The following is a 115,343-nucleotide window of genomic DNA, read 5'->3' as shown; positions in this document are numbered from 1 at the left end:
ACCTTGACTTTGTACTGTTTGATTGGTCAGCGCTCTGACCGTAGATTTCACGAGCACGAGTCTTTTGATCTCAAAGTGATCGCTCGATTCATCAATAGCATGTGTTTTGATCGGGTATCTATTTTGCACCCACATAGCCCGATTTCTTTGGCTCTCATCCAAAATGCATGTGCGCTGAGTCATTTTTCGTATGTAGAGCAAGCCTGCCAGGACATAGGGAAACCCGTGCTCGTCAGTCCTGATGCAGGAGCCTACAAACAGACTCATGAGATAGCCGAACGATTGGCTACCGATTTGGTACCTTCCAATAAGGTGAGGATCAATGGTGTGCCGTCTATCAGCATCCAAGGAGAGGTGAAGGACAAAGAGTGTCTGATTGTAGATGACTTGGCTGATGGAGGACGCACGTTCAAGCTTTTGGCTGCCGCACTCAAGCAACAGGGAGCGAGCAAAGTGTTTTTATATGTCACACATGCCCAGTTCAACTATGGGTTTGATGAACTCAAGGAAAGTATTGACCATATCTACTGTACGAATAGTTACCAAGATATTGAGGATGAGTTTGTCACCCAGTACAAAGTGGTATGACCGTATCGGTGAGACAATGTCACTCGGTACTTTTATGAATTGGGAAGGTACTGTGCATCGAGCCTCGTCTAGAAGAGGAAGCCTTCTACTCCCGTTTGGGTGGAGGGCTTCTTTCATTGGTGATCTAGGTTTCATCCATCCTCTCAATTAGAGAAGTTTTTTCTCATAGTGGAGTGTACTTTGTTCTCTTTCGAGATAATATTCTGCGAAATCGACGTGCTTATTGGAACTGGAACGTTATTTGCTCAACACGATACCGTAAATTTATCGAGTAAGAAAATCAAGTATTATTTCCACATTAATAACGCAACACCAATGAGTAAGCATATTCCTACATTTCCGTATTGGCCGATGGCTGTTTTGATGGCCATAGTTATTGGCTTTTCGTCATGCAAAAGTCAGAAGAAGTTGACTAAATCCGAGGATGTCCCTGTGGTCACGACAGTTGCTCCTGAGCCAGAACCAGAGCCAGAGCCAGAGGTGATCGAAGCACCCGCCCCCAAAAAACTGACCAAGGAGGAGCGTTTGACCAATTATTTTGATGCGATTGCTACTTCTTCTACTACCGATTCGGCCAATGCCAGCATAGATGAGGCACTGACCATGTTTAGTGATGGAGATGCTCCTGTGTTGATTGTCATCTACAAAGGTGACGGTAGTCCGAGCTACGACGAGCCCACGACAATTGAGAACTATCTGCATTACCTCAAGGATACACAGAATAACAACACAGAAATCGAGGAAATCGTCTATGATACTGACGGCAACATCAAAGAACTAGTACTCAAGAAATAATTCCACCATATTGAATTCAAAATTATGACAATGATAAAATACACCGCATTATTCGCGTTTTTGTTCCTGTCGGTAGGCGCATTTGCACAAAGTACGATAGACCCAAGTAGAAAGCAGGCGATTGATTCTCTCGCATTGGAGAAAGTCAAAGACCTGAGCAAATACATCAGCATTATTGGGAGCAAGGACACGCAGTTTTCTGAGGCTAAACGCGTCATGGACCGAGCCGAAGAGTTGTTTGCTGAGGATAGCGAGATGGGCGTTTCGACTCTGGGTAGTGAGGAGATTGCGTATTTTAAGGTGAGGGCCTATTTTGAGCGATTGATGGCACTCAACTATGACAAAGTGAAAATCAAATGGTACGACATACACTATGTCAGTGATTTGGAGCAGCAGCCTGACGGGACTTTTGTAGGGGTGATTACCGTTTATCAGCGATTCGAAGGGACTTCCAAAGACGGTAGCCTCAATTACAAAGATACCACCAAAAAGGATATTACGATATTCGTCAAGAAAAAGGAGACTCAGATCGCCGGTCGTGTGATCGAGTTTTGGGATGTGCTCTTGGGTGATATTCGTGTAACAGAGACATCTGCATGAGATACGTATTCTTCGCAATATTCACCCTCATCACTATTGGATCATCGGTCGCCCAAAGTGGGATGACCGATGAGATGCGTGACACACAGGAGCAACTCAACGCTTCGACCAAACAGGTCAATCAATTTTTTCGCCGTTTCAACGGAGAGGAGAGTGAAGAAGGGAGACGCTACTATGCCAATGATAAGCAGTACCGTGATTCGAACCTGAGACGCAAATACATGCCTGTACTCTTCGATACCAAGACAGGGCAGTTTAGTCGCCAAGATTTGGATGGTTTTGTACGTCAGATCACCGACAAGAAGGCCCCTCAGTTTTTGGATTTTCATACCGATGATTGGGTGGCAGAGGTGCATGCTACATTTCGCTACCGAGGCAAAGAAGTCCCTGGTGTGCTTTATATGCAGCTGCAGCAGCAGGGACAGGGATACGAATGGATCATTGATGATGTGGCTTTTGAGGTGTTCAAGAGCAAATTTGACAAGGATACCACAGAGACCAAGCAGTTTCTTCATCCGATGAGTCATGAGTTGGAGTTTATGACACTACGCAAGGCGTTTCAAAACAATCAGCATGATGAACAATTCACTGCTCGAGATTTTCAGCCGGATTACCTGAGTATATTTCTTTATGAAATGAATCAAGGAAATATGCAATTTGTCACGGTCAAGGATGTCTCTTTTCATTTCTTTGCCATCGAAGGCTATTATTTTGGGGTGTCGTATTTCAACCGTGTAGGCTACAATTCTGGCTGGTTGATATCGAGTCTTGTAGCGTTAGCCAACGAGGATGAAAAAAAACAAATGAAGGATTATATTTATGACAAAGACTAAACGTCGTATATCTACATGGGTCAGCGTGTGTTTTGCACTCGCTTTTTCGATGTCTCCTGCTTGGTCCCAAGATCAGCTGGCCGATACTACTCGTTTCGATGAGGTGAGGAGCTTGGTCAATTTTTATGAATTTTTGCTCAATTCGGTGGGCTCTGCTAAAAGTTCTACGAGAGACAAAGAAGTGATTGTTACCCAGAGTTTCAAGAAGGTCTTCGTCGACAAAGATGTGCAGATCGAGGATGACTTGGTTCAAGACCGTAAGGTTATCACCAACAAAGACGTGACGGCTTATTTGCGGGATGTGGACTTCTTTTTTCAAGGTATCACCTTTGATTTTGAAGATATTCAGATCGAGATGATCCAGAAGGAAGAGGGTGTGTACTATTATCTCGTTTCTTTTGAAAACCACATCACGGGGACAACACTCGAAGGAGAGACGTATGACAATATCAAAAAGAGATTTGTAGAAGTCAATAGCAACGAAGAATCCGGTGACTTGAAGATCGCTAGCGTCTACAGTACCAAAGTCAGTCGCGAGCGTGAACTACAAGCCTGGTGGGAGAGTTTGTCCTATGGCTGGGTCAAAGTATTCAAATCCTATGTGCCTTTCGATAGTGTCAATCAGAAAGTACTACGCCAGATCGCAGCGATTGATAGTCTTGATCTTTCGGGAAACGACCTGTTGCTCAACCTTGAGCCTCTGGCTGCTTTGAGAGCACTCAAGGTCGTCGACATTAGCCAGACTCAAATTACGGATATCAGTCCGTTGCGCTATGCACGAGATTTGAATACGTTGAGAGCAGAAGACCTGGCCATAGATGATGTGGGCTCCCTGGAGTATTTTGGTCAACTGAAGAAATTGAGTTTGGCGAATACTCAGGTGATAGATATCACTCCGATCGGCCGTTTGAAATCCATCGAGCAGCTCAACTTGTCTGGCACACGGGTGCAGGATTTTTCGCCCCTCGCACAACTGACTACTTTGCGCAAAATCGACTTGTCCAATACCCCCTTGATCGAAGGGCGTGTCTTGGTAGGTTGCAAGGGACTGGAGGCCATAGATGTGTCCAATACATCCATCAATGATCTATCCGTGTTTGGCGGGAAGGTTAATTTGGTGAAGCTAAATGTGTCCCAAACACCTATCACTGGGTTGGTGGGGTTGAGTAATTTGCCCGCACTGGAAGTCTTGACCATCAACGAGACGAGTGTCAAAGATTTGACCCCATTGCAAAATTTGCCCGGGCTAAAGAAGGTCTATGCCGACTATACTCAGGTGACGGAGGAGGTTGCATCGGCTTACATGACTAAGAACCCTCAGACACTCATCGTGACCAATAGTGATCAGGTCATGCAGTGGTGGAATGCTCTCTCTGCCAATTGGAAAATCGCACTCAAAAGTACACTCAAAGGACAAGATCCTGGCAAGGAGGAGATCATCAAGCTGATCAACCGGGATTCGCTGGTGCTTGCAGGGGGAGGGCTTAGGAGTACCGCTCCTCTCAAAAAATTTGATCGAATAAAATATTTGGACGTGAGTCAAAATCAGTTTGGAGACTTTTCGTTCACGTCTGAAATGAGTGAACTTCATACCTTGATTGGTAAGGATTTGAAAGCACTCAGTGCGAAGGGATTGGAAAAAAATCGTCAGTTGCGTCGTTTGGTGTTGACAGGAAGTGCGGTACAGGATATAGAGGCGTTGAGCCAACTCAGTCAACTCGAACTCGTGGATCTAGACGGGGTCTTTGTCAATACAGGTGAGGTAGTTGCTTGTCTACAGGCCAATCCCAAGGCAGTAGTGATTTACCAAACGGATATTTTGTCGAACTGGTGGGATAGCTTGAGCCCTGAGTGGCAGCAGGCTTTTGGGGTAGAGAAGACCGATACTTATCACCTGCATCAGTTGATTGAAAAGACAGAAGTCTCCGTCTCAGGGATGTCAGTCGCTTCTTTGGAGCCTTTCAATATGTTTATCAATTTGGAAGAGGTGACTTTGGATAGAGTGAGTATGTCTAGTCTGGATCAACTGTACGTACACACAGGGATTCGAAAGTTGACTTGTACCAATGGTCCTCTGGAGTCGCTCAAGGGGATCGCGGCATTGGCTCAGTTGGAGAGCTTGAATGTGTCGAATACAGCAATAGGGGGACTCAGTGATCTCAAAGGTCTGACATCTCTCAAAGAACTCAATGGTTCGGGAACGAGTATTACCAGTCTCAAAGGGGTCTCTGAATTGCATCAGCTCGAACTGCTCGATGTGAGCAATACGAGGATTTGGAGATTGGGTCGGTTGAGTGAATTGCAAAATCTCAAGAAACTCATATGCAACAATACCCGATTGCTTCAAATGGTTGTAGATGACTTCAAAACCAGTAACCCAGAGTGTGAAGTGGTGTATTATTGAACACTTGCTTCATTACAATAGCGTATCAAAAAGCCCTGCAGTCAGAAATTTAGTCTGACTGCAGGGCTTTTTTTTGAGTCATGCAATTTTTGAATTTTGAAGGATGGCTATCCCTCACGTAACAGGGTAGGGGTGCGTTTTGGATTAGTGAATGACGACTCGGTTTACGAAGGATTGATGCTGACTCACCACAGAAAGAATGTAAGTACCTGCTCTCAAATGGTGAGTGTCCAATTCGTAGGTGAAACGATCAGTGGTGAGGTTCTGCAGTTCTTCGTGGAGGACCTGTATACCGGATATGTTTGTCAAGGTGAGTTGTACTTGATTGCCTTTGAGTCCAGAGAGAGTGAGTTGCAATGAGGTGTTTTCTGGACTTGGATTGGGGTAGATAGATAGTTCTCCACCGTTTTGCTGTGCCCCAGTGACCTTGATCAACTGGGAGTACTCATATTGACCATCATAATCAGTCTGTTTGATGCGGTAGTACACAATGCCAGAATTCCTGCTATAATCTATGTAGGAATAGTCGTGGGCAGCCGTGCTGGTACCAGCTCCCTTGACAGTGCCCAAGATTTCAAAGTGCTTATTGTCCCATGATTTTTCTACAGTGAAAAAATCGTTGTTTTTTTCTGATCCAGTGGTCCATTCTATGCGAGTTTGATGATTGTCTCTGTGTGCCGAAAGGTGGATGAATTCCACAGGAAGCGTTGCGGCGTTGCAGGTGACTACTCCCGTAGTGAAGCCTGAGATAGTCATGTACCGGTTTGAACAGGAGGTGTTGTTTACTTCGGTTTTGATGTAGTCAATGTTATGGACGAAGTTGGATATTCTGAGCTCATCGATAATTCCTTGAAACAGGTTGAATGGAGTGGTACCATCGACCAACCCGCCGATGGTGAGGGGGTAGTTTCCGCCAGTATAGAAGTCAATAGCCGAACCGCTGTATTCTGTAGATGAGGAGATGAGTTCTCCGTTGAGGTAGAGTTTTTGAGTGATGCTCGGCCCACCGTCATCGTCAATTACCCCTGCGAAGTAGTTCCAATTTCCGTCGGGTTCTACATCGTCTTTGCCGTTGTTGTTAGAGTCTGTCAGTACATAGTTTCCATTGCTCCTTCCTGTTTGAAACCCTACTTCTGCTTCGAAATTGGATGCGTCTGCAGGGGCTTCAGTTTTGGGGCGCATCTCTAGGGTGTAGGAGGCATAGGGTGCTCCAGTTCTTCCTTTGGAAAACAACTTGGCATAGTCCTGTGGCTGAGAACTCCCAGCCTGAAACCAACACGAGATTGTAAATGAACCAGATGGTTCCAATTGGACGTCATCGGGTATTGCGATGTATTCGTCTACTCCGTTGAAAGAATAGCCTTTGCCTACTACTGACGATACCACATTGGAGGCATCCATGTTGTGGGATGTGCCAGGGCTGATGTTGCCAGAAGCATCTATGATATTGGCAGATCCGTCGGGGGTTTCTGAGAGCTGCCATACACCGATGTATCCTGCTGTGTTCCAAAGTGAATTGTCGTTGTAGTTCGGAGGAGAGACTCTTCCGTAAAATAGAGTCAATTCTGTATCTACAGTTGCGCTCAATAAGTCAATGAGTACCCATATAATGAGGTCTCCATTGCTGCCGTCATAGTATTCGAGTTGATGAGGGAGTATCTCACTGAGCTCTGCGTCTGGGCTTTTCGCAAATACTATGTCATAGCCGTTGGGATCCTGTATTTCTCCACCATTGGATGTGGTTTTTAGTTCTTCCACACCTTCGAGGGAAACTAGTACGACAAATTGGAAAAGGGAGGCATTGCCCGATACCATCGATTCGTCAATGGTGATTGTGGCTTGGTTGTCGTATAGCGTAGAAAGCGCTTGTGCCCAAGCAGGTGTTGTACATAGTGACATGAGCAATACGTACAGTGAATAAAATAGTCGTTTCTTCATAAGTTCAGGTGGTTAGATGCGGGTTAGGTTAGTGAATTCAGTCCTAGTAGAGGTTAGTATTAGATTAAACAATGGGGGTATCAATCATGGATTATATGCTGTTGGTTCTATTTATTTTCTTCGTGCTACCTCCGTCAAGCATCTGAAACCTACGTCTGTTCGGTAAGCTTGTGTCTCGTCTGGGTAGAAAAGTTCGTCTGCTGAAAATTCTGTCAAAAAGCTGCCGCCAATAGCGTATCCTTCTTCTACCAATTCTTTGACATTGCCATAGACATTGTAGAAGCCACTGGCCGTAGGGCTAAAGCTGTAGATGTAGAAGGGGATTTCGACCTCTAGTCCAATCGTTCCGTCGACTTTGAAGTTGTGGTTGTATCCGTAGTAGTCATTTTTTTTGAGCAGGGCATCTGTCGCAAATCGACTGCTGACAATGTCCTCTTCGAAGAAAGCTGTTTCCTTCTTTCCAAACGTGTAATACTTGTCCAGGACGACAGTTTCAGGTGCACCTGTCATGTTTTTCCATTCCTTTTCGTTAGGTAATCTGCCGCTGTACCGATATTTTTTGATTTGCTTAGCTAGCATCTCCTTGAGACCTTCGTTGAGTTTTTCAGCCCTCCAGTCGCAGTAGGCTTGGGCATTTTCGTAGGTGACACCTACCACAGGGTAAAAGTAGAATTCTGGATTGAGGAAGTACTTCGTTTTGAACTTGTTGTCTATCTGTGGATAGTAGGCGCGATCTACATATTTGGCTGAGTCCTTGGTGATGTGGAACAAAAATTCTTGGTAGTGGATGTTGGCTACTTCGGTTTGATCCAAGAATTTGCCTACACTGATTGGTAAACTCCCCGGTGGGATGAGGTAGGTTTGGCTGTAGAGATGATTGTCTTTGTTTTCTTTCCAGGGATCATACTTTCCTTCATAGAAAACCTCTTTTTCTGAGGTTTTGTTTGATACGTACAGTTGAAAAAACACCTTAGATTCATCAGGGTTGAAGGTATAGGGTAGAGCTGTTTTTTCGCTGCAACATCCTGGGTCGTTACTTGTAGGGTGGAGGGTTTGCGAGTAGCTAGAGAAACAAATGAACAGAATTGAGAGCGTAAGAAAACCGTGATTCATTAACTGTCTTGGAGTTATTGGTTAGAGATATTGATTTGGTTCTTATTGCAAAATATAAGATATAATACTCCCGTACAACATAGTTAGGCGAAAGAGGATTTATATTCGCTTTTCATTTTCTCACACATTCGAAGTGTATTATTATTCCATGGAAGAGTACAATAAAATCAAAGAAGCCACCGCGTATATACAGTCCAAAGTAGACTTGGTCCCCGTCTATGGTATAGTCCTGGGGACGGGGTTGGGAGCCTTGGTTGATGATATCGAAGTGGTCGCGGAGTTGAGTTATGAGGATATCCCTCATTTTCCTATTTCGACGGTTGAGTTTCATACGGGTAAGTTGATATTTGGCTTGTTGGGAGGCAAGCCAGTAGTCACGATGAAGGGACGTTTCCACTACTACGAGGGCTACACGATGAAGGAAGTGACTTTTCCCATTCGGGTGATGAAGCTGCTGGGAATCAAAAAGCTGTTGATATCTAATGCTGCAGGAGCTCTTAATCCTGATTTTGCGAAAAGCGATTTGATGATCCTCGAGGACCATATCAATCTGCAAACAGAAAATCCACTAGTGGGACGAAATCTCAACGATCTGGGTGATCGGTTTCCTGACATGAGCGAGCCTTATGACCTGACCTTGATAGATCGTGCTAGACGAATCGCAGTGCAGCACCAGACTCGGGTACATGTAGGGGTTTATGTAGGAGTCAATGGACCCAACCTTGAGACCAGAGCGGAGTACAAGATGCTGCGGATACTAGGGGCAGATGCGGTAGGAATGTCTACAGTACCCGAAACGATCGTTGCACGACAGATGAGCTTACCGGTCTTTGCGATCTCAGTATTGACGGACTTGTGCTACCCTGGACATATCGAGAAGGTGAAAATCCAGGACATCATTGCAGCGGCAGAAAAAGCAGAGCCTGCCATGACGGAGATCATGCGAGAATTGATCACACAGGATGAGCTTTGATTAGAAAGTTATCTTTTGTTAAAAGAAGCAGACAAATTATAAATTGTCATTTTCAATGATAGTTTTGCAATTCTAAGCATAAACCAAGAATCATATCGTGTCAATCGTAGTAGCACATCTAACTAAAATCTATGGCCAGCAGCGCGCAGTGAATGATATTTCGTTTGTCGCCAAGCAAGGTGAGATTTTGGGTTTTTTGGGTCCAAATGGAGCAGGGAAGTCCACAACCATGAAAATCGCTACAGGCTATCTCCAGGCCGATGAAGGGACTGTGACTGTAGCGGGAGTGGATATAGCGAATGACACCTTGGTCGCACAGCGAAAGATAGGCTATCTCCCAGAGCATAATCCTTTGTATCTGGATATGTATGTGCACGAATTTTTGGATTTTTCGGGGAGGACCTATGGGATGAGTCATGCACTACGAAAAGCACGTATTCTAGAGGTGGTCAGACAATGTGGCCTCTCTCGCGAACAAAACAAAAAAGTAGGACAGTTGTCCAAGGGGTACCGTCAGCGTGTCGGCCTAGCGCATGCCCTGTTGCACAATCCAGAAGTGCTCATTTTGGACGAACCTACCACTGGCTTGGACCCTAATCAAATATTGGAGATTAGGAAGCTGATCAAAGAGGTTTCGCAAAACAAGACGGTGATTTTTTCTTCACACATCATGCAAGAAGTCCAAGCACTCTGTGACCGGGTGGTACTCATCAATCGCGGGGAGATCATAGCTGATCAATTGATCGAAGAGTTTTCCAAAGGGGTGCGGCAGGAGCAGAGTCTTCGGGTGGAGTTCAAAGAGGATGTAGATATGTCTTTGCTGACAGGCTTGGAGATTTTGACGAAAGTCGAGGGCTTGGGTAGTGGAGTGTACAAGCTACAGACGGCTGATAGCGAAGAGGCACGAAGTGCCATTTTCAAACTGGCAGCTGCCCGCAATTTGCCTTTGGTGGGATTGCAAGAGGAGGGGACGTCCCTCGAGGATATCTTTCACGACCTAACCCAAGAACGCTGATGTACGCGGTATTTGTCAAAGAAATCAACAGTTTTTTGAATAGCCTGATCGCTTACATTGTGATCGCGGTGTTCTTGACCACCATCGGTTTATTGATGTGGGTGTTTCCTGAGAGTAGTGTCCTGGAGTACGGCTATGCCGACATGAGTACGTTGTTCAATCTGGGGCCTTATGTGTTTATGTTTTTGATACCTGCGATTACGATGCGCTTTTTTGCAGAAGAAAAGCGCACAGGAACTAACGAATTGTTGTTGACTCGACCGATGACTGCCATGCAGATCATTCTTGGGAAGTATCTAGCGGGTTTTGTTTTGGTGGTGTTGTCTGTGCTGCCTACGTTGCTGTATTTCTACACGGTGTATCAGTTGGGCAAGCCTGTGGGCAATCTTGATATTTCTGGAACGATAGGGTCCTATATTGGACTATTGCTATTGGGCGGGGTGTTTGTGAGTATAGGCGTGTTTGCATCGTCTGTGACCGAAAATCAAGTAGTGGCTTTTGTGCTTGCGGTGTTTTTGTGTTTTCTGCTCTACTCAGGTTTGGACTCGATCGCGACAATTGATATTTGGGCAGGATCAGCTTTGTTTTTACAACAGGCGAGCATGTTGTTTCACTATGGTGCTTTGAGTCGTGGCTTGATTGACCTGAGTGATATTGTTTATTTTTTGAGTGTGATAGCAGGGATGCTGCTATTGACTAAGTTGATTTTGGATGCGAGAAAATGGTGATGAATAATCGATTGATCAACATATTGCAATTGGCCATTGGGTTCATGGTTTTGGTGGTTGTGAATCAGCTTGTGGATCGTTTTCCGCTTCGTTTCGATTTGACTGAGGAAAAGCGTTATTCGATATCAGAGGCGAGTATTGAGGTCCTGGAGAGCCTTCAAGAACCCGTATATGTAGAAGTGTTTTTGGAAGGAGAGATGCCTGCAGGATTCAAGCGTTTGCAAAAAGCCATCAAAGAGACGCTCGATCAGCTGGAGTACTATTCGGGTAAGCAGGTCAAGTATAGTTTCAAAGACCCGTCGATCGCCAAAAGCACCAAAGGACGCAACGAGTACTTTCGTTCGTTGATGCAGCGCGGACTTCAACCTACCAATCTCAACTATACTCGTGATGGCAACAAGACGGAGAAACTTATCTTTCCAGGTGCCATCGTGTCCTATTATGGTCGTGAACTGCCCGTGCTGCTGCTCAAGGGCAATCAGGGAGCTACTGCGGAGGAGCAACTCAATCAATCCATCGAAGGGATTGAGTATGAGTTAGTCAGTGCGATTCGCAATTTGTCGACGGACGTCAAAAAGAACGTGGGGTTGGTGCTTGGACATCAGGAGCCTGATTCGCTCAATTTGGCAGGACTGACGGGTGTCTTAGCTGCCAAGTACAATGTTTTCAAGATTGATTTACCTACGCGTGAGAAAGATTTATCTGTCTATGACGCAGTGATACTACCCAAGCCGACGACTACATTTTCTGACAAGGAAAAGTACCTGCTGGATCAATACATCATGCAAGGAGGGAAGGCTTTGTTTTTCATCGATGCATTGCGTGTCAATATGGACAGTGCTTCTGGGGAAGGGACATATGCATTTCCCTATGAGTTGGGGTTGGATGATATGCTGTTTAGATACGGTGTGCGTGTCAACCGCAATTTTGTCCAAGATATCTTCAGTGGGGAGTTTCCTGTCGTGGCAGGGATGACGGGTGACCAGCCTCAGATACGGATGTTGCCGTGGCCTTTCTTTCCGAATATCAACACTTTTGGAGATCATCCAATCACCAAAAATCTCGATGTAGTGCAGACTAGGTTTGTTTCGACTATCGATACGGTACGTGCAGATGGCGTAGAAAAGATCCCTCTGCTCATGACATCTCAGTACTCGATGGTGTCTGCCACGCCCGTCAAGGTAGCGTTCAATGAGTTGCAAAAGAATTTGGACCCCAAGCGTTTTACTTCGGGTTCGAAAGCGGTGGCCTATTTGCTCAAAGGGAATTTCACCTCGCTTTACAAAAATAGGCTCTTGCCCAAAGGCATGTCCAAGGCAGAGTTTGTAGCAGAAGGGCAAGAAGCAGCACTACTGGTATGTGCAGACGGAGACATGATCCGCAATGAATTTGACCTCAAGACTGGGGAGCCTTTGGAGTTGGGATTGAGTCCATACAACCAACAAAAGTACGCGAACGCCGATTTTGTGCTCAATGCGCTAGATTATATGCTCAACGAAAATGGGGTGATTACATCCAAATCCAAAGAGATCAAAATACGTCCGTTGGATAAAGTACAAATCGGAGAAGAAAAGCTGTATTGGCAACTGTTGAACTTGGTGTTGCCTATCGTGCTATTGCTCGTGTATGGTGTGCTACGAGTGTTTTGGAGAAAACGAAAATATGCGAATTTCAAATGAGTAAGGTACAAAAGCTCACCGGAATATTGGCTTTGTTGATCATCGTGTCAGCGGCATTGTTCTACTTTGATGGAGAGGAACGAGATTCGTTTGATCGGTCAATTTTTGCGATAGAGGATACAGCCTCAGTTTCGTCGATAGTCATCCAAGGTCCGCAGGGACTGTTGCAAGTACAGCGGCAAAGAGGGGGCTGGCAGCTCAATGATACGCTGCTTGCTGATCCTGCTTTGATCAAGGTGGTTTTTTCGATCATGCAGCAAGTGCGCGTACAGCGCCCAGTCAGTCAGCTGAATTTGGAGCGTATCCAAAAATCCTTGCGAGAGTCTGGCCAGAAAATCAGTGTCGTCGCAAACGGTGAAACGAATGAGTGGTATGCAGGCGGGGACCTGAGCAAGTCACAGGCCTATTTTGGAGATGAGAGTTTGAGCCAAGTTTATCTAGTGGGTATCCCTGGGTACAATCATTATGTGTCAGGAGTGTTCGAGTTGACACCCAACCAATGGAGGGACCGGCTATTGTTCGATTCCAATTTTAGGTCTTTGCAAGAATTGAATATTTCTTATGCAGACGGGGAGTCACTGAAGATCGATTTTGAAGATCGATTTTTCAAGGTCAATGCCTTGGAGCATATCGATACGACACAACTCATGACGTATATCAATGGATTGGAGAAGTTTCAACTCAATGATTATCTGACTCCTGGGGACTACCCACGCTACGATAGTCTCGCCAAGACCATGCCTGTGGCTCGGTTGATACTTCGTGATATAGATGAGCGAAAGAACAGAGATTTAGAGGTGTATGCCAAAATTCCGGGCGAGCGTTTTTACCTGCTGACCAATCGATCGGGAGATAGGATAGTGGTCGATCAAGAGCGTCTGAATAGCCTGTTGGTGACTGCTGATTACTTCCAAATGGATTAATCCGAAGAGGATTTCCATTGCTTGAACCTAGGTGTTTTTTATTTGGATTTTATCATTAACTTTGGCTCAAATTCGGAGGAGTGTCTTTTTGCGAATTTTCATTTTACTTAGAACATAACTAATTCCTATATCCAATGAAATTCATCGTTTCATCTTCATACTTATTGAAGCAGTTGGCAGCTATCAATGGTGTGATTACGACCAATCCAGTTGTTCCTATTCTAGAAAATTTCTTGTTCGAGATTGCTGATGGCAAGTTGACGATTACTGCATCGGATTTGCAGACGTCTATCATCACTGAGCTCGAGGTGGAGGCCAAAGAAAATGGCAACATTGCTGTGCCTTCCAAGATCTTGTTGGAGACTTTGAGGAACCTGCCGGAGCAGCCGGTGACGTTTAGTATCGATGAGAATACCTACAGCATCGAGATCAACTCGGACAATGGTCGATACAAGTTGGCTGGTGAGAATGCGACGGATTTTCCTAAAGTGCCTACAGTGTCTGACGGGAGTTCGGTCAATATCTCTTCGGATGTATTGGGCAATGCCATTAACAATACGATCCTTGCGACGAGCAACGATGAGTTGAGACCTGCCATGACGGGGGTATATTTGAATTTGGCAGATACCAATACGACGTTTGTCGCGACAGACGGTCATAGATTGATTCGCTATAGAAGAGTGGATATTGCCTCGGATGCAGGGTCGAGTATGATTATTCCTCGCAAGGCTTTGACTTTGTTGAGAGCTACTCTCCCTTCGTCCAATACCAATGTCAACGTAGAATACAACGTAGCGAATGCTTTTTTTAAATTTGACGGGATCCGTATGGTGTGTCGATTGATTGACGAGCGTTTCCCTGATTACGAAAATGTGATCCCTGCAAACAATGACAATGCCATGACAATTGATCGTTTGGAGTTGTTGGGCTCGCTCAAGAGGATTGCGATCTACGCCAACAAAACTACCCATCAAGTCCGTCTGAAAATTGCAGGGAGTGAGTTAGTGATTTCGTCAGAGGATTTGGATTTCTCCAATGAAGCAAACGAGCGTTTGTCTTGTGATCATGACGGTGGCGATATCGAGATTGGATTCAACGGTAAGTTCCTCATCGAAATGCTTGCCAATATTGATTCTACGCAGGTGACCATGAAATTTTCGGAAGCCAATAAAGCAGGTTTGATTTTTCCAGTAGATGGAGATGAAAACGAAGACTTGCTGATGCTTGTGATGCCAGTGATGCTTAGCAATTATTCTGCATAAGTAGAGCTCAAGCGAGCTAAGAGAGGAAAAGATAAAAAGGAGAGCGAACCGCAGAGCGGTTCGCTTTTTTTGGTTAGGTCAAGTAATTACTTTTTGGCAAAGGACATCCTTTCGTGTTCGGAGAGCTGTACGTAGTTGTCTATGCCCCAGAAACTGTCCGAAAATGTCGAAGCTTCGTGAAAGAAGATGGCATTGTTGGACAATTCATTTTTTAGTTTTGGCTTGCCTTCTGCATCTTCAAAATCCGTCACGACCATGAGTGCATTAAACGCAAAGCTTCTCTCCTTGCTTTTCCATTCGCCAGTATAGGAGACACGATGGATGAACCAAGTACCGTCTACTTGAGTGTACTCTTCTGTCCATTTGACATTCGTCCAAAAATTCTGCTGATCAATGACAGGATAGTATTCCGCTTTTATGACTGCTTTGCTTTCAGAGTCAATGTAGAGGACACCTTTTGAAGTTCCTTTTTTCGTTTTGGGTTCGTAGTAGATTTTGAAGACCTCACGTCCGTCATAGATCGTCAAGTCTTCCTTGGAGAATATGTAGTTCTTTCTTTGGTTGGGGTCCAGAAAGCTCCCCTTGCGGCGAGTGGCTCCATTGACCATGTCGCTGACGTGCCCAGTGATCATCGGTATCTCTATGGTGTCTAGTGCAATAAATTCTCTTTTTCTTGTTTTGCGAGCGCTTACGGCAGTTTTGTCTCCACTGTAGATTGTCGGGAGATAGATGTCAAAAATCCCCTCGGCTAGGTAATAGATGTCGTCATTGGAAGTGACCGTTTCCTTGTAGTAGGAAAGTAGAAGCTGGTCTCCATATTCGTAGTTGATCTGGCGGTGACCGTCTAGGTCACTCATGATTTGTTCGGCGGAGTAAACCATGATGTCGTCCAGTACCACGCTCGTGGATACGAGTTCGATGTAGAGATTGGTATCCATCTCATCGAGCGTGATGTGTCGAGATTCGTATCCAATGTATCGTATGTGGAGTTTTTGTTCTTCCAGTAGCGGGTCTATCGTCAGTACAAAGCTGCCGTCCATATTGGTTGAAGTCCCCTCCGATCCATAGATGATGTTGGCGTAGGGGAGTGGCTCGTTGGTCTGCGCATCGGTGACCATACCGCGTATGGTGACAGGGGCGCTTGAGCCCAATCTTGGGCACATCAGAAAAATCAGGAGGATTGAAGTAGCGAATACTGATCTTTTCATTTCTAGAGTTTTGGCTAAGTAGTGGTTACGAGACAATACGTAGCAAGTAGATCAGCTGATTGAAGATCAATATTAAGAAGGAACCAGTGGAAATGAAATAACGGGAGGGTGATTTTATCGATAGAATAGGGGGTATTCATCGAAAAGAGAAGACGGGTGATTCAATAGTTAAACTGAATATTGAAATGTTTCTATTTTGTTGTTCTCGGGATTACTTGGGGAGTGTGATTTTGACTGTGGTTCCTAGACCGATTTGGCTTTCGATATCAATGCTTCCTTTGAGAGCATTGATGTGGTTGTACGCCATGTATAGCCCGACTCCTCGTCCTTTCATGTGCGGGTCGAATTTTTCATATAGTTTGAATAGACGTTCTTTGTTGAGTGAGAGGTCTATTCCTTTGCCGTTGTCTTCTACGATGAGGTTGTTGCTACGAGAGGTACTATGAAAAGTGATGCTGATCTCAGGGGCTCTGTCTGGATGATTGAATTTGATTGAGTTGTCAATGATCTGGTAGAGAATGTTGTTGATGAAGCCAGGGATGGATTGGATTTCATCCTTGATGTCAATGTTGGTGATGATGGTGGCTTTATGCTGTGCTATTTCTTCTCGGAGGTCTTTTTTGACATCTGAGAGTGTATGCCGCAGGTTTACCTTTTCGTAATGCGCGTGCTTTTTGTCTCGGATAGATACGGTTTTGTTCAAGTCTTTGATGATCATGTCGAGGTTTTTGGTGGAGAGGACCATGAGGTCTACGATTTCTTGGTTGTCAGCACTCAGAGTAGTCCTGTCTATGATTTGAGTCAAGCCTTCTAGGTTGACCAGAGGGCACCGGAGGTTGTGTGAGATGATGTGAGCGAATCGTTCCAGATCTTCGTTTTGTCTTTGAAGTGTCGTGATGAGTTCGTTTTTCTCTTCGTCTAGGGCACTTTTCTCGGTGACATCTTGAATGACGCCATGTAGTTCATCACCTTCTATTTGTGCATTTTCTGTACCGATGAATATGCTGCCGTCCTTGCGTCGAAATTTGATTTTGTAATCGATAAGCATCCCTTCCTTTTCTAGGTGGGACACGAGTGCCGTGCGGTCGTCGGTGCTTTGGTAGAAGTTTTGCGTCTGATGACGCATCATTTCCTCGATGCAATCATAGCCAAACATTTCGACCATGCGTTGGTTGACAAACAAGATGTCTCCTTTTTTGTTGGAGCGGTAGATGCCTACAGGTAGTGTCTCAGTGAGGAGTTTGTAGTTGCTCTTGGTTTTGAATAGGTAGCTGGTGGTTTGGGTTTCGTTGGAGATGTCTTGTATCGTACCGAGGACTTTGACGGGAAGCCCTTCTTCATTCTTGATGACTTCTCGTTTTTCAGAGATGTGTTTGATATAGTGGCTTTTGGTAGTGATGCGGTATTGGATTCTTCGGGGGTATTTGCCCGCTAGTGTATCCCGAATGGTTTTGTCATATTCTTCGGCATCTTCTTCGTGGATGATGGTTCGGATGATTTCTATATTGGGAGTGACTTTCCCAGGTAGATCCAAAATGTTGAAAATTTCGTCTGACCAGTGGATTTCATTGGTGAGGAGGTCCCATTCCCATGTTCCGAGTTTCGCTTCTTTTTGCGCATGCTTGAGAAGCAATTTTAAGTTTTCGTAATCCGTATGATTGTGGCCATTGATAGATTTATCAATAGAAGCTCGATGAAGAATACTTTTTTTAGATCTCTGAAAGATAATTGCCATTCCCCCACTCAATAGCCCAAAGCTAATCAGGGAACCGACGATTCCATACCAATCCATAAATGCCGCGAATCTGAGTTTGGTTTAAGTCTTGGTGGCTTACCAGATAGTTTGGCTTTACATTTTTCTCATTTCAAATCTATAGGAAATCTACCTAGCAAACAACTATTCAAGAATCTCTAATTTGTGAGCTTTTGTAGTTCTTTATTCTCAGTTATTGTTACTTCGCGTCAAAACCAAATCGTATGCCTGTATTTTCCCTAAAACATTGGGGCTTTCTCATTGCCCTTCTTGGAGTTGTATTGTTTTCTGCCAAGGCTGTTGTCGTCAAGTTGGCGTATGCTTTTGGCATAGATACTGTGACTTTGTTGCTTTTTCGGATGATGTTTTCTCTACCCATTTACCTGGTGATTGCGGCTTTGAATTTTTCTGCGTTGAAAGAAAAGTTGACGCCAAGGATATTTGGAGCAGTGTTGTTGTTTGGGTTTCTCGGGTATTACCTGGCTAGCTATTTTGATTTTCTCGGGTTACAATATATCAAGGCTAGTTTAGAGCGGATCATTTTGTTCATTTACCCCACGATTGTCTTGTTTCTGTCTTGGTTGTTTCTGAAAAAGAAGATTGCCAAGAACCAAGTGATTGCAGTCATGATATCCTATGCGGGTATCGTGGTGATGTATTTTCAGGAGCCGGGATTTTCTGAATTGTCCAACGTGGTGGGGGTACTTTTGATTGTCATGAGTGCGTTGACCTACGCGTCGTACTTGGTGGGGAGCGATTGGTTGATTCCAAAGTTAGGGCCTGTGCTGTTTACTTCGCTGGCCATGATTGTTTCTTGTGTCTGTGTGGTCGTTCATTATTGCTTCGTTGGGGATTTTGACTTGATGAATTACCCGATGGAGGTGTATGGACTGAGTTTGGGTATGGCGGTATTTTCAACGGTTGTTCCTTCCTACCTTATATCTTACGCGATCAAGCTACTCGGAGCATCAGATTTCTCGATCGTAGCGAGTTTTGGGCCTGTGTCTACGATCGTATTGGCTTGGATTTTTTTGGGCGAGCGGTTGACGGTTTTTCAGATGATCGGAGCGGTAGTGGTGATCATCGGCGTGTATTTTGTGACACGAAAAAAGTAAAAGCATTATTCTCATAAGTGACGGAGATATCTGTTTTTTAACATAAAATAGGATTGTATCTTTAGGCTCATATTAACTAATCTGTTGAATCGAATGAATTATTCCAAAATTTGTCTCGTGGTGCTGGCCATGACTTTCACTTCTAACCTTTACGCACAATTTGTTATAGATGCTCAAATCAGACCTCGGTCCGAATTGCGAAACGGATTCAAAGAACTCAATGCTCCTGATGAGGGGCCTGCTTTCTATACAGAGCAAAGAACACGACTGTCTGTAGGGCTCACTCAAGAAAAATACAAGATCAAAGTGACAGCACAGGATGTACGTATGTGGGGGTCAACCAATCAACCCTACAAAACCGACGAGAACAATACGTTACATTTTTCAGAGGCTTGGGGGCAATATTTCTTTACAGATAAACTATCCTTCAAAGCAGGTCGACAGATTATTCGTTATCACAACGAACGTTTCTTTGGTAGCTCGAACTGGCAGCCACAGGGTAGGAGTCACGATGCTTTGTTGTTGATCTATGAGAATCAAGCGACGGGGTGGAAAATCGATGTGGGAGCGGCTTTTAATCAAAATGCCTATGAGCCTACGCTGGTACAAGGGACTTTTTATGACGGTGTGGTAAACTACAAGCACATGGAGTATGTATGGTTGACCAAAAAGTTGGATAAGCTAGTTGTCAATGCCATGGCATTGAACAACGGGTACCAAAATGTGATCGATTCCAGTGGTGTCGCTCAGCAGAGTTTTGCCTTGTTGTTGGACTACAAAGTAAACGACCGATTGAAACTAGAAGGGGAATCCTATTTGCAAACAGGAAAGAACCGTGTGGGAGAAAACAATTCCGCACATATGTTGGCTGCACATGTGATCTATGCTACGGATTTGACGCCTATCAACGTGGGGGTGGACTATATGTCAGGGACAAGTTATGGATCGTCTAACGACCATTCATTCAATCCGTTGTTTGGATCTAACCACAAGTTTTATGGATACATGGATTATTTCTATGTGGGCAACCCTCATCGTATGCAGGGCTCTGTCAATAGTACGGGATTGTTGGATTTTCGTATCATGACAGAGTGGAAGACAGGGGCAAGTTCTTCACTCAAAGCCAATATTCACCAGTTTTTGAGCCCTGTAGATATCGTGGATGTCAATGACGTGTCACAATCCTACTCGAGCAATCTTGGTACAGAGATCGATTTAGTGATGACTTGGAAACTGGACCCTGCAGTGACTGTCAATTTAGGCTATTCTCAGATGTTTGCTACAGAGTCGATGGAGCAGATCAAAGGTGTCGTGACGGGGTATACCGGTGAAGCTTCGGCACTCAACAACTGGGCTTGGGTTATGGTAGATTTTCGTCCACAGCTTTTTAATTCTTCGAAGAAGGATTAACTTAATGGTACCATGAACCTCCTAAACAAGATAATACCACCTGACCAGTGGATCGTACCCGTTACACTCTTGTGTGGGCTGATGGCTGGTTTAGGGTTTTATGTGTTGAGAGTGTCCAACGCGGTATCCTACCTCTCTGACGATCCCAAGGCATGCATCAATTGTCACGTGATGACTCCTGAGTACATCACGTGGGATCATAGTTCGCACCAGCGTGTCACCGTCTGCAATGATTGTCATGTACCGCACAACAATGTGGTGAACAAGTACTATTTCAAAGCAATGGATGGATTGTACCATGCCTCGATCTATACGATGCGAATGGAGCCTCAGGCGATCACCATGCGAGAACCCAGTCAGCATGTAGTGCAAAACAATTGCATCAGGTGCCATATCGATCAAGTCACCGATGCAAAAATGGCATCTTGGGTGGACAATCATGAAGAAAATAGAACCAGCAGAGCCTGCTGGGAATGTCACAGAGAGACTCCTCATGGCAGAGTGAAAAGCTTGGCGGCCATTGGTCAGTTCATTGAACCGTTGTCCGTTCGTCAGCAGCAGAAGGAGTTTGTCCCAGACTGGATCAAAAAACAATTGAAGTCTTCTAAATAACCAAATGTCCCGACCATGGCCTCTATCAAAAAAAGACATGTATTTTTATTTTTTGCGACTGCAGTAGCAGCCTTTTTACTGAGCCTGTTAGCCAATAGCATCATCAGTAGAAAAACCGAATCCAAGTTCGCCTACCAACCCATGGTAGAGATAGCGGACAATGAACCCCGCAATCAAGTGTGGGGAGAGAACTTTCCGAGACAGTATCAGTCCTTCTTGGAAACCAAAGACACGACCTTTCAGAGTTACCAAGGCGGAAGCAAGCCTGTTGATATGCTCGAAAAGGATCCGAGATTGGTGATCTTGTGGGCAGGCTATGCTTTCTCCAAGGAGTACAATGCACCACGAGGGCACTACTATGCAGTAGATGATATTCGTGACATCCTCAGAACGGGCGCTCCTACGGGGCCTGGTACAGGGCCTATGCCGAGTACTTGCTGGACCTGCAAGAGCCCAGACGTCCCTCGTCTGATGAATGAGATCGGAATAGACGAGTTCTATAGTGGTAAGTGGGCTGATAAGGGGGCGGAAGTCGTCAATGCTATAGGGTGTGCCGACTGTCACAACCCTGAGACCATGAGTCTTCGTATCACACGCCCAGCGCTGATCGAGGCGTTCGAGGCGATGGGCAAGGATATCAACGCATCGAGTCATCAAGAGATGCGCTCTCTGGTGTGTGCGCAGTGTCATGTTGAGTACTATTTCAACAAGAACCTTCCGGGCAAAGAAGGCGTGCCTTATTTGGTGTTCCCATGGAGAGACGGTACTTCTGTGGAGGCGATGGAGGCCTACTATGATGAGATCAATTTCAGTGACTGGACGCATGCGGTGAGCAAAGCGCCAATGCTCAAGGCTCAACATCCAGGGTATGAAATATACAGCACGGGCATACATGCTAAGCGCGGGGTGTCCTGTGCGGATTGTCACATGCCATATACCTCAGAAGGTGGACAGAAGTACACAGACCACCATATCCAGTCTCCACTCAACAACGTAACCAACTCCTGTCAGGTCTGTCATCGTCAAGACAAAGAGGATTTGGTAGCAGATGTCTATACAAGACAGAAAATGGTTGCCGAAAATATGGAGAAGTTGGAGAAAATTTTAGTTCGTTTGCACTTGGAAGCGGGCAAGGCATGGGAGTTGGGCGCGACCGAAGCGGATATGGTGGACATCCTGCAGGATATTCGACATGCGCAGTGGAGATGGGACTATTCGGTAGCGTCTCATGGGGCTTCTTTTCACTCTCCCGTGGAGGTGAGTAGAGTGGTCAGTTCGGCGATGGATGTGGCAGGCCAAGGTCGGATCAAGCTGGCCAGATTGCTGGCGAGTTTGGGGTACAACGAAGAGTTGCCTTACCCAGACATCACGACCAAAGACAAGGCGCAACAATTGATGGGAATCGATCGTGTAGCTTTGGAGAAAGAGAAGGAAGAGTTTAAGAAGAATATCATACCTAAGTGGCTCGAAGAGGCTAAGAAACGTGAAGAAGGCATGGGGGTGAAGAAGGCCGTCTCCATGAAGTAAGGAGATACAAATCATATGAAGTCAGGAATTTTTAAAGTATTGTTTTCTAATCAGTTGACAACAGTACTTCTTTTGCTTTTTGCCATAGCGATGGCTTACGGTACATTTTTGGAAAACGATTTTGGTACGCAAGCCGTCCAAACGATGATCTACAAAGCCTGGTGGTTTGAGGTGATCATGTTTTTGTTGGTGCTCAATTTTATGGGAAACATCTTTCGGTACAAGCTCCTACGCAAAGAGAAGTTTCCCATCTTTTTGTTTCATGTCGCATTCATCGTCACGCTCATTGGAGCATTTGTGACACGCTACTATGGTTTCGAGGGGCTCATGAGTATCCGTGAGGGGCAGGCTGCTTCGGAGATCGTTTCGCAGGAGCGCTACCTTCAGGTCGAGGTGACCAAGGGAGACTACAAAGAGACCTACGAGCAGCAACTCAATTTATCCTTTTTCAGTCAACCTGACTTTGACTTGTCTTTTGGACAAAATGGAGAGGTGACGGTCGAGGCTGCCGCTTTTGTGCCGCAGGCCGAACAAAAAGTAATTGAATCCAAAACAGGAGGTGCCGTACTCACAGTAGTGACTGCTGGCACCACCGGTAGAGAAAATTTGTACTTGCAGTCGGGCGGGTCGATCCTGGTCAATAACTACCCCGTCACATTCAACAATCCCGTACCAGGAGCAGTCAATATCTATGAAGTGGATGGCGAATTGAAGATTCAGTCTCCCGTAGAGCTATCGTTTATGATCATGGCTACCCAGTCAGGGGGTAGGTTGCCTGCAGATACGCTACAAGACCTGAAATTGCGCGCGCTGTATCAAGGGGAAGGAGTAGCCTTCGTAGTGCCAGAGATTTTTGAGCACAGCGCAGTGGTCTATCGTCAGTCTGAGGATCAGCAAAAGGCCAAGACGCTGGATGATCTGCTGTTTGTCAAGCTGTCAGATGGTGAGATACAGCACGAGGTGCTTTTGCCTGCTTTTGACGGCAACTACAGCGACAAACAACACGTGCAATTGGGGGCGTATCATGTCGACATCACCTACGGACCCAAGCCCATACAGCTACCCTTTGAGATTGCATTGAATGATTTTGAGTTGATACGCTACCCTGGATCAGTGAGCCCATCGTCCTATTCGAGTCGTGTCACGGTCATAGATGGAGAGGAGCAGTTTCCGTATCACATCTACATGAACAATGTATTGGACTACCGTGGGTATCGATTCTTTCAGGCATCCTACGATACCGACGAGTTGGGCACGGTGCTCTCGGTCAACAGCGATTGGTGGGGGACGAACATTACCTATCTCGGTTACACTTTGCTGGGGATCGGGATGTTCTTGACACTGTTTTGGAAGAACTCTAGGTTTCAAACCATCAATAAGAAATTGTCAGCACTCAATGCCAAGAAGGTCGCTTCTACAGTCGTACTGGTGCTAGGACTATGGAGTGGCGTATCTGCCCAGGAGACGGGGCAACAAGACCAACAAGCCTTTCTCAACAATATAAAATCCAGTTATATCCCCGCGGACAAAGCCAATGAATTTGGGGAGTTGCTCGTGCAGGATCTGGATGGACGGATCAAACCAGTCAATACCTTGTCATCCGAATTCTTGAGAAAGGTGCATGGACGTTCGTCTTTTGCTTTGACGCCTGATATGAAGCTCAACAGCGATCAGCAGTTTTTGATGATGCAAATCAATCCCATGGTGTGGCAGGCTGTGCCCATCATCAAGATCGATCCGAAGAAAGGAGCGGCCATCCTCGAAACGATAGGCAAAGAGGAAACCAAATATTTGGCTTTCACTGACCTGTTGGATCAGCGGGGCAATTACCTGCTATTGGATTTGGTGGAAGAGGCCAACCGCAAGAAACCCGCAGAGCGATCCAATCTGGACAAGGAGCTGATCCATGTAGACGAGCGGTTCAATGTTTTCTTTCAAGGGTTGACTGGATACTATTTAAAATTGTTTCCGCTAGAAGGCGATCCAGAGAATACTTGGTTTCATGACAAATACGAGGGAGAGGCGTTCAAAGGAGAAGATTCTGTATTTGTGAAGCGCATCATGCCGATGTACTACCAGAGTGTACTCAAGGCCAGTAGAGACAAAGATTGGACGCAAGCCGACGAGACGCTAAGTTACATCCGCACCTTCCAAAATGTCAAAGGTGCAGCCGTGATCCCTAGTAGCAACATCCAGCGGGCAGAATTGCTGTACAACAAACTCAGGTTGTTCAACCACCTGTTCTCTTTCTTCTGGTTGACAGGCATCGCACTATTGGCCGTTGCGATCTTTTCGGTTTTTTACCCGAACAATTTGTTGGTCGACAAGAGCAAGATCGGCTTGACCGCAGTGGTTTTTGTGGGCTTTTTGGCCTTGACCTTCAACCTGATCTTGCGGTGGTATGCAGCACAGTATCCTCCTTGGAGCAACGGCTATGAGATGATCATATTGGTGTCTTGGGCGCTGATGTTGTTTGGCTTCTCGTTTTACCGCAAGTCTGATTTTGTGGTACCGCTAGCGGCTCTGTTTGCTGGGACGCTGCTGTTTGTGGCCTTCTTGGATTGGCTCAATCCTGAGATCACCAACCTTGTGCCTGTACTCAAATCCTACTGGCTCAAAATCCACGTGGCGATCATCGTGAGTAGCTATGCGCCGTTGGCACTGTCGGCATTGCTGGGGATACTCACTTTGGTGTTTATGATTGTCGAGAAGAAGGGCAATGAGCGCTTGTTCAACAGCATGAAAGAACTAAGCTACATCAGCGAAATGTCCATGACCATCGGACTGTTCATGCTCACCATAGGAACCTTCCTCGGTGGGGTATGGGCCAATGAATCCTGGGGGAGATACTGGGGCTGGGATCCAAAAGAAACCTGGGCACTGATCTCGGTGATCGTGTATGCGACGATACTCCACCTGCGTCTCGTGCCGAAGCTCAACGACCTCTATGTCTATAGCTTGGCCAGTGTAGTAGGGTTTTTTAGCATCATCATGACTTCCTTTGGGGTCAACTACTACCTTGCAGGCTTGCATTCCTACGCCAAAGGTGATCCCGTACCGATCCCACAGTTCGTGTACTGGATCGTGGCTGGCGTAGTGATATTGGCGATCCTCTCCAAGTGGAACTATAAGAAGCTGCACGGGCAGAAGAGCTAATCGCTACTGACCGTGCAGGGTTCGCATTGATTGGGGATTTGAAATGCCCATCGTCTCTATAGATGTCTATCCTAGTACACTACCAATATCCTCAATCTCCCTCGTTACAGATGGGGATCTAAGGGAGAATACTAAGTATTTCTACCTTTTCGTCATCGTGGCATAGCACTTTTACACGTTTTCCAATCAGGTTTGGGATCTTGAAATACCCAAATCCTCCCTCTCCTAGATATTTTGGTTTAGAAAAATGTTGGCCACCAAGTGTAAACTCTGTTTCTATACAGTACTCTCCGTCTACTCTTTTCAATAGAGGGTTAAAAAAGGTTGTTTTTTCGTTCATTTGACAAAATCACAGCAAATCAATGCCATTTTTTGACCTATATATTTCGCTGGAAACATATAGAGTGAGGAGATGCCCCCAATCGTCCTTGTCTGTGATGAGGACGCACTTGTATCGATACATGGCAGAGCAACTACCGTAACCCTCGCTGCGAGCGAGCACTACGGTACCCAGCCTTCACCTTGTTTACTGCTGGCATCCACTATGATCCGAAATACAGAAGGGCGTCCATCCGTTGCTCCTATCCAGTAGTAGTGCGCTATTCAATAGTAAGGTCTCGGAAATTCTAAAGTGTTTGTCGCCTTCCATTCTGTTTGCAGTCCGATCTGATGCTTTGGATGCACCAGCAGATTTTACTACTTTGCTACAGTGAATTCAAGTGCGTCACCTCGCCAAGTTAGGTTGACAGTCACATCAGCATGCCACTAGATGCAATAAAAATATCGCCAATTCTCGACAAGGTAACTTCAAGCCGAAGTGAAAGGGACTGTTATACGCTGTGTTGGATTCACAAAGGTGTTCAGCATATTGAAATTAACAAGACAAAGTACAGCAACGTGTCCAATTCGGTATTCTTCCTCACCCCGGATTTTGATTGGAGCATACATAAAAGAGAAACGGCGGCTTCCTCAGGCTACTTACTGTACTTGCCAAAAAGCACACTGGACTACCCTACGTTCAAGAATCTACACATTACACAAGTCCGAATTTTCAAATCTACGGACGAGATCCCTAAAATAAATCTTTCGCCAGGAATCGAAATACGCGTAAAGTCGATTTTGGAGATGCTGGATGAACTAATCAGTACCAATCTGGCGCATAAAGATGAGGCTATCCTATCGCTATTGAACACCTTTTTTGTGTACTGTGACGGAAAGTGCAATATCAGGACGTTTATTTCTGACAACAACCAAAAAGCAGCCCTGGTTTACAAATTCAAGCAAAGGATTGATAAATACTATTCGGAGCATCACGAGGTGAGTGGGTATGCTCAGCAACTGCACGTTTCGGACAAGTACCTGAACGAATGCGTAAAGGATGTATTGGGGACAAATGCCAAAAGCCTGATTGACGAAAAGCTGGTGATGACGGCCCGTTACGAATTGAAATTTACGGACAAGCCTATCAAACAAGTGTCTTATGATCTTGGGTTTTCCTCGCCCGATTATTTCAGTTATTATCTAAAAAAGCACTCCAAATTATCACCTTCACAGATTAGAAAAAGCTGATTTTGCTGAAATTCTAAGGTTTTGCCGATTTTATCACAACTTTCAAAGTACCCTTCTCCTTTATCTTAGTTTCCACAAGGTGAAACAAGACTTTGCCATCATCTGGGGCATCAGCCTTGGTCAGATACTACCTATTTCGCTATGGCAAAGGCTTGTTTGTAGAGGAAAACCACACATTTAATCAATAAAACAGAATGATAATGGACAGAAAGAATTTTATCAAAACAACAGGTATCGGAATTGGGGTTGCCTTGATTCCGGGAGTTTCCGTCAGCAAAAGCATTTTAGGCGAGGACAGATCAACTGCGGATCTCGAATCCAAAATTATCCGAGATGGAAATGGGGATGTGCTCAATGTGCTTGGAGATATCCAGACGCACAAACTAGTAGGTAGTGATACTGACAACCAAATTGTGGAGTGGGTAGATGATGTAGAGCCAGGTGTCGGCATACCGCCTCATATTCATACCAAAGAAGATGAGATTTTTAGGGTGATTGCAGGGCAAATCGAGATCATGGTAGACGGAAAAACGACAGTGCTACAGGCAGGAGACACAGCTTTCGCCCCTAAGAATATTTCGCATGCCTGGACAGTGGTCGGTACAGAAAAGGCAAAGATGATCACGAGTGCTTTTCCTGCTGGTATTGAGATGATGTTTCAGGAATTGTCCGACCTACCTCCTGGACCTCCCAATTTTGAAACGGTAGCCAAGATTTGTGGCAATCACGGCATATCCTTCGTGAAGTAAATACGACTGTCAATCCAATCGTCCTTGTCACACTGGTGTCGATAGACAGCAGTGCAACCACCGTAGTGCTTGTTCGCATCGAGCACTACGGTGGACATTGCAATAGATTTCAGCCGCTATAGACCTTTAGCTGGGCTGGTATCCTGATGCCAAAGGTGATGTTGTGCTGGTTTTCGTTATTCCTCTATCGCAAGATTAATCTCTTGAATCACATTGAAGTCACGGTATACTTCAATCTTGGGATCAAAAAGCTCTTGGGTTTCGTAGCGGATGCTGACCTTTTTGTCCAATAGGGCGGGGTAGTTTTGAATGAGCTCCAGATCTGATTCTACGGGGCTCAACCAATAGTATTTTACTTCCTTGTCGTAGGAGTCTTTGAGAGTGAATACGACGAACGGGTCATGGTCTATTTGGGACACGGTAGCTGTCGCTACTTGGATGCTGGGTTCTGGTGAGGGTTGAGGGTTCATTTTGTTGGAGAGAGCGAGGAGGGTATTGGGACAGACAGAAGCCATCTTTACGCCAATCATTCGACCTAGTTTTTCACCTTGCCCATTCGTGTCGATGTGGGCTATATCGATCTCATAGTCTTTCAAGAGTTGTTTTTGGTAGGGTTGTGCTGCTTCGAGCATACACAGACCCAATTGTAGGTTGTACTGTTGCAATTCTAAATCAATATCAATCTTGTCAACACATTCGCAAGATTCTACAAGTAGCTTGTCCATGTATTTTTGGGAGTAGGCATTGGAAAAAACGAAAAGGAAGAGAAGGGCGCTAAAAAGGTGTTTCATTGTACTTGGTTGTCAATTGTAGTTAGAGGGTAAGTATAGCTCAAAATAATGAGATAGTTTCTGAAAGGTGGCGAGAAGAGGAACATTCTGAGCAGATGTTATATTCTTCGTTCTATCCTTTGGCGTATGGCGCATAGGTCTTGGAGTAGAGCAAATATTCTTGCAGCAAAAGTCATGCGACAGGTCTTCGAAAGAAATAGAAGCTCGTACATTATTGTCTACGAACGAAAAATCCAGTAAACTTAGGGGAACGACATTAAACGAAAGACCATGAGTGAGCACCCATATCCCCACTTGTTTGCACCCTTGGATTTAGGTTTTACGACCCTGAAAAACCGATCTTTGATGGGGTCGATGCATACAGGGTTAGAAGAAACCAAAAACGGCTTTGAGAGAATGGCGGCATTCTATGCAGAGCGTGCCAGAGGAGGTGTCGGCCTGATCGTGACGGGAGGGGTAGCACCCAGTCGGCAAGGTTGGGTGGGGCCATTTTCGGCACGAATGACCAAGCGAAAGCATGCCAAAGAGCACCAGGTCATCACGGAGGCGGTGCATGCCGAGGGGGGCAAGATCGCCATGCAAATCCTGCATTCGGGACGCTACGGCTATCACCCGCTGAATGTCGCTCCATCAGCCATCAAGTCACCGATCTCACCGTTCAAGCCATTTGCACTAAGCCACCGAGGAGTGAAAAGTACCATCAAAGATTTTGCAAATAGTGCCTATTGGGCCAAAGAAGCAGGGTATGACGGTGTGGAAATCATGGGCTCTGAGGGCTACTTGATCAATCAGTTCATCGCTGCGAAAACCAACCGTAGGACAGATCAGTGGGGAGGTAGTTATGAGAATCGTATCAAGTTTCCGGTAGAGATCGTCAAAGCTGTACGGGAGGCAGTAGGTTCGGAATTCATCATCATTTATCGCTTGTCGATGTTGGACTTGGTGCCAGGAGGGAGCAGTTGGGAAGAAGTCGTACAGCTTGCCAAGGAAGTCGAAAAGGCAGGAGCCACGCTCATCAATACAGGCATTGGATGGCACGAGTCACGCATCCCGACGATCGCGACGATGGTGCCGAGAGGAGCCTTCAGCTGGGTGACACGCAAGCTCAAGGGCGAAGTGCAGATACCACTCATCACGACCAATCGTATCAATATGCCAGCTGTCGCAGAGGAGATTTTGGCCCAAGGCGACGCAGACATGGTATCTATGGCAAGACCTTTTTTGGCGGACCCCGAACTGATGCTCAAAAGTCAAACCTCCCGAGAAGACGAGATCAATACCTGTATCGCTTGCAACCAGGCTTGTTTGGATCATGTGTTCAAACGCAAGATCGCAAGTTGCTTGGTCAACCCTCGTGCTTGTCACGAGACAGAGATCGTGCTGTCTCCAGTGGTGACTGCCAAACAAATCGCAGTAGTCGGTGCTGGACCGGCAGGGATGGCTTTTGCCTGTGTGGCTGCAGAACGTGGACACGTAGTGACCCTGTATGATGCAGCGGATGAGATCGGTGGACAGTTCAATATCGCCAAGAAGATCCCCGGCAAGGAGGAGTTTCATGAGACACTACGGTATTTTGCCAAGCGGCTAGCCCTTGCGGGGGTGTCGCTGCGGCTCCAGACTGTTGTAGATGCAGAACTTTTTGCCAAAGCAGAATATGACGAGGTGGTATTCGCGACAGGGATCAGACCACGTAGGCCACAGATCCGTGGCATAGACCACCCTAAAGTACTGTCCTACCTCGATGTACTCAAGAAGGAGCAACCTGTCGGGCAGCGTGTGGCCATCATTGGGGCGGGAGGCATAGGATTTGATGTCGCGGAGTATTTGACGGCAGAGGGGGAGAGTAGCAGTCTCGATACCTATGCGTTTTTGAAGGAATGGGGGGTAGATCCGGCCAACGAGGCACGAGGAGGCGTAGAAGGAGTCAAGGCTTATCCCCATCAGATACAAAGGGAGGTGACGATGTTTCAACGGACCAAAGGGAAGATGGGAGCAAAACTCGGGAAGACCACAGGGTGGATTCATCGCTTGACGCTAAAAGGTAAGCAGGTGAAGATGGTCACTGCGGTGAGCTACGACCGTATCGATGACGAGGGCTTGCACTATACGCGAGACGGCAAGTCGCATGTACTTGCCGTAGATCATGTGATACTCTGTGCAGGACAGGTGTCGGAGGATGGGCTTGCCAACCAACTGGCACAAAAGGGTTTGAAGGTCAGTAAAATAGGCGGAGCAGACGTGGCAGCCGAGCTAGATGCCAAGCGAGCCATTGATCAAGCGGTCCGATGGGCTGCCGTGATTTGAGAGAAGACGGGTTAGTCTTCGTTTCTCTTGATTTGCTTGGTTTTGACGACTCGTTTGGTAGTTGTCTTGGAGAATTTACCGATCGCAGATTCGATCTCACCTACTCTGAATTTGTTGTCATTTTGGAATACTCTTTTTTCGGAATCTACATGGTAGATGTCTGTTTGGATTTCGACGATGTTGGAACTGACCGCATCAAAGTAGTTGCCATAGGCGTAATCGCCCCAGCTGTAGGTGCCACGGTTGGTGAAGACCACACCACTACTGGTCGCTGAGGGAGCACCAGCCCCTTGGTATTGTGCTCGTTGGTTGTAGGAGTAGCCGTTTTGTTGCTCTATGTCGACGAGTTTGACGATCATTACCCCATCGGCGTTTGTTTTTTTGCAGACACGTTTTACCTCTTCTTTGGTGACATGCTCAGCTCCTGCCAATCGCGTCGTATAACTCAGTATGGTTTTGATGCCATAATCCGAAAAATCATAACTCAATTCATCTTCCAGGATTTTGCGCTGTTCGACGTTGCGAACCAATACCACGATAAGGAGTCTTTCGATTTTAGGGTCTTGATCCTTGGGCTTTTTTTTGTCTTCCACTTCGGCGAATGTAGAAGTGAAACTAAGTGCGAATACTAAAGTAGCGAGTAAAAAATTCTGCAGCATTGGGGATTTAATTTGTAACCAAGGGCCAATATTAAGCATATCTAGGCAGTTGAGGCGAGGAGCTAGGGATTAAATCAACGAATATGTCGAAATTATTCCTTGGTGACTTTCTGTTCGGGTTCGTTGATCTCGTAAAACAGGCCCTTTTTGTGGTCGGACTCCATACGAAAGGACATGGACTGGTCGTCAGAGGTGTAGACAAATTGTCCCTGGCTGTCCAAACTGTCGAAGAAGAAGATGATGGGTTCTTGGGCGATTTGTAGTTCTACCTCGAACGAATGGTACATCGGAAATACGATCGCATTGAATGGATCGATGTCTCCCACTTTGAAATTGCCCTCAAATCGTTCCATACTGATTTCTTCTGCGGACTTCTCTCCGTTTTTTTTGGAAGAGGAGCATGCCACGACGAGTCCAAGGGCCAATAAGAGGAGTATATATTTCATAGGTGTAGTGCTAGTAGTGAAAAGAGAGCCGAATCAGTGATTGGTTCAAGGCTAAAGGTACAAATCGCAGCAAGAATATAAAAACGACCAGACGTATTATTAGAGGGAGGGGGAGGACAAATCGGAGTGGTTTTGTGTCTGCCAATAGAACAAGTGCAGCTAAGGTTCTACCTGAGTCATTATCAGAAGAAGAAAGAATAGGAGGGAAGGTTTTGATCAATCGTTCTGGACGAGGACTTTTGGACACTACGAACTTGGCCAAGTTATTCGGTTGGAATTTGCTTGCGTTGATTGTCTTCTTTCTTATTTCAAATATTCGAGTTTATTGGTATTGTTTTCCAACCTATTTTTGTTGCTTCGGTATAAGGATGGGGGACTATGGATTTTGTGCCGCTAACTAGTATTTAGGAATGAGAGAGATTTATGCAGAGATTATTACCATAGGGGATGAAATCCTGTATGGTCAGATATTGGACACCAATTCGCAGTGGATCAGTCAGCAATTGGACGATATGGGGATCAAGGTACGTCGCAAGTATTCGATTGCGGATCGGTCTGAGCTCATCAAAGAGGCTGTGGCAGATTCGCTGTTGCATAGCCAGGTGGTGTTTGTGACGGGAGGACTGGGGCCTACCAAGGACGACCTGACCAAGCAGGCATTGGCAGAGCAGTTTGAGATGCCTCTCGAACTCAACGAAGGAGCACTAGAGGATGTGGAGTCGATTTTTGCCCGATTGGGCAAGGAACTGACGGAGATCAATCGTCAGCAGGCCTATTTGCCAAAAGGATCCATCAAAATCACCAACGATCGTGGGACAGCTCCCGGGATGTGGTTTGATATCAACAAGCGCATCGTGGTGTCCATGCCAGGAGTGCCCTTTGAGATGAAGGCCATGATGACCAAGTCGGTGCTGCCCAAAATCAAGAAGCGGTTTCAGTTGCCAGTGATTTTGCACCAGATGGTACGTACGATTGGGATCGGAGAGTCGTGGCTGGCTGAGGAGATTGCCTCTTGGGAAGATGCTCTGCCTTCACATTTGGCTCTGGCCTATTTGCCAGGACGTGGGCAGGTCAAACTCCGACTGACAGGCGTAGGGACAGACCGAGCGACACTAGATGCAGAGATGAATGCACAGATCGCAGAGCTCTTGCCGATGATCCAAGAGTACGTGTATGGCTTTGGTGATCTAGAGATCGAGGATGCCGTGGGCGAATTGCTCAAGAGTCAGGGGGTGACTGTGGCGACAGCCGAGAGTTGTACGGGTGGTTATCTGTCGCATCGGATCACGTCTGTGCCGGGGAGTTCGGAGTACTACCATGGGTCGATTGTCGCCTATCACAATTCGGTCAAAGAAAACATGCTGGATGTCTCTGCTGCGACGATCGAAAAATATGGAGCAGTGAGCGAGGAAGTAGCCAAAGAAATGGCCATTGGTGTACGCAAAAAACTCCACGTGGACCTTGGAATTGCTACGACGGGAATCGCTGGCCCAGACGGAGGTACAGAAGAAAAACCTGTGGGTACGGTTTGGTTGGCTATATCCTTTGGAGATCGTGTTGTTTCGCAGCGGGTTCAGGCAGCAGGGACGCGTATTCTCAATATCGAATACAGCGTCATCAAGGCGCTCAACTTCCTCCGTCAAACGCTGAATGAAGGGTGATTTTTAGGCGTAAATCGCCTATATTGCGGGATATTCCCAAAAAATGAAATTGATACGGATATGGCTCAAGTAGAAATGGTGATGCCCAAAATGGGTGAAAGTATAATGGAAGGAACCATCCTTTCGTGGCTCAAGAAAGTAGGGGAAAATATAGAAGAAGACGAGTCCGTTTTGGAAGTAGCTACGGATAAAGTAGATACAGAAGTGCCGTCGACTTACTCGGGTGTACTGCAGGAGATATTGGCCAACGAAGGAGATGTCGTAGAGGTAGGCAAGCCCATTGCCATCATCGAAGTAGATGACAATGAGATTGCTGCTAAAGCCAACGAGTCTGAGGAGCTCGAGGAAGCGGCAGTTGCAGAAGCGGAGGAGTTATTGACTACTGCAGTAGACAAGCACTCGGCTAGCACAACTCAAGTCGTGCCCCAACCAATCCTTGAAAAATCAACTTCTGGGCGATTTTATTCGCCGCTGGTGATGACGATCGCTAGAGAAGAAGGGATCCCCATGAAAGAGCTCGATGCGCTCCAAGGGACAGGCAAAGAGGGGCGTGTAACCAAGAAAGATATATTGGCACTGGTGCGCTCCAAAAGCCCCAAGGTGTTTGGTACTGAGCCAGGTATCACCCAAGAGAAATCGACCAAACCCAAAGCGAAGTTTGGTGTGCAACCTACCCCGGCGATATTTACAGGGGAAGATGAGATCATTGTCATGGATCGCATGCGCAAAATGATCGCAGAGCGTATGCTCTCCTCCGTGCAGACGGCACCTCATGTGACCTCATTCGTAGAGGCAGATCTGACCGATGTGGTCAACTGGCGCAACAAGCACAAGCGTGCTTTCATGGAAGAACATGGACAGCCGCTGACCTTTACACCGATTTTTATTGAGGCGGTCGCCAATGCCATTCGGGACTACCCAATGATCAACGTGCAAGTCGATGGGGACAAGATCATCAAGAAAGGGAACATCAACATAGGAATGGCCGTGGCCTTGCCTTCGGGTAATCTCATTGTACCTGTAATCAAAAATGCTGACCGATTGAGTATCAAGGAACTTTCTTATGCGGTCAATGATCTGGCCAAGAGAGGTCGAGACAACAAGCTCACGCCCGATGACCTAAACGATGGGACGTATACCATCTCCAATGTCGGGTCGTTTGGCAATGTCATGGGGACGCCGATACTCGTACAGCCGCAGGTGGGGATCCTCGCCCTCGGTACCATCGTCAAGAAGGCCAGTGTGATCGAAACGCCCAAAGGAGATTTTATCGGCATTCGTCACAAGATGTTTTTGTCTCACTCCTATGACCACCGAGTCGTAGATGGAGCACTGGGAGGGATGTTTGTGAGACGTGTTGCGGACTACTTGGAGCAGTTTGATACGGAGCGTAGTGTCTGATGAGTACGCTGTATAGATAGGATAAAATAGAAAGGGCTGTAGCAGCCCTTTTTTTGTATCTGAGAAGTGGTGTTTGCTGTATGCTGTGGCTTGCAGCTGCTCAAGGTTCATTTCCTTTTGCTCATCCCCTGGGGAACCCTCTGTATGCGCAGTGCTTGGGCTGGCGTTTGTAAGTAGAAGGGGATTTCGGAGCTAGATTTAGTACTCCGTTTCTACGAAATTGAATGTCGTGCCAAGCAGGTCAGCGTAATCTTCTCCGGCCTCTTGCATGTCTTCGTCATACCCTTCATAGTACCAGTTGATAGAGACGCGTTTGCCATTTTTTTCTACCAAAAGCAGTTTTTTGAGCAAATCAAACAGGCATTTGGAAGAGCTGGTGTTGAAGTATTCTAGTTTGAAATTAGCGACCAAGTTTTGTTCGCCTTGCAGGGCAAATTCTTCTATGCTAGTCATGAGCTTGCTGTAAAAATGCAGCGCATTCTCAGGGCTGGATTTGCCTCTCAACTCAAGGAGACCTCTCGACGGATCAAAAAAAATAAGGGGAGTGATACGCGTGGGACGGTAGATGAGCTTTTCCAAGACCACTTCAGGTTTTGCTCCTCTGTTGTCAACGGACTGACTTTGTCGAGATAGACTTTCGGTTGTTTCCATGTGTAGAGTATTGCTACGGTTTTTTTTATTCTCTGCAATGGCGATTGGTGTATTGGGATGGTTTGGGTGGTGGATCACAATATTCGGTTCGCTGCACGCTAATATATCCTATACCTGTTGAAATACTAAATTTTAATTGAGATAAATGAACCACCCCAATACTATCTTTGCTCCATGAAAAATCCCTTGTTGGTTGTCATAGCAGGCCCTACAGCGGTGGGCAAAACCGCTCTGTCGATTCGGCTAGCGACGACCTATCAGACTGAGATTTTGTCTGCTGATTCGCGGCAATTTTATAGAGAGATGGAGATAGGTACTGCCAAGCCAGATCAAGATGAATTGGAGGCTGTGCCGCATCACTTCATCAATAGTCATTCGGTGGAGGAGGAGTATGATGCGGGGCAATTTGCTGAGGACGCGGATGCACTGCTACAGCGATTGTTTGAAGCCCACGATGTGGTGTTTGTAGTGGGAGGGTCTGGCTTGTACATCAAGGCACTCTGCGAGGGACTGGACGAGATGCCTGCCGTGCCAGCGGGGATTCGTGAGACCTTGAGAGAGGAGTTGGAGACGGTGGGGTTGGAGGTTTTGCTGGCTGAGCTTGAAGAAGCTGATCCCGTGTATTATGCACAGGTCGATCGACACAATCATCAGCGAGTGATTCGGGCTTTGGAGGTGATTCGGGCGACGGGACGACCATTCAGTTCGCATCGTCAAGCCAAGCCCAAAAGGCAACGGAGCTATGATGTCCTCAAGATAGGTATTCACGAGGATCGCAAGACACTGTATCAGCGCATCGATGACCGTATGGATGTGATGATTGCTGAGGGATTGTTTGACGAAGCAGAAGCGCTGTACCCCCATCGCACCCTGAATGCCCTACAGACTGTGGGGTATCGAGAGATATTTGGCTATCTAGATGGAGCCTATGATCGTGCGGAGGCAGTACGCCTGCTCAAGCGCAACTCCCGACGCTATGCCAAGCGACAGATGACGTGGTTTAGTCGTGACGATGAGTTTCATTGGTTTGAGCGTGGGGAGGTAGCAGCGATCCAGACTCTGATTGATGAGAAAATAAAAGCCTCCGAGTAAGGAGGCTTTGTAGGTATGTTTTGGAGGGGCGCTTACCCCCGGTTTTCTTCCCGTGCTTTCTTTTCCAATTCTTTTTGTTTGGTTTGGTAGAGCGAGTATTGCTCTTTGTCCATGAGGGCCTTCATTTTATTGTCCCGAGTCTTTTTGTGGGTTTTGTAGGCCTTGTACATTTTGGTTTTTGACGTTTCTGTTTCTTGTACATGTTGCAAGTTGGCGTAGTACTCATCTGTGATTTCGTCAAAGGTGACCTTTTGGTCTTCTGTGAGGTTGAGGTCTGCGAAATATTCGTCCATGTCGATCTCTGAAGTGCTCTGCGCATAGGATGACTGGATAGATAGTGCAAACACAATAGCTAGTAGTGCAATGATTTTTGTTTTCATAGGATTGTTGGGTGTTTTTTTATACCAAAATAGGCAATGCACTTCTCAATTGCTTTCTTTGAGTCAGTTTATTTGATGACTCGCCTAAAAGTCTTGACACGGGATTTGTAGTAGTCTGCATAAAGGTCCGATTGGACGACTCCTCGGGAAGAGGAGGCATGGACGAAGTAGATATGGTCACGGTCGACGGAGGTGATGAGTCCACTATGATACCATTTGTTGCGTTTCTCTTTGAATTTGAAGAACACGATGTCTCCAGGCTTTAGTCTGTTCCACCCCACTTTTTTGCCGTACTTGGATTGATCTTTTGAGGTGCGAGGGATGGCATATCCTGCTTGTGAAAACGAATTTTGGATGAGGCTGCTACAGTCTATACCAGAGTGGCCTGTGCCGCCGTATTTGTAGGGGGTGCCTGTGTAGCTTTGTGCAGTTTGAATGACGAGACTGATGTCTTGCTTTTTTCTTTTTCTTTTGCTTTGCGCGAATGCGTGGTGACTAGCTAAAAATAGAGTGAGGCTTGCCAGGGCTACTATATATTTATTCATCCTTTGTCTGTTTGTATGCGAAGGTAGCCAAGGATCATGCCATTGTCACGTTTTGGACTTTCGTTTTAATACTCACGAATAAATTTAGAGTTTCGTGGGTTTATTCTAGTTTTGCATTTGAATTAATCTTGAAAGTTATGTCTTGGCAATTCGAAGAGGAAGAAATAGTACTGGTTGATGAGAAATCCGAAGAGGGGAGAGGGCTTGTCGTATTCAACGATGAAGTCAATTCTTTTGATCATGTGATCGATACGCTGATTAAAGTATGCGAGCACGAGCGCATTCAGGCGGAGCAATGTACCTACATCATTCATTTCAACGGCAAGTGTGAGGTCAAGAAGGGGAGCTATGACGATCTCAAGCCGATGAAAGAAGGAATCATCGATGCGGGGATAAATGCAGTAATCGTCTAAATTGCCGCATGGAATTTCCGAGTGAATTGATAGAAGAGGCGGTAAGAGAAATCTCTAGGCTGCCAGGGATAGGCAAGAAGACTGCGCTACGGTTGGCCCTGCACCTGCTCCGAGAGAAGCAGTCTACGACCGAAGAGCTATCTGCTGCGCTACTCAGACTCCGGAAAGAAACCAAATATTGCCAAACCTGTCACATCATCTCTCATACAACTGACTGTGTCTGCCGTACCATCAATACCGATCCTTCGGTGATCTGTGTCGTGGTAGACACGCCAGATATGTTGGCCATTCGTAGCACAGGACAATACAAGGGGATGTTTCATGTCTTGGGAGGGGTAATCTCCCCGATCGAAGGAGTAGGACCCGAAGACCTACACATCGAGTCACTGATACAGCGTATCCGTAGTTCGGAGGGAGAAGTCAAAGAAGTGATTTTGGCTCTTAGTGCCACGATGGAAGGTGATACGACTTCATTTTATATTTCTAGAAAGCTAGAAGAGACAGGGGTCAGCATCTCTACGATCGCCCGAGGGATTCCTGTCGGTGGTGAACTAGAGTATGCAGATGAGGTGACGCTAGGACGGAGTATATTGCGCCGTACTGCCTATCAAAGTGGTGAATAATAATGGTCTTCGCGATCTTCTATTCTTGTCGATAGATGAGGTGTCTAGCACAGGAGATATCCATGCGAGTAGTTGAGGTATTTTAGTGGGCAGCTGAACGAATAATGGCTTTTACCTTCTTTTTTGTAGATGTATCGTTTGACTATATCCTAATACTTGTATGACGTAGCTTAAATTTGGACGGTTTCAATTGAGTATTTTGAATTTAGCTAGTTCTTCTTTGAGTTCGGATGCTATATCTGACAGTCCTTTAGATTTTTCTGCAAATGTATCCATGCCTGCAGCTACTTGGCTGGCAGCACTGGCTACTTCTCTGGATCCTGCTGCAGTTTGTTCGGCGATCACTACGATACTTTCAGTGATACTCATGGCTGATTGTACACTTCCTTCTTGTTCTTCTATGGTGTGGACAATTCTTTCAGAGAGCTTTAATGTTTTCTCAGAAGAATTGATGATTCCTTTGAATGCTACAGTGGCCTTATTGGATGCCAGTGCACCTGATTTCACTGTAGTATTCATGCTTAGGATAAATCGACTGGCGTCTTTTGTGTCGCTTTGTACGGCAGTGATCAAGGTGCTGATTTCTGAGGCCGACTGATTGGATAATTCTGCTAGTTTTCTGATTTCTTCGGCTACTACAGCGAACCCTCTACCTGCGTCACCTGCTTGAGCAGCCTCTATTGCAGCATTCAACGCTAGCATATTGGTCTGTTTGGCTATATTGGCTATCACTTCTACGGCTTTATTGATTTCCAGGGACCTATCTGTGAGCAGTTTCATGTGATTGGCAGTTTCTTCGGAATTGTTTAGGATGGTATGCATGCTGCTGTCCAGTTCAGACATGATTTTCATGCCTCCCATACTTTTGCCATAGCCTTCATCAGAAGCTTCATTGATTTCGTTCGCAAGTTCTTTCATCTCATTGAATGAATGGATAATCATTTCTATTACCTGTGAGGATTCATCAACTTTGGCGACTTGGGTAAGTGCTCCATCACTCATCTGGGAAATGGAAGAGGCTATTTCAGACGTACCTCGATTCATTTCACTGTTGGCGGAGAGCATTTCATAGGTAGAACTATCTACACTGTTTGCACTGCTCATCACCTCTGCAATCAGATGATTGAGGTTGGTCAATGCTTGATTGAGGCTGTGAGCTGTTTGAGCAATGTCACCAGCGGTTTCTAATGAGAACCTTTCTGCAAGGTTGCCAATGGCCATATGGTTTGCTACTCGATTGATTTCTATGAGTGGTGTAGCTACAGATTCTAGTAACCCATTGATTGATTCGGCTAATTCCATCCATACTCCCTTTTTGTGTAGTAGAGATATTCTTGCTTTCAAATTGCCATTGTCACCGGCTTCTTCCAATACTGCATTGGTTTCTTCCAGCACGGATTTGAGAGAGGATCGCATGCTGAGCAATGCTGAACCTAATGCATCATCTTCGCTTCTTTTTTCAAAACTGTGGTCAAGATTACCTTTGCCAATCTGAGTGGCAAACTGTTCGTAGGATGTCATGCCGTCTACTAAGTCATTGAGTGAAGCTACCATTTCGCCTATTTCATCTTTTCTATTGCTGATCATGTGGCTGACATGCTTTCCAGCGGCTAGTTCTCGCAATCGTTCGGCTACATTGTTGATCGCTGAAGTGACGGAGTTAGAAAACCGGATACTGATGAAAATAACGATGAGAAAGAGCAATACAGCGGAGATACTGATGGCGACTATCATCTGACCGATTTGTTGTTTGAGTTCTTTTTGCTTCAAGGCTACTTTGGCATCTATGGCATCTACGAATACCCCAGTGGATATCACCCAGCCTAGGGGCTTGTAGTGTCGTGAGTAGGATAGTTTGCTCAGCATGTCTCCTTTTGCATCACGCTGTTCGTAGTAGTTCACAAAAGCTTCTCCATTTGCTAATACTTGCTCTACCCGTTTCTGGTGTACGTTTTTGCCAGGTTCATCTTTGATGACGTTGTACGATTCATCTTTCAAGGTGTCTCCATGTATTTCTGAGTTGGCAGGATTGAGTATCATGGTAGGGAAGGGTAGCTGTGTGTCCGTGACCCAAAAATATCCCTCACCATCCCCAAATTGTAGTTTGGACAGTATGGAGAGGGCAGCATACAGATTGGCCTCTCCATGTGATCCAGAGTGATTGTTGTCAATCATACTATAGGCTAGCTCTACCAGATTTTTTAGCCGTTCTCGGGCATTGTTCATTTCTTGTTGCTGTAGGGTCTTTATGTCAGCATTGGCTTTTTTGTTGATAGTGTAAATGGAGATACCAGTGATCAGTATGATCGTAACAGCTACAACTGTGACAATAAATAGGGGTAGTTTTTTCTTGAGGCTCATTTAACTTTCATTTGAGATCGTTAGTACGGCAGGTAGATCTAATGTCGAAAGAGGGGAAATGAAAATAAGTGATATAAAATAACCCACCAGGCAGCAAGCCCTGGTGGGTGTAAATGCATTGCATTTTTGATTTCTACTACTCAGCGTAGTAGGTAAATGCTTTGTCTACAGTGGCTAATCCATCGAAGTAGGTGTAGCTGGCAGATACAGGGTAGCCATCTTCGTTGTACTCATAGGTGATGGCATTGTCCGCTAGTGTTCCCGAAATCGGATTGTTTACATTGATATCTTCTATGCCAATGTTGATAGCAGCGAATGCAGCTGGATAAAGGTTTTTGAATGGGTTTTCTTTGTCATCATAGCTGGCAGTGTATTCCTCTCCAGATTTCACCATGTTGATGACATTGCCATTTTCTACGGTGAATACGGTAGTTGACTCGAAATCATCGTCCAAGCGATCGGTTCTGAGTATTTCTGAAAGAATACCTGAACTGTAAGTATAAGTGTAGGAGTAAACAGCTTCACCATTCTCAGTTTGTTCGCCGGAGATGATCTGTCCATCTTCATTGTAGCCATAGGTAGTCGTTCCTTCGGTTTGTCCAGAAGTGAATTTGAGTTCAGTTACCTGGTTTTTGTCATCATAGATCAATTCATAAGTAGAAGTAATCTCCGTGCCCCAGTCGTCTGCGACTTTGGTGTACTTTGTCACAAAACCAGATAGATCAGAATACAGGTAAGTAGTAGTAGCATTTTCGCCGAATAGATCAGCAATGCTGTAGGTCTCTAGCTTAGACCCGCTTCCTACCTCGCCGCGCACAGTTACAGTGACGTCATAGGTTTGTACAGTGGCATCCTCTGCAGTCACAGTAAAGGTCACTGCTTCGCCATCGGTATAGTCAATTGCTGAACCTGATACAGGTTCTACTAAGGCGTTTTCAGAGATTGCCACTGTGGTTTCTAATCCAGAGAGCACTGTCCCAAAAGGAACACTTACGCTAATGCTGTTTGCGTCAAATTCATATTCTACGCCTTCATCTAGTCCGAATGCAATTTCGAAAGACTCGATACTGGCGAGGTTGGATTTCGTTGCTTCATCTTCTGAACATGATGCCAAGCTCAATCCTATTAGAGCTAGGCACAAGAGTGAATAAATACTTTTCATAAAGTTTCAATTGCGTTAAAAGTTAAAAAATAAATAAGGGTCATAGATCAGGGTTGTTGATGGTTGCGTCTTGTGGAAAAGGCAGGGTATAGCGGGTGTCTTCTACATTGAGGGTGAAAGCTTCCCCCTCAAAGATCTTGTCAATAGTCGTTGAATTGGTACGACGAATGTCGTACCACCTGTGGCCCTCTAGGGCAAATTCTCGGAGTCTTTCTTGGAGTACTTCGTCCAGTAGTTGCTGTTGGTTCATAGATTCTATCTGTGATTGGTAGTCCGTATATCCCTGTGGCGTGTATCTGTTTTGCGCAAGTGTGAGCAAGGCAGATTTGCTCGTTTGTAGGTTGGCACCTCCAAGGTGAGCATTAGCCTCCGCGAGCATCAGGTAGAGATCAGCTGTGCGGAACGTTGACTTGAAATTGCTGCCGGAGGATTTTTTAGAGCTGTATCCCGAACCAGATACCCTATACATCTCGTCAAAACGCAAGTCGTCTGATTGATTGTATGTATTGATCAAGTATTCGGAAATTGACGCGTTTTGTAGTATGTCTACAGAGGTTACTTCCTGTAGCGCGAGTATGGACTCCTCTGAGTTGTATTCACACGGCATCACTTCATGGCTTTCGTTCAGATCGAGCAAATCTCCCTGTATGGACAGGGCTTCATGGCTAGCCTCTATAGCAGTTTTCCAATCTTGCATATACAAGGCTACTCTTGCTTTCAAGCTTTTGAGTGCTGCGATAGAAAATCTGTAATTATAGCCGGGTTCTTGTCTGGCTACTTGCAGGAGGCTTTCGGCCATAGTTATGTCTTCATTGATCAACTGATATACGGCCGCTGTAGTTTCTCTAAAGTACCTTCTGTCAGAGTCGTAGGTGGTGACTATCGGTACGGCTAGTTCGGAATCGGCAGTACTTGCATCGTACGGTGCCCCGTACATGTTGACGAGTTCGAAATAGTTCAAGGCACGCAAGCCATAGGCTTCACCCACCAGTTGCTCAATTTCTTCTTGCTCACCGATGATGTCTTCAGTACTGTTGATGACATGGTTGGCATAGAATATGACTGTGTAAAAGCTGGCGTAGGGGTAAGGAGTAGTGAGCAATGAAGGATTGTCATCTCGCCATAGGTAGATATCTTCATAGTATGCTATGCCCGCAGAATTTTCGGTGAGCAGTAGCTCGTCTGTACGGTATGTCATCAGGACCTTGTGATCGGGTACGATGGCATAAGCTGTCGTGAGGAAACTGCGGTATTCTTCTACCGAGACAGGTATGACCTGCCCTACTGGCTGAATGTCCAGAAACTCATCGCAAGACAGGGTGCTCATGGCAATCAAACTAATTAGTAGTATCTTTTTCATTTCCTGATGTTTTAAAATGATAGATTAACTCCCGCAGCAATCATTCTTGGGATGGGTTGAGCGTAGGGGCTGCCGTAGGTTTCTGGGTCGAAATAGTAGTCGTAATCTGTGCTTAGGACCAGTAGGTTTCTTCCCTCCAGATAGATTCTCGCTGAATTGAGCCGAAGCTTGTCCAGAGTGTTTTTGCTTAGATTGTAACCCAATCTGATGCTGTTGATCCTTAGGTACGATATTTCACTCACCCAGATATCCAGATCATTGTAGGTCAGGCCATCATCTCCAGAGTTGAACCAGGTGTAGACCAAAGAGGTTTCAATTCCAGGGGAATTGAAACCAATAAGAGCAGGTAATCCATTAGTGCTGGCTGAAAGGATCTCGGTGCTGTAATTTCTAGAAGGGTTTACGGAAGTCAAGTGGTAGGAAGGTGTACGCTGTACGAGCTGCTTGATGACAAAGTTGGCAGCTATTTGCAAGTCAAACTGTCTATATCTAAAGGAGTTGTTGAAGCCTCCATTTAGTTTAGGGGTTCCGTCCCCCATATAGGTATACAGCTCCCTATGCTCTTCGCGGGTTAGTTGCTCACCCGTAGTGCCGTCACGAAGTTGAAAAAAGTCTACAGCACTCATTTGTTGACCATCCTTTTCGAAAATGGGTAACCCATTGCCGTCTAGTCCTGCGGTCTTTAGTGCAAAAATGGCATTGACGCTATAGCCTTCTAGTGATGGTTTGAAAGAGTCGTCATGCGCTTGTATTTTTTCTACCACGTTCTTGTTGGCAGAGATGTTGAAATTGGTAGACCACCTAAATCGGTCTGTCTCGATGTTTACTGTTCTTAGAGAAAACTCAAAGCCTTTATTAACGAGGGTCGCCCAGTTGGTCGTGATGAAGTTGTATCCCGATTCCAAAGGGACAGATCTTAAACCTACCAGGTCAGTTCCTTTGCGGTAATACAGGTCTGCAGATAAGAATAATCGCCCACTTCCCATGCCAAAATCAAGACCTACGTTGGTTGAGGTGGTTTTTTCCCACCTTAGATCAGGATTAGGTGCTCCTAATGAACTTATTGATTCTTCTTGGAGTCCAGGGAGTATGCTCGTCGAGCCGTAGGTGCCAATCACATAGGGAGAAGTTGACTTGTCTATATTGCCTTGGATTCCGTATGAAGCTCGGAGTTTAAGAATGTCTAAACCCGCCTCGTACAAAAAATCTTCGTTGGCGATGTTCCACGAGCCTGCTACAGACCAGATCGGCAAATAGCGGTACTTAGGGTTGACGCCAAATAGGTTGGAACCGTCGTACCTTAAGCTGGAAAATAAGGAGTAGGTGTTGTCGTAGGTGTATGAGAATGTGCCAAAAAAGGAAGAGTATGCATTGTGCAATGCTGTCTTGGTGTAGGTATCAAAGTTAGAATTGTCTGATGCTTTGTCGTAAGTGATAGGGATAGTGGTCAGAGTGTTGGGGTTGAATCCAAAGCCACGGGTGAAAACGGAGTTGTTGGTAGTTTCTCTAAACTCTGCACCCAAGAGCACATCCACTTCGTGTCTATTGTAGAACACTTGGCCGTAGTTCAAGGTAGACTTCCAGTTGTATTGAAAATCGTTGCTGTTGGTGTTTTGGATGATGCCTCCTTGCGGCATGTAGTATTGATACTGTCCGTCTCCGTCTGTGTATCTGGATTTGAGTTCGTATTTTCGGGTATAGTAGCTTTCTTCATCTGAGACTTGTTCTTGGCTATCATTGTCCAGTTGTAGTCCGAGCTGGCTATTGACTACCAATCCCCAATCAAATGCATATTTGATATTGAAGATTGATTTGATCGAATTTACTACAAGTTCATTACTGGTATTGGTACGTTCTTCGAGTACATTGTATTGTAAATTCAAATCTTCTCTTTCGACCAAGTCTGGGTCATAGATATACTCACCGTTGGAATCCTTAAGGGCAAGGTAAGGATTGGCTGTACGGGCATAATATGCAGGGTTTGTATAGGCATCTATTCCGCTGAGATAAGAATAGGTTCGGTTTTGACTCCCAAATATTGCTACCCCTAGTTTTAGTCTTTCGGAAATTTTGAAGTTATCCTTTAAGGAAAGGTTGAAACGCTGCTGCCCTGATCCGATTGTACTACCTTTTTCCTCAAAATACCCTGCAGAGAAATAATAGTCATTGTTCTTATTTCCACCAGATATGTTCAATCCGTATTGTTGGTTGAGGGCCATTTGATATAGCTCATCCCCCCAATTGGTATTTGTTGTTCGGAGCTGGTTGATAGCAGCCTGAGCTTCAGGACTGAGACTAGAGAACCCTCCACTAGACATTTGATCATATTGGCCGTAGCTATCCAATATACGTGCTACTTCTCCTTTGTCAGATAGATAGTTGAGGTCATCTCTTTCTGCTAGGTACAATTCGAAATCCACTTTTTGATCAGAGTTCATCAGCTTCAGTTTGCTGTAGTCAGGGGCTTGTGTGACAAATGTGCCTGCCGAGACATTGATTCTAGCTTTGCCTATTTGACCATTTTTGGTAGTGATCACGATTACGCCATTGGCAGCTCTGGCACCATAGATACTGGTTGCAGAAGCATCTTTGAGTACTGTGATACTCTCGATATCATCTGGATTGATGCCCGCTATAGGGTAGCTTTTGAGTAGATCAATGTTGTCCTTGTCTCTAAAGTCCGTAGGTACGTCGTCTCCTTCTAGTGGCATGCCATCCAATACCCAGAGCGGGTCTGAGGAACCATTGAGTGAGGCCGTGCCACGAATGTTGATTTTGACGGGGGCACCTGGTGCACCAGACGTTTGCTGGACAAATACTCCAGGCAATTGACCTTGTAGCATTTGATCTACGCTAGCTACGCCAGCTTGCTTGATGTCTTTGACTTCTACCTTACTGATGGCAGATGTTGTTTTGCGCATGGTAGTTTCTTGGTACCCGGTGAGTACTACCTCGTTGAGCATGTCACTTGATTGCTTGAGCTCTATCCGTATGCCTTCCGTATATTGACCTTCTATTGTGTAGGTTTTGGACTCATAGCCTGTGTAGGTGACGGTCACGTTTTTGGCATCTGCAGGTGCCTGGAAAGAAAACATGCCCTCGATATCTGTGATGGTGCCTACTACTGATCGTTCAGTTTCTATAGCTTCCAAGGATATATATACGGATGCCCCAATCAGTGGCTCACCACTTTCGATGTCTGTGACTTGGCCGCTTATGCGTTTTACATCTTGCGCCCACAGCATACTTGGCAGCATTGCCAATAGATAAATAACTCTTCTCATCCTTCCCTTCCTAATTTTTTAGGTTAAACTCAATTCTCGAAATCAAATCTTCGTAGTGAGCCCTAGTATCTCTGTCTCCACTTTTTCTCTTCTTCTTTAGAAGCTTTAAAATGCGCTGCAACTCAGCATGCTGTATCGAACCGATGTCTGATACACGGGGTATGTAGGTGTAGTGTATGTTTTTAAACTCGCGATGATCGTCTGTTAGTGCATTTTCTTTGGTCTTTTTGAGTAATTCAAGTCTATCAACGGTCAGTACGTCGACATAATTCTTTTGAGTCATGCGATCATACATATCTAGGTCTTTGCCTTTCTCAGTCTTTTGGAAAACTGCCTCAAATAGAGGGTCATAAATGTCGTGAGCCGTAAAGACCTCTTCTCCACCTTTTACAAGCACTTGATTGTCGATAATACGAGCCAGCCGATCTGTTTTAACCATCGCATACATCACATTGGTTTGGTAGGTTCGCATGAGCGAAACGGGAGAGTAATAGCGCTCACCGTCAGGAGCGTCTCTCACCGCGTATACTTTGTGGATCAGATCAGGAGTGAATAACCAATGCTGTGGTTTAACTCCATTTTCTATCAAATAGTTTACGGCTTCCCTTTGTTTTAAGGCAGGTACGGGTACATAGCTCTCTTTTTTGTCTCCAGCGACTGTGTTGTTGATGTAGACCCCTCCTAAGTTGGAGACCACATGGCCGTTGTAAGTTACCCACTGGTCAATGACGCCTTTGTAAAGTTTTGCAGCTTGATAATAGTCTTGATCCACTTCTGCAGCCCAACTCAGTATGTTGGGTACGATTTTCTTAAGGTTTTGTAGCCCATACATACTGGCTTTCACTGCGTCATCACCTAGGTCTTCTGACTGGCTTCTCGGGTCTATGATGTCAGGCTGCTGTGGTCCATAAAAGTAGAGTGGGTCATTTTCATGTGCCCTGATCCAGTCGTTTAGTTGTGCTGTTTCATCGTGAGGATCGCTCAGGCCTAACCATCTATAGCCCCAGTGGATGGCGTATTTGTCATAGATGCCAATTTCCGGGGTGATTTCAGTCACATGATCCCCCGGCTGGGCGACATAGTTGTACCTGGCGTAATCCATGATCGAAGGTGCTGTGCCAGACATATGACTGGTAAATGAGGGAGATCTCAAAGAGTCAACGGGGTAGCTGTGCGAAGCTCCCATATTGTGTGTCAAACCAAAGGTGTGCCCTACCTCGTGAGAGGAAACAAAACGGATAGCTTCTCCCATGTGTGCGTCAGAAAATTTGTTAGCCCTAGCTTTAGGATCTATTGTCCCTGTCTGTACACGCATCCACATGTGGACGGCTTTCATTACATTGTGCCACCACATGATGTCTGCTTCTATTATTTCACCGCTTCGGGGGTCAATGATCGATGGCCCCATGGCATTTTTCTGGGCAGATGCTGCATAGGTGATGACCGAATAGCGTACATCATCGATATCAAAATCTTCTTCATCAGTCACCTCTTTAGCTTGGACGGCATGTTTAAATCCGGCCTCTTCAAATGCTTCGTTCCAGTCAAGCACTCCTTGTTGAATGTATGTTCTCCATTGAGGAGGTGTAGAGGGATCGATATAATAGATGATGGGTTGTTTTGGTTCCACGAGTTCACCACTGAGGTATTTTTCTTCATCCTCTTCTTTCGGTTCCAATCTCCACCGAGTGATCATCTCTCGGTTTTCTATTTCGTGCTGCTCATCGGAGAAATAGCTGATAGGCTTGTCAAAATACCCTATGCGCTTGTCGGCATAGCGAGGCATCATGGGGTTCTTTGGTAATAGTACGATATTTAAGGTGATCCCAATAGAAAGTGGAAGAGCAGGTCCTCCTTCACTCACAGAAGTGGTCAATAGGCTTTTTACGACGATGTTTTCTGGAAAAGCCTTGATGTCTTCTATTTTGGAAAGATCCGTTTGTATGCCACCACCTAGCCCTGTACTGGCGAGTAAGTCAGTAAAGCTTTTGCGGTTTCCGTCGAAGATCTTATTTACCTTGATGACGACTGTAGTAGAATCTTCGTTTTTTGCTTCGATATCGAAAGACTCGATGACTGACTCGACGAAGTTTTCTTTTACCGAAAGAGTAATCGCATCGTTTGCTGGAGAGCTTACTCTCGGGTTGATGGTTTTTACCCAGACCTTGTTCAGCGCAGTGTCTTTGTAAAACCTTATCATTTTGCTTTCATAGGCCATGCCTTTGTTCAAACCATGACCGTTGAGCGCATAGGGGACGCTGGATATTTTATTGACCAGGAGTAGGTCTACTCCCATCAGAGAGTCTGATACTTCAAAGAAATAATCTCCTTTTTGTCTAATTACATTGAAAAGTCCATTGGACCATGTTCCTTTTTCTAGTAGTTCTTTGTATTTGTTTTTTTGGTTTGAGGTACTGTCCTTATCGGTCACTACTTCTTCCTCCGCACCCTTTGCTGACTGGCTAAACCCCTCTGATAGATGGCCAAAAAAGAACCATGAAAAGACCAGTACCACCACATAAACTCCCCGCATAAATCTCAAATCTGCTGTTAATAATTCCTAAATATGCTTGTAACAGATGTTTATGAAAAATCAGATGGAGTAAGGCGGACAAAAAGCGGAGTAAAGCAAAAGTCTTTATGTCAAATAGGGGAGTTGACAGTTGAAATGACCGTTTTCTATATAACTGCCAAAATTGTCACAATGGTAATACTCGTAGATACTACGCAAGTAGCGCAAACCAAATTGTTCTCCGGAATCTTGGGTTACTCTTTTGGGCTGGTAGTTGTTTTTTACGGTCAGTAGATCCGTGTCTACCATGATGGTAATAATCAGAGGGGTGTCAGTCGTAGCTATATTATGTTTTATGGCGTTTTCTACTACGGTCTGTACAGCTAGGTAGGGGACTTTTTGGTAGAGGGATGCCTGCGCCATTATTTCGACTTCAAAAACTAGTCGATTGTCAAAACGGATTTTTTGCATGAATAAATATTCTCTCACGATCTCGAGTTCATCATTTACTGTGCATATGTTGTTTTCGGGCCGGTCGGTCAGGTACCTATAGAGTTTCGAAAGTTTATGAACGAACTGTTTGGAGAGGTTTTGATCCTTGTCTACCAGAGTGTACAGTGTGTTCAGAGAATTGAACAGCATGTGTGGGTTGATTTGGTTTTTGAGCTGCTGTAGTTGGAAGTAGGCATTTTGTTTTTCTGCTACTTCCTTTTGCAAGGCTAGGGCGGACTTTTCTTGTTGTAGCTGTTCTTTTTCTCGATACTCGCGCCTGAGTCTGAAACTGAAGAAGTAGAATAAAAATAGGAGAAGGGATGTCGATACGATGTATATAATAGTCACGTACTTCTTGATCAGGTTGATATCCTCTTCATGAATACTGTTGGGGAAATTGACCGAAACAAACCACGTAGACCCACCAATTTGTAATTTGCGTATGTAGTTGGTTACATTGATTTGGAGATATTCAGATTTAACTACTCGTTTAGAATAGTTGCGTTCATTGAATGTAGTGTCTGCGGGTTCTATTAGATTGAAATCAAATACATTTTGTCCAATGCGTGTCACATCTGGGTGTAGCAAGCACATCCCTTTTTGGTCAAAGACATAAGCATAGCTGATGGCATAGGAATCCAAATCTCCTATGTAATCATGCAAGCGTACCAAATCAAGATCATACCCCATATGAATACTGCCTTGCTCTGTCTCTATGAGACTCTGATTTCGCCAATAATATGCGCCTTGCTCGTCTTTGATTATACTACTTCTTTCGTACCTCCAAGAGGTGAATGAAGAGGAGTCGTGCTCTTTTCGGGAATTGAAATATGCTTTGCCAATGTCTCCGTTGGTTTCGATAAAGTACCAGTTTCGATAAACTAGGCTATCCATGGATTGCGCTTGCAGGACTTTTTCTACATAATCAGCTACGCTTGAGTCGTTGGTCCTAGCAAAAAGCTGTGCATTGGTGATGGGTTTGAGATAGAGAGAAAATTCATGCTTGATGTTTTGGTATTTGTTTTGGAAGCTATGTGTGGCCACATTGTTGTTGGCTTGGTTGACCTGGTCTGAGATAAGGTCAGTGAGGAAAAAAGTAGTCGCAATAGCTATAAGAACTACTACAAAAAGTGCTGATAGATATTTGTTGCCTCTGTTGACAAATCGGATGAAAGTATCAAGCATAATGGGAGTAATGTTGGAATGGACCAAGTATAGATGAAAAGGGAGAACAAATCTGTAGAATTTTGATGAAATAGTAGAATTACCAAATGCAAATGAACCTTATGCGAGGAGCTGTGGTTATTTTTGACAATCAATGGGGGAGAAAGGAATAAATGTAGCGATAGTAGAAGATGAATCGCCCGCGGCAGAGTTCTTGAAACGAACGTTGCTCCAGCAGGATGTATTGCCAATCAAGGAAATCATTGTATTGGAGTCCGTGGATAGCGCCGTTCAATATTTCATTAATCATGAGACGGATCTTATTTTTCTGGATATTCATCTGGCAGATGGGAGCAGCTTGGAAATATTGGAACAAGTAGAAATCAAGGCGCCTATAATTTTCACTACGGCCTACGACACTTATACGCTAGAAGCTTTCAAACTATTCACCATCGACTATCTGCTCAAGCCTTTTGATGAAAGAGATCTTCATGAGGCTCTGCTGAAGTTGAAAAACATGAGCATTCGTTTGAGTAGTGATCAAATTGCTTCTATTTCAAAAGAGTTGAAGGGAGGACAAAAATATCAGCAGCAGTTTCTCGTCAAACATGGATACGACCTGAAAACACTCAAGATAGAGGATGTTGCATACTTCTATGGCTCTGGTAAGCATCTATTTATTTATACCTTCAATAGGGAAAGCTATTTGTATGATGATACGATTAGAGGTGTCATTACCAAAGTAGACCCCAAGCGGTTTTTTAGAATAAATAGAAATTATGCCGTCAATATTCACGCGATAAAACGTGTGGAAATACTTGCCAATACTAAATTGCAAGTAGAATTGGTTCCTAGCCCACCTGATAATTCAAATGTTTCTGTCACAAAAACGGAGATTAGAGCATTTAAGCAATGGATGAATAAGTAATTACCTGTGTGGCTTTTGTACGCTAATTTGAACAAACTTTAACCATAGTGTTAAATTTTTAAAACTTATTCCTTTCTCCCTTCTAGAAAGCTTGTCTAGTTTTGTGCTATCAAATTTTAGATTGAAAACACGAAATGGAACAACTTTCAAACAGAATCAAAAACATGGCAGAATCTGCCACTTTGGCTATGGCTGCCAAAGCAAGAGAATTCAAGGCCAAAGGAATTGACGTCATCAGTCTTAGTTTAGGAGAGCCAGATTTCAAAACTCCAAAGCACATCCAAGAAGGTGCCAAGCAGGCTATTGATTCAGAGAAGTACTTCGCATACCCACCAGTCAATGGTTATGCGGACTTGAGAGAGGCCATTTCCGAAAAATTCAAAAAGGAAAATGGGTTGACTTACTCGCCAGATCAAATCGTCGTATCAAACGGCGCGAAGCAGTCTATAGCGAATGTTTTTTTGTCAATCCTCAACCCAGGTGACGAAGTGATTGTATTGTCCCCGTTTTGGGTGAGTTATACTGCGCTTATCGAATTGGCCGAAGGAACTCCAGTGCTGGTCAAAGGAGGGATTGAAAACGATTTCAAAGCAACAGCGGAGCAAATCAAAGCTGCCATTACGGACAAAACAAAAGCATTGATATTCTCTTCTCCATGCAACCCTACAGGGTCTGTATTTACACAGGAAGAACTCGAAGCGATTGCTGAGGTTTTGAAACCGCATGACATCTTGGTGATCTCTGATGAGATTTATGAGCATATCAATTTTTCTGGAGGACACGCGAGCATCGGAGCTATCGAAGGGATGCAAGACAAGACGGTCACCGTCAACGGAGTAGCGAAGGGTTTTGCAATGACTGGATGGAGAGTAGGCTATATCGGCGCACCGACTTGGTTGGCCAAAGCCTGCAACAAGATCCAAGGTCAATTGACTTCTGCCAACTGCTCTATCGCACAGCGCGCGACCTATACTGCTCTGACTACTGATTTAGCTCCTACTAGAGAGATGACTGCTGAGTACGGCAAGCGTAGAGAGTTGGTGCACGGATTGTTGAGTGATATCCCAGGTTTCAAAGTGAATATGCCGCAAGGAGCGTTTTATTTCTTCCCTGATGTGAGCGAGTACTTCGGCAAATCAGATGGAAACGTAACCATCAACAACGCCTCTGATTTTTGCTTATACATGCTAGAGACAGCGCACGTCTCGTTGGTGACAGGAGAGGCTTTCGGTGATCCGGATTGTTTGAGATTGTCTTATGCCGCTTCAGAAGAAGACCTAAGAACTGCGATTAGCCGCATCAAAGAGGCTGCCGCAAAATTGAAGTAACTGATTGTAGAGGGGCTGAGACGTTTAGCCCCTCTATTCCTTTGATTATCGTCTGATTTCATTAGTTTTATCATTCACAACTAACTGAATGATTCAGATTGAAAACTAATCTCCTACTTATTTGCCTTTCGTTGTGCTTTTGTAGCTACAGCATTGATTTACAAGCCGAAACGAAGAAGGTGCCTCAAATAGAAAAGGGTTTCTTGGATCTTCGTGGTTGGGAGTTTCAGAAAAGTGCTCCCATTAGTCTAGACGGAGAGTGGGAGTTTTATTGGGAGCAGCTCATTTTTCCCAATGAATTCGATTCGGGAAACTATACGCCAATTTTTCGTCAATTCCCCAAACTTTGGAAAAACGATACAATCGCCAATGCTGTCATCACCAACCGTGGGTTTGCTACACAGCGTTTGCGTGTAGTTCTCAATTCTGTCACGCCTGAATTGGCAATTTCAGTCCCTCATTTTTACAGTTCGTACATCTTATTTATCAACGGGGAGTATATCTCAGCCAATGGTCAAGTAGGGAAAAATGCTTTGACATCTAACCCTCATTGGGAGTTGATCACCCGAGACCTCAAAATCACCAACGATACATTGGATATCGTCCTGCAGATATCCAATTTTCAGCATTCGAGAGGAGGGGCACTGGCACCTATCGAACTGGGCGAAAAGGTGATCATGCAGACACAAAAGCGTCGAGAGGAGGCGAATGACCTCATCATGGCATCCAGTTTGTTTTTTGTGGGTTTGTTCTTTATGGTGTTGTTTTCCTTTGGGAGACATGAGAAGCAGATATTTTTCTATGCGTTGTTTTGCCTATTTTATAGCTACCGTGCGATCGGTTCTGGCAACTATACTTTTCATGCGCTGGTGCCGACATTGCCCTGGGAATTGACGCTCAGACTAGAGTATATCACGATGTTTTTGTCCGCATGGTCTTTTTCCTTCTATTCGTATCACTTGTACAAGAAAGAAACCTCCAAAGTCTTTTTGTTCATCTCGACGGCATTTTGTGGGATATGTATCGTGACGAGTATTTTCTTTTCTGTACGTGTTTTTTCTGAGCTAGCGACTCCATTCGTGGTATTTATGCTGTTCTGCTTTGTGTACATGTTTGGTACATATGTGGTAGCGGTGATGCGAAAGCGTGAAGGGTCCAAATTGTCCTTGGTGAGTTCGAGTGTGCTGTTTTTTGTGATGGCAACCGGAGTGCTGGAGTATTTTGGGTGGGCACGTGCGTCTTTGATGTTTTATTTCGTGGGGTATCAGCAGTTCTTTTTTATCCAGTCTATTATCCTATTTTATCGTTACAACCGCAAAATCGAAATTGCGAAGGAAAAGGCCGAGTCAGCAGCCAAGTCACAGTCGGATTTCTTGTCAATGATCTCACATGAGATCAGGACACCACTCAATGCTGTGATAGGTTTGACCAACTATTTGATCGGGGATGAACCGAAAAAGGAGCATGTAGATGATCTCAAAACCTTGAAATTTTCGGCAGAGCATCTGCACGTACTGATCAATGACGTATTGGATTATAGCAAACTCGATGCGGGTAAAATAGAATTTGAATATGTAGATGTCAATATCGTAGAGGTATGTCAAAATATCGCCAAGGCACAAGAAACCAAGGCAAGAGAGAAAAATATCTATCTAAACGTTATATATGATGAAGACATTCCTAAGTTTGTAGTCTGTGACGGTTTACGGATGAGCCAGATATTGACCAACTTGATTGGCAATGCAATCAAGTTTACCAATGAAGGGGGAGTAACTCTAAGTTTGACCAAAATAATGTTGACCAAACAGCGGGTGTCGATCAAGTTTACTGTCGAAGATTCGGGTATTGGAATTCCTAAAGACAAGCAGGATAAGATCTTTGATAGCTTTTCGCAAGCATCGACATCTACGACGCGTCAATACGGGGGGACAGGTCTTGGTCTATCGATTACCAAGCGGATACTGGATCTTCAAAAAATTAAAATCAACGTGTTTAGTATAGAGGGACAGGGCTCTCGTTTTTACTTTACACAAACTTTTCAGATCAGCGAAACGCAAGAGAAAGTGTCAGAAACGATAAAAGTAGATCGCAACGAACTCGAAGGGAAGAAAATCCTGTTGGTAGAGGATAATCCCGTCAATGTCATGGTAGCCAAGAAGTTCTTGTCACGATGGGATATCGATGTAGACGTGGCTGAAAATGGCCGAGAGGCTTTGGAAAAAACAGCTACAGTTGAGTACGATTTGATCTTGATGGATTTGCAAATGCCCGTGATGGATGGTTATACGGCTTCACGTGAGTTGCGAAAAGGCGGTCTTGAGATACCCATCTTGGCGCTGACTGCATCCGTGATGCTGGATGTTGGGGACAAGGTCTTCGAGTGTGGAATGAATGATTTCATCACTAAGCCTTTTGAGCCAGAAGACTTATACAACAAAATAAGAATTCACATAGAGAAGAGAGAACAAGCCCTCTCAGAGAGCTAGTTGTCTCTTACTAGGCTCTCCAATTCTTTACCGTTTCGATGAAGACTTTGACTTTGTCAGGGTGAATGTCTGGATAGACGCCGTGCCCAAGATTAGCGATGTGTTTGTGTCCTCCAAAAGCTTCTAGCATTTGGATGGTTCTCTTTTCGATTTCTTCATCAGAACTGTAGAGTACGCAGGGGTCAAGATTGCCCTGCAGTGTCTTGGAGTCTCCTATGAGTCGACGCGAAGCAGATACGCTCATGTTCCAGTCTAGGCCAATGGTCTCGCAGTTGAGCGTCCCCATGCGCTTGCGTGCAAAAAAGGCCCCTTTGGCAAAGACTGTGACTGGTACATCGTTGATGGCGTTGCAGATTTGGCTGATGTATTTGAGTCCGAAGGTATCGTATTGTTCGGGGGACAATATGCCGGCCCATGAGTCAAAAATCTGTATCAAGTCCGCTCCTGCTTCAATCTGCGCTTTGAGGTATCGGATTGTACTCTCGGTGATCATTTGCAGGAGTTGATGTGAGAGCTCTGGTTCGGCGTAGAGCATTTTTTTGGCTTTGGAGAAGGTTTTGCTACCTGCTCCTTCGACCATGTATGAAAAAATGGTCCATGGTGCTCCTGCAAAGCCAATCAAGGGCACACGGCCATTCAATTCTTTCTTGGTGATCTTGATCGCATCCAGTACATAGGATAGGTCTTGTTCGGGTTCGGCCAAGTGTATCTTGGCTAGATCACTCGTGGACGATACGGTATTTTCAAACCACGGTCCTTTCTTTTCTACCATTTGGTAGGGGAGTCCCATGGCTTCTGGGATGACGAGGATGTCAGAAAAGATGATCGCTGCATCTACGCCCAAGAGATCGACGGGCTGAATGGTCACTTCTGCGGCAAGCTCGGGAGTTTTGGCGAGCTCAATGAATCCACTGACACTACTACGGACTGCACGGTACTCGGGTAGTATACGTCCCGCTTGTCTCATGAGCCATACAGGTACTCGTTCTGTTTTTTCTCCTTTGGCTGCCCGAATCAGTAAGTCATTTTGAAGTGTCATACGCGTCTTTGAATTTTGCTGCAAATATACAATTCAAAAACTCTAGAAGTAAACCGAGAGAGACTATTCCGAAGGGCGGAAGACTAAAGTTTCTCTTCTCGGAGTTGCTGGTTGACTTCCTGGATGATTTCATCCATTTCTGTCGCCGTTTCATTGGCCAATGAGGTGAGTTCCTTGATCTTTTGTGGGTCTGTTTCTTCCTCGATCAAGCTGAGCAAACCGAGTATATTGGAAAGAGGACGTCGGATGTTGTGCGAATTCATGTAGGCAAATTCACGAAGGTGTTCGTTTTGTTCACGGATGACCTTGGTTCTATCATTGACCGTTTTTTCGAGGTTGTGGTTGATCGTTTGAATTTTGTCATTCTGCTCGTCGATCTCTTTGTTGAGGGCAATGAGTTTTTTCTCGTTGCGTTTTTTGTTGGTGTAGATCCAGATCAGGATCCCGATGAAAAGGAGCGCAAATAGCAGGGCGATCAAAAACAAGGTGTTGATGTATTGCTGTTTGAGTAGCTGATTTTGAGATTCCTGTAGGATACGTTCGTTCTGTGCCGATTTGTATTTGGCTTCTAATTCGATGAGGTCAGTATACTGTCCTTGCTTGAATAGGCTGTCTTCTAGGTTATTGTATTCGGTGTAGTAGTGAAGGGCTTCTTGATAGTCCTGTTGTTTTTCTTTGACTTGGTAGAGGTAGTTGAGGATTTCGTGACGTTGCGGTACGGATCGGGTGATTTCAGAAAGTCGCAGAGCATGTTTGAGGGTGTCTTCAGCTGCGTTGTATTGATGGAGCATGTAGTAGGATTTGCCCAGGTTCATCAGGTTGTTGGTCGCTTCAAAATGATCTTGCCGTTTTTGGTTGAGGATGAGAGCCTGAATGAAATACTTGTTGGCTGTTTCGTAGTGTCCTTGCTCTTGGTATACTACGCCGATGTTGTTGATGTTGAATAGCTCCCGTGTGATGTCGTTTTGTTGCTTGTTGATTTGACGGGACTTTTTGAGCTGAGAGAGTGCTTTGTCGTACTCTTTCAAGTCTTTGAAGACCACACCTTTGTTGTTGAGCACATGAGCGAGTATGGATTGGTTATTGGACATTTCACAGAAACGCTCACTTGTATTGTAGTATTCTAGTGCTCTTTTGTAGTCTTTTTGTTTTTGAAAATTCCAGGCGATGTTGTTGTTGATGCCGCACAGCAGGTCGTAGTTGCTGGGTATTTCTCGGAGCCCTTCCAGTGCCAGGTAGTAGTTTCGCATCGACTCGTGCATGTTGTTTTCGATGTACCACAGCACGCCGATGCGATTGTATGCTCGGGAGCGCATGACTGGGTTTTTCTTTTCGCTGGCGATTTCTAAAATTTCCGCATAATAGGGGAGTGCCGTCGTGCCATTTATTTTGCTTTCTTGATCTCCGATCAGAAAGAGAAGTTCGGCCCGTGATTCGACGTTTTGAGTCGTGTCCAGCTGTATTTTTAGACTGTCCAAGCCTTGGCTAGGCGTTGTGGTGCTCGCGAAAGTTTCGCCTGCAACAAAGAATAAACCTAGTAAAAAAGACAACATGATGATGAAATAGAGTTTGACGCTCAAATTAGAGTATTATGGTCTTTTAGAAAAGGTTGGCGACAAAAGAATCTTTGGATATTCGGATTAATCCAAAATGTTTTTTGGATTAATCGTTCTCCTCCCGATCCCGAGCTATCTTTTTCGATGACTTAGCCAGCGGACCCAAAAAGTGCTTTGGGTTTTCATCGATGTGGATCAGCAATTGGTCCAAGTCCAAGATCGCCTGATTCAAGTTGGTGTACAGGGAATCTTCGTTGATGATTTTGCCCAGTGTGCCCTTGCCACTATTGATGTCGTCCATGGTGGTCTGTAGTCCCGCAAGGACCAAGTTGAGTGAACTCAGCGTTTCTTCCAATTCTAGATTGTTGACTTTTTGGAGTGTAGAGTCTGCATTGACGAGTAGCGGCCCCAAGAGGTCTACCTTTTGGTTGACATTGTTCATGAGCAAGTTGAGGTTGTCAAAGCTTCGTTTGAGCTTGACGTTGTTTTGTACGACAAGGTTGTTGACGTTGACTACTGTCTTGTTTAGGTTTTCGAGCGTGACTTTTACCTCTTGCCCGGTGCCCTGCATGCCTTTGAGGATTCCGTTGAGACGGCTGATGGTCACACCTATGTCATCGGTGAGTGGTTCTGCGCGGTTGAGTATGGCTGCTAGGCCTAGATCCACTTCTCCATGTATGGTGTCACCACTTTCGAGGGGTTGGTCGATGTTTTTGATGTCGAGCAGGATGGATTTACTGCCTAAGAAGTCGCTGTTCATCAAAATCGCCGAGGTGCCCTTGCCTATGGTCAAGGTGCCTTTGACATCCATCTCTACGATGATTTGATTGTTTCTTTTTTGGAGGATTTCGATGTTGCTCACACGCCCCACTGCATAGCCATTGACGATGACGGGGTTGGAGATGTTGAGACCGTCTATGTTTTCGTATATCGCATAATACCTACTCGTAGACGAAAAAAAGTCTATCCCTTTGAGAAAGTTGAACCCGAAATACAAAATGGCTCCTGATATCGCGGCGAATAAACCGACTTTTACTTCTTTGGTCACTGGTGTGGTCTAGTTTTTAGATTCTAATTGATTTTTGTAATCCCTGAATGCTCTGAAAATACCTGATGCAATATACGTTTGTTGCAACTTATCGTTTAGATCTTTTTCCTCTTTTGCATTGCTGAGAAATCCGGTCTCGATCAGGACGCTAGGCATACTGGTCTTCCAAAGTACTAAAAATCCCGCAGACTTAACCCCTCGGCTCCTTCTTCCTACTCGATTTTTGAATTGATCTTCTACGTTTTGCGCCAGTTCCAAGCTGTTTTGTTGGTAGGCATTTTGGTAGAGAGAGAATAAAATGTACGATTCGGGGGATTTGGGGTCGAAACCTTCATAATGCTCATCTGAGTTTTGCTCCAGAGAGATGACCGAATTTTCTCGTTTGGCTACTTCGAAATTTTCGTTGGACATATGGAGTCCCATGATGTATGTCTCTGTTCCGTGTACTTTTTCGCTGTAGGGAGCGGAGTTGCAGTGAATCGAAATGAACAAGTCCGCGTGGTTGTTGTTGGCTACATCGGCTCGCTCGTAGAGCGTAGGAAAGCTGTCATCTTTGCGGGTGTAGATCACTTCGACATCCGGCAAGTATTCGTTGATGATTTTCCCTGTTTCGAGTGCGATACTTAGTGCTATGTCTTTTTCAAGTGAGAATTGACCTGAAGTGCCTTGGTCCTTTCCTCCATGACCAGCATCGATGACAACCTTGCGTATACGGTAATCTTTGACCCCCGTATGGTTGAAGGAAGCGAATAATAGACTTAAAGCAAAAATCCCTATTAGTAGAACATTTTTCATCCAGAAGAACTTGTTTAGAACTTTAATGGCAATATTTTTGTGCAAATTTGTTCATTTTTCATTGAAACTGAAAATCCTTGTGCCCAATATAAAAGCCCCGTTTTTTTGTCTTTTTCTTGTTTTGCTGGGGTATATCGGGGCAGCTCAAAATTACAAACTCGATACGGCGCAAGCCATGCAAAAGGTGACTCACCTGATCGAGAATGGGTATTTGGATTCGCTGAAATCATACCCCGAATATATACCGCTTTTGCCAGATTCTATTCAAACACTGCTGTCTTCTAGTGGTGCCCTTGCTGCAAAAGATTCTTCGAAGTTTGCTCCTCGCAAAACACGCAACGACGTAGAGACAACTGTCAATTACAAGGCCAAAGATTCTATTTACTTTGATTTGACCAATCAAAAAATGTACCTCTATGGTGACGGGTCTATCGACTATGGCAACATAGCCTTGACGGGAGAACGCATCGAGATGGATTGGGTGGAGAATACCCTACGGGCCAACTATGTCTTGGATTCGGCGGGCAAGAAGGTTGGGAAACCTGTGTTTACCGAGGGGGGCGACTCCTACGAGACCGACGACATGGTTTACAATTTCAAAACCAAGAAAGCTCTCATCAACGGTATCATCACGGAACAAGACGGAGCATACATGCACGGTGCTCGGGTCAAAAAGAACGAACTGGATGAGATGTTTATACGTGATGCCAAATACACCACCTGCAACCACGAACACCCACATTATTATATACAATCCAAAAAGCTCAAAGTCATCCCCAATGATCGGGTACTGTCGGGACCTTTCAACTTGTATTTTGGAGAGATCCCCACGCCCATAGGCTTTCCGTTTGGGATGTTTCCTTCTCCAAGAGAGAAGTCTTCGGGGATCATATTTCCGAGTTATGGAGAGGATCAAAACCGTGGATTTTTCATGAGAAATGGGGGGTATTACTTTGATATCAACGAGTACATGGATCTGAAAGTGACGGGCGATATTTATACCAATGGCAGTTATGGACTTCAGACTCAGTCCAATTATAAGATGCGCTACAAGTACTCGGGCAACATGAGTATGCGCTACAACAAGACGGTCAGCCCGACTTTCGAAGATGACTCGTATTCCAAAGATTTTTGGGTCAACTGGAGTCACAGGCCGGAGTCTTTCGGTACGTCCCGTTTCTCTGCTTCGGTATCGATGGGGACGCAGAGCTATAGCGCCAATGCCAACAATGTGGGCTATGACTATGTGCAGAGTGTGTCGTCGCAGTTCAATTCGAACGTGTCGTATTCGAAGACTTTCAAGGGGACGCCCTTCAATTTGACAGCCAACGCACGCTACAGCCAAAACATCAGCACGGGAGCGACTACCTTGTCCTTGCCAGAGATCAGTTTCAATGCTTCGCGTATACAGCCTTTCAAAAATGTGGGCAATCTGAAAAATACGGCATTGGGTAAGTTGGGCTTCACGTATCGAATGTCTATGGAAAATGAGATCTCCAACAAGGGGCTGTCTACTCCGGATTATATCATCAATACCTCACCCGCTACAAGCGAACAAATCGAGTTCAACGGGGACAATATGGAGGAGCTCATGCGCCGATCCAACCTGGGGATGAAGCACCAGATCCCTGTTTCTACCTCCTTCAATATGCTCAAGTATATCACGGTGAGCCCGAGTTTCAACTATACGGAGGTGTGGTACCCCAAGGAATTGCAGTACGAGTACGATGCGACTGAGGGAGGAGTAGTCGTAGATACGCTCAATCAATTTTCTCGGGCAGGCTGGTGGAATAGTGGCGCATCTATGTCGACACGTCTCTATGGGATGTACAATTTTAGAAGCAAAAAAATCAAAGCCATACGTCATGTCATGACTCCCAACGTAGGATTTAGCTACTCTCCAGACTATGCGGACCCATCCAAAGGGGTGTATCAGGAGGTACAAATTGATGAAGATGGAGATACAGCGGTATTGTCCAAGTATGAGGGGTTTACCTACGGAGGACCTTCGGCAGGAGAGAGTGCTTCGGTGTCTTTCTCTCTCAACAACAACATCGAGATGAAGGTCAAGTCCAAATCCGATTCGATCGCCGAGTACAATAAAATCAAAATATTCGACAACCTGTCCATGTCTTCTTCCTACAACTTCTTAGCAGAAGAATTCAAACTCAGCAACATCAACTGGAACGCCCGAACCTCTTTCTTCAAAGGAGCCATGTATGTCAACCTCAGTGGTACGATCGATCCTTATGTCTATGTACTGGATAGTGTAGAGAACGGGTCAAGTGGGGATTCATATTACCAAAGACGGATCGATAAGTTCGCCTGGAACAACGGGGAGGGGATCGGTAACCTCTCCAGGACGAGTGTCTCGGTAGGCTTGAAACTGACGCCAAAAGGAGCGAAAAAGTCCGAGGACGAAGCGCCACAAGATACCAATGCCAACAATCCGCTTTCGCAAAACGATCCTTTCAATAGCGATAATTTCGAAGCAGGAAACGTCAACAACTACATCTCCTATGACCCCAATGCTTATGTCCCTTTTGATGTCCCTTGGAGTTTGAATGTCAACTATGCGTTCAATTACAGTAAGACAGGGTACGCAGATGCGGTCATCACGCAAACACTGAATTTCAACGGGACACTCAATATCACAGACAAGACCCGGATAGGCTTCAATTCGGGGTACGACATGAAGGAGAAGGAGTTTACCGTGACACGAATCAACGTGAGTCGTGATTTGCACTGTTGGAACCTGAGTTTCAACTGGGTGCCTTTTGGTCCACGCCAGTCCTACTATGTGCGTATCGCGGTGAATTCTCAGTTGCTCAAGGATCTTAAACTTGATCGCCGCAATCAGTCTACCTACACCAGTTTCTAAACGAGTGACTAGGGGAGTACCTAGATTTCACAATTATTTCAAATGTAAGGGAGAAGTGCTAGGCCAAGTCCGCGTAGATTTGTAGCCCATGAACAACAACACCGAATCCATATATACACTTCAATTTGGACTCCTCTGTCTGAGTGGATTGCTTTTCTTTAGTAGTTTCAATATGATCATACCAGAGCTGCCTTCGCACCTGACCCGGCTGGGAGGTGGGGAGTACAAAGGGCTGATCATCGCTTTGTTTACCTTGACTGCTGGCTTGTCTCGCCCCTTCAGTGGGAAACTTGCAGATAGGGTAGGACGTGTCCCTGTGATGATCGTCGGGGCACTGGTCTGCGGCGTAGCAGGCTTGATGTATCCTTTGGCTGGGAGTGTGTGGGCGTTTTTGTTGTTGCGTCTGTTTAATGGTTTTTCTACGGGTTTCAAGCCTACGGGTACCTCCGCGTATGTGGCGGATATTATTCCGTTTTCCAAGCGTGGGGAGGCGATGGGTGTGATTGGTTTCTTTGGTACGATGGGGATGGCTTTGGGACCTGCCGTAGGGCCGCTGATTGCCGAGCATTTTTCGTTGGATATCATGTTCTATTGTTCGTCGTTTGCTGCGGTGCTTTCCGTGTTGATATTGATCGGGATGAAGGAGACCTTGGTCCACAAGGAGCCGGTGAGATGGGAGCATTTTCGAATTCATCGTGACGAAATCTACGAGCCCAAGGTCTTTGCGCCAGCATTTATGTTGATGTTGTCTGTCTTTGCTTTTGGAGCGATATTGACCGTTTTGCCAGATGTCAGTGACCAACTGGGCATGTCGAGGGGCCTGTTTTTTACCTATTACACGGTGGCTTCCCTGCTGGTACGTATCGTAGCGGGCAAAGCCTCGGACAAGTACGGGCGTGTCCCCGTTCTCAAAGTTGGGAGTTTCATCATTTGTATAGCCTTGTTGTGTTTGGCCAATGCTGATTCAGTATTTCTGTTGCTGTTTACGGCGGTCCTCTATGGGCTGGGGTCAGGGCTCTGTTCTCCTACGGTATTTGCATGGACAGTGGATCTCAGTGATGTCAACCGCAGAGGGAGAGGCATGGCTACCATGTATATTTTCTTGGAGGTGGGGATAGGTTTGGGGGCACTGTTGAGTGGCTGGCTTTATGCCAATGATCTCTCGAATATTTCGAGGGTGTTTTATGCGTGTGCTGCCATGTCGGCCGTTGGGTTTCTTTACCTATTTTCGAAAAGTGTGCGTAATTTGCCAGTCGTAACAGAAGTTTGATCATGAAAGGGAAATCATCTCACCAAATCTTGAAATATGTGTTTGTCACTGTCTGCGTAGCAGAGTTGTTGGCGCTTATGTTTGACGCGACGCATTTTCGGCATTTTACCAAACCACTACTGATGCCTGTTTTGTTGGTGTACTTTCGACAAGGCACTACCGGGCGATTGACGCCATCGTTTTTGTGGGCAGCAGGAGCTTTGATTTTCTCGTTTGTAGGAGACTCGGTACTGATGTACGATCAGCCCATGTATTTTCTGTTGGGCTTGGGTGCTTTTGCCGTTGCGCACCTACTTTATATACAGTCTTTTGCCAAGGCAGTCGTACCTGAGAGTCCTTCTCCCAATGCACTGGCCAAACTGCTTTATGCCGTGCCTTTCTTGATTGTGTTTGGTGTGCTGATGTCGGCGTTGTGGCCTCACCTGGGAGACTTGAAGCTGCCTGTTGCGGGCTATGCATTGATTCTCATCGCGATGGTGCTGAGTGCCATCTACCGAAACGGTCGCTCCGACCAGCAAGGAGTGAGTCAGGTGATATTTGGAGCGATTCTCTTCCTGCTATCGGATGCTCTACTGGCTTTGGATCGGTACTATCTCCCCATGGAGAATGCGGGTATATGGGTCATGCTGACCTATCTTCTGGCCCAGTGGAATATCGTCAATGGTCTGCAGAAGCACTACAACAGATAGAAATCCTCTAGAGGAGACAGGGCTTACTTGCCGTTGATCTTGATGATGTTGACAGGGCAGCTGGCAGCCGCTCGTTTGTTTTCTTCCAATTCCTCGTCAAAGGCATCCACTTGGTAGATGCCTTTCTTGATTTTGGATCCCACGAGTGTGCAGCGTCCATCTTTTTTGGAGATGCGCCAGCGATCGGGGGCGATTTCTACGCAGGCGTAGCACCCGATGCATTTGTCACGGTAGTGGATGATTTTGAACATGCGCCTTAGGCTGGTATGATTTTGTACAGCTTGTCTGAGGCACGAATGGTCTCCTCGATGGCGATGGAGAAGTTGTCTCCTTTTTTGACCTGATTGACCGGTTGGTTGCCTACCCTCATTTCGCCTACCTTGGTCGTGACGATGCCTGTGGTCGGTCCTGTGATCATGATCTCGTCTCCACTCTCGAGGGTGTGAGTTTCCATCTGGAATTCCCCCACACCTAGTTTGCTAAAGTACTTGACGCCTTTGCCTAGCAATATTTTTTTAGTGGTTGCCTTGGAACCGTGTACTTCGCTCCATTCGCCCATTTTTCTACCGAGGTAGTAGCCGTCCCAGAACCCTCGGTTGTAGACTTTCTCCAAGTCGAGCTTCCATTGGGTAAACTTCTCCGGTCCGTAGGTGCCTGCATTGATGGCGTCACCTGCGTCTCGGTAGCATTTGGTGGTGGTGTAGACGTAGTCTGCAGCACGGCCTCTGCCTTCGATTTTGAATACAGAGACGCCTGCTTCGACGACCTTGTCCATGAAGTCGATCGTGCAGAGGTCCGCCGCACTCATGATGTACTCATTGTCGATTTTGAGTTCATTGCCACGGTCATCTTTGACGGTGTACTCTCTGCGGCAGTTTTGTACGCAGGCTCCTCTGTTGGCCGAGGAGAAATCCGAGTGTAGACTGAGGTAGCACTTGCCTGATACGGCCATACATAGTGCGCCATGTGCGAACACTTCGATACGTACGAGCTCGCCTTTGGGGCCACGGATGTCTCTTTTTTTGATCTCACGGGTGATGTCTGCGACCTGCATGAGGCTGAGCTCACGGGCCATGACCATCACATCGGCATAGACGGAGTAAAACTCGACGGTCTCGATGTTGGAGATGTTGGCTTGTGTAGAGATATGTATCGGGAAGCCTATTTTCTTGGCATAGTTCATGACCGAGTGGTCTGCTGCGATGATGGCTGAGATGCCGCTTTCTTTGGCTGCATCGACGATCGATCGCATGAGGTTCATGTCGTGATCATACATCACTGTATTCATCGTGATGTAGGACTTGAGCCCATTCTCGTCACAGATGTTGGCGATTTTTTTGAGGTCTTCGAGTGTGAAATTGTTGGATGAGCGTGCGCGCATGTTGAGCTGCTCTACGCCAAAGTAGATAGAATTAGCGCCTCCTTTGATGGCTGCCATCAGTGACTCGTAAGAGCCAGCGGGTGCCATGATTTCGATATCGTGCTGCTGTGTACTCATGTTATTTTCCTTCGTAGACCACTCCACTGGTCGGTGTTTCGTTCAGTTCCAATTTACTCAACAACGGCAAGTGTGGCTTGATCTGATCCCAAATCCATACGGTGATGCGCTCGGCAGTAGGATTTTCTAGTCCTGGGATGTCGTTGATCATGTTGTGATCCAACCTGTCGATGACTGGCTTGACCACATCCTTGAGGTCTTTGAAGTCCATCACCCACTGAAAATCCTCATCCAGATCCCCTTCGAGAAATACGGTCAAATGATACGTGTGACCATGTACGTTCTTGCACTTGTGCCCCTCTGGGACGTTGGGCAAGAAATGGGCGGAATCAAATGCGAACTTCTTGAAGATGACCATGTTGCTGTTTTACTTTGAATAAATGATTCCGCGAAGGTAGCTTATTTTCAATGCATTGTAAAGCAAGCAAATGCAGAATCAATCAAACAAAAAAGACGAAGTGTGCATTTCGCGTCGAAAAAGCCTAGTTTTAGGATGAAAACGAATCCTACCTCCTATGAAAAAGCTAGTCTTGTTGGTTTATTGCGTATTGCTGATGCAGTCGGTATCTTATGGTCAGGTCCTCATCTCATTGCTGTTGGGGGACAAGCTCAATTCGGACAAACTAGAATTTGGGTTGACGACTGGCTTGAGCATGTCGCAGATGACAGATTTGGAGCAAGAGGCCGGACTGGGGGCATTTCAATTGGGATTCTATTTTGATGTGAAAATGAAGGAAGGGTGGTCCTTTGCACCGTCGTGTCTGATGATCTCCAAAATGGGGGGCAAGGGATTGGAAGCCTATGAGACGGGGGATCCAGACATGGACATCATCTTGGCCCAAGGCAAGGTCAACCGGGAGCTGTCCTATATTCAGCTGCCGCTGCTGGTACGCTACAAACTGAAGAGCCGCTTGTATTTCAATGCGGGACCCCAGGTAGGGCTGCTGCGTACCGCAGAGGATGTGTTTGAGATCGAGTCGGGGGACTATGAGGGGAAGATCCGCTACCAAGTCAAAGGGGACTATGCCCGGTTGGACGCAGGTGCGACCGTCGGCTTGGGGTATTCCCTGCGTCCCGACAAAGGGATGAGTCTAGGGGTGAACTATTATTTTGGCTTGGTGGACGTGAGCAAAGCAGCAGATGACAACTACAATCGTTCGTGGAATATCTATGCGACGATCCCCATCGGTGTGAGCAAAGCGGAGAAGAAAGCCAATAAGCAAGCAGCCCAGTAGCGACAACATCAAGTGCTTTTGACGAAGTCCTGCACATGGCTTCCAAAGCCCCATCTGGATGCTGACTCCAAACCCGAGAGGGCTTATGTCTGCGCAGACTTTGTGTAGGATGTGCTTTTCCTCTGTTGAGCTTTCGTCACCGGTGCTACGAAAGCATGGGACAGTGCTCCATAGACCACTGCCAATTTCTTTTGATACTTTGCCGACTTTGGACTATTTTGCTACACCTAGACCGACGCAGCAATTAAAGTCTACTCTACTGCACCCAAAGGTGTCAGTAGCCCATCGAGAAGAATAACATTATTAGCGTATTAACTAAAACGGACACAGTCCGGGTACAAACGATATAAAGACCACTAGGGAGGTGGGGTTTGTGTGGTTGTTATCATCAATTTTGTGTCAAATATTTCATTTAACCTTTGAATATGGCAACAGTAGGAGGAAATAAAATTGGTATGATATTCTATATCAAGCCATTGAGTTCAATTATTTTTAACTAAATATATATTCTAATGATAAAAGAAACTGTTGGGATAGTAGTGCTTTTAGTAGTCCTTTTTTCTTGTGAAACTGCCTCTGTTGACGATTTTTCAACTCCATGTAGAGACACGAACTGTGCTAATTACACTTCTCAGTCAGCAGCGCAAGCGGCGTTTAATGCGGATCCAGAGTGTAGAAATGATTTAGATGCTGATAATGATGGTATTGCATGTGAAGAACCTGGTAATAGCGTCAAAACTTGTGCAAGTACTTCAAATTGTGGTTGTTCCAATAAAAATAAAAGTCCCTGTCAAGCAGATTCTTGTTGTCAATGGATTGTGGGTGAAGGCTGCAAATGTTCTTAAAAACGAATGTTACAAATGATTAGTTTCGAAAGAAATCACCTTCTACTCTTAACCTCCGCTAAGGCCTAAAATAAAGAAGGGCGTTCGCTCATTATTGGTATTCTCTCCCTGTCGTGCACTGTGAGACTGGTTTGCAGTGATCCTAAATAACCTGAATTGGACGGTAGTGTAAAGTGAACTCTGTTGGGTTGTATGATTCATTCGGTTGATGATCTAAATCTAATGGTCATCTACCCTCCACATTTAATAGCTAATTGTAGTACGGTCAAGCCGCAGGTTGCAACTTTCTAAGAGTAGGGGAGCTCGCTCAATATCCCTGCCCGTACGGTAGATGAATGACATACCGATACCGCCATATTCTCTTTCTCAATCACCAAATAATCAACCGAATATTAGCCTGTTGCCTTGTCCAAATTCTTGCATTTTCAGCTCAAATATGACCTACTAAAAAGAGCCCGTTTTAGACCACCTGTGTTTGCGGTTTGAACCACGTGTGTTTGACGCGCCAACCACGTGTGATTGACACGCCAACCACACGTGGTTGAGCCTCCAAAGACGTGTGTTTGAAGCTCCGATCACACGTGGTTTGAAAAACCGCCCTCAGATCCGTCTAAACGTACATTTTTGAGATTGAAAAAGATGCTAAAGCAGCGGCGCATCGCATCAGGTTTACTTTTGGGAATCCCTCCGCTCTTGATCTCCGCTAAGACCTACAATAGAGGAGAGTGTCCGCTCGTTGTTGGTGTTTCCTTCCTGTCATGCCTATAGTCTTTTTGGGCGCACTATGAGACTTGACTCGAGCCTGCCATTGCCAAAATACCCACCGACCGAACTGCGGGGCAGGTCCGCGGGTGGGGGGTTATTTCCCGAAAGGGTCGTATAGGAAGTACCTAAACCCTACATGGAGTTGGTTGATGACTAGGCCGTTGGCGAAGTAGTTGTCGGGGTTGCTGACCGAGCGGAGGCCGTACTCGACGTGTTTCATGGGGATGTATTCGACATTGACTGTCCACTTGGGGTGTACGGGTACTTCGATCCCGAATCCACCGATGAAGCTGAACACCTCGGTGCTAAAACTGTCTCCTTTGGTTTTGAGGGTGGTGTCGAGGATGGTACCATCGTCATCCACGTCGTAGATGATGCCGTCATTGTCGATGCTGCTGTTGTAGGGGGAGATGTTTTGGTAGATGCCCTGGATGATGAGGTAGGGGTGGATCATCCCAAAGTGGTGTCCCAGAGCGAGGCGATAGCCGTGGTTGTAGTGGGCTGTGGTCTTGATGCGGAAGGCATCAAAATCATTGTCTAGGGTGACGTTTTGGTAGTTGTAGTAGTATTGGGCATCCAGTGTGAGGATGTTTTTTCCACTGGGAGCGTTGATGTTTTTTCGAAAGCCCAAGGAGAGGCCGACTCCATAGTCTCCGAGGGATTGTGAGAGGAAACCGTCGTTTTTGGATTGGGTGCTGTGCGAAAAGTCATACTGCCCGTCACTGCTTCGGACTTCTTCGTGGGTCATGTAGGTGTTGAAGCCCGTCCCGAAATAAAAGCCTTGTTGTGCTACGCTCACCAGCGGTATGGCCAGTGTGAGTACAAAAGTGAGGAACAATGACGTAGGTGTCAGGAGGTTTTTGATTGTTGCTTGCATGTTTTGGTTTTTGATTGTGTGCACAAATAAACCACCCTCCGTCGCATCATACTATCCCCAAAAGCCAGAGCCCTGCCCCAATCGGTCAATCATGCGATGACCGCAGCGATGGGGTGGGTTTAGGCACCGAGGATCTCCCGTGGCAACTGGCCGTGGTATTTTTTGAAGGCCTTCGAAAACTGGCTCAGGTTGCTGTAGCCGATGAGGTACCCCACTTCGGAGATGCTGTGTTGTTGTTGGAGGAGCATTTCTTTGGCTTTGTCGAGTTTGTACTGGAGGTGGTATTGGTAGGGTGTGATGCCAAAGACTTGTTTGAATAGCCCTTTGAATTTGGAGAGACTCATTCCTGCCGAGGAGGCCAGGGTCTCGTTGGACTGTGGCGTGTCCCAGTTTTGTTCTAGCGCGTGTCGTACGGCCATCAGTGCTTTGAGGTCTGTGGGGGCTATGGATTTGGACTGTGTATGGGCTCGGTTTTCGACTTTGTCAAAGAAGTGAGAGAGGATCTGTAGTACGCGGGCAAACAAATTGATCTTGCTGAATTGCTCTGGCTGGGCGCGGAAGCCTGCGATGGTCTGACTCAGGGTATAGTCGAGGTTTTCGAAGAGGTAGATCCCGACCTCTTGGGAGAGCAGGTGGCTCAGCGTACTGTTGTTTTCTTGGAGGTTGGTCTCAAACCACGCTTTCGAAAACGTAATGTTGAATACATGGATGGGCTGGTGCGTAGGGAGGCTCAGTTTGGCCTGTGTCATGGCGGAAGAGAGCAAAACACTCTGGTTGCTCAGTCCGAGTTGGTAGGAGTTGTGTTCGGTTTCTTTGAGGATGGTGGTTTGTGAGATATGAAAATTGACGATGAAGTGATCGTTGGATGAGGCAGGGACGCGATGGAGCTGGACGGGTTGGTTGAGCTGCACATCGATGTAGGTGACATAGAGGCCTGGCTGGATCTCAAATACCCTGATTGTACCACTGCCTACCTCAGGGAGCAGTGTAAGGGTATTGTCGGCCAAGGTAGAGGGCAACTGGCGATGGAGTGTTTCGATCCATTGTGTCGATTGGGTGAGTGTGTAGGTGATTGGGAGCACGAGTTAGGGGATTGATGGTATGATTTTGTTGTTGTATTGGCTTGGTTTTTCTTTGGGTGTATGTGTCTTTGTTTTGGAGCGATACGCTTTTCTGTAGGGGTTTCTTTACCAAGAGGTCGGTTTGTAGTCCTTGAGAAACTTGCCGCACCAGTGTTTGCCAGTGTTGATCCCATCGAATAGCGGATCGAGTACCCGCGCAGCACCGTCCACGATATCGAGTGGCGGCTGGAAGTCGTGCTCCTCTTCTTTCTTGCGTGCCAGTTCGGCGGGGTCCTCGTCGGTCACCCAGCCTGTATCCACGGCGTTGGTATAGATGCCGTACTTGGCAAAGTCCGAGGCGCAAGTCAGCGTCATCATGTTGAGGGCAGCCTTGGCCATGTTGGTATGGGGGTGACGGTCCTCTTTGTGAAACTGGTGAAACTTACCCTCCATCGCCGAGACGTTGATGATGTGCTTCATGCCTGTGTCGTCTTTTTTCATCAGGTTGACGAGGCGGTTGCAGAGCACGAAAGGCGCGACGGAGTTGACCAGCTGTACTTCTAGCATTTCGTTGGTGTGGATTTCGCCGAGTTTGAGTCGCCAGCTGTTGGTTTTGCGCAGATCGACTTGCTGGAGGTCTGCGTCCAGTTTTCCGTCAGGGAATACCTCTTCGGCAGTCAGTGAATTGTCGATGCTGTAGGGGATCTGTGACAGTTGTGCCGAGGCACTGAGTCCGATCCCGAGTTGTTTGCCGTGCCAAGTGACGGGTAGGTTTTTGCCTTGCCCTTCGGCAAAGCCTGCACTCAGCTGGCGCAGTTCGTCGAGGCACGCATCGTGATCACGCAGCAGCTCCTGAGCAAATGGAGGGAGCTCAGTGGTGCTGCGGCCTTCGTTGGGCATGAGGTGTTTGTAGAAGCCCGAGGGACGTCTCACCGTCTGAGCGGCATTGTTGATGAGGACATCCAGGCGGTCGTACTGTTGCTCGATGAAGTTGCAGAAGATCTCCACACTAGGGATGTGGCGCAGGTCTAGGCCGTGTATTTTGAGGCGGTGTCCCCACTGCTCAAAGTCGGGTTCTTTGGCATAGCGGAGTGCCGAGTCGACGGGAAATCTCGTCGTGGCGATCACCGTAGCACCTGCTCTGAGCATGAGCAGTGTGATGTGGTAGCCGATTTTGAGGCGTGAACCAGTCACGAGTGCGACCTGCCCAGTCATGTCCGCCGTCTGAAAACGCTTGGCATAGTTGAAATCTCCACAGCTCTTGCACATCGTGTCGTAGAAGTGGTGCAGTCGGTGGTACTCTTCCTTGCAGACGTAGCACTGGCGAGGAGAAGCGAGGAGGACTTCTTTTTCTGCTTCGGCCCCTGTGAGTGCGATCATGGTCGGTGCGACGAAGACGGATGCTTCACGTGCCGAGCGTATGCCTGTGGCATTGCGAGACTGTTTGTCCTGCGCAGCGATTTTCTTTTTGATGCGTTTCTTCGCTTCCTTCTTGCGTTGAGCGAGTTCTTCTTTGCTGGGGCGGGAGAGTAGGCCAGCGGCTTTGAGCAGAGAGAGGCGTTTGTCTTTGGGGATGTCAAAGATCTGGCTGGTGTCGCTGTTGAGTGATTCCAAAGCAGCGATGCACTGATCGATCTGTTCAGGACTTAATTTAGGAGTAGCTCCGTCTTCATTGGGAGGTGTGTTCCCCGTCTCACTTTGCGCTTTGGCCATGGTGTGTCTCTTTAGCCCGCAAAACTAGTGATTTGGCAATCAAGATGCGCTACGCCCTTTCTGAAATCAATGCGGGCGTCCGAATGAGGCAGTAGCGTCAGGGCTTTACGGTTTCTTGCATTAGGTCTTTGTTGCTCATCCCTCTTGCTCATTGTTAGCACCGAATGCAGGCTTTTTATGATTCATATTTTAACGTTTTGACACCTATATCAACATAGGCTTCATGGTTTCTTTACATATACTTTTTATTCGAATGGTATCATTGTGAGACACAAAACTCAACACATGAAAAAGTACCTATCGATGATTCTCTTGGGAATCATGGCGGCCTGTACGGGACCTACGTCTCACGAGTCTCAGGAGGTTTCGGCTGAAGAAGCCACTCCTAAAACAAGCATAAAAATCGCGTTTGGCTCGTGCAGCAACCAAAACAAACCTCAGCCTTTATGGGATGATATCCTAGCAGAGTCTCCCGATGTCTGGATATGGCTCGGTGACAATATCTATGGCGATACTGACAACATGGACACCATGCGCGCCAAGTACCAAAAACAAAAGATGCACCCTGGCTATCAGGCGCTGAGGGCTGCCACGACCGTGATCGGGACCTGGGACGACCATGATTTTGGCAAAAACAATGCAGGCAAGGAGTATGAAGCCAAAGTGGGGAGTCAGCAGGAATTGCTCGACTTTTTGGATGTGCCGGTCGATGACGTACGCAGAACCCGTGAAGGCGTCTATGGGACGTATACGCTAGGGGATTCGGCTATGCAGGTAAAAGTGCTGCTGTTGGATACGCGCTACTTCAGAGACGAGACGCCCTTGGTCAACGACACCATCGTGCCCAACCCCGAAGGAACTATCCTCGGTGAGGCACAGTGGGCGTGGCTCGAAAACGAACTGGCTCAGTCCACTGCAGATGTGCATTTGTTTGCCTCTGGGATACAGTTCTTGCCCGAGGAGCACATCTTCGAGAAGTGGGCCAATTTTCCTCAGGACAGAACCAAGATGCTCGAAATGCTCGTGAAGTATGAGGTGAAGAAGCCGATATTCCTCACCGGTGACCGACACATCGGAGAGATGTCCAAACTGGACTACAACGGACGCAAGGTCTACGACATCACCTCTAGCTCGCTGACGCATGGCTGGAGTGACGAGCGTCAGGAACCCAACCGGCACAGACAGGGGGATATCGTCTATGCACTCAACTACGGACTGATCGAAATCAATGGAGATGGCTCTGTCATGGGCTACTTGAAATCCGACTCGTCAGCCGTGATGGAAAAGCTAGACATTGTCTTCGAATAGGAGGGCAAAAGTTCATCTTCCCTTGCTTTTGATTCGTAAGGAAATGTAGCGTCCGTTCTCTCTATCAAGGGTCGACGGGTGCACAAATATTTATTCACTAAAAAAACCAATGACATGAAGAAGTTACTATTCCTAACAGGAGATTTTACAGAGGATTACGAAACGATGGTACCCTTTCAAATGCTAGAAATGGTCGGGTACGAGGTGCACACCGTGTGTCCAGACAAGAAGAAAGGCGATATCGTCAAGACGGCCATCCATGATTTCGAAGGAGATCAGACCTATACCGAGAAGCCTGGACACAACTTCGCGTTGAACTATGATTTTGATGCAGTCAGTACGTCGGACTATGAGGGACTGGTGATAGCGGGAGGTAGAGCACCAGAGTATCTTCGGCTCAACGACCGTGTGATCGAGATCGTCCAAGAGTTTTTCGAAGCGGACAAGCCCGTGGCGACCATCTGTCACGGGATACAAATACTCACTGCCGCAGGAGTGGTCTCGGGACGCAAGCTGACTGCCTATCCAGCGGTGGGGCCAGAGGTGACACTAGCAGGAGGGGAGTTTCAGGACATCCCTGTCGATGGAGCCTATGTCGATGGCAACCTCGTGACCTCACCTGCATGGCCCGCGCACCCTGCTTTCATCCGAGAGTTTCTGAAAGTGCTCGGTGCGAAGATCGAGATTTGATTCGACCTGTGAAGAAAATAGAGAGGCAGATAGATGAGTACCTACTTTTTTGGGTATGTTTGTTGGTCTTCAAACAAGAAGTAAATTGAAATCAATCCACACAAATATGAACAGAATATTGAAAATCGTAGTAGCTGTATGGTGTGCCGTACTGCTCAGTAATGTTTCACTTGCACAAGTGAAAAGTGACTACAACAAAGACGCTGACTTTTCTACATACAAGACTTACACGTTTGCCGGGTGGGAAAAGAAAAGTGACTCTACACTCAATGAATTTGACAAGAAGCGAATTTTGGATGCGTTGAAGGCAGAGTTTAGCGCGAGAGGCATGGAAGTGGTCAATACAGATGCCGATGCGGTGATTACCTTGTTTATAGTCGTGGATCAGAAATCAAGCACTACGGCCTATACCGATTACAATTCGGGTCTAGGGTATGGTGGTCGTGGCTGGGGTTGGGGCTATGGAGCAGGAGGAACTGCTACTACCACCTATAGTGAGAGTGATTACAAAGAAGGGACACTGGTCGTGGACATGTATGATGCGGACAACAAGGACTTGCTATGGCAAGGGGTGATGGTGACTACTGTCAACGAAAAACCAGCAAAGCGAGATAAAACGGTCCCAAAGAAGATCAAGAAATTGATGAAATCATATCCTGTAGCTGCGAGTAAGTAAGCCGCGCAAGGAAGCCAAATAGAAACTCCCCAAACCTGTCCAGTAGGATGTGTTTGGGGAGTTTTTTTATGTGATGACACGGGGTGTAGGCAAATGAGAGAGAAATTTTGGTAGGGAAGGGATCAAAGCACGAATCAGCACATTGGTCTGTCAATAATTTCTACCTTTGCAGGCAAAACAAAGAATAAACATGGCAACAGAATTAAATACAGAAGACCAGAAGTTTAGCTACGGTCTGGGTCAGAGTGTAGGGCAGAATTTTTCAAACGAGGGTTTCGGGGAAGCATTGGATCTTGATGCATTCATTGGAGGACTTTCGGATGCATTTGCAGGTGAGTGCGCTATTTCTCCGGAGGAGATCAACCAAGTGCTCCAAAAGAAGATCAGTGAGATCAAAGCAGGTGCTCACAAAGGAGTCAAAGAAGCTGGGGAGAAGTTCTTGAAAGAGAATGCTGCCAAAGCAGGAATCACGACGCTCGCGAGTGGTTTGCAATACGAAGTGATCGAATCAGGTGATGCGAGCGGTGCGAAACCTACCGCTGCGAGTCAAGTGACGACACACTACACAGGTCAGTTGATCGATGGCAAAGTGTTCGATAGCTCGGTACAGCGGGGCGAACCTGCTACGTTTCCCGTAGGAGGTGTGATCGCAGGGTGGACTGAGGCTTTGCAACTCATGGTGCCTGGTGACAAATGGAAATTGTACATTCCTTATGATTTGGCTTATGGCGAGCGCGGAGCAGGGCAAGATATCCCTCCTTTTGCGGCTTTGATTTTCGATATAGAGTTGATCTCTGTGTCGTAAGTCCCGTGGGATAGATGAAATACCAAAGGCTGTTCGGTTCGGACAGCCTTTTATTTTTGGTACTGTATTGAAAACTTCCCTAGTCGGCATCAAAAATACATTTTTGAGTGATTCTATTGGATATGATAACAGTACCTTTTTGTGCGCTAGCTGGTGTATGTTTTCATGAATTTTTGGAGCATAGCCTCAGACCCGAGGAGGATGAGGTAGTCGTCTTCGCCGATGAAAGTGTCTGCCGAAGGGCCTGGGATGAGTCCTTTGATGTTGTCCTTGACGCCCAGTACGATGACGCCAGTGGTAGATGGGATGTTGAGCTCACGTAGGGTTTTGTCCCGGTAGTTGGCTTTGAGTTGTGTGTAGCCCACTTCTTCGAGGTGATAGCTCGTCCCTGATACGCCATTGAGCAAATCAAGGAACTCGATCACGATGGGTTTGGTGACGAGCTGTGCCATGAACATGCCGCCTAGCCGGTCAGGCATGATTACTTTGTCTGCGCCAGCACGATAGAGTTTGTCTTCTGTTTCTACTTCGGAGGCACGGACGATGATTTTGATTTTTTCGTTGAGGTGCCTGGCGGTCAACGTGATGAATACGTTGGCAGCATCCGATGGAGTGGAAATGATGATGGACGAAGCTTTCTCAATCCCTATGCTTTTGAGGTTTTCATCTTTGGTGGCATCACCGATGAACCACTTCATGTGGTCCGGAATTTGGTCTTTGATCTCTGGATCTACATCGATGATGACAAATTTTTGTCCCATCTTCATGAGTTCTTCGCAGGCTTGGTTGCCGTTTCGCCCAAAGCCGCATACGATTACGTGTCCGGATAGTTTGCTGATTTCCATGCCTGATCTGTAGTTTTTGAGTATTGATTTTAGTTTCCCTTCGAAAAAATAACTGGACAAAACCGAGACGATGTAGGCGAACATCCCGAGGTTCAGTAGGATATATATGGAGGTGAAAATTCGGCCCGCTTGACTCAGCTCTTTGACTTCCGTGAACCCTACGGTGCCCACGGTGATGATGGTCATGTAGAGGGCATTGACAAAGCCCAAATCTTCGATGATCGTGAACCCCAACAGGCCGATTGTCATGCTCACCATGAATAGCACGACGGCAGTGATGAGGTTTTCCAGTTGTTGATTCATATATCTGATAGGCGCCCTATTGCTGAACTAATGGGTGAAATTCACCAATGTCAATGATAGCGATAATATGTGAAAATCGCACAGCGAGACAGAAGACTTGTTTCTAGGTTTTGAAGACTTGTGAAAAGTGGGCGTGGTGATTTGTCATGATCAAGATCATGTATCGTACTAGGACTGAGTCATTCATTGTATGCGGAGGTTTGACCAACTTAGGTCTCTAAAATAAGCACAACTCATAACCATAAAATGATGAAAGTCGCAAATAAAAAAACCACGAGTAAGTGGAAGGAGGAGCTGATGGAGAGCAATGCCAGACAAGCAAAGCAGACTACTCCACTTCCGAAGGATACGGTTCCCGCTTTGGTACTGAAAGCGCAAGATTATGATGAATTGATCCAATGGAAGCAGCATCGTGCAGACAAAAACCGTAGACAGAGCCGAATGTTCTTTTTTGTAGGGTTGGCGCTGGCATTGGCGGGGGTCAATTTGGCGTTTGAGTGGAAGGTGGAGGATCAGGCGATCGTCGAAGAATGGGTGCTCGAGCAAGCGGAGTTTGAGGAGGTCTTTGATATACCACAAACCAACCAACCGCCACCGCCACCTCCTGTGCTGACGATCCAACAACCCATAGTTGTCGAAGTGCCAGATGAGGTGGTGCTGGAAGAGGTCCATGTGGATATGGATGTAGAGGTCACGGAAGATATGGTGGTCGCGGAGATGGAGTTTGTAGTGGACGAAGAACCGGAAGAGGAAGTCGCCGAGGAGATTTTTTTGGTGGTGGAAGAGAAACCCGAGCCGGTAGGGGGGATTGCTGCTTTTTACCAATATGTGAGCGACAACATCAAGTACCCGCGAGAAGCAAGCGTCAACAATGTGCAGGGACGCGTATTTGTACAGTTTGTAGTCAACAAGCTCGGAGAGATCAGTGAAGTGACAGTAGTCAAAGGAATAGGAGGGGGCTGTGATGAAGAAGCCGCTCGGATCTTGGAGGAGGCTCCAGATTGGAAGCCTGGGAAGCAACGTGGGCAAGCCGTGAATGTACGGATGGTACTGCCCATTACATTTATGCTGGCGGGCCAGTGAGAGGTTTGAAGTAGGGAGCAGTCCGTATGGGACTGCTCCCTACTTTTTATTCAGGAAACTGAAAACTCTTGAGTATAGCCACTCCGGCCATTTGGCCACTTGCTACGGCATTGGCGACACTTCTGAGTGGAGTCGTACAATCACCCGAAGCATAGAGTCCCGGAATATTGGTCTGCTGCATGGAATCTACGAGGATCAATCCTTCGTCTGTCAATGTACAGCTCAGTTGTACTGCCAGATCCGTAGGGAGGGCATTGGGAGCATGGGCGTAGAGTACAGGGAGAGGCAAGTTGTCCCCGTTTTGATATTGGACGCTATGCAATTGGCCGTCGCGATGCTCAAATGCTGAAATGTGCTCTTCGATGACTGCTATGCCTGCTTGGGCAAGTGTAGCATGTTGCTCGATGGTGAGCGTGGAGGGACCGTTGGTGAGGATGCGCAAGTCAGTGGTCCAGTTGGCCAGGAGCTGTGCCATAAATGCCGCCCTGTCTCCATTGGCCAGTATGCCGGTGGGCTGGTTTTTGACTTCATAGCCGTGACAAAACGGGCAATGGATGATTGAAATCCCCCAGCAATCGGCAAACCCAGGGATTGGGAGCATTTGATCCTTGACCCCCATGGCGAGGAGGAGTTTGCTGCTGGTATAGTCGTGTCCACTGGCTGTACGGATCCTAAACACCTGGTCTTCGTGCTGCCCTCGAATCGCTCGATCATCCAGCCATGTGATGGTAGGATAGTTGAGGACCTGTTGTTTGGACAACTGGGAGATGTGCGCAGGAGTGCTTCCATCTTGAGTGAGGAAGTTGTGAGAATGTGGGGTTTGCCGATTGCAGGGCTCTCCACTGTCGATGAGTAGTACGGTTTTGAGGGAGCGACCGAGAGCCATCGCTGCTGATAGACCAGAGTAGCTGCCACCTATGATGATTGCGTCGTAGTGCTGGGGTGTATGCATGAGTTTTGATGTGTTGTGAGTGGCAAAGATGATTCAAAGCATCTTACTTGCAATATTGTTGCGTTAATGAAGTGGCTTTTGGTCTTTTGTACGACATGGATTTTCCACACTCTGTGCAGTCATCACCACAGAGTGTAGAACCATGTAGCAGGCCAGAGCGGACAAATAGCCTATTGGAGTACCATACGCTAGTCTGGCATGCTTTTTCGACACTACTAGGCATACCAAATAATAACAACTATGAAAACTATAAAATTCAAACATACAGCAGCATGGTCACTTGTTTCACTTGTAATGATCGCGGTGTTGACCTTTGCCTCTTGTTCAGAGAAAGCAAAAAGTGACAAAGAAGATAAAAACGAATTGGCAGACGATTTCAAGCAACAAAAAGAAGAGCTGGTTGAAAAATTGGAGACCATGGAAAACGATATCGATGATTCGATAGATGACCTCAAGGATAGAATGAACATCGATGAAGGTCCTGTAGAGCGAAACTTCGAAGAGGCGGTGGAAGAACTTGAAGCAACCAAAAAGGATGTGTCCAATGCATTGGCAGAAGTCAAAAGCTCAACCAAGGACAACTGGAACGCCGTGAAATCAGACGTGAGTAGAACCTACGACAACATGGCCAATGAGCTTGAGCAGACCAAAGCTGAAATCAAGAAGAAATTCGAAGAGATGAGCAACTCATAAAGATAGAATCCCCTTACATAGCAATAGTTGACAAAAGGCCACACAGTAGGTGTGGCCTTTTTCTGTTTGTACGCCCCTTCGTTGTACGTGAATTTTGGTGTGTCGATAGAGAGAAGTAAGTTTACCCAAATAGTCTCTTTAGCTTATGAAATCAATTTTGAATAGTCACGGTTTTTTAGCCATGGTTTTGGCCGGAGTCTTCATCAGTTGTCAAGAATCGAAGTGGGAGCCGCTCTTTGATGCGGACATGACACAGTGGGATACCTATCTCAGCTACAAGCATCAGTATGGTTATCAGGGAGCAGTGCCTCTAGACGAGGACAGTGTGGAGATTCCGCCGGTGGGACTCAACCCCGAAGGCTACGGTGTTTTCCAAATGGTTGAGCAAGATGGGGAACCCGTACTACAAGTCAGTGGTGAATACTACGGATGTGCGATCAGCAAAGTAGCGTATGACAACTATCACTTTAGGATACAGGTCAAATGGGGAGACAAGCAATGGCCACCAAGAGAGCATTTGCTCAAGGACGCCGGGATATTGTACCACTCCATTGGCGAACCTGGTGTGGAGTATTGGCGGAGCTGGATGTTGTCGCAGGAGTTTCAGATCATGGAGGGGCACATGGGAGACTATTGGAGTCAGGCCACTTCGGCCATTGACATCCGAGCATATATTCCAGAGGGAGTCATGAGTCCTGTAGCGGATGTGAGTCAGCCTTTTTTGCCCATGGGGCAGGGTCAAGAGAGCGGAGGCTACTGCATGCGTAGTGCCAATCATGAAGTAGCAGGAGAGTGGACGACTTTGGATTTGATATGCTTTGAAGACAAGAGTGTCCATATAGTCAATGGGCAGATCGTCATGGTGCTGCGTCACTCAAGGTACGAGAAGGATGGCCAGATGACCCCTCTGATCCGAGGCAAGATACAGCTCCAAAGTGAAGCGGCTGAAGTGTACTACAAAGGAGCGGAGATTCGACCATTGGAAGCCATGCCGCCAGCCTATGCTGCGTTATTTGATTGAGAGCAATGCATGAAAAACCCATCAAGAGATGCTCTCGATGGGTTAGTATTTTGTGCTCGTCAGTACGATTTATCTAGCCATGGCTGATGGAGCCATGTGGTTGTCTAGCGGTAGAGTAGCGATGGGTGTACGATCCTGCTCGACATATAGGTCGCCATGGTACTTGAGCGCATAGACGGATTTGTATTGGTCTGCATTCGCAAAATAGCGGTCCAGTTCTTCTCTAGTCTCTTCATTGACAAAGCCCATAAGAGGCTGTGCTACTTGAGGGAGTTGAGCGATCGATTTTTTGATCTTCGCATCCCATGCTTCGTAGTGTTTGTCAAAATCATCGAGTGCGATTTTTTTGCGACAGCACGATTCCCCACAGACCAATTCCATTTCTTGGTCGATGTTGAATATCCCGTATTCATCCGTGATCTGTTCGCCTGGGTGGATGTCTCGTATGGCGATCTCAAATCCATAGCCTGTACTGATGCTGTTGCAGTTGCAACAGTGGTTGACATACTTGGCAAAGTCCCAGCTTACGATTCTGTTGCCAGATTCGTCGATGTACGAGTATTTGTCAATGACTTCTCGCATTTCATGGTTGTGTTGTCGGTATTCATTGGGAGCGATGACCAGCTCCAAACTGTCTTTGACATACACGATCGTCCCCTCAGGGATGAGTTGAGTGGCGAATACCCCGTATCCCACCACATCGTTGATGAATTTTAGTTCTGTTTTAGGATGAATCATTGAAAAATCATTCAAAATAAATTGGATGAATTTATCGAAAAATATGGGTTTTGGTTGTCCTTTGGGGGATTTATTTTGTCTTGTAGGGTAGGAAAAATTAGGGGCGATTTTTTCGAGCCACTGGTAGACTAAACCAGACGGTGCTCCCCTGTCCAAGTTTGCTATCGATCCAGATTCCTCCCTTGTTTCTGGTGACAAAATCCTTGCACAGTTTCAGGCCCAAGCCAAAACCTTTTTCGTTTTCTACTCCGGTAGTACTGGTTAGTATTTTTAAACTAAATACTTGCTCAATGATTTCTTGACTCATGCCTATACCGGAGTCCTTGACACCTATTGATAGGTAGTGTTCTGGTCCTTCTTGAGCGATGAATTCAATAGTGCCTCCCTTCGGGGTGAACTTCAGGGCATTGGATAGTAAGTTGCGCAGCACCGTGAGGGTCATGTCATAGTCTGCGTAGACTGAGGATGTTGGACGGAGCGAATTGATGAGCGTGATGTTTTTGGCTTCTGCTTTGAGCGTATAGAAGTTGATGCATTCTTCGGCCATCGATTCGAGTGAGAGTTGCCGTGGCGCGTAGGTCATGAGTCCCGAATTGGCACTGGCCCATTCGAGGAGACTATCGAGCAAGTTGTAGGTGAGTTTGGCATTTTTGAAGGCAGAAGTAATGAGTGTGTTGCGGCTCGTTTCGTCGTATTTGTATTGTTCGTCGTGGATGAGGTCTCCCAGTTGGAGTAGATTGCTCAGAGGGCCACGGAGGTCATGGGCAATGATGGAGTAAAACTTGTCTTTGCTTTGATTGAGGTACTGGAGTTGTAGGTTGTCTTGCTCTTTGAGTATCAATAGCAAGGCAATCGACATGGGGGAGGATACCAGAAAGAGAAGGATATAACTGATGACCTGTACATGGGAGTCGGTCAGGAGGGCGATAGAGGTGTCTGCGGAGAGGGCCCAAAACGATCGAAAGACAAAAAATAAGGCAACGAGGAAGTAAGCCAGTCCGATGATTTTTTGGATGCGGGTATTGTGACGTCCAAGTAGGATATTGATACCTCCTCCGAGAAAGTAGATCGCGACTATCGCCGAGCCGATCAAAACACGGATGTGAGAGGGGTGTCCTGCAAATACAAAAAAGAAGAGGCTGATTCCGACAGGGATGATATTGAGCCTGAGGAAATGCTTGAGGTCGAAGGTTTGCTTGGCGTAGCTGATGCAGTAGATCTCAAAGAAGAGGGAGAAAATCAATAGTATATTGGCGAGCACAATGGAATAGTCGTGGTGGATAGTCCCACGTAAGGCAAAGAACATCCACTGGATCGTCGCAAGAGTTTTGGCACAAATGAAGAGAAGTAGGATAGGAGTACGGTCCCCATAGAGTAGCGTGTATGCTGCAAAAAACAGGAGTGCAATGAAATTGCCAGCCGAAAACAAGAGAAACAACGTTTTGACGTCAATATCCATACTATATCTTTAGTGAGATAATTAGATAATGTTCCAAAACTGATTGAGCGAGGTTAAGTAAGGCTGGCTTGATCAATACCTAACCTCGCTCAATATAGATAATTCGCCGAATACTTGAAACAAGTCGTTTCAAATAAGCTCATCATCGCCGATGATTTAGGCGAACTCTTTGAACAGTGCGATCCCGTTGTGCCCTCCAAAACCGAAGGTGTTGCTCATGGCTACTTTTACTTCTTTTTCGCGGGCTTCTCGGATGACGATATCGAGATCATCTCCGATTACAGGGTCGATCGATTCGGTGTTGATAGTTGGCGGGATGATGTTGTGTGTGATGCTGTGGATCGATAGGATTGCTTCTACGACTCCAGCCGCTCCGAGCAAGTGGCCTGTCATGGATTTGGTGCCACTGATGGATGCGTTGTTGTCGTGTCCATCCATCAAGCGACGGATGGCTTGCGGCTCACTGATGTCGCCTACCGGGGTAGAGGTAGAGTGGGTGTTGATGTAGTCTACTTCGGAGGGGGTGATCTTTCCTTCGTTTAGTGCCAGTTTCATGGCTTGATATGCGCCCAACCCTTCGGGGTGAGTGGCAGTCATATGGTAGGCATCATTGGTCATTGATGCGCCGACGAGTTCTGCATAGATGTGTGCGCCACGAGCTTTGGCATGGTCATAGTCTTCGAGTACAAGTGCTCCGCCACCTTCTCCCATCACGAATCCGTCACGGTCAGGGTCGTAGGGTCGAGAAGCTGTTTCAGGGGAGTCGTTTCTGGTAGAGAGAGCTTTCATGGCGCTGAACCCGCCAATAGACGCCTCGGTCACGGGAGCCTCTGATCCGCCAGTGACAATGATCTTGGCTTTGCCGAGTTTGATGTAGTTCATGGCATCCATGATGGAGGTGTTGGAGGTGGCGCAGGCCGATACCGTGGAGAAGTTGATGCCCATGAATCCATAGCGAAGAGCGATCATACCTCCCGCCATGTTGCCAAGCATCTTTGGTATGAGGAAGGGATTGAATTTAGGCTCGAAACCGTTGGTAGTATAGTTTTGGACTTCCTTTTCCAAGGTTTCCAGTCCGCCTTGTCCAGTGCCCCATACGACTCCTACATCAAAGGGGTCCATGGCTGAAAAATCAAATCCAGAGTCTTCGATGGCTTGAATCGCCGCGTCAATTCCGTATTGGGAGTAGAGGTCAGTACGTTTGATTTCGTTGCGATCGAGGCGTAGTTTGGGATCAAAATTTTTGACTTCACAGGCAAATTGGGTTTTGAACTTCTCAGGGTTGAACCGTGTGATTTTGGCTGCTCCACTGGTGCCTTTTACGGCGTTTTCCCAAAAAGTCTTGACATCATTACCTAGGGGAGTGACGGCTCCCATTCCTGTTACTACTACTCTTTTTTCTGACATGCTTATTGTATTTGATTCAGCGGTTGGTTGATGAATTTGGCCGCAAACATAGCCACACTTTTAAAAAGTTTTGGATTCGAGATTTGAAATCTCCACCTAGGTAGGGGATAGATGTTGCGTGAGTGCTTGGTTTTCTTTGGGTGGGTATCGGCCGGGTTGGAGGATCAAAACATCGGTAAAATTCCTAATTGTTGGAGATTTCGCAGGATTCTGTGCGATTGATGGATAGCCTTGCTAAGTTTGCGCCTCAAATTAGAAAAATCGAAAAACATCATGTTTGAATTGATTAAGAACAAAACCAAGAATGCCAAGAATGATATTTTGTCCGGAATCACGGTTGCTTTGGCTCTCGTGCCTGAGGCTGTAGCATTTGCTTTCGTGGCGGACATTGATCCTTTGATTGGGTTGTACGGTGCGTTTATGGTAGGGCTGGTCACAGCATTGTTTGGCGGTAGACCCGGGATGATCTCAGGTGCTACAGGAGCACTCGCTGTGGTGATGGTGTCTCTGGTCAAGGAAGGCAATGATATGATGCCGGGAGTCGAGAGCGCAGGAGTTCAGTATTTGTTTGCGACCTTGGTGGTCATGGGATTGCTGCAGATGGCTGCTGGTGTATTCAAACTCGGCAAGTTTGTGCGTTTGATTCCGCATCCTGTGATGCTTGGTTTTGTCAATGGCTTGGCCATTGTAATCTTTCTGTCTCAGTTGGGGATGTTCAAGATGGGAGGCGAATGGCTCCCTACGTCAGATTTGATGACCATGCTGGGCTTGGTAGCGGTGACTATGGGTATCATGTTTGGATTGCCTAAGCTCACTTCGAAGGTGCCCGCAGGGTTGGTTGCCATTGTAGCGGTATCCTTGATTGTCATTTTTGGAGGTATTGATACTGCTACTGTACAGTCGTTTGTGCAGGCGAGTGGAGGAGAAGGGATCAAGGGTGGTTTGCCGTCGTTTATGATTCCGCAGATTCCACTGACCTGGGAGACTTTGGTGTTTATCTTTCCTTATGCGCTGATCCTAGCGGCGATTGGTTTGATTGAGTCATTGATGACATTGACACTCATCGATGAGATCACAGAGACACGTGGTAGTAGCAACAGGGAGTGTATTGCTCAAGGTGGCGCGAATATATTGAATGGTTTTTTTGGAGGGATGGGAGGCTGTGCCATGATTGGGCAGTCTATGATCAATGTCAACTCGGGAGGGAGAGGTCGCCTCTCAGGTGTCGTGGCAGCTTTGATGCTGTTGTCATTCATTTTGTTTTTGTCTCCATACATTGAGCAGATCCCAATTGCGGCATTGGTGGGGGTCATGTTTATGGTAGTGATTGGTACTTTTGCTTGGTCGAGTTTTAGAATCCTGCACAAAATCCCATTGGCGGATGCCTTTGTATTGGTCTTGGTATCTGGAGTGACCGTGATCTTCGATTTGGCTATTGCGGTCGTATGTGGTGTGATTGTATCTGCCTTGGTCTTTGCATGGCAAAATGCAACTAAGATCCGTGCACGCAAAACCATCAAAGAGGATGGTACCAAAGTGTATGAAATTTGGGGACCATTGTTTTTTGGATCTGTGACAGGGTTCAATTCCAAGTTTACCCTTAGCGAAGATCCGGACAAGGTGGAGATTGATTTCATCGATTCGAAAGTTTCCGACCATTCGGGAGTAGAAGCCATTCAAAATATAGTAAACAAGTACGAAGAGGCAGGGAAGTCACTGAAGCTGAAACATCTCAGCCCTGATTGTAAAAACATATTGATGAAAGCCAATCCGAAATTTGAAGAGATCATCCTCTCAGATGTGGATGACCCAAGATACTATGTGATGGCCGAAGGAGTTGGTATCCAAGGATAATAGAAAATGAGTATTGTGAGACAAGGCGTGTTGCCTTTGTCGAAAAAAAGAAACCCCATCCTTGACAAAAGGATGGGGTTTCTTTTTTGGGTAACCATTTCTCTAGGGGATGTCTTTTTTCTCTATTAGAATTTGTTCGTCGGTGGGGTTGAGCTGTAGCGCCTCGATGATTAGGTTGAGTGTGGGTCTGCTTAGTGATAGGAAGATCATAGCCCCAACGTAGGCCATGATGAAAAAACCACTGCCTGTGAGGTAGAGCATGACAGTACTCAGACCACTGATGCCTGTGAACACAGCGAATCGCTTGAAAAGGCAGTTGTAGAATGCCAAGAGTTTGGGGCGAAGGCCTTCGACCTGCCTAGCGGCCTCTTTTTCTGCTTTGAAGGTGTGCTGTGACCATCGGATCAATAGCGCAATGATCAATAGGAGAGGCAGGGTGATCACCCAAAGCTGCCACGAACTGATGGGTAAGCTTTCTAGTCTACCGCTGTGCTTTTCCAGTACCAAGTAGCCAAACGGCAAGAGGGTGATTGCAACGCTGAGGTTGAAGACGGTGTAGATCTTGTTGTAGTATTCTTCGCCGTTTTTGAATTGGATAGTCAAGATACGTCTAGTTGTTTTCTGCCAAACGCTGTTTATCGATCTCCTCAAGCTCTTTTCGGACTTGAACCATCCTGTCTGGAAAGTCCGTGATGATGCCATCAACTCCCATGTTGAGCATTTTGATCATGTCTTCACGCTCGTTGACTACATAGGTGAATACTTTGTATCCCCGTGCTTTGAAACGAAACAATCTGCGCTGGGAAAGCGTGGTGAAGTGTGGGTTGAGGGTGCCAAAAAACTCATGCTTGTTGCGGTGATCCGTGAAGGTCTTGGCGTTGATGTAGAAAGCCAGTAGGTGGGTTTCATCTTCACCCATCATGATTTTCTTGAGTTGAATGGTAGAATCAGCCTCATAGGCTTCTTCAAGATAGGCTTCATCATAGGCCTGTACGACAGCCCAGTCTTTGGCTCCTTTTTCTTCGATGATTTCGACCACACGTTTAGCGAACCCGTCGTAGTATTCATGACCTTTTGATTTGATGTCAATGACGCATTCCATTTTGCCATGTATGAGGTCAAGCGTCTCTTGGAGTGTAGGTATTCTCTCTCCACGGTACTGTTCGTGATCACCAAACCACGATCCTGCATCGAGCTTTTTTACCTCTTCGAGTGTCATTTTGTGGATTTTCCCGGTTCCATTGGTGGTGCGATCTACGTCTTCGTCGTGAAAGACCACCACTTCTCCATCAAGGGTGTAGTGCACATCTATCTCTACCATGTCTGCCCCCATGTCCATGGCTTTTTGAAAGGCCGCCAAGGTGTTTTCTGGAGCGACCCCAGAGGCACCTTTGTGTCCGACGATGGTGAAGTTTCTTTTTTTGATGTCATTGATGTCATCACTCACGATGTATCGCTGATAGAACCACGGTTCGTACAACCACATCAAGGCGAGAAATAACATCATGGGAAGGGCATACCAGATAAAATTGCGACTGTTCATATGTTGCTTTAGATAGATTCAACTATTCGGGCTTAAAAATACAACAAGTATCTAAACTTAAAAAATACATTATTGCAGTCTATGGTGACCTTGAGAGTGCGTAGCTTTTATTAATTTGCCAAGACTCTGAACCTCAGCCTTAGGGAGTGTTTTGGGGTTTATACTGAGCTTATGAAGAGAACGAAAAGAATATGTCTAGGATGGATACTGATCTTGTCCATTTTGGCGGAGATGGGCTGTGAGGATCGATCCGTCACGAAGTCTGACCTAGCAATCATCGATGCACCGAGTGCAATTGGTACGCAAGAAAATCCGCAACTGAGACTGGAATACGAATTGAGGCAGCTTGTGAACCCGGTGACACACGCTATTCCTGCTTTGATTCATCATGATGAAATATCCTATGCACAGCGCCAGTGGGTCAAGCATAGAGCGAGTGCGCGTGTCAATCAGAGCGAATGGAAACCTCTCGGACCAACCAATGTTGGAGGACGTACGAGAGCTTTGGCTATCGACGTGACAGACGAAAATATACTGCTGGCGGGAGGAGTGTCTGGAGGGATGTATCGCTCTACCAATCGTGGCAACAATTGGACACGTACTACGAGTCCTTCTGCGCTCAATAGTGTGACTTGTCTAGTACAAGACAAACGTAGTGGGCACGAGAAGGAGTGGTATTACGGTACCGGCGAACTACGAGGCAATTCGTCACGCTCGATTGGTGCGCCGCTGAGAGGTGACGGAATATATCGATCAGTGGATGGAGGAGTATCTTGGGACATCTTACCGTCCACATCCAACGATCGTCCAGAGGATTTTGAGAGTCCATTCAATTATGTGTGGAGCATTGCCATCGATCCTGAAGGAGTCATCTATGCGGCACTCTATGGTTGTATTGTGCGTTCTGAGGATCAGGGGGCTTCTTGGGAGGTCGTGCTAGGGCCAGATTTGCTTCACCCAGAGTCTCTCACCCCGCCCATAGAAGATCTCAACGATTCCGGAGCACCCTTTTATACGAATGTAATGATTACCCCTTCTGGGAAAATTTATGCCACGCTCAGTTCGTTCACTGCGCTAGGTTATCACACGAGATATGCCGGGTACTATGTCTATGATCCGGCGACCGATACTTGGGATTCTATCACGCCAGCAGATCTACCCTTGGTGCATCATCGTACGGTCATGGCTTTTGCACCAAGCAACGAAGATGCACTATATTTTTTGACGGACGGAGACCAACTGTCCCTGTGGAAATACAATCAAAATCGATGGTTGGATCGATCCATCAATCTCCCTGGAGTGAGTGATACCCTGCCAGCACTGGATACCCAGGACGGTTACAACCTGATCGTACGAGTACATCCTACAGACGAGGATGTGGTATACATCGGCGGGACCAACCTGTACCGCTCAGACAACGGTTTTCGGGGACCTAATAGTGCGTGGATTGGAGGGTATGATCCAGAGGGGTCTGGGGGGACCAAGTACCCCAATCACCATCCAGATCAACACGAACTTTTGTTTTTTTCGTCCAATCCCAATCAGATGCTCAGTGCCAACGATGGAGGCGTGCGTTATACATCGGACAATCTCTCCAATACACCCGATTGGTCGGTGCTCAATAACGGCTATGTGTCGTCGCAGTTTTATACGATAGCGCTCAGTCGAGACGTGGGGAGTCTGCGTGCCATCGGAGGTATGCAGGACAATGGTACTTATATGAAAACCCTCGGAAATGCCAATACACCGTGGACGGAAATCCTCGGAGGTGATGGTTCCTATGCTGCGACGACCCCTGGCGAAGTATACTGGTACGCGTCTTTTCAGCAGGGGCAGACTTTTCGGCTTTCACTCAATGCCCAAAACAATTTGACGTCTTTTGCGGAGGTAGATCCTGTCGGAGGAGAAAATTACCTATTCATCAATCCTTTTGTACTCGATCCAAACAATTACAACCGCATGTATATGGCCGGTGGGTCAGTCGTCTGGCGAAACAACAACCTGTCGCAAATTCCGGCAGGGGTGCAAGAACCAACTAGTGTCAATTGGGAGAAGATTGAGAGTACGGAGTTGCCGTTTCCTAGTGTGTCTGCCATGGACGTGTCGACTTCTCCAGCCAATGTACTGTACTTTGGGACGACGCTAGGGACGGTGTTTAAGACGATTGCAGCGCATACTGATACGGCGGAAACGTTTTTCGTCTACCAGCAGGTAGTCACGGATGAGGACGGAGAGCGTGTCAGTGGCAATATATCCAGTGTCGCCATCGACCCATTGGATGCCGATCGGATGATGTTTACATATTCCAACTATTATTTCCCGAGTGTGTTTTTTACTTCGGATGGTGGTCAGACAGTGGTAGATGTGAGTGGCAACCTCGAAGAGCATGCAGATGGTCGTGGGGGAGGGCCCAGTGTGCGATGGTGCGAGATCATCCCTTTGGCAGACGGCGAGTACAAGTATTTTGCTGCCACGAGTGTGGGGCTGTATAGCACCACGGAGCTGGATGGTAGTGCTACCTTATGGGTACAGGAGGCTCACGAGAGTATCGGCAATTCCGTCATTCGGATGACTGACTACCGCTCCTCGGATGGTACGTTCATCGTCGCGACGCATGGCAATGGCACCTTCGAAACCACGATAGATGATTATCTCAACTATGATGAGAAGAAAGATCCAGTGGAGAAATTGACAGTCATCAATGCCTATCCAAATCCATTTGATACGGAAATCACGGTGCGTTGTGAGATCCCCGAAAGCGGTAGAGTACGGGTGCAGGTGCTCAATAGTACAGGTCAGATTGTACGGACGCTGCTCGATGCGGAGCAGTTGGCAGGGGAGGTGTCTGTGAGCTGGGACGGGAGTAACTCTGGAGGTGCTGAGGTAGATGATGGGTTGTATTTTTATCGGATCAACTATGGGTCGTCAGTTAGAACCGGAAAAATGATCTATCTGCGATAAAAGGTTATGCTATACCCAACTTTTTGGCTGTGCTGCGTATAGCCATGTTTTCACATATCATTCTAAATGCCCCATGCCTTCACGTAACTTTCTTCTCTATGCTGTCCCCGCGCTGATCTGGGGTTCTACCTGGTTTGTGATCACTTTTCAGCTCGGGGTGGTCGATCCACTGCTCTCTGTCGTATACCGGTATGTCATAGCAGGTTCGCTGATGATGCTGTTTTGTGTGGTGCGTCAATTGCCTATGCGCTTCACGCTGCGACAGCACGGATTTATGGCTTTGCAGGGAGCCTTCCTTTTTGGGATCAACTACTGGTTAGCCTACAAAGCGGAAGAGTACATTCCTAGCGGACTAATGGCGGTAGCTTTTTCTACGATCGTATTTGCCAACTCCATTTTTGGCTTTTTTCTGATGGGTAAACCTATCAATCGTGGTGTGATGGTGGGGGCACTCCTTGGGCTGTCTGGTACAGCGATGATATTTAGCAAGGAGTTCTTTTCGATGGCGTATTCGAATCAGATCTTGCTTGGATCTGGGATTGCGATGGGCTCAGTCTTGCTTGCCTCGCTAGGCAATATCGCCTCAGCCAAAAACTCTGCCTCGGGTATTCCTGTCATTCAGGCCAATGCCTACGGGATGATGTATGGTGCGCTGATGATGGCCCTGCTGGCCTTGGCATTGGGCAAAGAATTTACTTTCGAATGGACCCACGAATATGTACTGTCCCTGTTGTATCTGTCCATCTTCGGGTCCATCACCGCCTTTGGATTTTATCTGACTCTAGTCGGCAAGATCGGTGCGGACAAGGCGGCCTACGCTCTCGTAGTGATCCCGATCATTTCGATATTGCTCTCGACACTCTTCGAAGGTTATGAGTTGACAGGGTATACATGGGGAGGTGTCTTGTTGATTGTACTGGGCAATGTCTTCGCATTGCGTAAGAAAAAGGTTGAGGCAGCTTAGTGAGTTCTTGATGGTTTGTCTGACAGGTTAGGGACAACGGCTAGTGTATATTGTACGAGGAGTTGTTTAGCTAATGGTTTTACCTAGGAGCGACTCAGTGGAAACACTCAATTGTCGGTGATTTGAGATAATTAAGAGGTGTTGATAAGGGAAAGAAGGAGGATATACCTTCCTTTGCTTCCCCAACTCTAAAGATGTTGTTCGAATATCGAGTGGTATTTGGAGCAACCCTGACTAGATGTTCTAATTAATGTGCGTGATTTATGAAAAGTGTTTATACCATTGTTTTTGTCATTGCTTTCTACTTGTTGGGGGTGTCAGCATCTGCCCAAAGAATATCTGTGGCTGATGGCAATTGGGCTACAGGTGTGACTTGGGGTGGTACTGCTCCAGGATATAGTATCGGAGAAAATGTGACAATTGATTCCTATGTGATTTCTGACGAAACGGTCACGCTTACAGGCAATAATAAGACGCTGTCTGTGATTGATACTTTGATCATTAGAGGGAGCTTGATTTTTACGGCCAATAGTGGTGCAGCGATCAATATTGGTCCCAACAATGTTTTGATTATCATGGAAAATCTCGATTTGGGTAAGAATAATGCCGGGGCAAATATCGAGGCAGGTGGAGTATTGGTTGTGAAAGGGGATATAACTGCTTCGGGTACCAATGGGGAATTTACAGGAGATGGGAAAGTGTACACGGATGGAACTACCGATGGTGTGACCAACAATGGATCACAGCCAGAAGGGGATATAGATGATTTGAGTGACGATAGTTTTGGTACTATTGAGGATTTTGTAAGAAATGGAGGAGAGGGCTCACTACCTGTAGAGTTACTCTACTTTAGAGCAGTTTGGGATCAGAGTTCAGGATCTGCTGTGCTCTCATGGGCTACAGCTACTGAAATGTTCAACGACTATTTCTCTGTGGAACGTTCGGAGGATGGGGTAAACTACGAAGAAATTGCTAGCGTAGCTGGACATGGCAATTCGAACGCCAAAATCGAATATGCCTATAGTGATCAAACCGTCCAATCTACCACGAACTACTATCGATTGAAGCAAGTGGATTTTGATGGTGGGTTCGAGTACTTTGATCAAATCAGACTGTCAATTCCAAGCTATTTTGAAACAGCGATTAATCTATATCCATCGATCGTGAGGGACGGTAGTATGACACTGGAGGCAAATCAAGAGGTGTTGATTCAGGATGCTCATATTTTTTCTTTGAACGGAGAAAAGTCTCAAAATTTCCAGCTAAACCCTATTGGCTATAGCTCATACCGATTGGATATACAAGGTATGACTCAAGGGGTTTATTTTTTAAGTATCACCACGGATCAAGGAGAGGTGATGACGAAGAGGTTTGTAATCACTCAGTGATTCAGATCTGCACTATTTTATAAATTCTCGTCGAGTCACTGCGGAAGTTTGCTGATCGACTCATACAACTTGTTGATTATGTCTTTGTTTTCTTTCTCCCCTTTTTTTAAATGGTTTCTGGAGTGTGATATTCGTACTTGGGTACTTGCTTTTCTACTGTCTTTCTTTGAGGTTGATGAGTTTGGAGAGAGGGAGGTTGGTTTTGAGTAGTCGGGTGTATTTTGTATCGGTGGGATACCGACGCCTGGAAGTCATGTTGTTGACCACTAGCCCTACGACTAGCAGAATCATAGTCCCAGAAAAGACAGGATACAATACATACCAATAACCAAGCGAGGTGATGCTCTCGGTACCGATGACGGCTATGAGTGCCGTAGCTCCACCGGGAGGGTGTAGCGTTTTGGTGATTTGCATCAGTACGATGGACAGTGATACTGCCAGTGGCGCAGCGATGAGGAGGTGGTGAGGTAGGATGGTGTGGATGGTCACACCGATCACCGCAGAGACCAGATGTCCACCGACGAGGTTGCGAGGTTGAGCGAGTGGACTTTGGATCGCACCGTACACGAGTACACTTGACGCACCAAAGGAACCAATCAAAAAGATGTTGTCAGCGGTCGGGAGATAGCTGTTTTGGATGTAGCCAATCAGTCCTATCCCTACGAAGGAGCCTATGAAAGACCACAAGTGTTCTTTGAAGTCCACGAGGGTCTCCTTGTAGAAGATGTAGCGTACAATTCGGAGATTGCGATGGGGTTTGTTGTTTGTCATGTATGTTGTCCTCAAAAATCGAGTCGCAAAGCAAGGGGGTTCGGCTAAAACTACGTAGTTTGTTAGTTGAGGAATATTTGATTTGAAGCTCGAATATTTTCAAATAGCATCTTGATCAGATTACGTAGTTTTGCTCATGGAATTGAAACACTTGCGTCTAGTCAAAACCATCGCGGATGAAGGCAATATTGCCAATTCGTCAGCTAAGCTATTTTTGACCCAATCCGCACTGAGTCATCAGCTCAAAGAGTTTGAAGAGCGATTGGGTTTCAAGATTTTTGCGCGAAAGCGCAACCAGTGGGACTTGACCGAGGAAGGGGTCGAGCTGTATCAGCTGGCCAACAATGTCTTGTCGTCCATCGACGAAAAACTCAACCAGATCAAGAACATCAAGCACGACTCGGGAGGAAAGATTCGGGTGAGTTCGGAGTGCTATTCATTTTACTTGTTGTTTTCATCCTTTTTGCGAGACATGTCGCTGCTCTATCCCAACATCGAGGTGGAGTTTGTATACGATGCGACACATCAGCCGATTCCCAAGTTGCTGTCCTACGACATAGACCTGGCTTTGGTCACGATCAAGTCACCTAACCAGTCCCTGTCGTCATATGAGGTGTTGCAGGACGAGGTATGCATGCTGATGCACAAAGAAAATCCGCTGAGTGACAAGGACTACATCGAGGCAGCGGACTTTGCAGATTTGCATTTGCTGATCCATTCGTACCCGCTTGATACGGTATCTGTGTACGAGCATTTTCTCAAGCCCAACAATGTCCTGCCACAGAAAATCTCCGATGTGCCGCTGACCGAAGTGGCCTTGGAGATGGTCAATGCAGACCTGGGAGTGATGTGTATCCCGCAGTGGGCCATCCAGTCGTTTTCGGATCAGAAGGATTTGGTGTTTAGACCGATCAGCATGCATGGCCTCAAGCGCAGCATCTATATCGTCGTGCGCAATGCCGACAGCACCAAGAAGCATTTCAAAGATTTCATCTCCACCTTTGAGGAATGTCAAGCTGGATAGTCGTGGGTGTAGAGATATTCGGTTGTTTTAGGGCTACTAGACAGGTCTTTACTCTTCGATAATTCCTATGGGACCTTTGTAGATTCCACCATAGTGGCCGAGGTCTTTGACTCGGATCGCAATGGTATTGGGCTTGGAGGAGTGGAGCAGTGCCTGTGGGATTTTGTAGAGACGGATTTGGGCATAGGATTGGCTGTCGCCAAAACCTTTGCCATCCGCGGTAGTGCCGATGCGCTGGCCGTTGAAATAGGTGATGTCATAGTCGTCTATCATGCCGAGGAGCAGGTAGTAGGTTTTGTCACTGCTGGGCGTGAAGGACAGCCTAAATGTCGTACGGTACCAAGCCACTCCGTCATAAGATCGGTAGCCTTGGTTGTCCCAAAAAGAAGGAACCCATATATCATCCCACCCAGAGGCGTCATAGTTCGGGTCCTCTGCGTTGCGTTTGTCCCATTTGGTGAACTTCCATTGTCCGGAGAGGTCTTGGATCAGGTGATCGCTATCGAAATCTGCGTATATGCCGATCTTGCCTCCAACGATCCCTCCATCGAGTACGTCATCATAGACGCGCACGGCGATGGTGTTTTGTCCTTCGAAATTGATGCTCTCATGAGGAATCTGGTAGCGACGGTCCGTAGTGTAGGCGGTGCGAAAGCGTGGTGCGAAACGCCCATTTTGTCCGATCATCCGTCCGTTGAAAAAGCACTCGTCGGCATCATCGATCTGCCCGAGGAGTAGATAGTGACTCTGTTTGGGATCGAGGAGCCGTCCGTCAAAGCTCGTGCGGTACCAAGCAATCCCATCGTACCCGTTGAATCCTTGGTTTTCCCAGCGAGATGGAACTTGTATGCTTTCCCAATTGTCGTCGGCATACGTGGGAGTAGCCCACTTGGGGTTGTCCCCGATGTTGAACCTCCACTTTTTGTTCAAGTCCACACGGAGTATGAGGTGGTTGGAGGGAGGCGTATCAAAAGGAATGTCGGGTTGATCGTCGTAGAGTTCGTCATATATCCAGTCCATGAGTCGATCCAGATTGCTCCTTACCTCGTCGGATTGCGCATGGGTAGGCGCGATGATTAGGGAGCAGAGGAGGGACAGACTACATACGAATTTGATCAGAGTATTCAATTATTTGGTGTTTTTGGCGATGGTATATGCACTGTCTTTTTGCTTCTTGTTTTTCTTTTCTTTGACCTGATAGTCCACATGGACAGTACTGGTACCTATGTCGATGACAAACCCGTACTGTCGCATCAGATTGGTGCCCAAGATGGCGGTCACGGTTTTGCCGGTGCGCGCTCGGATCGAACTGACGATGTGTGTGATGTCATAGGCGTAAAAGTCAGTCTTTAGTCGCATTTCTCCAAAATATAGTTGGGCATTGGTCACTTCATGGAGTTGGTTGTGACGAGAACCGAAGCCTGCTACTTTGATTTTTTGGTTGAAATCCTGGTGTGCATGAAAGGCGTACTTGTCTTGATCTCGGAGATTGAGGACGCTAATATCCGAACCTGTGTCTAAGAGTACCCAAGTTTTTTTGCCGTTGAGGGTCATGGGGACGATGGGTTTTTCGCGAAAGCGTAAAGCCAAGGTGTGGCTGTCCTGCGCTTGTGCCAAGGAGCATGCGGTGAGATAGAGGCCGAGGAGGAGTATCTGTGTTTTCATGGTGTATGCTGTGTTTTGAGTTTATTCAACAAACTAAGCCACTGCCATGTCAGCGTGTGTCACACCAAGGTAAAGAGATGTCACAAGTTGTCACAGGAGAGGAGTGAAAGTTGAAAAGGAGCGTGTGCAAAGAAGAAAGGAGGCGAACTTAGTTGTTGGCCTGGTGAGAGGACGACCTCTTTTTGGGTTTGAGCCCAAAAAGAGGTCGTAGAATATTGATACGGTGGATGATAGCGAAGCTCACAAATGACCCGACGAAAGTGAAGGCTGTCAGTAGGCTCCATTGGGCTAGACCCGGGATGTCCCATGCGAAGATCCACAGCGAGCCCAAATACAGAAAGATCATGTGTAGGATGTATACTGGGTAGGCTGCTTCGCTGAGGTAGGTGAGTGCTCGGCTGGGGCGGTTGAGGTAGTGCTGACCAAAGGCCAAGACGCTGAATATCCATAGACAAGACTCTGTGGCCATCAGTACATTGGGCGATGTGAGGTGATAGACGTATATCCGAATCCCATAGAGCACAGCTGCGAGAGATAGCATATACCAGCGAAACCTACGCAGAGTCGTGCCAAAAGCAGTACTGTCCAAAAGACTACAGTACCCAAAGAAAAAGGCTACCAGACCGATGAAGAAGCCATGCAGAGTCTGTGCATAGAGTGAAAAGATCTGTGGCTGTACAAGGAGTACCTCGGCGATGGTAGCGATGATCATAAGCAGTAGCCCAAGAGGTGACGAGAATATACGCTGCAGTGCATGTGCCAGAGGTCGGTCACTTTGCAAGAATAGAAATACTGGAAACAAGCAAGACAAGTAAATCGCAATATTGCCCAAAAACCACAGGTGGCCAGGGTTGGGGACATAGTCTGCGGGTAAATCATAGTATGCCTGAAACAGATATATGTGTAACGGGACGATGCAGAATACTCCAAAAACAAAAGGGAGAAGGATTCTTTTGGCTCGCTCGATCAGCAGTTGTACAAGCGTGCGTTTTCTAAACGAAAACGCAACACCCATACCGGAAACAAAAAACAAAAAGGGTATTCTCCAGACATTAAGCATACTCATGGGAGTCCATAGCCATGTCAATGTTTGGTCAGTCTGGATGAAGCCCACGAGCGTGCCCCAAGGCTGAAAAGCTATACCGATGTGGTAGATCAGTAGCAGCCCAATTGCAATGACTCTGAGCCAATCTATGTCGTATCTTCTTTCCATTGTTTACCCTTTGAGAATTGTAGCGACTTCTGGTCTGGTTTGCTCGAGGTATTTGAGGTCTATTTTGAGCCCCATAGGTTCGAGTTGTTTGCCCATCATTTGATACACACCGACGACTTCTTCGAAGGGGCCAGAGATGGATTGTAGTGGGGTAGCCCCATACTTGTTGACGATGGATCGGTCAGCACCTCTGTCGAGTAGTAGACCTACGATGTCTTTGCGACAAAAGAAGGCGGCAGTGTGTAAGGCCGTAGATCCATCATTGTTGGTGAAATTGATCTTGGCGCCTGCATCCAATAGAAGTGTAGCAATCTGCACTTGATCAAATAGAGCTGCAGTGATCAAAGGACTCGATCCGCCGAATGGATCTGGGATGTTGAGGTCACTACCGGCTTGGATGTGTTGCTTGACTACATCTGTGTTGCCAGAGATGACAGCCGTGTGTAGGTCCATATCGGGAGTTGTAGTTGATGTATTGTTCTCTGTGTCTCCTTTGGAGGTCTGTCCCTGACCTGATGAGGATTGTCCCGTACAGCTACACAATGAGGCGATGAGACATAGTATGAGTGTAGTAGATTGGGTAAGTTTTAAGATGTTTGTTTTCATAGTTGTTATAAGTTTATTGTTGGATGCAAAGCTCAAAAAGAGTGGTGTAGCAGGGTTATTAGCTTTGTAGCGAAAAGAATCAAGTTTGGGGCATAGGTATCAAATATGACGAAACGATATAAATTATGACGCAAAAGGGTAAATTTGGAATACAGAGAACTAACCTCAAGATTAGATACTATGCACAGCAGTTTTATCCAGAATGCAAATGAAAAGGTCCGTGAGAATCTGTCGGATGAGCATTTTGGAGTGTCCGAATTAGCGGGAGCGATGGACATGAGTCGCTCCAACCTCTTGCGAAAAATCAAGTCTGAGACGGATTTGTCTGCGAGTCAGTTTATCCGTCAGATTCGATTGGAGCACGGGCGTGAGTTGATACGGGGCAAGCAACACACAGTGTCGGAGGTTGCTTATCAGGTAGGCTTTGGTAGTTCGTCTTATTTTATCAAGTGTTTTCGTGAGCACTATGGCTATCCTCCAGGGGAGCTCGACCGTCACATGGGCGTGACCGACGAACCCATCATAGCAACGGACGCCCAAAGCATAGAGAAGGGAATCCCTAAGCGGTGGATGTATCTGATGATCGTGCTGGTGGGTTTTTTGGGTGCGACAGGGGTCTACTGGCTCTCTCAGAGCAGAGAGGCTGTGGGCCTGGAGAAATCGATTGCCGTGCTGCCTTTCAAAAACGACAGCAATGACTCGACCAATCTCTACCTGATCAATGGATTGATGGAGTCTACACTCAATAACCTGCAAAAAATCAAAGAGCTCAAAGTCGTCAGTCGTACGTCTGTCGAAAAGTATCGAGCCAGTACCAAGACCGTCGCTGAAATAGCCGCCGAGCTGCCTGTGAGTTATTTCGTGGAGGGGAGTGGTCAAAAAATAGGAGATCGTATCCAACTCAATATTCAGTTGATCGAAGCGGCCAGTGACCGACACCTATGGTCCAAACGATATGTGCGTCAGGTCGGAGATATTTTCGAATTGCAGCAAGAGATTGCCAAGAATATTGCTGCCGAGATTCGAGTGATCATCACGCCAGAGGAGGAGTCGCGTATTGCTCAAGCTCCGACGGATAATCTAGAGGCGTATGACTTTTATCTGAAGGGGGTAGAAAGTTTGAATAAGGGAAATACCCAAGGAGTGACTGAAGCGGTGATGTATTTGGAGCAGGCATTGGAATTGGATCAAGAGTTTGGATTGGCCTACGCTTATTTGGCATTCTCTTATTACTATATGGATATATATCAGACGGATAAAAAACATGTGAAAGAGCTGAGCAGTGCGGCAGACAAAGCACTGCTCTATAGTCCCAATGATCCGAGTAGTCTGATTGCCAAGGCGTACTATTTTGTGCAAATCAAGTCTTATGAACTTGCCGTGCCATATCTGGAGCGTGCGTTAGCGTATAGTCCCAATTCTGCTCAAATCATCAACACCCTATCTGATTTTTATACCAATTATATCCCCAACACCGCGAAGTATTTGCAGTACGCTTTGAAGGGGTTGCAGGTCAATGTAGAAGTGAAAGATTCGGTGACGACTAGCTACATTTATTTGCACGTGAGCAATGCTTTGATTCAAAATGGGTTTGTAGAAGAAGCCAATCGCTACATTGATGTTTCGTTGGATTACAATCCAGAGAATTATTATTCTAACTATGTGCGGGCCTTTATTCGTTGTGCCGAAACGCGAGATTTGGAAGAGACGGTTGATCTATTGCTCATCGAGCTAGAAAAGGATACCACCCGCATGGATATCCTACAAGAAATAGCAAAGTTGAATTACTACCAGAAAGAGTATGCAATGGCTGAAAAGTACTATGATCGCTTCATTCGTCTCCGGGATGCCAAAGGACTAGACATTTATCGGCATGAGTCTCTTAAGATCGGAGATGTGTTTAGCCGAATGGGTAGAGTAGAAGAAGGAGAACGATATGTCGAAGTGTTTCGAGAGTATGCTGAGCAGGATCATTCGATGTATCAACCACTCAGTATGACTGCATATCACGCTTACCGAGGAGATACGGCTCAGGCTTTGGAGTACTTTCGTGAGTTTGCCGAACAGGATGATTTCCAGTATTGGATACTCTTGTTTTTGAAAAGTGATCCGGTCATGGAGTCTTTGTTTGAGAACCCGGAGTTTGTCCAGGTGTATGAGCAGATGAACGAGGGGTTTTGGCGTCATCACGAGGTGCTTCGCAACACGCTGGTGGAGGAAGGATTGATGTGATCCTAATGTAGGTTCTATACTGTGCATATCCCTTCTCACAATTTTTCTTATAGCAGTTTGTAACCCATGCCGTGGACGGTTAGGATGATTTTTGGGTCGTTGGGGTTGGTTTCGATCTTTTGACGTAGACGGAGGATGAAGTTGTCGATGGTACGTGTGGTTGGAAACTCGTCATAGCCCCAGATGTTTTTGAGCAGGTCGTCTCGACTGACGATTTGTTGGCGATGGTCCCAGAGGAAGTGCAGTACTTCGAATTCTCGATGAGAAAGCTTGATGGTCTCATGTCCGATTTTTGCTTCATAGGACTTGAAATCTACGTCCATCTGACCGATACGCTCAAATTGCCGTGGAGTGCTGTCATGCTTGTAGTGTTGGGTTCTGCGGAGGATGGCTTTGATTCGAGCGATCAATTCGCGTACACTAAAGGGCTTGGATATGTAATCGTCGGCTCCAAATTCCAAACCGAGGACTCGGTCGATTTCTTCTCCTTTGGCTGTGAGCAAGATGATAGGGATGGGGTTGTTGGCATTGCGGAGTTGCTTGCAGACATCGAATCCAGATACTTCGGGCATCATCACATCTAGGACCATGAGGTCGTAGTGTGTTTCATTGAGTTTTTGGAGAGCGGATTTGCCGTCGCACGCATTGTCGACGAGATAGCCTTCGAAGAGGAGGTTGTCTGTGAGTCCCTCGCGCATGGCGGGTTCATCATCTACTACTAGGATTCGTATCATGAGTGTGTGGTGTTGAGTGGAAAGTGTAAGGTGAATGTACTGCCTTTGTTCAACTGAGAGTCGACTGTGACTTTGCCATCATGAGCAGCCATGATGTGCTGGACGAGACTCAGCCCTAGTCCAGCTCCCTTGGTTTTTTGAGTCAGGGCATTTTCTACCCGATAAAATTTGTCAAAGATCTTGGTTTGGGCGCTTTCGGAGATGCCTATGCCGTGGTCTGTCACGGCACAGCAGGCATGATCAGGTTCTAGATAGGTGGAGACGATGATTTCGTTGCTTTCTCCTCTGTATTTGAGGCTGTTTTCGATCAAGTTGGACAAGGCTTCATCAAAGGCTTGTATGTCCAACTTGACAGGGAGCGGGGTGTCAGAGAGGGTGAGTGAGCTCTTCATTTGTTTGTCGGTCAAGGTATGGGTATAGCGTCGAATCAGTAGTTGGACGAGGGTGTTGAGATCAGCTGGCTCTTTGTGGTAGGTTTTTTTGTTGGCTTCTATTTGGGAGAAATCCAGAATGTTGTTGACCAAGTAGGTAAGTCTCCCTGCTTCATGATGGATCACATGGTAGTAATGTTGTTTTTTTTCTTCGGAGGGTAGTCTGCCTAGCATGAGAGTCTCTGCATACATTTTGATGAGCGAGAGCGGGGTGCGGATTTCATGAGAGACATTGGAGACGAAATCGGATTTGAGTTGGGCGATTTTGACGGTGTTTTGGATGTTTCTAATCATGAGGGTAGCTCCGACGAGCATCGTCAGCAGAGAGGTGAGCAAGATGTATAGGTTGTTGCGGCTTCTGCTACGGATGAGTTCAGCATAGCTGACGCCCTTGGTTTGTATCGCTAGTGCAGTGCTAGGGAGTATCCACAGGTCGTTTTGAATGTAGTCCTTGTGGAGATCAAAGGGCTCTGTACTGAATAGCACGTGGGACTGGTCGGTCGATCCCGAGGATTGTATGACGGCTAGTCGGAGGTTGTCTTGTGCCGCTTCGTTCATTTTCGCGCCAAGCGTCTGTTCGATCCAGTAGTTGGTCTCAAGGATGAAGAGTGCATTGTAGAGAATAGAGTCTCTATCATAGAGCATGACGGTGATCCCGGATTGGGCGGGCTGTAGACCGTCGATAGTGTGCCAGTCATTGGCAGGGTGTATTTTTTGAAAACCCGCGTCGAGGTACTGCGTGAGCTGGTGTAGGACCGAGTCTTTGGAGTCATACCATTGTCTGACGAAGCGGTGTGTGCTATCAGTAGACAGTACATAGTCGTTGACACAGATGCTGTCGGAGCGGTTGGACATTTGTCTCAGAACGAGCATTTGTATGGATTCGTTGGCGAGTAGGAGGTCGGACGCATTTTGCGCGAGAGGGTACCTGTCGTTGGTGAGTTTGCGTACCCAGCTCTCCATCATGTCATCGGCATATTGATTGAGCGAAAACAAAATGGTTTCCATTTGCTTGTCATAGATTTCATTGGCGGTTTGTTCATCTTCCTCGAGGGATTGGACTTGCCAAAGCGAGTAGAGCAGTAGTGGCAACAGGATCAGTGTAGCAAGTATTAAGATCGTGTAGCGGTTTTTGGTCATTGAAGATAGTTGTTCGTTTTTTACTGCTCAATTTAGTCATAGAAATGAAATCCAAAAAATGAGTGTTGATTCAAATTCGATCCGTTCACAGGGCAGTGGAGGATGTAGAGGCTGTCTTATTCCATGTGGTTGTATGTGTATCAATACATATGTTGTAAATACACTTGTGGTTTGTGTCTATTTGGATAGTGCTATTTATTGATGGATTAATAATGTTTTTGACAGTTTACTGTGAAAAATGTTTTATATTCCCTGAAAAATCAAGGCTAACGGTTTGTTGAAAAAATAATGTTCCCTATCATTAGAGGAACTATGGAAAGAAGGGCGTCAGAAGTAATATTCTGGATTGAAGGGAATCTACCTCCTTTAAGTTGGAGTTTGATTAAAGTGCATAACATTAAGGTTTTTTTAGCTAATGGAATAAGACCAACCAAAATTGAGGGTGATACTGTCTTCAATCAAGCAGTCTTGGACGAGTTAAAAGCATTTGTACAAGCGAAATACAGTAAGGTGATGCCTTATTAACGAGACTGCGTATGAAAATCAAAATTATAGTATTTACACTGTCAGCAATGCTGATATTGACTTGTATAGGGTGGCTGTTTTGGCAGCACGAGATGAGGTATGCGCTACCTACGCCTGTGCCACTGGGGCATGTGGAAGTAGGGGTAGGAGAGTATGTAGGGGTCAGTGACCTCATGGAGATCGACCGGTCCAGGTACAGTTTGCTCCATTTTTTCAATGCAGAGTGTCCTTGTTCGCGTTTCAATATGAGGGATTTTCAACGGTTGGCTCGTGTGTATCAAGACAGTGTACAGGCCTATGTGATTGTGCAATCGGAGGATGCGGAGGCCGTGGCAGAGTTTCGAGACAAGTATGAGTTGGATCTTCCCGTTGTGTGGGATCGAGCCGGTGTGATCTCAGACCGGTGTGGGATCTATGCTACTCCTCAGGGCGTAGTGCTAGACAAATCTTCGAGGATTTATTATAAGGGCAATTATAATCAAGCAAGGTTTTGTACCCGCAAAGAGACACGGTATATCGACAAGGCACTGACCAAACTGATCGCGGGGGAGCAACTTCCGTTGGATTTGTTTCAGGGTATGCGGCAGGCATATGGCTGTCAGTTGCCGTCTGATCTAGGGAAAAAGGCGGGATATGTAGAGCAAGGAAAACGTATATTAGGATTATATAATGAGAGAAGGAATGCAAGAGCAGGGTATTGATTTGAGAACGGAAGAAGGAATATACAATCGGTTTGTACAAGAGATTCGTGATCGTGGGGATGTATTGATCGAGCGGTTGTTGGTAGGATATTTTGTTTTCGGGTTGTTCTTGTCAATGTTTTACGACACATGGTTTTTGGGCTTGAGTGTCGGAGGATTGTTGCTGGTGCTTTATTTCTTAGCCAAAAAGATGTTTCCGAATACCTCGTTGAATCAATATGTGGCGAGTGGAGTGTTTGGTGTATTTATGGGGCAGTACATCTATCAGATGCACGGACTGTTTGAGATGCACTTTTTTGCCTTCATTAGTGCGACTATATTGATTACATATCAAAATTGGAAAATTCAAATTCCTTTGGCAATAGTCATCGTACTGCATCACGCTGTGTTTGGATATTTGCAGTATTTGAGTTTCTCGACAGGAAGTGAGAGCAGTGTGTATTTTACGCAGTTGGACTACATGGACATGCAGACGTTTATGTTTCACTGTGGATTGGCTGTGTTGATATTGCTGATCTGTGCCAAATGGGCGATGGATTTGCAGAAGCGTACGCTGAACACGTCTCGCAACATGGTGGAAATAGAAAGGATGAGCGATGTGATGACTCGCAACTTGGAGTTTGCATCGATGCTTGCCAGTGGCGAGGAGGTAGAGAAGTTGGAACTTCATGCGCAGGATGACTATATGGGTATGACCCTCAATCAAATCCATACGCGACTCTCCGAAAAATAATTTTGAGACAAAATCACAAGTGAAGGCTCAAGATCTATGGATCTTGGGCCTTCACTTGTGTTGAGGAGCTAGTCTTCTGAGGGATTCGTCATAGGTGATGTAGGCTCGGTAGTAGGGCTAGACGATGACAAAGAAAGCGTATGGAGTACCTGCTCCATGTTTGTGTAGTTGCGGATTACTTGTACGGCAATTATTCCTAATGGAATAGCGATGAGTAAATCAACTATGCTCAATAGGGTCATGTTGATCAGTTGGTCAAGGGTTTCAGCATTTCGAGTATATCTGATCAGTATTTGTCCCGAAATATTGGATATGATCCAAAGGGTCCACCATATGCCGAGGTATTTGTCAGGGTTGTCTGTGTGATAGGTAGGTCTATGTTTTATAATGAATTTCTCTGTTTCGGTATACAGTTCTTTCATGATCTGATAAGGCCTGTATAGTCCGATGATGGGAGTGAACCAGCTGCCAGCAGCCCATCCTTCGCTGTGGTTGAGGTTTTTGACTAGCTGATGCAAGTTGGCATAGGCTCGACGAAACCACTGAATGAAGGTCACTCCAGAAATGATGAATACCCCAATACTGACATAACCGATGACCTGTTCGCGGAGATCATTGAGAGTAGCTTCTTCATCAGAGACAATGTCACCATTGGCGATGGATTCCAATAGTTCGTATTGAATGAAGGATGAGATCATGGACAATACATCCAAAGCAACGACTATCCATATCAAGGCAATGGCAATTTTGGCACGTTGGTCATTCGGTTCTAATCTGTTCATAGCGTAGTTTTTATTGCTTACAGTTTTCGCAGTATGTTTTTTTAAGGTAGTTGTCATTGAGTAGCTGAAAGGTGTAGCCTCCCTGCGGTTTGGGCAAGAATAGGTCGCAGAATCGTTGGTTGTTTTTGTCTATGGCGTTGAGCATAAAGGTTCGGTAGTCGTTCTGCGCTGTTTTGTTTGGGTTGGCAATCGTCAATGCGAGATAGTAGAAGATCAAATCTTCGTCTACATCTATCTCATGGATGCGCTTGGACAATACCGCTTCGGCCCAGTCAAACTTACTGAATACAGCCAGGTATTTGGAGAGGCTCAGTAGGTCTTGGTCACTGAGATCCATACGTGAGTAGAACCAGTATACTTCGCGGAGTGCTCTGTTTTTGTTGGTGAAGTCTTGCTGCTTGTAGTAATATTCGGTGAGTATGATGAAGTAGTTGATTCTTAGTCTTTTGATGAGGCTTTGTTCCAGCCCCAGTTTTTCTAGTTCGTCGATGGATTGTTGGACTTCTTCTCGATTGGTGATCAGTTCTCCTTGAGTCCACGCTTTGATTTTGAGTGTGGTGAGATTGTATTTGATCTTGAGGTTGTCAGGCATGAGAGATAGCAATTGCTCAAAGCGAAGGATGTTGTCGTAGAGAAAGAGATCTTCGTGTTCTGTCTGGTGGATCGCAAAGTTGTTGAGCAGGGGCCCATAGATGGACTCTTCGGGGACTTCGAGTTGACCGATGAAATCATCTGGCAGCTGTTGGTCCTCTATTTTTTCAAAGATGATTTTTTGGAGATAGAGAGCCTCTTCGATGTTTTTGTTTTGGATGTTTTGGTCAAAGAACTTCTTGAGTATGTCGGGGTTGTTTTCTTCGGACGAAAAGCGTTTTTGGAGTTTGAGTTCGATGAGTGCCTTGCGGTGGTGCTGAAGCATGGGTTCCAGCTGTGCCAGCAATTGAGGATCGCTTAGCTGTGCTTTGATTTCTTCTTTGGATTGTCGACTCAGGTACTCAAACTGCGTGTCTCGGATGTTGTTTAAGAATTCTACCCAGTTTTCGTGTGCAGATACTGTCGAGCGAATCGTGGGGCTCTGGTAGGATTGCAAGGCAGAGATGATGCTTTGCGAGCGTCCCTGTTGGAGCTCAATGTTGCGATCATGTGAGCCTTCGATGGAGGTGTAGGCCTTGATGGAGATCTCCTTGATGTGGTAGTCGGAGAGGTGGAGAGAGTCGTAGAGCGGTTGTATGTCTTGTTTGTCAAAGGAGGCTTTGTTGCGTGCGAAGGGCACGATAAAGTGTAGGTTTTTGGAAATTTCTTGGTGGATAGTTTGGTATTGGTCTGCTGAGAGTGAGTCACGATACATACCCATTTTGAGTATGCCCCAGTTGCTGTAGTCCATGTTGGAGAAGGAGTGGTAGCCACAGAGGTATTTCTTTTGAAGAATGAGCAAGTTGCACTCGATCATCAAGGGGTCGAACTGTTGGGGGATCGTAGCGTAAGGGATGATGACAAACCCTTGTTCGTTGACCGTAAGTCGCTTCATCATCTCGTCCTTGTACAATGGAGGCATGAGGTACCCTTGGTTGAGCCAAGTGTCCTGTAGATTATTCTTGTCATAGCAGCGATACTGTTGTCGTTTGACGATGTCTATGGCGATTCCGTCTGTATTTTTCGGAAAGATGTCGTGAAAGTAGTGCTCGCTGGGATAGTAGAAGTAGATCATGCGGTCGACTACTTCGATCCCATAGCGGATATCAGCCGGCAGTTTGTTGTAGATGCTGAGGTAGTCACCGCATTTGTTGGCGGTGTTCTTGCCAGGGTTTTTGATGCCGTAGGTCTCTTTGGGAGTGTTTTGCCCTAAGGCAAAAAAGGGAAGAAGCAACACAAACAGAAATGCAGGCATGAGAGAGAGGTATGCATCAAGAGAAGGTAGCACCCTGTTGCAAGGGTGGAGTTGATGGCGAGGTGTGGTTTTGTCTTTGATTGTGTGGTGAGTTTATCTAGTCAGAGATCTAGTCTAGGTATCTATGATAGCCAATGTCTATCAACAAGGATAAAGAAATAATGTATATGAAGCAATGTGTAGCTCCGTACCCCTCCAAAAAAAAGAGTGAATTTTGGAGGGAGCAATTGTAGAGAGGGGGTTAGCTTTTTTTGACGTATTTGGTCAAGATTACAATATGTTGCCCGTTGACTTTGCCTTCGATGTGCTCGGGGTTGTCGTGGGTCAGGGTAATGTTGCGAACCGCCGTACCACGTTTGGCTGTGAAGTTGGCTCCTTTGACATTGAGGTCCTTGATGAGTACGACCGAATCACCCGCAGTAAGTGTAGCGCCATTGCTGTCGATGTGTTTGATGGCTTTTTGTTGGTCGACAATCATGCCTTCTTTGGCCCAACTCAAGGTTTCGTCATCGAGGTAGAGCATTTCGAGGAGATTTTGTGCCCAGCCTTCTGTGATTAGGTGGTTGAGCATACGCCAAGCAAGTACCTGTACCGCGGGTGTTTCGCTCCACATGCTGTCATTGAGACAGTGCCAGTGGTTGGGTTCGATTTTGTCCTGGTTTTGGATTTGTTCGATACAGGTGCTGCACAGCAGCGTGTTTTCGGAGAGGTCTTGACCAGATTTGGGAGATACGACGTGTATGGAGAGGGTGTCTGTACTGCTACAGAGTTCGCACTTTGAGCCACTTCTGTTTTGCAATTCTTGTTCTAGGTTCATTTATTGTCTGTTTGCTGAGATCTAATATGCGCTTATCCTCTTGGAGAGGGCGGCAAATATAGTATGCCTCTTAGGGAAAGAGGAAGTAAATCACTAGAAGCTGCACACGCTCTTCGGAGGCTTTGGGGTAGTGGGGGATACGTGCATCAAAAAATATGGAGTCGCCCTCTTCGAGTACAGTGCTTTCCTCACCGATGATGTATTCTATTTTTCCGGATAGGACGATTTTGAATTCATAACCATCCGTACTTGTGGGCTCGTATTCGGCATGAGGTTCGACAGTGAGGTGTACGATATCTACGTTGAGATTGAGTAGACTTTGGTTGATGATGGATTGGTACTTGAAGCCCACGCGATCCTCTTTTTCAATGGTCTTCCGATCTTCTTTTTTGACGACTGTGAAATTGTGTCCATTCCTCAAATACATGTCTTCAAAGAAATCCTTGGGTGCTACTTCGAGTGATTCGAGGATGTTGATGAAGACAGGCAGGGAGGGGATGGTGCGTGAGTTCTCGATTTTGGACAGCAGGCTTTTGCTGATTTTGGATTGATTGCTGAGCTCCAGTAGAGAGAGGTTCTTTTGGTTGCGGAGTGATTTTATTTTGTTGCCAATCCAGCTGACTACTATGTTATTCATGATTTTTCTTGGGTTTACTATTTATAAACTTCTCTGCAAGTATAGTTGCATATTTGTAAACGTAACATTCGTTTAATGGATTTATTTCGATTCAGGGTTGGTTATTGGGTTTCATATTAGTCAATGAATTTAATGTTAAGAAAAGGGGTGTTTTGCGTTATCTAACTTACCAGTAGTGTAACATTTCCAACACATATACTTCAAAGTAGGGATTGATATTGCAGACAACAAAACATAAACAATCAATTTCTATGAATCCAACTTTATTGAATCCTAAAAAAATCAGGCGAGCCCTACAGTGCTTGGTTTTTGTTTTCGTTCTGATGGGTGGGACTGCTGCATGGGCGCAGGACCAACGCATCCAGGGACAAGTATTGGACGCTACAGGTAGCTCTGTCATCGGAGCAACTGTACTCGTCAAAGGAGAAGCTTCTATAGGGAGTATCACCGACATCAGTGGCAAGTACACACTCAATGTCCCGGCGGGTGCTGAGACCTTGGTCGTGACGAGCATTGGGTATGCGACCCAAGAAGTAACCATCGGTGGGCGTAGCGTCATAGATGTCACGCTCGTAGAGGATGTGCAAGAGCTCAACGAAGTGGTGGTGACTGCTCTTGGTGTGGAGCGAGAGACCAAAGCACTCGGGTACTCGGTCCAAGAAGTGCAAGGTGATGATATGACCGAAGCACGAGAAACCAATATGGTGAGTGGCCTAAGTGGCAAAGTTGCAGGTGTACAAGTGACCAACTCTGGGTCAGGTGTCGGCGGATCAGCGCGCGTCACGATCAGAGGGGAGTCCTCACTCAATATCAACGCCAACCAGCCGCTCTTCGTAGTGGATGGTGTACCGATCAGTAATCAGGTGCAAGGAGCATCTGGAAGTGGCAATCTCGAAGTAGACTATGGCAATGCCGCAGGCGAAATCAACCCAGATGATATCGCTACAGTGTCTGTCCTCAAAGGTCCCGCTGCAGCAGCGCTCTATGGATCACGGGCAGCCAACGGTGCGATTTTGATCACGACCAAGTCGGGCAAGTCGACCAAAGGAATTGGTATCACGATCAATTCAAACACAACCTTCGAAAACCCACTACGCCTTCCAGAATGGCAAAACCAATACGGACAGGGCAACAATGGGCAGTTTGCCTTTGTGGATGGGTCTGGATCTGGTACGGCAGATGGTGTAGACGAAAGCTGGGGCCCGAGTATGGACGGTCAGTTGATTCCACAGTTTGATTCTCCACGTGACGTGGACGGCTACAGAGGAGGAGATCTCAATGCTCCTGATGGCAGCTCGATCATTCCTACCGCTTGGGACAAGAGCCCAGACAATATCAACGACTTTTTCCAGACGGGAGTGACGTTGACCAACAGTATTTCTATCTCTTCGTCTAGTGACAAAGGCAACGTGAGACTGTCCTATACCAACCTCGATCAGAAGGGGATGATTCCGAATACAGACCTCAAAAGAAATACTCTGGCACTCAATACAGGTGTGAACCTCACAGACAAATTGAAAGTCAATGCCTCGATCAACTACATCAATACCGAAAGTGGCAACCGCCCAGCAATTAGCTATGGTACGGAGAGTTTGATGTATTTGTGGATCTGGTATGGACGTCAGGTCAATACCAAAAACCTGAGCAATTATTGGATGCCGGGGCTGGAGGGTACACGTCAGTTCAACTACAACTACAACTACCATGACAACCCGTATTTCACGACTTACGAAAATACAAACGGCCAATCCAAAGATCGTGTATTAGGTAATGTGTCTGCAACGTATAAGTTTACAGATGAGCTGAGCTTGATGGTGCGTACAGGACTCGATGTGTACAACGAGCTTCGTGATAGAAAGAGAGCATTTAGCACGCAGCGTTTCCCACTTGGGATGTACAGAGAGGATCGTTTGTACTTCAATGAGCGCAACTCCGACTTTCTCTTGACATACAACAAGCAGTTTGGACAGAACTTCGGTTTGACGGTCTCTGCAGGGGGTAACCAAATGAGTCAGACATACAACTACAACGAGACTGTAGCACCACAGCTTTTGATTCCCAATATCTACAACTTCTCCAACTCAGCAGTCAATCTGCAAGTCTCCCAGACCGATACGGAGAAAAAGATCAACTCGCTGTATGGATATGCGCAGTTTTCGCTCAAGAACATGATATTCTTGGATGTGACAGGGAGAAACGACTGGTCGTCTACACTACCTGTTCAAAACAACAGTTATTTCTATCCCTCGGCGACATTGAGTGCGGTGATCAGTGATATGGTGAACCTGCCTTCTCCCGTGTCTTTTGTCAAGCTGAGAGCAGCGTATGCTCAAGTGGGTAACGACACGAGACCTTATAGTTTGACGAATGTCTACATTTCTGAGACTGCATGGGGATCGACGCAAGCCAAGACAGAGTCTTCGACTTTGGCGAATGCTGATTTGAAACCAGAACGTACTTCTTCTTTCGAGTTGGGCGCGGACGTGAGGTTCTTCAAAGGTAGATTAGGCTTTGATTTCACCTACTACGACAACCGCACCAGAGACCAGATCATTCCGATCGCATTGGATATCTCTACAGGGTATAATAGCCGTATTATCAATGCTGGTGAGATTCAAAACAACGGAATCGAACTCATGGTCAATGCTACACCGATTCAATTGTCCAATGGCCTGACTTGGGATATGGGTGTCAACTTCACCCGAAATAGATCGAAAGTCATCGAGCTGGCTGAGGGGTTGGATGCATATACCATGACAGAGAGAAATGGCGCCTACGTCCAGGCTCGTGAAGGCGAGCGAATGGGGGAGATCTATGGGGTAGGTTTTGCTAGAGTAGAAGACGAAAGCAGTCCATACTATGGTCAGATTATTCACTCGTCTGAGGGGACACCTCTCAGGGGTTCTGACTTGGAAAACCAAGGTAACTACAACCCTGATTGGATGATGGGATTACAAAATACGCTTTCATTCAAAGGCTTGTCCTTGGGGTTCTTGTTTGACATCAGGCAAGGAGGTATCGTCGTGTCACGAACCAAAACCATCGGTAGTACTTCTGGACAGCTCAAAGAGACGCTCTATGGTCGAGCAGACGGGTATGATCTCAGTGTAGAAGGCAATGGTATCGTCTCTGAAGGAGTCGTAGAGAATGCGGACGGTTCGTACTCACCCAATACAGTCAAAGTAGCCTCTAGAAACTGGCACAATCGCTATTATGAGCGAAACAACGTCGAAGCTGCCAAGTACGATGCGTCTTATGTCAAGTTGAGAGAAGTCAAGTTGAGCTACAGCATGCCCAACAAGTGGTTTGTCAATACACCTGTGCGTACCGTCAAAGTATCTATCGTAGGGCGAAACCTCGCGCTATGGACCGAGAACCCACACTTCGATCCTGATGTGATGGCGATGAGTGGTGGTACACTACAGCCAGGCATCGAAAACATGTCTTACCCTTCGGCGAGAAGCTATGGGTTCAATATCAATATTCAACTCTAATCGAAAAGACAGGTTTCTAAAATTTTAAAGAACAGAAAGATGAAAATATTCAATATAAAAGCAATGATGTTGGTGATCGGCCTGACGATGGTTGGATCAGCTTGTGACGATGGGTTCGAGGAGCTCAATGTCAATCCCAACAGCCCGGAGACGGTATCGGCTTCTCTTTTGTTGCCGACGGTGATTCGCAAAGGGGTGTCGGAGAGTGCTGGACTCGCTTGGGGCTATGGCAATGTGGTGATGCAATATTCCGCCAAAATCCAATTTACCAACGAGGATCGGTACAACTGGGGGCCTGAGTCTGACCCATATACTCCATACTACAACGCCATGCGTGACGTGGAAAATATCGTCAACATCTCACTAGAATCAGGACAAGTCAATTACGAAGGAGTCGCATTGGTGATGAAGGCATGGATGTTTTCCATCATGACGGATACTTACGGTGACTTGCCGTTTTCACAAGCGATAGCTGCCAAGGAGGGGACGAATCTTCCGCAGTTTGATAACCAAGAAGATATCTACAAAGGCATCATTTTGGACTTGGAGCGTGCCAATACCTTGTTAGACCCAGCAGCCGAATCTATCGACGGAGATATTTTGTTTGACGGAGACATCATGCTGTGGAAAAAGTTTGCCAATTCTCTCTTGCTTAGAATACACATGAGACTATCGGATCGTGTAGATCCGAGTGCCGCTATGCAAGCCATCCTGGATGATGCGACGGCTCGACCGATCATGACGAGCAACGATGATAATGCAGCGTTGCAGTATTTGCAAGACAATCCTAATCAGCAGCCTTTGTATACGACACGTTCGGGTTCGTTTGACGAGTATCGCTTGAGCGAAAACATGGAAGATATCCTCAAGTCACTCAACGACCATAGACTCTATGTCTATGCACAGCCGACCACTGATTCTGGTGCTGGTCTCGTAGGGACTTTGGACGACTATCAAGGTGTCCCCAACGGGCTTGCCGATGAGGAGGCCTTGGCATATTCCCCTAGTGGAGACCCCGACAAGGGAGGCTCGAACTATATCTCTCGTGTAGGATTGATGTTTTCGTGTTCGGCTTGTGATGACCTGGCTTCACCTACTGCGAGACAGTCTGTTTTGATGAGTTACTCTGAGTTGCAGTTTGTATTGGCAGAAGCCAGAGAGCGTGGCTATATCACTACAGGTGATGCCCAGACATACTATACCAACGGTATCCAGTCGTCATTTGACTACTATATCTCTCGTCTCGATGAGGGAGGGTACAGCGAGATCAGTGCTGCCGTTGTACCGCAAGCGGACTATTTCACCCAAACAGAGGTGGCTTATACCGGTACGCAGGAGGAGCTCTTGGAAAAAATTGGTACACAAAAATGGATCGCCTTGTTTTTTAGCGGAATGGAAGGCTGGTTTGATTGGCGAAGAACGGGCTACCCGACAATCGTCCCAGGTCCAGGGGCTGTACAGTCTACTGTTCCGGTGAGATTTATCTACCCGACAGATGTGCAGGCACTCAACAAGGATAACTATGACGAGGTGATTGCCCGTCAGGGGCCAGACGATCTCAATACGCACGTGTGGTGGGATGTTGACTAAGTTTTGACTGATTGAAAGCACTCTCCGACCTCTAGGTAGCAGTTAGGAGAGTGCTTTTATACTAGCTGTCTATCCCCTCGGGGTATTTATAATAAGGATAATTCAATACCAAACGAATGAAAAAAATAGTAATACTCGCGCTCAGTTGCATGATCTCTTTGACGAGCTTGGCGCAAAAAACAGAAAACATCGTCATCATTTCTCTTGATGGTCTCAGGTGGCAGGAGCTTTTTGCAGGAGCAGATTCGCTGCTTGTGGATGACTCCAAATACGTCGAGAATCCGGAAGAGCTGACGGAGATGTTTTGGGTGAATGACCCGCTGCAGCGCAGAGAAATCCTGATGCCTTTCTTTTGGAACACCATTGCCAAGCAAGGCCAACTCTACGGTAACCGTAAGTACGGCAGCA

The 115,343-nt window shown here is 46.3% G+C and carries 95 protein-coding genes (2 of these 95 only partly in view); 51 read left to right on the top strand and 44 right to left on the bottom strand.

All coding sequences use genetic code 11. From position 1 onward, the window contains the following. The 5 genes from BFP72_RS11935 to BFP72_RS11915 all read left to right on the top strand — a co-directional run. Positions 1-588, top strand: partial view of a phosphoribosyltransferase family protein gene (locus BFP72_RS11935; protein ID WP_099599359.1) — the 3' portion only. It extends 171 nt beyond the left edge of the window; 588 of the gene's 759 nt are visible here — the last part of the coding sequence; its start codon lies off the left edge, out of view; the stop codon is at positions 586-588. A gap of 315 nt (positions 589-903) precedes the next feature. Next, positions 904-1,383, top strand: coding sequence for a nucleoid-structuring protein H-NS (locus BFP72_RS11930; RefSeq protein WP_143520054.1), 480 nt, complete (start codon positions 904-906; stop codon positions 1,381-1,383). 30 nt (positions 1,384-1,413) lie between these two features. Beyond that, on the top strand, positions 1,414-1,983 hold the full coding sequence (locus tag BFP72_RS11925) for a hypothetical protein (RefSeq protein WP_099599357.1): 570 nt from the start codon (positions 1,414-1,416) through the stop codon (positions 1,981-1,983). After that, positions 1,980-2,816: a hypothetical protein gene (locus BFP72_RS11920; protein ID WP_099599356.1), complete on the top strand. Its 837-nt coding sequence runs from the start codon at positions 1,980-1,982 to the stop codon at positions 2,814-2,816. Before BFP72_RS11925 ends, BFP72_RS11920 begins: the two co-directional genes overlap by 4 nt. Continuing rightward, a complete protein-coding gene (locus tag BFP72_RS11915; protein WP_143520053.1) occupies positions 2,803-5,220 on the top strand; it encodes a leucine-rich repeat domain-containing protein in 2,418 nt (805 codons plus the stop codon). The genes BFP72_RS11920 and BFP72_RS11915 overlap by 14 nt, the downstream gene beginning before the upstream one ends. A gap of 144 nt (positions 5,221-5,364) precedes the next feature. Here BFP72_RS11915 and BFP72_RS11910 read toward each other — a convergent pair whose 3' ends face one another. Together BFP72_RS11910 and BFP72_RS11905 are read right to left on the bottom strand one after the other, a co-directional pair. Then, positions 5,365-7,158, bottom strand: a complete 1,794-nt coding sequence (locus tag BFP72_RS11910) for a T9SS type A sorting domain-containing protein (protein ID WP_099599354.1) — start codon at positions 7,156-7,158, stop codon at positions 5,365-5,367. Positions 7,159-7,269: 111 nt separating this feature from the next. After that, entirely contained in the window at positions 7,270-8,271 is a 1,002-nt protein-coding gene (locus tag BFP72_RS11905) for an SUMF1/EgtB/PvdO family nonheme iron enzyme (RefSeq protein ID WP_099599353.1), read from the bottom strand. A 148-nt stretch (positions 8,272-8,419) separates the two neighbouring features. On the opposite strand from BFP72_RS11905, the gene BFP72_RS11900 reads away from it, so the two are divergent. The 6 genes from BFP72_RS11900 (at position 8,420) to dnaN (ending at position 14,851) form a co-directional block, all read left to right on the top strand. Continuing rightward, a complete protein-coding gene (locus tag BFP72_RS11900) occupies positions 8,420-9,244 on the top strand; it encodes a purine-nucleoside phosphorylase (protein WP_099599352.1) in 825 nt (274 codons plus the stop codon). A 97-nt stretch (positions 9,245-9,341) separates the two neighbouring features. Beyond that, complete coding sequence (gldA, locus tag BFP72_RS11895) at positions 9,342-10,259, top strand: gliding motility-associated ABC transporter ATP-binding subunit GldA (protein WP_099599351.1); 918 nt, start codon at positions 9,342-9,344, stop codon at positions 10,257-10,259. Continuing rightward, entirely contained in the window at positions 10,259-10,987 is a 729-nt protein-coding gene (gldF, locus tag BFP72_RS11890; protein WP_099599350.1) for a gliding motility-associated ABC transporter permease subunit GldF, read from the top strand. The genes gldA and gldF overlap by 1 nt, the downstream gene beginning before the upstream one ends. Continuing rightward, complete coding sequence (gldG, locus tag BFP72_RS11885) at positions 10,987-12,666, top strand: gliding motility-associated ABC transporter substrate-binding protein GldG (RefSeq protein WP_255397202.1); 1,680 nt, start codon at positions 10,987-10,989, stop codon at positions 12,664-12,666. Before gldF ends, gldG begins: the two co-directional genes overlap by 1 nt. Continuing rightward, positions 12,663-13,589 carry a hypothetical protein gene (locus BFP72_RS11880; protein ID WP_099599348.1) on the top strand — a complete coding sequence of 309 codons (927 nt, stop codon included), beginning with the start codon at positions 12,663-12,665 and terminating at the stop codon, positions 13,587-13,589. Before gldG ends, BFP72_RS11880 begins: the two co-directional genes overlap by 4 nt. A 134-nt stretch (positions 13,590-13,723) precedes the next feature. Further along, entirely contained in the window at positions 13,724-14,851 is a 1,128-nt protein-coding gene (gene dnaN / locus BFP72_RS11875; protein ID WP_099599347.1) for a DNA polymerase III subunit beta, read from the top strand. A gap of 86 nt (positions 14,852-14,937) precedes the next feature. Here the strand turns inward: dnaN and BFP72_RS11870 are convergent, their stop codons facing one another. Both BFP72_RS11870 and BFP72_RS11865 read right to left on the bottom strand, forming a co-directional pair. Next, entirely contained in the window at positions 14,938-16,059 is a 1,122-nt protein-coding gene (locus tag BFP72_RS11870; protein WP_099599346.1) for a carboxypeptidase-like regulatory domain-containing protein, read from the bottom strand. Between the two features lie 211 nt (positions 16,060-16,270). Beyond that, the gene (locus BFP72_RS11865) at positions 16,271-17,851 is read right to left on the bottom strand and encodes a PAS domain-containing protein (protein WP_099599345.1); all 1,581 of its coding nucleotides are present in this window, start codon (positions 17,849-17,851) and stop codon (positions 16,271-16,273) included. Positions 17,852-18,036: 185 nt separating this feature from the next. On the opposite strand from BFP72_RS11865, the gene BFP72_RS11860 reads away from it, so the two are divergent. The 8 genes from BFP72_RS11860 (at position 18,037) to BFP72_RS11825 (ending at position 27,950) form a co-directional block, all read left to right on the top strand. Next, complete coding sequence (locus BFP72_RS11860; RefSeq protein WP_099599344.1) at positions 18,037-18,927, top strand: DMT family transporter; 891 nt, start codon at positions 18,037-18,039, stop codon at positions 18,925-18,927. 93 nt (positions 18,928-19,020) lie between these two features. After that, entirely contained in the window at positions 19,021-20,337 is a 1,317-nt protein-coding gene (locus BFP72_RS11855; protein WP_099599343.1) for an alginate export family protein, read from the top strand. A gap of 12 nt (positions 20,338-20,349) precedes the next feature. Further along, the gene (nrfH, locus tag BFP72_RS11850; RefSeq protein WP_099599342.1) at positions 20,350-20,949 is read left to right on the top strand and encodes a cytochrome c nitrite reductase small subunit; all 600 of its coding nucleotides are present in this window, start codon (positions 20,350-20,352) and stop codon (positions 20,947-20,949) included. Between the two features lie 15 nt (positions 20,950-20,964). After that, positions 20,965-22,476: an ammonia-forming cytochrome c nitrite reductase gene (gene nrfA, locus BFP72_RS11845; protein ID WP_099599341.1), complete on the top strand. Its 1,512-nt coding sequence runs from the start codon at positions 20,965-20,967 to the stop codon at positions 22,474-22,476. A 15-nt stretch (positions 22,477-22,491) separates the two neighbouring features. Beyond that, positions 22,492-25,632 carry a cytochrome c biogenesis protein CcsA gene (gene ccsA / locus BFP72_RS11840; protein WP_099599340.1) on the top strand — a complete coding sequence of 1,047 codons (3,141 nt, stop codon included), beginning with the start codon at positions 22,492-22,494 and terminating at the stop codon, positions 25,630-25,632. Between the two features lie 412 nt (positions 25,633-26,044). Further along, complete coding sequence (locus BFP72_RS19010) at positions 26,045-26,224, top strand: hypothetical protein (RefSeq protein ID WP_143520052.1); 180 nt, start codon at positions 26,045-26,047, stop codon at positions 26,222-26,224. Positions 26,225-26,529: 305 nt separating this feature from the next. After that, positions 26,530-27,201: a helix-turn-helix domain-containing protein gene (locus BFP72_RS11830; protein ID WP_255397200.1), complete on the top strand. Its 672-nt coding sequence runs from the start codon at positions 26,530-26,532 to the stop codon at positions 27,199-27,201. 200 nt (positions 27,202-27,401) lie between these two features. Beyond that, the gene (locus tag BFP72_RS11825; protein ID WP_099599337.1) at positions 27,402-27,950 is read left to right on the top strand and encodes a cupin domain-containing protein; all 549 of its coding nucleotides are present in this window, start codon (positions 27,402-27,404) and stop codon (positions 27,948-27,950) included. Between the two features lie 176 nt (positions 27,951-28,126). On the opposite strand, the gene BFP72_RS11820 is transcribed toward BFP72_RS11825, so the two are convergent. Next, on the bottom strand, positions 28,127-28,741 hold the full coding sequence (locus BFP72_RS11820) for a hypothetical protein (protein WP_099599336.1): 615 nt from the start codon (positions 28,739-28,741) through the stop codon (positions 28,127-28,129). A gap of 270 nt (positions 28,742-29,011) precedes the next feature. On the opposite strand from BFP72_RS11820, the gene BFP72_RS11815 reads away from it, so the two are divergent. Next, positions 29,012-31,045, top strand: coding sequence for an NADPH-dependent 2,4-dienoyl-CoA reductase (locus tag BFP72_RS11815; protein ID WP_099599335.1), 2,034 nt, complete (start codon positions 29,012-29,014; stop codon positions 31,043-31,045). A gap of 11 nt (positions 31,046-31,056) precedes the next feature. On the opposite strand, the gene BFP72_RS11810 is transcribed toward BFP72_RS11815, so the two are convergent. Together BFP72_RS11810 and BFP72_RS11805 are read right to left on the bottom strand one after the other, a co-directional pair. Continuing rightward, complete coding sequence (locus BFP72_RS11810) at positions 31,057-31,704, bottom strand: hypothetical protein (RefSeq protein WP_099599334.1); 648 nt, start codon at positions 31,702-31,704, stop codon at positions 31,057-31,059. A gap of 92 nt (positions 31,705-31,796) precedes the next feature. Further along, positions 31,797-32,150, bottom strand: coding sequence for a hypothetical protein (locus BFP72_RS11805; protein ID WP_099599333.1), 354 nt, complete (start codon positions 32,148-32,150; stop codon positions 31,797-31,799). A 410-nt stretch (positions 32,151-32,560) separates the two neighbouring features. Between BFP72_RS11805 and BFP72_RS11800 the strand changes: the two genes are divergently transcribed. After that, positions 32,561-33,811, top strand: coding sequence for a competence/damage-inducible protein A (locus BFP72_RS11800; protein ID WP_099599332.1), 1,251 nt, complete (start codon positions 32,561-32,563; stop codon positions 33,809-33,811). A 60-nt stretch (positions 33,812-33,871) separates the two neighbouring features. Beyond that, complete coding sequence (locus BFP72_RS11795; RefSeq protein ID WP_099599331.1) at positions 33,872-35,212, top strand: dihydrolipoamide acetyltransferase family protein; 1,341 nt, start codon at positions 33,872-33,874, stop codon at positions 35,210-35,212. Positions 35,213-35,410: 198 nt separating this feature from the next. Here BFP72_RS11795 and BFP72_RS11790 read toward each other — a convergent pair whose 3' ends face one another. Beyond that, positions 35,411-35,863, bottom strand: a complete 453-nt coding sequence (locus BFP72_RS11790) for a DUF1987 domain-containing protein (RefSeq protein WP_099599330.1) — start codon at positions 35,861-35,863, stop codon at positions 35,411-35,413. Positions 35,864-36,037: 174 nt separating this feature from the next. Here BFP72_RS11790 and miaA point away from each other — a divergent pair, with 174 nt between their 5' ends. Beyond that, entirely contained in the window at positions 36,038-36,955 is a 918-nt protein-coding gene (gene miaA, locus BFP72_RS11785) for a tRNA (adenosine(37)-N6)-dimethylallyltransferase MiaA (protein ID WP_099599329.1), read from the top strand. Positions 36,956-36,987: 32 nt separating this feature from the next. On the opposite strand, the gene BFP72_RS11780 is transcribed toward miaA, so the two are convergent. Then, positions 36,988-37,335: a hypothetical protein gene (locus tag BFP72_RS11780; RefSeq protein WP_099599328.1), complete on the bottom strand. Its 348-nt coding sequence runs from the start codon at positions 37,333-37,335 to the stop codon at positions 36,988-36,990. Positions 37,336-37,403: 68 nt separating this feature from the next. Then, positions 37,404-37,880: a C40 family peptidase gene (locus tag BFP72_RS11775; protein WP_099599327.1), complete on the bottom strand. Its 477-nt coding sequence runs from the start codon at positions 37,878-37,880 to the stop codon at positions 37,404-37,406. A 137-nt stretch (positions 37,881-38,017) separates the two neighbouring features. On the opposite strand from BFP72_RS11775, the gene BFP72_RS11770 reads away from it, so the two are divergent. After that, the gene (locus BFP72_RS11770) at positions 38,018-38,293 is read left to right on the top strand and encodes an ATP-dependent Clp protease adaptor ClpS (RefSeq protein WP_099599326.1); all 276 of its coding nucleotides are present in this window, start codon (positions 38,018-38,020) and stop codon (positions 38,291-38,293) included. Between the two features lie 8 nt (positions 38,294-38,301). Continuing rightward, the gene (recR, locus tag BFP72_RS11765; RefSeq protein ID WP_099599325.1) at positions 38,302-38,916 is read left to right on the top strand and encodes a recombination mediator RecR; all 615 of its coding nucleotides are present in this window, start codon (positions 38,302-38,304) and stop codon (positions 38,914-38,916) included. 186 nt (positions 38,917-39,102) lie between these two features. Here the strand turns inward: recR and BFP72_RS11760 are convergent, their stop codons facing one another. From BFP72_RS11760 to BFP72_RS11735, 6 genes are all read right to left on the bottom strand, one after another. Beyond that, positions 39,103-41,277: a methyl-accepting chemotaxis protein gene (locus BFP72_RS11760; RefSeq protein ID WP_099599324.1), complete on the bottom strand. Its 2,175-nt coding sequence runs from the start codon at positions 41,275-41,277 to the stop codon at positions 39,103-39,105. 136 nt (positions 41,278-41,413) lie between these two features. Continuing rightward, complete coding sequence (locus BFP72_RS11755) at positions 41,414-42,391, bottom strand: hypothetical protein (protein WP_143520051.1); 978 nt, start codon at positions 42,389-42,391, stop codon at positions 41,414-41,416. 88 nt (positions 42,392-42,479) lie between these two features. Next, complete coding sequence (locus BFP72_RS11750; protein WP_099599322.1) at positions 42,480-43,799, bottom strand: RagB/SusD family nutrient uptake outer membrane protein; 1,320 nt, start codon at positions 43,797-43,799, stop codon at positions 42,480-42,482. 11 nt (positions 43,800-43,810) lie between these two features. Then, a complete protein-coding gene (locus BFP72_RS11745; RefSeq protein ID WP_099599321.1) occupies positions 43,811-47,083 on the bottom strand; it encodes a SusC/RagA family TonB-linked outer membrane protein in 3,273 nt (1,090 codons plus the stop codon). A 10-nt stretch (positions 47,084-47,093) separates the two neighbouring features. After that, positions 47,094-49,616, bottom strand: coding sequence for a zinc-dependent metalloprotease (locus BFP72_RS11740; protein ID WP_099599320.1), 2,523 nt, complete (start codon positions 49,614-49,616; stop codon positions 47,094-47,096). Positions 49,617-49,721: 105 nt separating this feature from the next. After that, on the bottom strand, positions 49,722-51,272 hold the full coding sequence (locus BFP72_RS11735; protein WP_099599319.1) for a histidine kinase: 1,551 nt from the start codon (positions 51,270-51,272) through the stop codon (positions 49,722-49,724). 133 nt (positions 51,273-51,405) lie between these two features. On the opposite strand from BFP72_RS11735, the gene BFP72_RS11730 reads away from it, so the two are divergent. The 3 genes from BFP72_RS11730 (at position 51,406) to BFP72_RS11720 (ending at position 55,993) form a co-directional block, all read left to right on the top strand. Further along, the gene (locus BFP72_RS11730) at positions 51,406-52,179 is read left to right on the top strand and encodes a LytTR family DNA-binding domain-containing protein (RefSeq protein ID WP_099599318.1); all 774 of its coding nucleotides are present in this window, start codon (positions 51,406-51,408) and stop codon (positions 52,177-52,179) included. Between the two features lie 134 nt (positions 52,180-52,313). Beyond that, on the top strand, positions 52,314-53,507 hold the full coding sequence (locus BFP72_RS11725) for a pyridoxal phosphate-dependent aminotransferase (protein ID WP_099599317.1): 1,194 nt from the start codon (positions 52,314-52,316) through the stop codon (positions 53,505-53,507). Positions 53,508-53,605: 98 nt separating this feature from the next. After that, positions 53,606-55,993 (top strand): response regulator, encoded by a 2,388-nt coding sequence (locus BFP72_RS11720; protein ID WP_143520050.1) that lies wholly within the window; start codon positions 53,606-53,608, stop codon positions 55,991-55,993. Positions 55,994-56,003: 10 nt separating this feature from the next. Here the strand turns inward: BFP72_RS11720 and hemE are convergent, their stop codons facing one another. The 4 genes from hemE to BFP72_RS11700 form a co-directional block, all read right to left on the bottom strand. Then, complete coding sequence (hemE, locus tag BFP72_RS11715; protein WP_099599315.1) at positions 56,004-57,032, bottom strand: uroporphyrinogen decarboxylase; 1,029 nt, start codon at positions 57,030-57,032, stop codon at positions 56,004-56,006. Between the two features lie 83 nt (positions 57,033-57,115). Next, positions 57,116-58,612 (bottom strand): tetratricopeptide repeat protein, encoded by a 1,497-nt coding sequence (locus tag BFP72_RS11710; protein ID WP_099599314.1) that lies wholly within the window; start codon positions 58,610-58,612, stop codon positions 57,116-57,118. A gap of 82 nt (positions 58,613-58,694) precedes the next feature. After that, positions 58,695-59,636, bottom strand: coding sequence for an MlaD family protein (locus BFP72_RS11705; protein WP_099599313.1), 942 nt, complete (start codon positions 59,634-59,636; stop codon positions 58,695-58,697). 9 nt (positions 59,637-59,645) lie between these two features. Further along, positions 59,646-60,431: an N-acetylmuramoyl-L-alanine amidase gene (locus BFP72_RS11700; protein ID WP_099599312.1), complete on the bottom strand. Its 786-nt coding sequence runs from the start codon at positions 60,429-60,431 to the stop codon at positions 59,646-59,648. Between the two features lie 121 nt (positions 60,432-60,552). On the opposite strand from BFP72_RS11700, the gene BFP72_RS11695 reads away from it, so the two are divergent. From BFP72_RS11695 to BFP72_RS11685, 3 genes are all read left to right on the top strand, one after another. Further along, positions 60,553-63,312, top strand: a complete 2,760-nt coding sequence (locus tag BFP72_RS11695; RefSeq protein ID WP_158233386.1) for a putative LPS assembly protein LptD — start codon at positions 60,553-60,555, stop codon at positions 63,310-63,312. 88 nt (positions 63,313-63,400) lie between these two features. Then, positions 63,401-64,582: an MFS transporter gene (locus BFP72_RS11690; RefSeq protein WP_099599310.1), complete on the top strand. Its 1,182-nt coding sequence runs from the start codon at positions 63,401-63,403 to the stop codon at positions 64,580-64,582. A gap of 2 nt (positions 64,583-64,584) precedes the next feature. After that, positions 64,585-65,271, top strand: coding sequence for a lysoplasmalogenase (locus BFP72_RS11685; protein WP_099599309.1), 687 nt, complete (start codon positions 64,585-64,587; stop codon positions 65,269-65,271). Positions 65,272-65,294: 23 nt separating this feature from the next. On the opposite strand, the gene BFP72_RS11680 is transcribed toward BFP72_RS11685, so the two are convergent. The 3 genes from BFP72_RS11680 to queD are packed head-to-tail and all read right to left on the bottom strand — an operon-like array spanning position 65,295 to position 67,127. Next, positions 65,295-65,522, bottom strand: a complete 228-nt coding sequence (locus tag BFP72_RS11680; protein WP_099599308.1) for a ferredoxin — start codon at positions 65,520-65,522, stop codon at positions 65,295-65,297. Between the two features lie 5 nt (positions 65,523-65,527). After that, the gene (locus BFP72_RS11675) at positions 65,528-66,769 is read right to left on the bottom strand and encodes a peptidase U32 family protein (RefSeq protein WP_099600768.1); all 1,242 of its coding nucleotides are present in this window, start codon (positions 66,767-66,769) and stop codon (positions 65,528-65,530) included. A gap of 1 nt (position 66,770) precedes the next feature. Beyond that, a complete protein-coding gene (queD, locus tag BFP72_RS11670; protein ID WP_099599307.1) occupies positions 66,771-67,127 on the bottom strand; it encodes a 6-carboxytetrahydropterin synthase QueD in 357 nt (118 codons plus the stop codon). 157 nt (positions 67,128-67,284) lie between these two features. Here queD and BFP72_RS11665 point away from each other — a divergent pair, with 157 nt between their 5' ends. Together BFP72_RS11665 and BFP72_RS19005 are read left to right on the top strand one after the other, a co-directional pair. After that, positions 67,285-68,004: a porin family protein gene (locus tag BFP72_RS11665; protein ID WP_099599306.1), complete on the top strand. Its 720-nt coding sequence runs from the start codon at positions 67,285-67,287 to the stop codon at positions 68,002-68,004. A gap of 512 nt (positions 68,005-68,516) precedes the next feature. Next, entirely contained in the window at positions 68,517-68,849 is a 333-nt protein-coding gene (locus BFP72_RS19005) for an excalibur calcium-binding domain-containing protein (protein WP_143520048.1), read from the top strand. An 859-nt stretch (positions 68,850-69,708) separates the two neighbouring features. Here the strand turns inward: BFP72_RS19005 and BFP72_RS11660 are convergent. The 3 genes from BFP72_RS11660 to BFP72_RS11650 all read right to left on the bottom strand — a co-directional run bounded on the left by BFP72_RS11660 (position 69,709) and on the right by BFP72_RS11650 (position 73,265). Next, a complete protein-coding gene (locus tag BFP72_RS11660; RefSeq protein ID WP_073119680.1) occupies positions 69,709-70,491 on the bottom strand; it encodes a hypothetical protein in 783 nt (260 codons plus the stop codon). 119 nt (positions 70,492-70,610) lie between these two features. Next, the gene (locus BFP72_RS11655; RefSeq protein WP_099599304.1) at positions 70,611-71,573 is read right to left on the bottom strand and encodes a helix-turn-helix transcriptional regulator; all 963 of its coding nucleotides are present in this window, start codon (positions 71,571-71,573) and stop codon (positions 70,611-70,613) included. Between the two features lie 105 nt (positions 71,574-71,678). Then, positions 71,679-73,265 (bottom strand): SDR family NAD(P)-dependent oxidoreductase, encoded by a 1,587-nt coding sequence (locus BFP72_RS11650; RefSeq protein WP_099599303.1) that lies wholly within the window; start codon positions 73,263-73,265, stop codon positions 71,679-71,681. A 285-nt stretch (positions 73,266-73,550) separates the two neighbouring features. On the opposite strand from BFP72_RS11650, the gene BFP72_RS11645 reads away from it, so the two are divergent. The 4 genes from BFP72_RS11645 (at position 73,551) to BFP72_RS11630 (ending at position 76,744) form a co-directional block, all read left to right on the top strand. Beyond that, entirely contained in the window at positions 73,551-74,573 is a 1,023-nt protein-coding gene (locus BFP72_RS11645; protein WP_099599302.1) for an alkaline phosphatase D family protein, read from the top strand. Positions 74,574-74,687: 114 nt separating this feature from the next. Next, positions 74,688-75,263 (top strand): DJ-1/PfpI family protein, encoded by a 576-nt coding sequence (locus BFP72_RS11640; protein WP_099599301.1) that lies wholly within the window; start codon positions 74,688-74,690, stop codon positions 75,261-75,263. A 106-nt stretch (positions 75,264-75,369) separates the two neighbouring features. After that, positions 75,370-75,939 (top strand): DUF4136 domain-containing protein, encoded by a 570-nt coding sequence (locus BFP72_RS11635; RefSeq protein ID WP_099599300.1) that lies wholly within the window; start codon positions 75,370-75,372, stop codon positions 75,937-75,939. Between the two features lie 190 nt (positions 75,940-76,129). Then, positions 76,130-76,744 carry an FKBP-type peptidyl-prolyl cis-trans isomerase gene (locus BFP72_RS11630; RefSeq protein WP_099599299.1) on the top strand — a complete coding sequence of 205 codons (615 nt, stop codon included), beginning with the start codon at positions 76,130-76,132 and terminating at the stop codon, positions 76,742-76,744. Positions 76,745-76,890: 146 nt separating this feature from the next. Here BFP72_RS11630 and BFP72_RS11625 read toward each other — a convergent pair whose 3' ends face one another. Beyond that, positions 76,891-77,892, bottom strand: coding sequence for a TrkA family potassium uptake protein (locus BFP72_RS11625; RefSeq protein WP_099599298.1), 1,002 nt, complete (start codon positions 77,890-77,892; stop codon positions 76,891-76,893). Between the two features lie 246 nt (positions 77,893-78,138). Here BFP72_RS11625 and BFP72_RS11620 point away from each other — a divergent pair, with 246 nt between their 5' ends. Further along, complete coding sequence (locus BFP72_RS11620; protein ID WP_255397199.1) at positions 78,139-78,975, top strand: energy transducer TonB; 837 nt, start codon at positions 78,139-78,141, stop codon at positions 78,973-78,975. Positions 78,976-79,021: 46 nt separating this feature from the next. Here BFP72_RS11620 and BFP72_RS11615 read toward each other — a convergent pair whose 3' ends face one another. Beyond that, the gene (locus BFP72_RS11615; protein ID WP_099599297.1) at positions 79,022-79,927 is read right to left on the bottom strand and encodes an NAD(P)/FAD-dependent oxidoreductase; all 906 of its coding nucleotides are present in this window, start codon (positions 79,925-79,927) and stop codon (positions 79,022-79,024) included. 240 nt (positions 79,928-80,167) lie between these two features. On the opposite strand from BFP72_RS11615, the gene BFP72_RS11610 reads away from it, so the two are divergent. Both BFP72_RS11610 and BFP72_RS11605 read left to right on the top strand, forming a co-directional pair. Next, complete coding sequence (locus BFP72_RS11610) at positions 80,168-80,620, top strand: hypothetical protein (RefSeq protein ID WP_099599296.1); 453 nt, start codon at positions 80,168-80,170, stop codon at positions 80,618-80,620. A 145-nt stretch (positions 80,621-80,765) separates the two neighbouring features. After that, positions 80,766-81,641 (top strand): DUF1080 domain-containing protein, encoded by an 876-nt coding sequence (locus BFP72_RS11605; RefSeq protein ID WP_099599295.1) that lies wholly within the window; start codon positions 80,766-80,768, stop codon positions 81,639-81,641. A 69-nt stretch (positions 81,642-81,710) separates the two neighbouring features. On the opposite strand, the gene BFP72_RS11600 is transcribed toward BFP72_RS11605, so the two are convergent. The 3 genes from BFP72_RS11600 to fabF form a co-directional block, all read right to left on the bottom strand. Further along, the gene (locus BFP72_RS11600; RefSeq protein WP_099599294.1) at positions 81,711-82,379 is read right to left on the bottom strand and encodes an SET domain-containing protein; all 669 of its coding nucleotides are present in this window, start codon (positions 82,377-82,379) and stop codon (positions 81,711-81,713) included. Between the two features lie 97 nt (positions 82,380-82,476). Further along, positions 82,477-83,838: a sensor histidine kinase KdpD gene (locus BFP72_RS11595; protein WP_099599293.1), complete on the bottom strand. Its 1,362-nt coding sequence runs from the start codon at positions 83,836-83,838 to the stop codon at positions 82,477-82,479. 156 nt (positions 83,839-83,994) lie between these two features. Next, positions 83,995-85,245 carry a beta-ketoacyl-ACP synthase II gene (gene fabF, locus BFP72_RS11590; protein ID WP_099599292.1) on the bottom strand — a complete coding sequence of 417 codons (1,251 nt, stop codon included), beginning with the start codon at positions 85,243-85,245 and terminating at the stop codon, positions 83,995-83,997. A 273-nt stretch (positions 85,246-85,518) separates the two neighbouring features. Here fabF and BFP72_RS11585 point away from each other — a divergent pair, with 273 nt between their 5' ends. Next, positions 85,519-87,099 carry a SulP family inorganic anion transporter gene (locus tag BFP72_RS11585; RefSeq protein WP_099600766.1) on the top strand — a complete coding sequence of 527 codons (1,581 nt, stop codon included), beginning with the start codon at positions 85,519-85,521 and terminating at the stop codon, positions 87,097-87,099. A 102-nt stretch (positions 87,100-87,201) separates the two neighbouring features. Here BFP72_RS11585 and BFP72_RS11580 read toward each other — a convergent pair whose 3' ends face one another. After that, positions 87,202-87,702: a hypothetical protein gene (locus tag BFP72_RS11580; RefSeq protein WP_099599291.1), complete on the bottom strand. Its 501-nt coding sequence runs from the start codon at positions 87,700-87,702 to the stop codon at positions 87,202-87,204. A 7-nt stretch (positions 87,703-87,709) separates the two neighbouring features. Further along, on the bottom strand, positions 87,710-88,606 hold the full coding sequence (locus BFP72_RS11575; RefSeq protein ID WP_221406510.1) for a glycerophosphodiester phosphodiesterase family protein: 897 nt from the start codon (positions 88,604-88,606) through the stop codon (positions 87,710-87,712). Positions 88,607-88,813: 207 nt separating this feature from the next. Between BFP72_RS11575 and BFP72_RS11570 the strand changes: the two genes are divergently transcribed. The 3 genes from BFP72_RS11570 (at position 88,814) to BFP72_RS11560 (ending at position 93,955) form a co-directional block, all read left to right on the top strand. After that, the gene (locus BFP72_RS11570; protein WP_099599289.1) at positions 88,814-91,603 is read left to right on the top strand and encodes a FlgD immunoglobulin-like domain containing protein; all 2,790 of its coding nucleotides are present in this window, start codon (positions 88,814-88,816) and stop codon (positions 91,601-91,603) included. A gap of 73 nt (positions 91,604-91,676) precedes the next feature. Then, on the top strand, positions 91,677-92,567 hold the full coding sequence (locus BFP72_RS11565) for a DMT family transporter (RefSeq protein WP_099599288.1): 891 nt from the start codon (positions 91,677-91,679) through the stop codon (positions 92,565-92,567). A 263-nt stretch (positions 92,568-92,830) separates the two neighbouring features. After that, a complete protein-coding gene (locus BFP72_RS11560; RefSeq protein ID WP_099599287.1) occupies positions 92,831-93,955 on the top strand; it encodes a T9SS type A sorting domain-containing protein in 1,125 nt (374 codons plus the stop codon). A gap of 153 nt (positions 93,956-94,108) precedes the next feature. Here the strand turns inward: BFP72_RS11560 and BFP72_RS11555 are convergent, their stop codons facing one another. Further along, the gene (locus tag BFP72_RS11555; protein WP_099599286.1) at positions 94,109-94,726 is read right to left on the bottom strand and encodes an HPP family protein; all 618 of its coding nucleotides are present in this window, start codon (positions 94,724-94,726) and stop codon (positions 94,109-94,111) included. 136 nt (positions 94,727-94,862) lie between these two features. Between BFP72_RS11555 and BFP72_RS11550 the strand changes: the two genes are divergently transcribed. Next, complete coding sequence (locus BFP72_RS11550; RefSeq protein ID WP_099599285.1) at positions 94,863-95,750, top strand: LysR substrate-binding domain-containing protein; 888 nt, start codon at positions 94,863-94,865, stop codon at positions 95,748-95,750. 48 nt (positions 95,751-95,798) lie between these two features. Here the strand turns inward: BFP72_RS11550 and BFP72_RS11545 are convergent, their stop codons facing one another. The 4 genes from BFP72_RS11545 to BFP72_RS11530 all read right to left on the bottom strand — a co-directional run bounded on the left by BFP72_RS11545 (position 95,799) and on the right by BFP72_RS11530 (position 99,234). After that, positions 95,799-96,878 carry a beta galactosidase jelly roll domain-containing protein gene (locus tag BFP72_RS11545; RefSeq protein ID WP_143520047.1) on the bottom strand — a complete coding sequence of 360 codons (1,080 nt, stop codon included), beginning with the start codon at positions 96,876-96,878 and terminating at the stop codon, positions 95,799-95,801. After that, complete coding sequence (locus BFP72_RS11540) at positions 96,879-97,415, bottom strand: aspartyl protease family protein (RefSeq protein WP_099599283.1); 537 nt, start codon at positions 97,413-97,415, stop codon at positions 96,879-96,881. Positions 97,416-97,563: 148 nt separating this feature from the next. Beyond that, a complete protein-coding gene (locus BFP72_RS11535; protein ID WP_099599282.1) occupies positions 97,564-98,628 on the bottom strand; it encodes an acyltransferase family protein in 1,065 nt (354 codons plus the stop codon). A 3-nt stretch (positions 98,629-98,631) separates the two neighbouring features. After that, entirely contained in the window at positions 98,632-99,234 is a 603-nt protein-coding gene (locus tag BFP72_RS11530) for an ankyrin repeat domain-containing protein (protein ID WP_099599281.1), read from the bottom strand. 180 nt (positions 99,235-99,414) lie between these two features. Between BFP72_RS11530 and BFP72_RS11525 the strand changes: the two genes are divergently transcribed. Continuing rightward, a complete protein-coding gene (locus BFP72_RS11525; protein WP_099599280.1) occupies positions 99,415-101,466 on the top strand; it encodes a helix-turn-helix domain-containing protein in 2,052 nt (683 codons plus the stop codon). Positions 101,467-101,513: 47 nt separating this feature from the next. Here the strand turns inward: BFP72_RS11525 and BFP72_RS11520 are convergent, their stop codons facing one another. Together BFP72_RS11520 and BFP72_RS11515 are read right to left on the bottom strand one after the other, a co-directional pair. Further along, positions 101,514-102,200, bottom strand: a complete 687-nt coding sequence (locus BFP72_RS11520; RefSeq protein WP_099599279.1) for a response regulator transcription factor — start codon at positions 102,198-102,200, stop codon at positions 101,514-101,516. After that, positions 102,197-103,771 (bottom strand): cell wall metabolism sensor histidine kinase WalK, encoded by a 1,575-nt coding sequence (locus BFP72_RS11515; protein ID WP_099599278.1) that lies wholly within the window; start codon positions 103,769-103,771, stop codon positions 102,197-102,199. The genes BFP72_RS11520 and BFP72_RS11515 overlap by 4 nt, the downstream gene beginning before the upstream one ends. 536 nt (positions 103,772-104,307) lie before the next feature. On the opposite strand from BFP72_RS11515, the gene BFP72_RS11505 reads away from it, so the two are divergent. Beyond that, the gene (locus BFP72_RS11505; RefSeq protein WP_099599276.1) at positions 104,308-104,997 is read left to right on the top strand and encodes a peroxiredoxin; all 690 of its coding nucleotides are present in this window, start codon (positions 104,308-104,310) and stop codon (positions 104,995-104,997) included. After that, entirely contained in the window at positions 104,966-105,730 is a 765-nt protein-coding gene (locus tag BFP72_RS11500) for a hypothetical protein (protein ID WP_143520046.1), read from the top strand. Before BFP72_RS11505 ends, BFP72_RS11500 begins: the two co-directional genes overlap by 32 nt. Before the next feature lie 68 nt (positions 105,731-105,798). Here BFP72_RS11500 and BFP72_RS11495 read toward each other — a convergent pair whose 3' ends face one another. The 4 genes from BFP72_RS11495 to BFP72_RS11480 form a co-directional block, all read right to left on the bottom strand. Continuing rightward, a complete protein-coding gene (locus BFP72_RS11495; protein WP_158233385.1) occupies positions 105,799-106,512 on the bottom strand; it encodes a DUF4328 domain-containing protein in 714 nt (237 codons plus the stop codon). A gap of 10 nt (positions 106,513-106,522) precedes the next feature. Beyond that, complete coding sequence (locus tag BFP72_RS11490; protein WP_099599273.1) at positions 106,523-108,397, bottom strand: hypothetical protein; 1,875 nt, start codon at positions 108,395-108,397, stop codon at positions 106,523-106,525. Between the two features lie 241 nt (positions 108,398-108,638). Beyond that, the gene (locus BFP72_RS11485) at positions 108,639-109,214 is read right to left on the bottom strand and encodes an alkylphosphonate utilization protein (RefSeq protein ID WP_099599272.1); all 576 of its coding nucleotides are present in this window, start codon (positions 109,212-109,214) and stop codon (positions 108,639-108,641) included. Positions 109,215-109,284: 70 nt separating this feature from the next. Next, a complete protein-coding gene (locus BFP72_RS11480) occupies positions 109,285-109,851 on the bottom strand; it encodes a helix-turn-helix domain-containing protein (RefSeq protein ID WP_099599271.1) in 567 nt (188 codons plus the stop codon). Positions 109,852-110,102: 251 nt separating this feature from the next. Between BFP72_RS11480 and BFP72_RS11475 the strand changes: the two genes are divergently transcribed. The 3 genes from BFP72_RS11475 to BFP72_RS11465 form a co-directional block, all read left to right on the top strand. After that, complete coding sequence (locus BFP72_RS11475; protein WP_099599270.1) at positions 110,103-113,345, top strand: SusC/RagA family TonB-linked outer membrane protein; 3,243 nt, start codon at positions 110,103-110,105, stop codon at positions 113,343-113,345. 39 nt (positions 113,346-113,384) lie between these two features. Further along, entirely contained in the window at positions 113,385-114,935 is a 1,551-nt protein-coding gene (locus BFP72_RS11470) for a SusD/RagB family nutrient-binding outer membrane lipoprotein (protein ID WP_099599269.1), read from the top strand. Positions 114,936-115,051: 116 nt separating this feature from the next. Next, positions 115,052-115,343 carry the 5' portion of an alkaline phosphatase family protein gene (locus BFP72_RS11465; protein WP_099599268.1) on the top strand. The gene runs 785 nt beyond the window's last position, so the window shows 292 of its 1,077 coding nt (coding positions 1-292); the start codon lies at positions 115,052-115,054; its stop codon lies off the right edge, out of view.

The sequence above is a fragment of the Reichenbachiella sp. 5M10 genome (assembly GCF_002742335.1).
Taxonomy (GTDB): domain Bacteria; phylum Bacteroidota; class Bacteroidia; order Cytophagales; family Cyclobacteriaceae; genus Reichenbachiella.
The sequence above is the reverse complement of the archived record's forward strand: the minus strand, read 5'-3'. Positions and strand labels throughout refer to the sequence as shown.

Coding starts and splice junctions, on each gene's coding strand:
- BFP72_RS11750 (WP_099599322.1), bottom strand. CDS start 43,799: ATGAAAAAGATACTACTAATTAGTTTGATTGCCATGAGCACCCTGTCT.
- BFP72_RS11870 (WP_099599346.1), bottom strand. CDS start 16,059: ATGAAAAGATCAGTATTCGCTACTTCAATCCTCCTGATTTTTCTGATG.
- BFP72_RS11650 (WP_099599303.1), bottom strand. CDS start 73,265: ATGGCCAAAGCGCAAAGTGAGACGGGGAACACACCTCCCAATGAAGAC.
- BFP72_RS11480 (WP_099599271.1), bottom strand. CDS start 109,851: ATGAATAACATAGTAGTCAGCTGGATTGGCAACAAAATAAAATCACTC.
- BFP72_RS11525 (WP_099599280.1), top strand. CDS start 99,415: ATGCACAGCAGTTTTATCCAGAATGCAAATGAAAAGGTCCGTGAGAAT.
- BFP72_RS11790 (WP_099599330.1), bottom strand. CDS start 35,863: ATGGAAACAACCGAAAGTCTATCTCGACAAAGTCAGTCCGTTGACAAC.
- BFP72_RS11880 (WP_099599348.1), top strand. CDS start 12,663: ATGAGTAAGGTACAAAAGCTCACCGGAATATTGGCTTTGTTGATCATC.
- BFP72_RS11635 (WP_099599300.1), top strand. CDS start 75,370: ATGAACAGAATATTGAAAATCGTAGTAGCTGTATGGTGTGCCGTACTG.
- BFP72_RS11515 (WP_099599278.1), bottom strand. CDS start 103,771: ATGACCAAAAACCGCTACACGATCTTAATACTTGCTACACTGATCCTG.
- BFP72_RS11745 (WP_099599321.1), bottom strand. CDS start 47,083: ATGAGAAGAGTTATTTATCTATTGGCAATGCTGCCAAGTATGCTGTGG.
- BFP72_RS11610 (WP_099599296.1), top strand. CDS start 80,168: ATGAAAACTATAAAATTCAAACATACAGCAGCATGGTCACTTGTTTCA.
- BFP72_RS11640 (WP_099599301.1), top strand. CDS start 74,688: ATGAAGAAGTTACTATTCCTAACAGGAGATTTTACAGAGGATTACGAA.
- fabF (WP_099599292.1), bottom strand. CDS start 85,245: ATGTCAGAAAAAAGAGTAGTAGTAACAGGAATGGGAGCCGTCACTCCC.
- BFP72_RS11535 (WP_099599282.1), bottom strand. CDS start 98,628: ATGGAAAGAAGATACGACATAGATTGGCTCAGAGTCATTGCAATTGGG.
- BFP72_RS11615 (WP_099599297.1), bottom strand. CDS start 79,927: ATGCATACACCCCAGCACTACGACGCAATCATCATAGGTGGCAGCTAC.
- BFP72_RS11820 (WP_099599336.1), bottom strand. CDS start 28,741: ATGAAACACCTTTTTAGCGCCCTTCTCTTCCTTTTCGTTTTTTCCAAT.
- BFP72_RS11905 (WP_099599353.1), bottom strand. CDS start 8,271: ATGAATCACGGTTTTCTTACGCTCTCAATTCTGTTCATTTGTTTCTCT.
- BFP72_RS11775 (WP_099599327.1), bottom strand. CDS start 37,880: ATGAATAAATATATAGTAGCCCTGGCAAGCCTCACTCTATTTTTAGCT.
- BFP72_RS11575 (WP_221406510.1), bottom strand. CDS start 88,606: ATGATGTTATTTCTCGCCTTGATGTGGTTGTACGAACCGTGGTTCTAT.
- BFP72_RS11770 (WP_099599326.1), top strand. CDS start 38,018: ATGTCTTGGCAATTCGAAGAGGAAGAAATAGTACTGGTTGATGAGAAA.
- BFP72_RS11865 (WP_099599345.1), bottom strand. CDS start 17,851: ATGGATTGGTATGGAATCGTCGGTTCCCTGATTAGCTTTGGGCTATTG.
- BFP72_RS11490 (WP_099599273.1), bottom strand. CDS start 108,397: ATGCCTGCATTTCTGTTTGTGTTGCTTCTTCCCTTTTTTGCCTTAGGG.
- BFP72_RS11760 (WP_099599324.1), bottom strand. CDS start 41,277: ATGAGCCTCAAGAAAAAACTACCCCTATTTATTGTCACAGTTGTAGCT.
- BFP72_RS11920 (WP_099599356.1), top strand. CDS start 1,980: ATGAGATACGTATTCTTCGCAATATTCACCCTCATCACTATTGGATCA.
- BFP72_RS11925 (WP_099599357.1), top strand. CDS start 1,414: ATGATAAAATACACCGCATTATTCGCGTTTTTGTTCCTGTCGGTAGGC.
- BFP72_RS11475 (WP_099599270.1), top strand. CDS start 110,103: ATGAATCCAACTTTATTGAATCCTAAAAAAATCAGGCGAGCCCTACAG.
- BFP72_RS11645 (WP_099599302.1), top strand. CDS start 73,551: ATGAAAAAGTACCTATCGATGATTCTCTTGGGAATCATGGCGGCCTGT.
- BFP72_RS11805 (WP_099599333.1), bottom strand. CDS start 32,150: ATGAAATATATACTCCTCTTATTGGCCCTTGGACTCGTCGTGGCATGC.
- BFP72_RS11495 (WP_158233385.1), bottom strand. CDS start 106,512: ATGAACAGATTAGAACCGAATGACCAACGTGCCAAAATTGCCATTGCC.
- BFP72_RS11595 (WP_099599293.1), bottom strand. CDS start 83,838: ATGGATATTGACGTCAAAACGTTGTTTCTCTTGTTTTCGGCTGGCAAT.
- BFP72_RS11730 (WP_099599318.1), top strand. CDS start 51,406: ATGGGGGAGAAAGGAATAAATGTAGCGATAGTAGAAGATGAATCGCCC.
- BFP72_RS11570 (WP_099599289.1), top strand. CDS start 88,814: ATGAAGAGAACGAAAAGAATATGTCTAGGATGGATACTGATCTTGTCC.
- BFP72_RS19005 (WP_143520048.1), top strand. CDS start 68,517: ATGATAAAAGAAACTGTTGGGATAGTAGTGCTTTTAGTAGTCCTTTTT.
- BFP72_RS11680 (WP_099599308.1), bottom strand. CDS start 65,522: ATGTTCAAAATCATCCACTACCGTGACAAATGCATCGGGTGCTACGCC.
- BFP72_RS11665 (WP_099599306.1), top strand. CDS start 67,285: ATGAAAAAGCTAGTCTTGTTGGTTTATTGCGTATTGCTGATGCAGTCG.
- nrfA (WP_099599341.1), top strand. CDS start 20,965: ATGGCCTCTATCAAAAAAAGACATGTATTTTTATTTTTTGCGACTGCA.
- recR (WP_099599325.1), top strand. CDS start 38,302: ATGGAATTTCCGAGTGAATTGATAGAAGAGGCGGTAAGAGAAATCTCT.
- nrfH (WP_099599342.1), top strand. CDS start 20,350: ATGAACCTCCTAAACAAGATAATACCACCTGACCAGTGGATCGTACCC.
- gldG (WP_255397202.1), top strand. CDS start 10,987: ATGAATAATCGATTGATCAACATATTGCAATTGGCCATTGGGTTCATG.
- BFP72_RS11485 (WP_099599272.1), bottom strand. CDS start 109,214: ATGAACCTAGAACAAGAATTGCAAAACAGAAGTGGCTCAAAGTGCGAA.
- BFP72_RS11800 (WP_099599332.1), top strand. CDS start 32,561: ATGAGAGAGATTTATGCAGAGATTATTACCATAGGGGATGAAATCCTG.
- BFP72_RS11795 (WP_099599331.1), top strand. CDS start 33,872: ATGGCTCAAGTAGAAATGGTGATGCCCAAAATGGGTGAAAGTATAATG.
- miaA (WP_099599329.1), top strand. CDS start 36,038: ATGAAAAATCCCTTGTTGGTTGTCATAGCAGGCCCTACAGCGGTGGGC.
- BFP72_RS11625 (WP_099599298.1), bottom strand. CDS start 77,892: ATGAATCAACAACTGGAAAACCTCATCACTGCCGTCGTGCTATTCATG.
- BFP72_RS11725 (WP_099599317.1), top strand. CDS start 52,314: ATGGAACAACTTTCAAACAGAATCAAAAACATGGCAGAATCTGCCACT.
- BFP72_RS11700 (WP_099599312.1), bottom strand. CDS start 60,431: ATGAAAAATGTTCTACTAATAGGGATTTTTGCTTTAAGTCTATTATTC.
- BFP72_RS11930 (WP_143520054.1), top strand. CDS start 904: ATGAGTAAGCATATTCCTACATTTCCGTATTGGCCGATGGCTGTTTTG.
- BFP72_RS11815 (WP_099599335.1), top strand. CDS start 29,012: ATGAGTGAGCACCCATATCCCCACTTGTTTGCACCCTTGGATTTAGGT.
- BFP72_RS11605 (WP_099599295.1), top strand. CDS start 80,766: ATGAAATCAATTTTGAATAGTCACGGTTTTTTAGCCATGGTTTTGGCC.
- BFP72_RS11520 (WP_099599279.1), bottom strand. CDS start 102,200: ATGATACGAATCCTAGTAGTAGATGATGAACCCGCCATGCGCGAGGGA.
- BFP72_RS11690 (WP_099599310.1), top strand. CDS start 63,401: ATGAACAACAACACCGAATCCATATATACACTTCAATTTGGACTCCTC.
- gldF (WP_099599350.1), top strand. CDS start 10,259: ATGTACGCGGTATTTGTCAAAGAAATCAACAGTTTTTTGAATAGCCTG.
- BFP72_RS11810 (WP_099599334.1), bottom strand. CDS start 31,704: ATGCTGCAGAATTTTTTACTCGCTACTTTAGTATTCGCACTTAGTTTC.
- BFP72_RS11550 (WP_099599285.1), top strand. CDS start 94,863: ATGGAATTGAAACACTTGCGTCTAGTCAAAACCATCGCGGATGAAGGC.
- BFP72_RS11630 (WP_099599299.1), top strand. CDS start 76,130: ATGGCAACAGAATTAAATACAGAAGACCAGAAGTTTAGCTACGGTCTG.
- BFP72_RS11540 (WP_099599283.1), bottom strand. CDS start 97,415: ATGAAAACACAGATACTCCTCCTCGGCCTCTATCTCACCGCATGCTCC.
- BFP72_RS11660 (WP_073119680.1), bottom strand. CDS start 70,491: ATGCAAGCAACAATCAAAAACCTCCTGACACCTACGTCATTGTTCCTC.
- BFP72_RS11900 (WP_099599352.1), top strand. CDS start 8,420: ATGGAAGAGTACAATAAAATCAAAGAAGCCACCGCGTATATACAGTCC.
- BFP72_RS11560 (WP_099599287.1), top strand. CDS start 92,831: ATGAAAAGTGTTTATACCATTGTTTTTGTCATTGCTTTCTACTTGTTG.
- BFP72_RS11825 (WP_099599337.1), top strand. CDS start 27,402: ATGGACAGAAAGAATTTTATCAAAACAACAGGTATCGGAATTGGGGTT.
- BFP72_RS11910 (WP_099599354.1), bottom strand. CDS start 7,158: ATGAAGAAACGACTATTTTATTCACTGTACGTATTGCTCATGTCACTA.
- BFP72_RS11685 (WP_099599309.1), top strand. CDS start 64,585: ATGAAAGGGAAATCATCTCACCAAATCTTGAAATATGTGTTTGTCACT.
- BFP72_RS11855 (WP_099599343.1), top strand. CDS start 19,021: ATGAATTATTCCAAAATTTGTCTCGTGGTGCTGGCCATGACTTTCACT.
- BFP72_RS11585 (WP_099600766.1), top strand. CDS start 85,519: ATGTTTGAATTGATTAAGAACAAAACCAAGAATGCCAAGAATGATATT.
- BFP72_RS11500 (WP_143520046.1), top strand. CDS start 104,966: ATGAGAGAAGGAATGCAAGAGCAGGGTATTGATTTGAGAACGGAAGAA.
- queD (WP_099599307.1), bottom strand. CDS start 67,127: ATGGTCATCTTCAAGAAGTTCGCATTTGATTCCGCCCATTTCTTGCCC.
- BFP72_RS11915 (WP_143520053.1), top strand. CDS start 2,803: ATGACAAAGACTAAACGTCGTATATCTACATGGGTCAGCGTGTGTTTT.
- hemE (WP_099599315.1), bottom strand. CDS start 57,032: ATGACACTTCAAAATGACTTACTGATTCGGGCAGCCAAAGGAGAAAAA.
- BFP72_RS11530 (WP_099599281.1), bottom strand. CDS start 99,234: ATGAAAACAAACATCTTAAAACTTACCCAATCTACTACACTCATACTA.
- BFP72_RS11860 (WP_099599344.1), top strand. CDS start 18,037: ATGCCTGTATTTTCCCTAAAACATTGGGGCTTTCTCATTGCCCTTCTT.
- BFP72_RS11555 (WP_099599286.1), bottom strand. CDS start 94,726: ATGACAAACAACAAACCCCATCGCAATCTCCGAATTGTACGCTACATC.
- BFP72_RS11470 (WP_099599269.1), top strand. CDS start 113,385: ATGAAAATATTCAATATAAAAGCAATGATGTTGGTGATCGGCCTGACG.
- dnaN (WP_099599347.1), top strand. CDS start 13,724: ATGAAATTCATCGTTTCATCTTCATACTTATTGAAGCAGTTGGCAGCT.
- BFP72_RS11740 (WP_099599320.1), bottom strand. CDS start 49,616: ATGCGGGGAGTTTATGTGGTGGTACTGGTCTTTTCATGGTTCTTTTTT.
- ccsA (WP_099599340.1), top strand. CDS start 22,492: ATGAAGTCAGGAATTTTTAAAGTATTGTTTTCTAATCAGTTGACAACA.
- BFP72_RS11780 (WP_099599328.1), bottom strand. CDS start 37,335: ATGAAAACAAAAATCATTGCACTACTAGCTATTGTGTTTGCACTATCT.
- BFP72_RS19010 (WP_143520052.1), top strand. CDS start 26,045: ATGCCCCCAATCGTCCTTGTCTGTGATGAGGACGCACTTGTATCGATA.
- BFP72_RS11565 (WP_099599288.1), top strand. CDS start 91,677: ATGCCTTCACGTAACTTTCTTCTCTATGCTGTCCCCGCGCTGATCTGG.
- BFP72_RS11505 (WP_099599276.1), top strand. CDS start 104,308: ATGAAAATCAAAATTATAGTATTTACACTGTCAGCAATGCTGATATTG.
- BFP72_RS11735 (WP_099599319.1), bottom strand. CDS start 51,272: ATGCTTGATACTTTCATCCGATTTGTCAACAGAGGCAACAAATATCTA.
- BFP72_RS11620 (WP_255397199.1), top strand. CDS start 78,139: ATGATGAAAGTCGCAAATAAAAAAACCACGAGTAAGTGGAAGGAGGAG.
- BFP72_RS11600 (WP_099599294.1), bottom strand. CDS start 82,379: ATGATTCATCCTAAAACAGAACTAAAATTCATCAACGATGTGGTGGGA.
- BFP72_RS11675 (WP_099600768.1), bottom strand. CDS start 66,769: ATGAGTACACAGCAGCACGATATCGAAATCATGGCACCCGCTGGCTCT.